Annotated in this window: 94 protein-coding genes and 5 tRNA genes (2 of these 99 cut by a window edge); 51 read left to right on the plus strand and 48 right to left on the minus strand. The window is 71.9% G+C overall.

Annotated features, from left to right (window positions below; genetic code table 11):
• A protein-coding gene (locus tag AC0NH5_RS08000; RefSeq protein ID WP_474401472.1) for a 5-methyltetrahydropteroyltriglutamate--homocysteine S-methyltransferase crosses the window boundary here: on the minus strand, positions 1 to 914 show its 5' portion. It extends 208 nt beyond the left edge of the window; 914 of the gene's 1,122 nt are visible here — the first part of the coding sequence; it begins with the start codon at positions 912 to 914; its stop codon lies off the left edge, out of view.
• Between the two features lie 232 nt (positions 915 to 1,146).
• Between AC0NH5_RS08000 and AC0NH5_RS08005 the strand changes: the two genes are divergently transcribed.
• Complete coding sequence (locus AC0NH5_RS08005) at positions 1,147 to 1,770, plus strand: M23 family metallopeptidase (RefSeq protein WP_474401474.1); 624 nt, start codon at positions 1,147 to 1,149, stop codon at positions 1,768 to 1,770.
• A 111-nt stretch (positions 1,771 to 1,881) separates the two neighbouring features.
• On the opposite strand, the gene AC0NH5_RS08010 is transcribed toward AC0NH5_RS08005, so the two are convergent.
• Positions 1,882 to 2,793 (minus strand): AEC family transporter, encoded by a 912-nt coding sequence (locus AC0NH5_RS08010; RefSeq protein WP_474401476.1) that lies wholly within the window; start codon positions 2,791 to 2,793, stop codon positions 1,882 to 1,884.
• Positions 2,794 to 3,090: 297 nt separating this feature from the next.
• Between AC0NH5_RS08010 and AC0NH5_RS08015 the strand changes: the two genes are divergently transcribed.
• Both AC0NH5_RS08015 and AC0NH5_RS08020 read left to right on the plus strand, forming a co-directional pair.
• Positions 3,091 to 4,437, plus strand: a complete 1,347-nt coding sequence (locus AC0NH5_RS08015; protein WP_474401478.1) for an FAD-dependent oxidoreductase — start codon at positions 3,091 to 3,093, stop codon at positions 4,435 to 4,437.
• A gap of 103 nt (positions 4,438 to 4,540) precedes the next feature.
• Positions 4,541 to 4,966 carry a PLD nuclease N-terminal domain-containing protein gene (locus AC0NH5_RS08020; protein WP_474401479.1) on the plus strand — a complete coding sequence of 142 codons (426 nt, stop codon included), beginning with the start codon at positions 4,541 to 4,543 and terminating at the stop codon, positions 4,964 to 4,966.
• 14 nt (positions 4,967 to 4,980) lie between these two features.
• Here AC0NH5_RS08020 and AC0NH5_RS08025 read toward each other — a convergent pair whose 3' ends face one another.
• Entirely contained in the window at positions 4,981 to 5,652 is a 672-nt protein-coding gene (locus AC0NH5_RS08025) for a DivIVA domain-containing protein (protein ID WP_474401481.1), read from the minus strand.
• Between the two features lie 255 nt (positions 5,653 to 5,907).
• Entirely contained in the window at positions 5,908 to 6,315 is a 408-nt protein-coding gene (locus AC0NH5_RS08030; protein ID WP_474401483.1) for a RidA family protein, read from the minus strand.
• A gap of 53 nt (positions 6,316 to 6,368) precedes the next feature.
• Here AC0NH5_RS08030 and AC0NH5_RS08035 point away from each other — a divergent pair, with 53 nt between their 5' ends.
• Positions 6,369 to 6,983: a TetR/AcrR family transcriptional regulator gene (locus AC0NH5_RS08035; protein WP_474401485.1), complete on the plus strand. Its 615-nt coding sequence runs from the start codon at positions 6,369 to 6,371 to the stop codon at positions 6,981 to 6,983.
• Between the two features lie 58 nt (positions 6,984 to 7,041).
• Here the strand turns inward: AC0NH5_RS08035 and AC0NH5_RS08040 are convergent, their stop codons facing one another.
• A complete protein-coding gene (locus AC0NH5_RS08040) occupies positions 7,042 to 8,934 on the minus strand; it encodes an AfsR/SARP family transcriptional regulator (protein ID WP_474401487.1) in 1,893 nt (630 codons plus the stop codon).
• A 58-nt stretch (positions 8,935 to 8,992) separates the two neighbouring features.
• Here AC0NH5_RS08040 and AC0NH5_RS08045 point away from each other — a divergent pair, with 58 nt between their 5' ends.
• The 4 genes from AC0NH5_RS08045 to AC0NH5_RS08060 are packed head-to-tail and all read left to right on the plus strand — an operon-like array spanning position 8,993 to position 14,201.
• Entirely contained in the window at positions 8,993 to 9,856 is an 864-nt protein-coding gene (locus tag AC0NH5_RS08045; protein WP_474401489.1) for an alpha/beta fold hydrolase, read from the plus strand.
• Between the two features lie 15 nt (positions 9,857 to 9,871).
• Positions 9,872 to 10,729, plus strand: a complete 858-nt coding sequence (locus AC0NH5_RS08050; RefSeq protein WP_474401491.1) for an alpha/beta hydrolase — start codon at positions 9,872 to 9,874, stop codon at positions 10,727 to 10,729.
• Positions 10,730 to 10,766: 37 nt separating this feature from the next.
• Positions 10,767 to 12,236, plus strand: coding sequence for a GGDEF domain-containing protein (locus AC0NH5_RS08055; protein ID WP_474401492.1), 1,470 nt, complete (start codon positions 10,767 to 10,769; stop codon positions 12,234 to 12,236).
• A gap of 45 nt (positions 12,237 to 12,281) precedes the next feature.
• Positions 12,282 to 14,201, plus strand: a complete 1,920-nt coding sequence (locus AC0NH5_RS08060) for an ATP-binding protein (RefSeq protein WP_474401494.1) — start codon at positions 12,282 to 12,284, stop codon at positions 14,199 to 14,201.
• Here AC0NH5_RS08060 and AC0NH5_RS08065 read toward each other — a convergent pair.
• Complete coding sequence (locus AC0NH5_RS08065) at positions 14,161 to 14,826, minus strand: class I SAM-dependent methyltransferase (RefSeq protein WP_474401496.1); 666 nt, start codon at positions 14,824 to 14,826, stop codon at positions 14,161 to 14,163. The genes AC0NH5_RS08060 and AC0NH5_RS08065 overlap by 41 nt on opposite strands.
• A 105-nt stretch (positions 14,827 to 14,931) precedes the next feature.
• Between AC0NH5_RS08065 and AC0NH5_RS08070 the strand changes: the two genes are divergently transcribed.
• Complete coding sequence (locus tag AC0NH5_RS08070; RefSeq protein ID WP_474401498.1) at positions 14,932 to 16,113, plus strand: MFS transporter; 1,182 nt, start codon at positions 14,932 to 14,934, stop codon at positions 16,111 to 16,113.
• A gap of 20 nt (positions 16,114 to 16,133) precedes the next feature.
• Here the strand turns inward: AC0NH5_RS08070 and AC0NH5_RS08075 are convergent, their stop codons facing one another.
• Positions 16,134 to 16,778: a hypothetical protein gene (locus tag AC0NH5_RS08075; protein WP_474401500.1), complete on the minus strand. Its 645-nt coding sequence runs from the start codon at positions 16,776 to 16,778 to the stop codon at positions 16,134 to 16,136.
• Between the two features lie 168 nt (positions 16,779 to 16,946).
• Between AC0NH5_RS08075 and AC0NH5_RS08080 the strand changes: the two genes are divergently transcribed.
• From AC0NH5_RS08080 to AC0NH5_RS08090, 3 genes are all read left to right on the plus strand, one after another.
• Positions 16,947 to 17,741 carry a maleylpyruvate isomerase family mycothiol-dependent enzyme gene (locus AC0NH5_RS08080; RefSeq protein WP_474401502.1) on the plus strand — a complete coding sequence of 265 codons (795 nt, stop codon included), beginning with the start codon at positions 16,947 to 16,949 and terminating at the stop codon, positions 17,739 to 17,741.
• A gap of 118 nt (positions 17,742 to 17,859) precedes the next feature.
• Positions 17,860 to 18,816, plus strand: a complete 957-nt coding sequence (locus tag AC0NH5_RS08085; protein ID WP_474401504.1) for a hypothetical protein — start codon at positions 17,860 to 17,862, stop codon at positions 18,814 to 18,816.
• Positions 18,817 to 18,944: 128 nt separating this feature from the next.
• Positions 18,945 to 19,703 carry an FAD-dependent oxidoreductase gene (locus AC0NH5_RS08090; protein ID WP_474401506.1) on the plus strand — a complete coding sequence of 253 codons (759 nt, stop codon included), beginning with the start codon at positions 18,945 to 18,947 and terminating at the stop codon, positions 19,701 to 19,703.
• Between the two features lie 82 nt (positions 19,704 to 19,785).
• Here AC0NH5_RS08090 and AC0NH5_RS08095 read toward each other — a convergent pair whose 3' ends face one another.
• From AC0NH5_RS08095 to AC0NH5_RS08120, 6 genes are all read right to left on the minus strand, one after another.
• The gene (locus AC0NH5_RS08095) at positions 19,786 to 20,592 is read right to left on the minus strand and encodes an SDR family NAD(P)-dependent oxidoreductase (protein WP_474401508.1); all 807 of its coding nucleotides are present in this window, start codon (positions 20,590 to 20,592) and stop codon (positions 19,786 to 19,788) included.
• A gap of 52 nt (positions 20,593 to 20,644) precedes the next feature.
• Positions 20,645 to 22,906, minus strand: coding sequence for a catalase (locus AC0NH5_RS08100; protein ID WP_474401510.1), 2,262 nt, complete (start codon positions 22,904 to 22,906; stop codon positions 20,645 to 20,647).
• Between the two features lie 369 nt (positions 22,907 to 23,275).
• The gene (locus AC0NH5_RS08105) at positions 23,276 to 24,901 is read right to left on the minus strand and encodes an acyl-CoA dehydrogenase family protein (RefSeq protein ID WP_474401512.1); all 1,626 of its coding nucleotides are present in this window, start codon (positions 24,899 to 24,901) and stop codon (positions 23,276 to 23,278) included.
• Positions 24,902 to 25,014: 113 nt separating this feature from the next.
• The gene (locus AC0NH5_RS08110; protein WP_474401514.1) at positions 25,015 to 25,185 is read right to left on the minus strand and encodes a hypothetical protein; all 171 of its coding nucleotides are present in this window, start codon (positions 25,183 to 25,185) and stop codon (positions 25,015 to 25,017) included.
• A gap of 139 nt (positions 25,186 to 25,324) precedes the next feature.
• Positions 25,325 to 25,750: an iron chaperone gene (locus tag AC0NH5_RS08115; protein ID WP_474401516.1), complete on the minus strand. Its 426-nt coding sequence runs from the start codon at positions 25,748 to 25,750 to the stop codon at positions 25,325 to 25,327.
• Positions 25,751 to 25,884: 134 nt separating this feature from the next.
• Complete coding sequence (locus AC0NH5_RS08120) at positions 25,885 to 26,370, minus strand: nuclear transport factor 2 family protein (protein WP_474401518.1); 486 nt, start codon at positions 26,368 to 26,370, stop codon at positions 25,885 to 25,887.
• Positions 26,371 to 26,451: 81 nt separating this feature from the next.
• On the opposite strand from AC0NH5_RS08120, the gene AC0NH5_RS08125 reads away from it, so the two are divergent.
• From AC0NH5_RS08125 to AC0NH5_RS08135, 3 genes are all read left to right on the plus strand, one after another.
• Positions 26,452 to 26,637: a hypothetical protein gene (locus tag AC0NH5_RS08125; protein WP_474401520.1), complete on the plus strand. Its 186-nt coding sequence runs from the start codon at positions 26,452 to 26,454 to the stop codon at positions 26,635 to 26,637.
• An 85-nt stretch (positions 26,638 to 26,722) separates the two neighbouring features.
• On the plus strand, positions 26,723 to 27,373 hold the full coding sequence (locus AC0NH5_RS08130; RefSeq protein WP_474401522.1) for an SDR family oxidoreductase: 651 nt from the start codon (positions 26,723 to 26,725) through the stop codon (positions 27,371 to 27,373).
• A gap of 224 nt (positions 27,374 to 27,597) precedes the next feature.
• Positions 27,598 to 28,527, plus strand: a complete 930-nt coding sequence (locus tag AC0NH5_RS08135) for a universal stress protein (RefSeq protein ID WP_474401524.1) — start codon at positions 27,598 to 27,600, stop codon at positions 28,525 to 28,527.
• Here the strand turns inward: AC0NH5_RS08135 and AC0NH5_RS08140 are convergent.
• Complete coding sequence (locus AC0NH5_RS08140) at positions 28,520 to 28,654, minus strand: hypothetical protein (protein ID WP_474401526.1); 135 nt, start codon at positions 28,652 to 28,654, stop codon at positions 28,520 to 28,522. The two genes, AC0NH5_RS08135 and AC0NH5_RS08140, sit on opposite strands and share 8 nt — an antisense overlap.
• A gap of 100 nt (positions 28,655 to 28,754) precedes the next feature.
• Between AC0NH5_RS08140 and AC0NH5_RS08145 the strand changes: the two genes are divergently transcribed.
• Positions 28,755 to 28,970, plus strand: coding sequence for a hypothetical protein (locus AC0NH5_RS08145; RefSeq protein WP_474401527.1), 216 nt, complete (start codon positions 28,755 to 28,757; stop codon positions 28,968 to 28,970).
• Positions 28,971 to 29,044: 74 nt separating this feature from the next.
• On the opposite strand, the gene AC0NH5_RS08150 is transcribed toward AC0NH5_RS08145, so the two are convergent.
• Complete coding sequence (locus tag AC0NH5_RS08150) at positions 29,045 to 29,482, minus strand: nitroreductase family deazaflavin-dependent oxidoreductase (RefSeq protein ID WP_474401529.1); 438 nt, start codon at positions 29,480 to 29,482, stop codon at positions 29,045 to 29,047.
• 77 nt (positions 29,483 to 29,559) lie between these two features.
• Positions 29,560 to 30,174 carry a sensor domain-containing protein gene (locus AC0NH5_RS08155; protein WP_474401531.1) on the minus strand — a complete coding sequence of 205 codons (615 nt, stop codon included), beginning with the start codon at positions 30,172 to 30,174 and terminating at the stop codon, positions 29,560 to 29,562.
• A gap of 183 nt (positions 30,175 to 30,357) precedes the next feature.
• Between AC0NH5_RS08155 and AC0NH5_RS08160 the strand changes: the two genes are divergently transcribed.
• From AC0NH5_RS08160 to AC0NH5_RS08170, 3 genes are all read left to right on the plus strand, one after another.
• The gene (locus tag AC0NH5_RS08160; protein ID WP_474401533.1) at positions 30,358 to 31,947 is read left to right on the plus strand and encodes a methyl-accepting chemotaxis protein; all 1,590 of its coding nucleotides are present in this window, start codon (positions 30,358 to 30,360) and stop codon (positions 31,945 to 31,947) included.
• A gap of 77 nt (positions 31,948 to 32,024) precedes the next feature.
• Complete coding sequence (locus AC0NH5_RS08165) at positions 32,025 to 32,639, plus strand: PadR family transcriptional regulator (protein WP_474401535.1); 615 nt, start codon at positions 32,025 to 32,027, stop codon at positions 32,637 to 32,639.
• Entirely contained in the window at positions 32,636 to 34,033 is a 1,398-nt protein-coding gene (locus AC0NH5_RS08170; protein WP_474401537.1) for an FAD-dependent monooxygenase, read from the plus strand. The genes AC0NH5_RS08165 and AC0NH5_RS08170 overlap by 4 nt, the downstream gene beginning before the upstream one ends.
• Here AC0NH5_RS08170 and AC0NH5_RS08175 read toward each other — a convergent pair.
• From AC0NH5_RS08175 to AC0NH5_RS08185, 3 genes are all read right to left on the minus strand, one after another.
• Positions 34,012 to 34,395, minus strand: coding sequence for a YunG family protein (locus AC0NH5_RS08175; protein WP_474401539.1), 384 nt, complete (start codon positions 34,393 to 34,395; stop codon positions 34,012 to 34,014). The genes AC0NH5_RS08170 and AC0NH5_RS08175 overlap by 22 nt on opposite strands.
• Before the next feature lie 50 nt (positions 34,396 to 34,445).
• The gene (locus AC0NH5_RS08180; RefSeq protein ID WP_474401540.1) at positions 34,446 to 35,069 is read right to left on the minus strand and encodes a cupin domain-containing protein; all 624 of its coding nucleotides are present in this window, start codon (positions 35,067 to 35,069) and stop codon (positions 34,446 to 34,448) included.
• A gap of 90 nt (positions 35,070 to 35,159) precedes the next feature.
• Positions 35,160 to 35,342, minus strand: a complete 183-nt coding sequence (locus AC0NH5_RS08185) for a hypothetical protein (RefSeq protein ID WP_474401542.1) — start codon at positions 35,340 to 35,342, stop codon at positions 35,160 to 35,162.
• Between the two features lie 149 nt (positions 35,343 to 35,491).
• On the opposite strand from AC0NH5_RS08185, the gene AC0NH5_RS08190 reads away from it, so the two are divergent.
• Genes AC0NH5_RS08190 through AC0NH5_RS08200 form a run of 3 tightly spaced genes read left to right on the plus strand, consistent with a single transcriptional unit; the run spans position 35,492 to position 37,570 of the window.
• Positions 35,492 to 35,899, plus strand: a complete 408-nt coding sequence (locus tag AC0NH5_RS08190) for a hypothetical protein (protein ID WP_474401544.1) — start codon at positions 35,492 to 35,494, stop codon at positions 35,897 to 35,899.
• A gap of 55 nt (positions 35,900 to 35,954) precedes the next feature.
• Complete coding sequence (locus AC0NH5_RS08195) at positions 35,955 to 36,509, plus strand: RNA polymerase sigma factor (protein WP_474401545.1); 555 nt, start codon at positions 35,955 to 35,957, stop codon at positions 36,507 to 36,509.
• Positions 36,506 to 37,570, plus strand: a complete 1,065-nt coding sequence (locus tag AC0NH5_RS08200) for a hypothetical protein (RefSeq protein WP_474401547.1) — start codon at positions 36,506 to 36,508, stop codon at positions 37,568 to 37,570. The genes AC0NH5_RS08195 and AC0NH5_RS08200 overlap by 4 nt, the downstream gene beginning before the upstream one ends.
• Before the next feature lie 10 nt (positions 37,571 to 37,580).
• On the opposite strand, the gene AC0NH5_RS08205 is transcribed toward AC0NH5_RS08200, so the two are convergent.
• A complete protein-coding gene (locus tag AC0NH5_RS08205) occupies positions 37,581 to 38,189 on the minus strand; it encodes a hypothetical protein (RefSeq protein WP_474401549.1) in 609 nt (202 codons plus the stop codon).
• A gap of 23 nt (positions 38,190 to 38,212) precedes the next feature.
• On the opposite strand from AC0NH5_RS08205, the gene AC0NH5_RS08210 reads away from it, so the two are divergent.
• A complete protein-coding gene (locus AC0NH5_RS08210) occupies positions 38,213 to 38,824 on the plus strand; it encodes a TetR/AcrR family transcriptional regulator (RefSeq protein WP_474401550.1) in 612 nt (203 codons plus the stop codon).
• Positions 38,825 to 38,840: 16 nt separating this feature from the next.
• Positions 38,841 to 40,010 (plus strand): M50 family metallopeptidase, encoded by a 1,170-nt coding sequence (locus AC0NH5_RS08215; protein ID WP_474401551.1) that lies wholly within the window; start codon positions 38,841 to 38,843, stop codon positions 40,008 to 40,010.
• A gap of 101 nt (positions 40,011 to 40,111) precedes the next feature.
• Here AC0NH5_RS08215 and AC0NH5_RS08220 read toward each other — a convergent pair whose 3' ends face one another.
• From AC0NH5_RS08220 to AC0NH5_RS08230, 3 genes are read right to left on the minus strand one after another with little or no spacing between them, the layout of a single operon-like run.
• The gene (locus tag AC0NH5_RS08220) at positions 40,112 to 40,417 is read right to left on the minus strand and encodes a PP2C family protein-serine/threonine phosphatase (RefSeq protein WP_474401553.1); all 306 of its coding nucleotides are present in this window, start codon (positions 40,415 to 40,417) and stop codon (positions 40,112 to 40,114) included.
• A gap of 22 nt (positions 40,418 to 40,439) precedes the next feature.
• Positions 40,440 to 41,498 carry a GDSL-type esterase/lipase family protein gene (locus AC0NH5_RS08225; protein WP_474401555.1) on the minus strand — a complete coding sequence of 353 codons (1,059 nt, stop codon included), beginning with the start codon at positions 41,496 to 41,498 and terminating at the stop codon, positions 40,440 to 40,442.
• Between the two features lie 35 nt (positions 41,499 to 41,533).
• Positions 41,534 to 42,019: an Lrp/AsnC family transcriptional regulator gene (locus tag AC0NH5_RS08230; protein WP_474402369.1), complete on the minus strand. Its 486-nt coding sequence runs from the start codon at positions 42,017 to 42,019 to the stop codon at positions 41,534 to 41,536.
• A gap of 88 nt (positions 42,020 to 42,107) precedes the next feature.
• Here AC0NH5_RS08230 and AC0NH5_RS08235 point away from each other — a divergent pair, with 88 nt between their 5' ends.
• The 3 genes from AC0NH5_RS08235 to AC0NH5_RS08245 are packed head-to-tail and all read left to right on the plus strand — an operon-like array spanning position 42,108 to position 45,720.
• Positions 42,108 to 43,196, plus strand: coding sequence for a thiamine pyrophosphate-dependent dehydrogenase E1 component subunit alpha (locus tag AC0NH5_RS08235; protein ID WP_474401557.1), 1,089 nt, complete (start codon positions 42,108 to 42,110; stop codon positions 43,194 to 43,196).
• A complete protein-coding gene (locus AC0NH5_RS08240) occupies positions 43,196 to 44,182 on the plus strand; it encodes an alpha-ketoacid dehydrogenase subunit beta (protein ID WP_474401559.1) in 987 nt (328 codons plus the stop codon). Before AC0NH5_RS08235 ends, AC0NH5_RS08240 begins: the two co-directional genes overlap by 1 nt.
• Positions 44,179 to 45,720 (plus strand): dihydrolipoamide acetyltransferase family protein, encoded by a 1,542-nt coding sequence (locus AC0NH5_RS08245; protein ID WP_474401561.1) that lies wholly within the window; start codon positions 44,179 to 44,181, stop codon positions 45,718 to 45,720. Before AC0NH5_RS08240 ends, AC0NH5_RS08245 begins: the two co-directional genes overlap by 4 nt.
• Positions 45,721 to 45,929: 209 nt before the next feature.
• Here AC0NH5_RS08245 and AC0NH5_RS08250 read toward each other — a convergent pair whose 3' ends face one another.
• Positions 45,930 to 46,256 carry a DUF6223 family protein gene (locus AC0NH5_RS08250; protein WP_474401563.1) on the minus strand — a complete coding sequence of 109 codons (327 nt, stop codon included), beginning with the start codon at positions 46,254 to 46,256 and terminating at the stop codon, positions 45,930 to 45,932.
• 140 nt (positions 46,257 to 46,396) lie between these two features.
• On the opposite strand from AC0NH5_RS08250, the gene AC0NH5_RS08255 reads away from it, so the two are divergent.
• The 3 genes from AC0NH5_RS08255 (at position 46,397) to AC0NH5_RS08265 (ending at position 48,820) form a co-directional block, all read left to right on the plus strand.
• Complete coding sequence (locus AC0NH5_RS08255; RefSeq protein ID WP_474401565.1) at positions 46,397 to 47,683, plus strand: sensor histidine kinase; 1,287 nt, start codon at positions 46,397 to 46,399, stop codon at positions 47,681 to 47,683.
• Between the two features lie 22 nt (positions 47,684 to 47,705).
• Positions 47,706 to 48,362 carry a response regulator transcription factor gene (locus AC0NH5_RS08260; RefSeq protein ID WP_474402370.1) on the plus strand — a complete coding sequence of 219 codons (657 nt, stop codon included), beginning with the start codon at positions 47,706 to 47,708 and terminating at the stop codon, positions 48,360 to 48,362.
• 101 nt (positions 48,363 to 48,463) lie between these two features.
• Positions 48,464 to 48,820, plus strand: coding sequence for a PRC-barrel domain-containing protein (locus tag AC0NH5_RS08265; RefSeq protein ID WP_474401567.1), 357 nt, complete (start codon positions 48,464 to 48,466; stop codon positions 48,818 to 48,820).
• A gap of 282 nt (positions 48,821 to 49,102) precedes the next feature.
• Here the strand turns inward: AC0NH5_RS08265 and AC0NH5_RS08270 are convergent, their stop codons facing one another.
• Positions 49,103 to 51,277: an MMPL family transporter gene (locus tag AC0NH5_RS08270; protein WP_474401569.1), complete on the minus strand. Its 2,175-nt coding sequence runs from the start codon at positions 51,275 to 51,277 to the stop codon at positions 49,103 to 49,105.
• A gap of 265 nt (positions 51,278 to 51,542) precedes the next feature.
• On the opposite strand from AC0NH5_RS08270, the gene AC0NH5_RS08275 reads away from it, so the two are divergent.
• Both AC0NH5_RS08275 and AC0NH5_RS08280 read left to right on the plus strand, forming a co-directional pair.
• Positions 51,543 to 52,766: a sensor histidine kinase gene (locus AC0NH5_RS08275; RefSeq protein WP_474401571.1), complete on the plus strand. Its 1,224-nt coding sequence runs from the start codon at positions 51,543 to 51,545 to the stop codon at positions 52,764 to 52,766.
• Entirely contained in the window at positions 52,763 to 53,437 is a 675-nt protein-coding gene (locus AC0NH5_RS08280) for a response regulator (protein ID WP_474401573.1), read from the plus strand. The genes AC0NH5_RS08275 and AC0NH5_RS08280 overlap by 4 nt, the downstream gene beginning before the upstream one ends.
• Before the next feature lie 418 nt (positions 53,438 to 53,855).
• Here AC0NH5_RS08280 and AC0NH5_RS08285 read toward each other — a convergent pair whose 3' ends face one another.
• Entirely contained in the window at positions 53,856 to 54,533 is a 678-nt protein-coding gene (locus AC0NH5_RS08285; RefSeq protein WP_474401575.1) for a M23 family metallopeptidase, read from the minus strand.
• A gap of 114 nt (positions 54,534 to 54,647) precedes the next feature.
• Here AC0NH5_RS08285 and AC0NH5_RS08290 point away from each other — a divergent pair, with 114 nt between their 5' ends.
• Together AC0NH5_RS08290 and AC0NH5_RS08295 are read left to right on the plus strand one after the other, a co-directional pair.
• Positions 54,648 to 54,815, plus strand: coding sequence for a hypothetical protein (locus tag AC0NH5_RS08290; protein WP_474401577.1), 168 nt, complete (start codon positions 54,648 to 54,650; stop codon positions 54,813 to 54,815).
• 165 nt (positions 54,816 to 54,980) lie between these two features.
• Positions 54,981 to 55,928 carry a nucleoside hydrolase gene (locus AC0NH5_RS08295; RefSeq protein ID WP_474401579.1) on the plus strand — a complete coding sequence of 316 codons (948 nt, stop codon included), beginning with the start codon at positions 54,981 to 54,983 and terminating at the stop codon, positions 55,926 to 55,928.
• A 259-nt stretch (positions 55,929 to 56,187) separates the two neighbouring features.
• Here the strand turns inward: AC0NH5_RS08295 and AC0NH5_RS08300 are convergent, their stop codons facing one another.
• The 7 genes from AC0NH5_RS08300 to AC0NH5_RS08330 all read right to left on the minus strand — a co-directional run bounded on the left by AC0NH5_RS08300 (position 56,188) and on the right by AC0NH5_RS08330 (position 59,007).
• Entirely contained in the window at positions 56,188 to 57,042 is an 855-nt protein-coding gene (locus AC0NH5_RS08300; RefSeq protein ID WP_474401580.1) for a nitroreductase, read from the minus strand.
• Positions 57,043 to 57,216: 174 nt separating this feature from the next.
• Positions 57,217 to 57,290, minus strand: a tRNA-Pro gene (locus tag AC0NH5_RS08305).
• 12 nt (positions 57,291 to 57,302) lie between these two features.
• Positions 57,303 to 57,374, minus strand: a tRNA-Asp gene (locus AC0NH5_RS08310).
• Between the two features lie 51 nt (positions 57,375 to 57,425).
• Positions 57,426 to 57,498: transfer RNA gene (locus tag AC0NH5_RS08315), tRNA-Leu, on the minus strand.
• Positions 57,499 to 57,664: 166 nt separating this feature from the next.
• Positions 57,665 to 57,737, minus strand: a tRNA-Gly gene (locus tag AC0NH5_RS08320).
• Positions 57,738 to 57,740: 3 nt separating this feature from the next.
• A tRNA-Ala gene (locus AC0NH5_RS08325) sits at positions 57,741 to 57,814 on the minus strand.
• A gap of 260 nt (positions 57,815 to 58,074) precedes the next feature.
• The gene (locus AC0NH5_RS08330) at positions 58,075 to 59,007 is read right to left on the minus strand and encodes a helix-turn-helix transcriptional regulator (protein WP_474401582.1); all 933 of its coding nucleotides are present in this window, start codon (positions 59,005 to 59,007) and stop codon (positions 58,075 to 58,077) included.
• Between the two features lie 84 nt (positions 59,008 to 59,091).
• Here AC0NH5_RS08330 and AC0NH5_RS08335 point away from each other — a divergent pair, with 84 nt between their 5' ends.
• Positions 59,092 to 59,514 (plus strand): VOC family protein, encoded by a 423-nt coding sequence (locus AC0NH5_RS08335; protein ID WP_474401583.1) that lies wholly within the window; start codon positions 59,092 to 59,094, stop codon positions 59,512 to 59,514.
• Between the two features lie 72 nt (positions 59,515 to 59,586).
• A complete protein-coding gene (locus AC0NH5_RS08340) occupies positions 59,587 to 60,369 on the plus strand; it encodes an enoyl-CoA hydratase/isomerase family protein (protein ID WP_474401585.1) in 783 nt (260 codons plus the stop codon).
• A gap of 2 nt (positions 60,370 to 60,371) precedes the next feature.
• Here the strand turns inward: AC0NH5_RS08340 and AC0NH5_RS08345 are convergent, their stop codons facing one another.
• The 3 genes from AC0NH5_RS08345 to AC0NH5_RS08355 are packed head-to-tail and all read right to left on the minus strand — an operon-like array spanning position 60,372 to position 63,926.
• Positions 60,372 to 61,556 (minus strand): ROK family protein, encoded by a 1,185-nt coding sequence (locus AC0NH5_RS08345; protein WP_474401586.1) that lies wholly within the window; start codon positions 61,554 to 61,556, stop codon positions 60,372 to 60,374.
• Between the two features lie 37 nt (positions 61,557 to 61,593).
• On the minus strand, positions 61,594 to 62,937 hold the full coding sequence (locus AC0NH5_RS08350) for a PQQ-dependent sugar dehydrogenase (RefSeq protein WP_474401588.1): 1,344 nt from the start codon (positions 62,935 to 62,937) through the stop codon (positions 61,594 to 61,596).
• Positions 62,938 to 62,984: 47 nt separating this feature from the next.
• Entirely contained in the window at positions 62,985 to 63,926 is a 942-nt protein-coding gene (locus tag AC0NH5_RS08355) for an LLM class F420-dependent oxidoreductase (RefSeq protein ID WP_474401590.1), read from the minus strand.
• Positions 63,927 to 63,985: 59 nt separating this feature from the next.
• Between AC0NH5_RS08355 and AC0NH5_RS08360 the strand changes: the two genes are divergently transcribed.
• Positions 63,986 to 64,582 carry a TetR/AcrR family transcriptional regulator gene (locus AC0NH5_RS08360; RefSeq protein ID WP_474401592.1) on the plus strand — a complete coding sequence of 199 codons (597 nt, stop codon included), beginning with the start codon at positions 63,986 to 63,988 and terminating at the stop codon, positions 64,580 to 64,582.
• A gap of 83 nt (positions 64,583 to 64,665) precedes the next feature.
• Here AC0NH5_RS08360 and AC0NH5_RS08365 read toward each other — a convergent pair whose 3' ends face one another.
• The gene (locus AC0NH5_RS08365) at positions 64,666 to 65,280 is read right to left on the minus strand and encodes an SRPBCC domain-containing protein (protein ID WP_474401594.1); all 615 of its coding nucleotides are present in this window, start codon (positions 65,278 to 65,280) and stop codon (positions 64,666 to 64,668) included.
• Entirely contained in the window at positions 65,277 to 65,600 is a 324-nt protein-coding gene (locus tag AC0NH5_RS08370; RefSeq protein ID WP_474401596.1) for an ArsR/SmtB family transcription factor, read from the minus strand. Before AC0NH5_RS08370 ends, AC0NH5_RS08365 begins: the two co-directional genes overlap by 4 nt.
• A gap of 58 nt (positions 65,601 to 65,658) precedes the next feature.
• Here AC0NH5_RS08370 and AC0NH5_RS08375 point away from each other — a divergent pair, with 58 nt between their 5' ends.
• The 8 genes from AC0NH5_RS08375 to AC0NH5_RS08410 all read left to right on the plus strand — a co-directional run bounded on the left by AC0NH5_RS08375 (position 65,659) and on the right by AC0NH5_RS08410 (position 75,572).
• Entirely contained in the window at positions 65,659 to 66,027 is a 369-nt protein-coding gene (locus AC0NH5_RS08375; protein ID WP_474401598.1) for a VOC family protein, read from the plus strand.
• Between the two features lie 268 nt (positions 66,028 to 66,295).
• On the plus strand, positions 66,296 to 66,961 hold the full coding sequence (locus tag AC0NH5_RS08380; protein ID WP_474401600.1) for an AbfB domain-containing protein: 666 nt from the start codon (positions 66,296 to 66,298) through the stop codon (positions 66,959 to 66,961).
• A 132-nt stretch (positions 66,962 to 67,093) separates the two neighbouring features.
• Positions 67,094 to 68,686, plus strand: a complete 1,593-nt coding sequence (locus AC0NH5_RS08385; protein WP_474401602.1) for an FMN-binding glutamate synthase family protein — start codon at positions 67,094 to 67,096, stop codon at positions 68,684 to 68,686.
• 9 nt (positions 68,687 to 68,695) lie between these two features.
• The gene (locus AC0NH5_RS08390; RefSeq protein WP_474401604.1) at positions 68,696 to 71,368 is read left to right on the plus strand and encodes an ATP-binding protein; all 2,673 of its coding nucleotides are present in this window, start codon (positions 68,696 to 68,698) and stop codon (positions 71,366 to 71,368) included.
• Between the two features lie 45 nt (positions 71,369 to 71,413).
• On the plus strand, positions 71,414 to 73,087 hold the full coding sequence (locus tag AC0NH5_RS08395) for a helix-turn-helix domain-containing protein (RefSeq protein ID WP_474401606.1): 1,674 nt from the start codon (positions 71,414 to 71,416) through the stop codon (positions 73,085 to 73,087).
• A gap of 51 nt (positions 73,088 to 73,138) precedes the next feature.
• Complete coding sequence (locus AC0NH5_RS08400) at positions 73,139 to 73,951, plus strand: alpha/beta fold hydrolase (RefSeq protein WP_474401608.1); 813 nt, start codon at positions 73,139 to 73,141, stop codon at positions 73,949 to 73,951.
• Positions 73,948 to 74,781 (plus strand): alpha/beta fold hydrolase, encoded by an 834-nt coding sequence (locus tag AC0NH5_RS08405; RefSeq protein ID WP_474401610.1) that lies wholly within the window; start codon positions 73,948 to 73,950, stop codon positions 74,779 to 74,781. Before AC0NH5_RS08400 ends, AC0NH5_RS08405 begins: the two co-directional genes overlap by 4 nt.
• The gene (locus AC0NH5_RS08410) at positions 74,778 to 75,572 is read left to right on the plus strand and encodes an alpha/beta hydrolase (protein ID WP_474401612.1); all 795 of its coding nucleotides are present in this window, start codon (positions 74,778 to 74,780) and stop codon (positions 75,570 to 75,572) included. The genes AC0NH5_RS08405 and AC0NH5_RS08410 overlap by 4 nt, the downstream gene beginning before the upstream one ends.
• A 10-nt stretch (positions 75,573 to 75,582) precedes the next feature.
• Here AC0NH5_RS08410 and AC0NH5_RS08415 read toward each other — a convergent pair whose 3' ends face one another.
• The 8 genes from AC0NH5_RS08415 to AC0NH5_RS08450 all read right to left on the minus strand — a co-directional run bounded on the left by AC0NH5_RS08415 (position 75,583) and on the right by AC0NH5_RS08450 (position 101,040).
• Positions 75,583 to 76,713, minus strand: a complete 1,131-nt coding sequence (locus AC0NH5_RS08415) for a DUF418 domain-containing protein (protein ID WP_474401613.1) — start codon at positions 76,711 to 76,713, stop codon at positions 75,583 to 75,585.
• A 90-nt stretch (positions 76,714 to 76,803) separates the two neighbouring features.
• Positions 76,804 to 77,358 (minus strand): hypothetical protein, encoded by a 555-nt coding sequence (locus tag AC0NH5_RS08420; RefSeq protein WP_474401615.1) that lies wholly within the window; start codon positions 77,356 to 77,358, stop codon positions 76,804 to 76,806.
• 140 nt (positions 77,359 to 77,498) lie between these two features.
• The gene (locus AC0NH5_RS08425) at positions 77,499 to 80,309 is read right to left on the minus strand and encodes an FAD-binding and (Fe-S)-binding domain-containing protein (protein WP_474401617.1); all 2,811 of its coding nucleotides are present in this window, start codon (positions 80,307 to 80,309) and stop codon (positions 77,499 to 77,501) included.
• Between the two features lie 102 nt (positions 80,310 to 80,411).
• A complete protein-coding gene (locus AC0NH5_RS08430) occupies positions 80,412 to 81,239 on the minus strand; it encodes a hypothetical protein (RefSeq protein WP_474401619.1) in 828 nt (275 codons plus the stop codon).
• A 19-nt stretch (positions 81,240 to 81,258) separates the two neighbouring features.
• A complete protein-coding gene (locus AC0NH5_RS08435; protein WP_474401622.1) occupies positions 81,259 to 87,381 on the minus strand; it encodes an RHS repeat-associated core domain-containing protein in 6,123 nt (2,040 codons plus the stop codon).
• 280 nt (positions 87,382 to 87,661) lie between these two features.
• Complete coding sequence (locus tag AC0NH5_RS08440; protein WP_474401624.1) at positions 87,662 to 88,036, minus strand: hypothetical protein; 375 nt, start codon at positions 88,034 to 88,036, stop codon at positions 87,662 to 87,664.
• Positions 88,033 to 94,773, minus strand: coding sequence for an RHS repeat-associated core domain-containing protein (locus AC0NH5_RS08445; RefSeq protein WP_474401626.1), 6,741 nt, complete (start codon positions 94,771 to 94,773; stop codon positions 88,033 to 88,035). The genes AC0NH5_RS08440 and AC0NH5_RS08445 overlap by 4 nt, the downstream gene beginning before the upstream one ends.
• 90 nt (positions 94,774 to 94,863) lie before the next feature.
• On the minus strand, positions 94,864 to 101,040 hold the full coding sequence (locus AC0NH5_RS08450) for a carboxypeptidase regulatory-like domain-containing protein (protein WP_474402372.1): 6,177 nt from the start codon (positions 101,038 to 101,040) through the stop codon (positions 94,864 to 94,866).
• A gap of 313 nt (positions 101,041 to 101,353) precedes the next feature.
• Between AC0NH5_RS08450 and AC0NH5_RS08455 the strand changes: the two genes are divergently transcribed.
• Both AC0NH5_RS08455 and AC0NH5_RS08460 read left to right on the plus strand, forming a co-directional pair.
• Positions 101,354 to 102,661, plus strand: coding sequence for a radical SAM protein (locus AC0NH5_RS08455; protein ID WP_474401628.1), 1,308 nt, complete (start codon positions 101,354 to 101,356; stop codon positions 102,659 to 102,661).
• A gap of 258 nt (positions 102,662 to 102,919) precedes the next feature.
• Positions 102,920 to 105,103, plus strand: a complete 2,184-nt coding sequence (locus AC0NH5_RS08460) for a putative bifunctional diguanylate cyclase/phosphodiesterase (RefSeq protein WP_474401630.1) — start codon at positions 102,920 to 102,922, stop codon at positions 105,101 to 105,103.
• A 53-nt stretch (positions 105,104 to 105,156) separates the two neighbouring features.
• Here the strand turns inward: AC0NH5_RS08460 and AC0NH5_RS08465 are convergent, their stop codons facing one another.
• Entirely contained in the window at positions 105,157 to 105,735 is a 579-nt protein-coding gene (locus AC0NH5_RS08465) for an HD domain-containing protein (protein WP_474401632.1), read from the minus strand.
• 63 nt (positions 105,736 to 105,798) lie between these two features.
• Here AC0NH5_RS08465 and AC0NH5_RS08470 point away from each other — a divergent pair, with 63 nt between their 5' ends.
• Positions 105,799 to 110,925, plus strand: a complete 5,127-nt coding sequence (locus AC0NH5_RS08470) for a diguanylate cyclase (RefSeq protein WP_474401634.1) — start codon at positions 105,799 to 105,801, stop codon at positions 110,923 to 110,925.
• Positions 110,926 to 110,931: 6 nt separating this feature from the next.
• Here the strand turns inward: AC0NH5_RS08470 and AC0NH5_RS08475 are convergent, their stop codons facing one another.
• Positions 110,932 to 112,167, minus strand: coding sequence for an ROK family transcriptional regulator (locus tag AC0NH5_RS08475; protein ID WP_474401636.1), 1,236 nt, complete (start codon positions 112,165 to 112,167; stop codon positions 110,932 to 110,934).
• 134 nt (positions 112,168 to 112,301) lie between these two features.
• Here AC0NH5_RS08475 and mmsA point away from each other — a divergent pair, with 134 nt between their 5' ends.
• The 3 genes in view from mmsA to AC0NH5_RS08490 are tightly spaced (at most 42 nt apart) and all read left to right on the plus strand, a layout consistent with a single transcriptional unit that may run on beyond the window.
• Positions 112,302 to 113,849: a multiple monosaccharide ABC transporter ATP-binding protein gene (mmsA, locus tag AC0NH5_RS08480; RefSeq protein WP_474401638.1), complete on the plus strand. Its 1,548-nt coding sequence runs from the start codon at positions 112,302 to 112,304 to the stop codon at positions 113,847 to 113,849.
• Entirely contained in the window at positions 113,846 to 115,150 is a 1,305-nt protein-coding gene (gene mmsB / locus AC0NH5_RS08485) for a multiple monosaccharide ABC transporter permease (protein WP_474401639.1), read from the plus strand. Before mmsA ends, mmsB begins: the two co-directional genes overlap by 4 nt.
• Before the next feature lie 42 nt (positions 115,151 to 115,192).
• Positions 115,193 to 115,343 carry the start of a substrate-binding domain-containing protein gene (locus tag AC0NH5_RS08490; RefSeq protein ID WP_474401640.1) on the plus strand. 965 nt of this gene lie beyond the right edge of the window, so 151 of the gene's 1,116 nt are visible here — the first part of the coding sequence; it begins with the start codon at positions 115,193 to 115,195; its stop codon lies beyond the right edge, outside the window.

Consider the following 115,343-nt stretch of genomic DNA (forward strand, 5'->3'; position numbering starts at 1 on the left):
AGGCCGAGAACGACCATCTTCCCGGGCGGCACGAACCGCAGCGGCGCGAACCCGCCGGAACGCTCGTCGTCGTACTCCAGGAAGAATCCGTCCACGGCCAGCTCGCTGAAGAGCGCCTCGGCGACGAAGTCGTAACCGCCCTCCGCGGCCCACGACGACCGGAAATTGCCCCGGCACATGTGGGTGGTCACGAACAGGCCGTCCGGCCGGCCGCTGATCGCCGCGTTGATCTGCCGGATGTACCGCAGGTGCTGGTGCTCGGCGTCGTCACCGCGATCCTGGAGAAGACGGCGCTGAGCGGGATCGTTCAGATAGGCGAGGCTGGTGTCGTCCAGCTGCAGATAGCGGCACCCCAGGCCGGCGACCCGGCGGACCTGCTCCGCGTACGCCGCGCTCAGGTCGGCCCAGAACTGCTCCTCCTCCGGATAGACCGCCGGATCGATCGCCGCCCGGCCGCCCCGGTAATGCACCATGCTCGGCGACGGAATGGTCAGCTTGGCGGTGACCCCCTCCCCCACCTCGCCGGCCAGAAAACTGAAATCATCCCCGAATATCGTCTCGGTCAGCCGCACCGGCGCGTCGATCGCGAGCGCCGCGGACTCGAAGTCCAGCTCCCCACCGGCATTACGGAAATGCACCTGGATCTTCTCGTCGGTCGGGTGCACCCCACCGAGGCGGTAGATGAAATCCATGTGCCACGAGGTGCGCCGGAACTCACCGTCGGTCGCCGACCGCAGCCCGACGTCCCGCTGCATCCGGACGACGTCCCGGATCGCATCGTCCTCGACGGCCCGCAACTCCTCGGCGCGGATCTCGCCGGCCGCCTTCTTCGCACGGGCCTCCAGCAGGGACGGCGGCCGCAGCAGACTGCCGACGTGGTCGGCACGGAACGGAGGGTTGTCACGAAGCGTCATTGCCGGGTGCCCCCTTGCGAACGGAATCGACTGCGGCGATTATCTCCCACCTTTCCGGCAAAGACCCCTTTCGCTTCCTTCAGACACCTTTTTTGTACGGCGATGCCAAGTCCCGTGGCATCCCCGCGATCGATTGCCGGGTCCGGCCGGCGACGCGGCCGCCGGGCGGTGCGTCGTGGTCGTCCACCGCGGTCCCGTGCCCCCGTTTGCCGGGGCTTGCGAAGATCGACCAGTGACTCCCAGCTCCACCCGATCCACCCGGCGCCCCGCCCGGCTGCTCGGTGCCGCCGTGACCCTGTCCCTGCTGGCCGCGGCCGCCGCGTTCCTTCTCCCCCGGACGCTCGAGCCGGGACCGCGTCCCGGCTTTCAGCTGCCGGTCGCGTGCGGCGAGACCTGGATCCTCGGCACCTATCCCGGGCATGACGACTTCGACATCGACTTCTTCCCGGCGAGGGGAACCGCCTGGGGGCGGCCGGTCCTGGCCTCCTTCGGCGGGACGGTTGTCGAGGCGGGGCTCAACGGCACCCTCGGCTCCCGGACGCCGGACAACCCGAAGGGCGCGCACGGCAGCGGCGCCGGATACTGGGTGAAGATCGACCACGGCGGGCGCTGGGAGACGCAGTACCTGCACCTGCTGGAGCCGCCGCTGGTGAAGCCCGGTGAGCGCGTGGAGACGGGCCGGCAACTGGGCAAGGTGGGCAGCACCGGCAAGTCGGGCGCCCCGCACCTGCATTACGAGCAGCGCGCCGCCCGCCAGAAGGTCGAGGCCCACTTCGACGGGGAGCCCGCCGGGATCACGTCCGACGACCGCGAGTACTCGGTTCGCCGCACCAGCAACAACTGCGCCCCCGGGTAACCCCGGCCGGCTGGTTGCCGCACCGGCTGGGTGGGCGGGCCGGTGCGGCAACGCGGCGAGTGCGGCCGGTGCGGGCGGTGGTGGCGGCGGGGCGGCGCGGCGGCGGGGTGGCTACAGGGTGAAGAGGGCGGCTATCAGCAGCATGACGGGGACGCACGTGACGGTGGACAGGAAGATGGCGTCGCGCACGAGGATCTGGCTGGTTCGGAACTGCTGGGCGTACAGGAAGATGTTCTGCGCTGTCGGCAGGGCGGCCAGGACCGTCACGGCATAGGTGGTGTCGCGGGAAAGGCCGGCAGCGAACGCCAGCGCGAACGCGACCAGGGGCATGACGGCGACCTTGAGCAGTACGGCGGTGACCGCCGGCGCGCGGTCGGGGCCGGGCTCCAGCAGCCAGCGGCCGGACAGGGACATGCCGAACGCGAGCAGGACCATCGGGATCGCGGCCTGCCCCAGGGTGGTGATCGGGTCCAGGACGACGGCGGGCAGGCGCAGTCCGGTCAGCGCGACCACCGCCCCCAGCAGGACGGAGAGGATGAGCGGGTTGCGGGCCGGGCGGCTGAGCACGGAGCGCCAGGTCGCGCGGCCGGTGGTGGCGACCTCCAGCAGGAGCAGGGCCAGCGGCGTGATGATCAGCAACTGGAGCATCACGATGGGTACGACCAGGGTGGCGTCGCCGAGAACGTACGTGGCGACCGGCAGGCCGATGTAGTTGGCGTTGGTGTAGCCGCCGGCGAGCGAGCCGAGGATGCGGGTGGCGCCGTCCCGTCCGCGGAACATCAGCGCGAAGACGGTGAAGCACAGGACGGCGGCGACCGTGGAGACCAGCAGCGGGCGGGTGAACAGCAGCGCCAGGTCGGCGCCGGCGACCCCGGTGAAGAGCAGGCACGGGGTGAGGACCAGGTAGACGAGCCGGCCGACGAGGGCGGCGGTCTGCTCGGGCAGCCCGGCCCAGCGGCGCAGGCCCCACCCGACCGCCACGATGGCGCCGATCAGCACGAAGCCGCTCAAGGCGGAGATCATGCGGCGCCCGATACGGAGATCATGCGACGCCGATCAGCGCGGAGATCATACGAGTGACCGTAGTGCGGGACGCGCAGTGTGGCGCCACCCACACCCGCCGGGGTGACTTAGGCCGCCCTTACTCGTACGGAATAGGGTGCGACCTGCGGAAAAGCGGCCGTGTCCCGGCCGCAGATGCCCGGTGTGACGGATATCGCCGCATTGATCTCAACCTGGGTTGAGGTTTTACAGTTCGGTGCGGGCCGCCGCAGTTAGGGCAGCCTTACTCGACCGCCGCGAGCAAAGGGAAGCACAACCATGGATCGCCCCCTGCGGGTCGCCGTCATCGGCGCCGGTCCGGCCGGCATCTACGCCGCCGACCACCTCATCAAGGCCGACCCCACGGCTACCGTCGACATCCTCGACAAGCTTCCCACCCCGTACGGCCTGATCCGGTACGGCGTCGCCCCGGACCACCCGCGGATCAAGGAGATCATCAACGCCCTGCACCGGGTGATGGACAACCCGCGGATCCGGTTCCTCGGCAACGTGGCGTACGGCATCGACGTGAAGCCGGAGGAGCTGGCCCGTTTCTACGACGCCACGATCATCGCGACCGGCGCCGAGAAGGACCGCGCGCTCGAGATCCCGGGTATCGACCTGCAGGGCAGCTTCGGCGCCGCGGACTTCGCCTCCTGGTACAACGGGCACCCGGACGTGCCGCGCGAGTGGCCCCTGGAAGCGAAGGAGGTCGCGGTCATCGGCGCCGGCAACGTGGCGATCGACGTCGCCCGGATCCTCGCCAAGACCGCCGACGAGCTGCTCGAGACCGAGATCCCGGACAACGTGTACCAGGGCCTGAAGGCGAGCCCGGTCACCGACGTGCACCTGTTCTCGCGCCGCGGCCCGGGCCAGGTCAAGTTCACCCCGCAGGAGCTGCGCGAACTGGACCACTCGCCGAACGTCGAGGTGATCGTCCACCCGGAGGGCATCGAGTTCGACGAGGGCAGCCTCGAGGCGATGCGCAAGACCCGGCACATCAAGATGTGCGTGGACATCCTGCAGAACTGGGCCGTCCGCGACCCGCGGGACCGCCCGCGCCGCCTGCACCTGTACTTCCTGCAGGCGCCGGTCGAGGTGCTCGGCGAGAACGGCCGGGTGGTCGGCCTGCGCACCGAGACCCAGGAGCTGACCGGCGACGGCTGGGTCCGCGGCACCGGCGAGTTCACCGACTGGCCGGTGCAGGCGGTGTACCGCGCGGTCGGGTACCTCAGCACCGCGCTGCCCGACCTGCCGTTCGACACCAGCACCGGCACCATCCCGCACGCTGCCGGCCGGGTCCTGGACCTGGACGGCGAGCACATCCCCGGGCTGTACGTGGCCGGCTGGATCAAGCGCGGGCCGGTCGGCCTGATCGGGCACACCAAGGGCTGCTCCGGCGAGACCGTGTCCAGCCTGATCGAGGACCAGGACCGGCTCGCCGCGGCGACCAGCCCGGACGCCGACGAGGTCGTGCAGTACCTCAAGGGCCGCGGTCTGCCGCTGACCACCTGGGCGGGCTGGCAGCAGCTGGACGCGCACGAGATCGCGCTCGGGGAGCCGCACGGCCGCAAGCGGGTCAAGGTCGTACCGCGTGAGGAGATGACCGCGATCAGCCACCGCTGACCGCTCGCACCACCGCTCCGGGCGGCTCCGGGATCTCCGGGGCCGCCCGAAGTCATCCGCCGTGGATGAGGCCCGGCGGCTCGGCCGCGGGTGCACTGGTCACATGTTCGACGACAATGGATCCTTCTTGCTCGCCATGCTGGAGTTCTTCGTCTTCATGGCCTGGCTGATGTGTGTGTTCTGGGTCTTCGGCGACATCTTCCGCAGCAAGGACCTCGGTGGATTCGCCAAGACGATGTGGGTGCTGTTCATCATGATCCTGCCGTTCATCGGCATGGCCGTCTATCTGATCGCCCGGGGCAACGGGATGTCCCAGCGGACCCTGGAGGCGTCCACCGAGGCGCGCCAACGGCAGGACGCGTACATCCGCTCGGTGGCCGGTTCGGACGGCTCCACCGGTGGCGGCGGCCCGGCTGAGGAGATCGCGTCGGCCAAGCGGCTGCTGGACTCGGGAGTCGTCGACGCCGGGGAGTTCGAACGGTTGAAGGCCGCGGCCCTGGCCAAGACGGGGACGCCGGCGGCCGCCTGACGCGGCCCGCGGCCTCAGGCGGATCGTGCCGCCGGGGCCTCGGCCGTCAGCTTCTCCGGGCGCGGCTTGCCGATCAGCTCGTCGAGGCGGTCCTTCAGAAGGTTGCCGAGGCTCTCCCGGTATTGCCGGGCGAAGGCGCTCAGGTCGGCGATCTCGTCGAGGGCGGCGGCACGCTTGCCGGCGATGCCGGCGATCCGCTCGGCGTGCTGGTGGCGGGCGTCGGCGATCTGGGTGGAGGCGCGCAGCTCGGCGTCGCTGGTCAGCTGGCCGGCCTTGGTGGTGGCCTGGCGCAGCACCGCCTCGGCCTCCTGCCGGGCCTCGGCGAGGTGGTCGTCGGCGGTGCGCCGGGCCAGCTCGAGGACGCCGGCGAAGCCCGGGGCGCCGGGACCGTGCTGCTGCTGGGCGCGGGCCCGCTCGAGCTCGGCCTGGAGGGCGCGGGCGTCCCGCTCGGCGCGGGCACAGCGCTCCCGCAGGCGCAGGAGGCGTTCGTTGAGCTCGGCCAGCTCGTCGCCGGCCGGGCTCGCCGCGGTGAGCCGGCGCATCTCCGCGTTCTCGGCGGCGAGCTTGCGCATCTCCGCGGCCACTGTGTCCAGGAAGGCGTCGACCTCGCCCTCGTCGTAACCGCGCACGCCGGCCGGCGGCGGAGGGAATTCGACGCTGTCGACATCGCCCGGAGTGAGTGGCATGGGCTTCGCTTACCTCCCGAACCGCCTCGGAGATCATCTAGACGTCGCTGTCACGAAGTAGACGCGCTCCGAATCCCAAAGTCAACACCACGTATCTTGCAACATCGCTGCGTGTGACGCCTCTCGGGCGGGATTTCGATCCGCGCCGACGGCCGGCGCCGGACACCGGCTGCGCCATCACTTCCGATGCGGGTACGGCCTCGGAAGTCGTGCCCAGGGGTCCGGCATTCACGCCGGTCTGCTCGCCCGCTGACCTCAGTCCAGGACCGCGGTCGCCTCGACCTCGACCAACAGGTCGGGCTCGCCCAGGCCGGCCACCCCGAGCAGGGTGATCGGCTTGACCGGGTCGACGCCCAGCTTCGCCGCCGCCCGGGCCACGCCCTCGCCGAGGAGGGGGAACTTGTCCGGCGTCCAGTCGACGACGTAGACGGTCAGTTTGGCCACGTCGTCGAAGCTGCCGCCGGCCGCGGCCAGCGCGGTGCCGATGTTGAGGTAGGCCTGCTCCACCTGGGCGGCCAGGTCGCCGGCGCCGACCGGATTGCCGTCGGCGTCACGGGCCACCTGCCCGGCCAGGAACACCAGCCGCGAGCCGGTGGCGACCGACATCTGCCGGTAGACCTCCGGCTTCGGCAGGCCGTCCGGGTTGAAGAGTCGCACTGCCATGATCTGCTCCCTTGGTCGAGCCTTAACATAGCACTGCCATGTATTGTGGCGCCATGGTGAGGACGAAGGATCCGGCGGTCCGCACGCTGCTGATCGAGCGGGCCGCCCAGATGCTGCGCACCCGCGAGCCGGTGACCCTGCGCTCGGTCGTCGCGGGCACCGGCGTGTCGACGATGGCCGTCTACACGTATTTCGGCGGGATGGACGGCCTGTGGCGGGCGATGCGGCAGGAGGGTTTCACCCGGCTGGCGGCCCGCCTGCGCCACGTGCCGCTCACCGCGGACCCGGTGCGCGACCTGGCCGCGCTCGGCTCGGCGTACCTGGCGCACGCACTGGCCGAACCGGACCTGTACCGCGTCATGTTCGACGCCGGCTTCGACCTGGAGGACCCGGCGGCCGCCGACGAGACGCTGCACAGCCTGGTCGCGGCCGTCGAGCGGGGGAAGCAGGCCGGGCGGTTCCGGTCCGATGTGGAGGCACTGGGGCTGGCGGTGCAGGCCTGGGCGGTCGGGCACGGCCTGGTCTCCCTGGTGGCGAGCGGGCCGCTGCCGGCCGCCGCGCTGGGTTACGGCGAGCCGATGCTCGTCGCGCTGTTCACCGGCAACGGCGACGACCCGGGCGAGTGCCGCCGGTCGGTCGCGGCGGGCTGGGCCGTCACAACAGCCTGAGACGAAGCGGCCGGCCGGGCCGCCACAGCAGCCTGAGGTGACGCGGCCGGCCGGGCCGTCACAACAGCCTGAGGTGGTCGGCCACCGGCCCGAACGTCAGCAGCCCGCTCGCCGCCCCGGCCCACTCCCCGGCCGCCGGCGTCAGGGCCGCGCGGGCCCGGGCCATCGCCGCACGGTCCCCCGCCTCGGCCGCGGCCCGCGCCAGCAGCGTCCACATCGCCTCGGCCAGCAGATCGGCCGGCGGCGGGGGCACCCGCGCCAACGGGACCGAGCCCGGCGACAGCACCGGGCGGACCCATGGCTCGTACGGCCCCCAGCCGCCCCCGTCGACCAGCGGCAGGCCGCGGCGCATCCGGGATCCGAGTAGCGCCAGCGGTAGCAGGCCGTCGCTCAGGCCGGGCATGCCGGCCTGTTCCGTGCGCGCCGCCGCGGCCCGGTAGAGGTCGTCCACCGGCTCGGGCGACGCCACGTCCGCGCGCAACGCCCTGTACCACTGCGTGAAGACGCCGGCCAGCGGCAGCTCGTGCCGCAGCGCCAGCTCGTCGACCGCGGCGGCGTGCCGGTCGGCCGGCACCCAGCCGGCCACCGCGGCTTCGGCCTGCATCCCGATCAGATGGCCCAGCACCGCCACCGTCGGCAGACCGTGCCGCGCGCCGAGACCGGCCAGTTCGGCGCCGATCGCACCGCGGGCAGCGGACTGCCCGGTGCGGTGACAGCTCTGCATGAACACGCCGTTGAGGGCGAACGCCAGCAGCCCCGGATCGTCCAGCGACCGGGCCAGCGCCTCCGCATCCCGGGCGCACTCCAGCACCCGGGGGTCGTGCACACCGCGGGACTCCACCGCGATCGTGGCGAGCAGCCGGGCGCGCGCGGCCGGCGGCGGTGCCGCGGCCAGCGCCCGCAAGGCGGCCGCCACGATGCCGGCCGCCTGCGCGGGATCGTCCGACCGGGTCCAGATGGCCGGCACGTCGTAGGCGCCGATCACGCGTGCGGTCAGCTCCGGGTCGCCGAGCTGCTCGGCGGCGGCGACCGCGGCCGCCCGCTGCTCGCGAGCCACCTCCAGGCCGCCCGGCCCGGTCACCGCCAGATTGCGCAGCAGCCCGACCGCGGACTCCAGCTTCGCCCGCGTACCACCCTGAAGTCTGTCGTAGGCGCTCGCCGCCCGCACCCAGATCTCCGCCGCCGGGTCGAGATCCGCCTCCTGGCGCAGGATGCTGGTCTCCAGCGCCCGCAGCGCCGGCCCCGGCTCCAGGCCGAGCTGCCCGGCCAGCAACTCCCGGGCCCGCCGCAGCACCGCGAGCGCGTCGCCCTGCCGCCCGGAGCGGTACAGCGCCAGCGCCAGGAGCCGCCAGCCCTCCTCCCGCCACGGATGCTCGGTGACGTGCTCGTCCAGGTCGGGAACGGCGTCGGCCGGGCGGCCCAGATCGAGACGGGCCTTCGCCCGCCGCTCGACCGCCTGCAACCTGAGCTCGGTGAGCCGGGCGCGGTCGGCGCCGGTCCAGCGCATGTCCGGCAGATCGGCGTACGCGTGACCGCGCCACCATCCGAGTGCCTCGTCGAGCAGCGCGAGGGCCGACGCCGGGTCCAGCGTCCCGGCGCCGGTGACGGCCTGTTCGAAACGCCAGGCGTCCACATCTTCGGGCTCGGCCAGCAGCGCGTACCCGGTGCCCCGGGTGACCAGCAGCGTGGGTGGTGTCCGGGGCCGCCGGCCGGGTTCGAGCGCGCGTCGCAACGCCGCCACGAACGTCCGGATCGCGGCCACCGCACCGGCCGGCGGCGCCACCCACAGGTCGTCGATCAGGTCCTGCAGCGGCACCGCCCGGCGGCGCGCGATCAGCAACCGGGCCAGCACCGCCCGGTGCATCGGCCCTTTCAGCGGGATCGCCGAGCCGTCCGCGCGGGACGCGGTCACCGGCCCCAGCACGCCGAACCGGACCCTGTGCACCGTCACCGCGCCACGCTACAGCGCTGCTCATCGGCTGCTCATTCGATCCCGGCACAGTCGCGTCATGACATTCGAACACCTCATGGTCCCGGTCGCCGACGGCGTGGAACTGCACACCGCGGTGACCGGCTCGGGCAGCCCGATCGTGCTGCTGCACGGCTTCCCGCAGACCAACCTGATGTGGCGGCACGTCGCCGCCGGCCTGGCCGCCGACCACACGGTCATCTGCCCGGACCTGCGCGGGTACGGCGCCAGCAGCAAACCGGCCGAGGACGGCCCGCAGACGTACGCGAAACGGACCATGGCCGCGGACGTGGTGGCGCTGGCCCGCGCGCTGGGCCACGACCGGTTCGCGCTGGCCGGCCACGACCGCGGCGCGCTGGTGGCGATCCGGGCCGGCCTCGACCACCCCGGCCACGTCACCCACCTGGCGTCGCTCGACGTGCTGCCGACCCTGGACATGTGGGACGTCCTGCACGGGCGCAGTGCCGCGGTCGGCTTCCACCTGTACCTGATGGCGCAGCCGCCGGGCCTGCCGGAACGGATGATCGCCGCGAGCGCCGACGAGTTCTTCGGCTACTTCCTGGACCTGTGGACCAACGACCCGGCGGCCATCCCGGCCGACGTGCGGGCCGCCTATCTCGCGGCCTGCCGCGGCGCGGTCCCGTCGATCGTCGCCGACTACCGGGCGTCGGCCGGCATCGACGTCGAGCACGACCACGCCGACCGCGCCGCCGGGCGTACCCTGACCATGCCGGTGACCGTGCTCCAGCAGGACTGGGGTTCGATGCTCGGCTTCGACGCCGCCGGGTTGTGGCGCGCGTGGGCGCCGGACCTGCGCCACGTCCCGGTGCAGTGCGGCCACTTCATGGCCGAGGAGGCTCCCGAGCTGGTGGCGCGGGAGATCCGGGAGCTGCTCCGGCGCTGAGGAAAAGAGGGGGCCATGAGCACCGAGTTCTCCGTCGAGGTGGACGACGGGTCGCTCACCGCCCTCGACTTCGGCGGCGCCGGCCACCCCGTCCTGCTCGTGCACGGCACCGGCCAGAACGCCGCCGCCTGGACCGGCGTCGCCGAGCGTCTCGTGCCGGACCACCGGGTGGTCGCGCTCGACCTGCGCGGGCACGGGCACAGCACCGCGGAGTCGCGGGACGGCGAGCAGCACTGGCGTGACCTGGCCGTGGTCGTCGCGTCGCTGGGCTGGGACCGCCCGCTGCTGGCCGGCCACTCCACCGGCGGGTACGCGGTCACCGCGGTCACCGCCGCCGGCCTGGTCGAGCCGGCCGGCATCTGTGTCGTCGACGGCCTGGTCCTCGACGACCGGGCGACCGCGACCCGCACCCTGGAGGAGACCCGCAGCCCGAAAGTGGCCGGCGAGCTGCGCCACGCCTTCGGGTACGGCCTGCGCCTCGGCCCCGCACAGCGGGACGCCTGGGTCGACGAGCAGGTCGACCGCTCCCCCACCGACTGGCTGAACGCCGGCGCCGACCCGGAACTGGTCCGGGCGGTGGCGGCGCGCAGCGTCCACGACGGGGTTCGCCGCCCCACCCTCGACGAGGTGACGGCGACGACGCGGGTCCGGCCGGACGCGCCCGTGCACCCCAGCGCCGGCGTCTACGACCTGGTCACCTGCCCGATCACGTTCGTGCTGCCGGACCAGGGCTTGCAGGCGCGGCGCCGGCACGAGGTGGCGAACCTGGCGGCGGCGCGGGAGCGGCGGGCCCTGGTGCACCTCACCGGCGGCCCCAACGTCGTGATGACGCATCCCGCCGCGGTGGCCGCGGTGATCCGGGATTGCCGGTGAGCCTCAAGACCGGCTCTCCGGTGGCGATAGTGCGGACGTGGGTCGGCCGCCAACGTCACGCGCCACGCCCCGCCCTGCCCTCGTCACGGCCGTCTTCACGCTGGTCGCCGCCGTGTTCGCGGTGGGCCACCTGACCGGTGACGCGACGGCACGGCTGACCCTGCTGTTCGTCTCCGGCGTGGTCGCCGCGATCGCGGTCGCGGTCGGTGTCCGCGTCAACCGGGTGGCCGACCGGCGCCCCTGGCGGCTGGTCATCGCCGCGCTCACCCTGCTCAGCTTCACCAACGGGTGCTGGGTGCTGCCGGCGGTGGCCGACACCGGCTGGTCCCGGCCGCCGGACCTGCTGGTCGCGCCCCCACAGATCGGCGGGTACGCGCTGCTGCTCGCCGCGAGCCTGATGATCGTGCTGCGGCACGCGCCGAAAGACGGTAGCGGCACCATCGAGGCCGCCGTCTGGGGCATCGCGGTGGCCGCCCCGGTGTGGGAGTTCCTGTTCCGGCCCCGGCTGCTCGCCGAGCAGAACGCGGTGCCGCAGCAGCTGATCGTGCTCACCCAGATCCTGGTGCTGTTCGGCATCTGCGGCGCGCTGCTGCGGGTGGCCCGCACCTGCGGTCCCGGGCGGCCCTGCCTGGCGTTCCTGTTCGCGGCGCTGGGCTGCACGGTGGCCGGCATCGCGACGGTCACCATGCTGTCGTCGGCCGCCGAGCACCAGGCCACCGTACCGGCGCTGTGCTTCGCTCTCGGCTATCTGTGCCTGGGCGCCGCCGGCGTGCATCCGAGCGTGATCGCGCTGATGGAGCCGAGCAACCCGGCGCCGGCCCGGGCGCCGCGCCTGCAACTGGAGATGTTCGGCGCTGCCGTGCTGGTCGTCCCGGTCGTCGGCGCCCTCGGGCAGCTGCGCGGCGCGCCGCCGGACGGGCTGCTGCTGACCCTCGCCCCGATGCTCACCATCCCGCTGGTGATGGTCCGGATCGGCCGGCTCAACGCGCAGCGCGCCCGCGACCAGCTGACGCTGGCGCACCAGGCGGCCCACGACGAGCTGACCGGTCTGATCAACCGCCGGGAACTGTTCACCGTGATGCAGCGGGCGATCGGCCGGCACGCCGCGGGGCACGGCGCCGGGCTGGCGCTGATCTACTGCGACCTCAACGACTTCAAACCGGTCAACGACCTCTACGGGCACGAGGCCGGCGACGAGGTCCTGCGTGCCACGGCGGCCCGGATCACCGCGGCGGCCCGCGCCGGCGACGTGGTGGCCCGGATCGGCGGTGACGAGTTCCTGATCTTCTGCCCGGACATCGCGCGCTCCGCGGCGTACGACCTCGGTGATCGCATCGCCGAAGCCGTCGCCGCACCGCTGGCCTGGCGTGGGCACACGCTGCGGGTGACCGCGGCGGTGGGCGCCGCGCTGTGGCCGGAACGCCGCGAGGTCGCGCCGGACGTGCTGCTGGCCGCCGCCGACGCCCGGATGTACGAGAACAAGCGCGCCCGCCGCCGGGCGGCGTGAACCGGCTGCGCTAACGCGGCGCGGGAAACGCCCGATAGGACAGACGTGCCGGAGCAGATCTACCTTCTCGGCAACCTGGTGATCATGGTGGCCTACGCAGCCATCGTGGCGGCCATCGCGGTGCCCGTGTCCCGGGCCGGCCAGCTGCGCACCAACAGGCTGGCCGTCGCCACCGCGATGATCTTCTTCAGCTGCGCGGTCGGGCACGGGCTGCACGCGATGTCGGGCATGCTGAACGGCCACCACCCGACCCGGGACTGGATCTGGGCGATGGCGATCTGGGACGCCGTCACCGCGGCGATCGGCGTCTTCTACTGGACCCTGCGGCGCGGCTATGCGGTGCTGCTGGGCCGGGGCGCGATCTATGTCGACCCGTGGGGCCAGAACCGCATCGACGAGGCGAAGGCGTTCCTGTCCAACGTCGCCGAGCACATCGACGACGCGATCATCGGCGCCACCCCGGAGGGTGTGGTCACGGCCTGGAACCGGGGTGCCGAGCGGCTGTTCGGGCACACCGCGGACGAAATGCTGGGCCGGCCCGCCTCGGTGCTCGCCGACCCGGACGGCGCGGAGCATCAGCAGTCCGTGCTGGCCCGCATCCATGCCGGCGAACCGGGCCTGCACTACGTGGCCCGCCGCGTCCGCAAGGACGGCGCCGCGGTCGACGTCGCCTTCGACGTCGCCCCGATCCACGACAGCGCCGGCGTCCTGACCGGGGTCGCGGTGGTCGGCCGCAACGTCACCGCCGCCATGGAGACCGCCGAGCAGCAGCGCGCCCTGGCCGAGCGCAGCCATCAGGCGCAGCGGATGGAGAGCCTCGGCCGGCTGGCCGGCGGGGTGGCGCACGACTTCAACAACATCCTGGCGATCATCACCAACTACACCGAGTTCGCCGTCGAGGAGTGCGCCGACAAGCCGCAGGTCCGGGCGGACCTGACGCAGGTGCGCACCGCGGCCGAGCGGGCCACCAACCTCACCCGGCAACTGCTCACCTTCACCCGCGGCGACGCCGTCCAGCCGCGGGTGATGGATCTCAACCCGGCGGTGGCCGAGGTGCAGGCGATGCTCGCGCGCACCATCGGCGAGGACATCTCGCTGGTCACGGTGCCCGCGCCGGGCCCGGTGGCCGTCGTCGCCGACCCCGGGCAGGTGCAGCAGGTGCTGCTCAACCTGGCGATCAACGCGCGCGACGCGATGCCGGACGGCGGCACGCTGGTGCTGGAGGTGAACACCGCGACGCTGGCCGGCGACGAGCTGGACATCCAGCCGGCGCTGCCCGCCGGGACCTACGCCCGGCTGCTGGTCAGCGACACCGGGGAGGGCATCCCGCCGGACGTGGCCGCGCGGATCTTCGAGCCGTTCTTCACCACGAAGCCGCGCGGCAAGGGGACCGGCCTGGGCCTGGCGACCGTCTACGGCATCGTCATCGAGGCGGGCGGCAGCATCAACCTGTACTCGGAACCGGGAATCGGCACGACGTTCCGGATCTATCTGCCGCTGGCGGAGAGCAGCGCCGGCGTCGCCGCCGAACAGACACGGCCGCAACCCCGCGACGGCGGCGGCCGGACCGTCCTGGTGGTCGAGGACGAGCCCGCGCTGTCCCGCGTCGTCGCCCGGATCCTCCGCAACGGCGGCTACCACGTGGTCACCGCCGAGAACGGCCCGGCGGCCCTGGACGCCGACGAGCAACACCCGTGCGACGTCCTGCTGACCGACGTGATCATGCCGGAGATGTCCGGCCCCCGGCTGGTCGAGCTGATCCGGGCGCGCCGGCCCGGCCTGCCCGTCCTCTACATGTCCGGGTACAGCAACGGCCTGCTCGGCACCACCCACGTCCTGGACGACGACATCGCCTTCATCGAGAAGCCGTTCGCCGCCCGCGACCTGCTGCACCGGATCGAGGACGTGCTGGTCACCCCAGCTGTCAGGCCTTCTGGGCCCGGAGCGCGAGCACGATCGGGGTAGGCGCGCCGCCCTCCAGGAAGTCGTCCAACGTCAGGCCCGCCGCCAGGAACTGGCGCAGCAGCTCGGGCAGCGGCCAGTGCCGGGCGCCGACCTTGTCCCGGACACCCCGGTCGGTCCAGGAGTCGGTGGTCCAGTGCCCGTCGAGATAGCCCGGCCGGACGACGACCGCGCGCGGGTCGGCGCGGTCCGCGAACCCACCGCAGAAACACGGGTGCACACCGATGTGGACGAGCACCCCGCCGGGCCGCAGCACCCGGGCCGCCTCCCGCAGCACCGCCGGATAATCCGGCATGTCGGTGTGCGCCATGACGGACAGGACGGCGTCCACAGCGCCGCCGGCCACCGGCAGCCGGGTCGCGTCGGCCTGTGCCGCGGGCAGGCGGCCCCGGGCGTGCCGGAGCATGCCCGCCGACAGGTCGACGCCGAGCGGGGTCCAGCCCAGCTCGCGCACCTGGGCCGCGTAGGCGCCGGTCCCGCAGCCGATCTCCAGGCACCGCCCGGGGCCCCGGCCCAGCAGGGTGGACAGCGCGTGGCGGATCCCGAGCGGGTCGCCCTCGGCCTGCGCGGGCAGGAACTCGTGCTCGTACCAGTCGGCGATCTCGTCGTACGCGGCCGTTGGCGTCATGGCACCACGGTAGCGACACCGGCAGTTCCGGAACCCCCGCCCATGGCGAGTGGCCGATGCCCGTGGTTACTGTGACCGGGCCGGACAGCGAGGGGCGGGGGGCCCGTGGAAACAGCAGTTCGTCGTGGGCGGATCGCCACCTCGCTGGCGTTCCTGCTCTTCGGCACGGCACTCGGGGCCTGGACGTCGCGGATCCCGGCGGTCAAGGAGAACCTCGGGCTCAGCGACGGCCGGCTGACGTTCGCGCTGCTGGCCTTCGCCGCCGGATGCATCCTCGGGATGCTGCTGCTCGGGCGGCTGAGCGACCGGTTCGGCAGCTCCCGGGTGCTGGTTCCGGCGGCGATCCTGGAGGGACTGCTGCTGGTCCTCCCCGGCTACAGCCCCGGCCTGGTGACGCTGTCGATCGCGCTGTTCGCGTTCGGGGCGAGCCACGGGACGCTGAACATCGCGATGAACGCCAACGCCATCGAGGTGCAGCGGGCATGGGGCCGGCCGATCATGTCGTCGTTCCACGCGATCTACAGCATCGGCGGCTTCGCCGGGGCGATGGCGGGCAGCCTGTTCGCCCACCGGGAGGTCGACGCCGGCCCGACGTTCCTGGCGGTCGGCGTCGTGGTGCTGGCCCTGGCCCTGTGGGCGGCCGCGTGGGTGCTGCCGAGCGCGCCGGTCCCGGACGACGTGCCGAGCGAGCCGGGCGCGGCACCGGCCGGCCGCTCCGGGCTCCTGGTCTTCTTCGGGATCCTGGTGCTGTGCACGCTGGTCGGTGAGGGCGCGGCGGCCGACTGGAGCGCGGTCTACCTGCGCGACAACCTGGGCACGAGCGACGGTTTCGCCGCGTACGGGTACGCCGCCTTCGCCGTCATGATGACCGTGGGCCGGATCTTCGGCGACCGCCTGGTGATCGCCCTCGGCCCGGTCCGCCTGGTCCGGCTCAGCGGCGCGCTGGCGGCCGCCGGGCTCGGCGCCGCCCTTGTCCTGGACCACCCGGTGGCCGGTGTCGCCGGCTTCGGCCTGCTCGGCGCGGGCCTGTCCGGCATCGCCCCGCAGGTGTTCTCCGCAGCCGGCAACCAGGACCCGCGCCGCTCCGGCCGGGCGCTGTCACTGGTGGTGAGCATCGGTTACCTCGGCTTCCTGCTCGGCCCGATCCTGATCGGCGCCGCCGCGACCGTGGTCGGCCTGCCGGCGGCCCTCTGGATCCCGGTGGTCCTGGCCGTCTTCGTGGCCGCCGCCGCCCCGGCGATGCGAACGCCCGCCCCGGCTCAGCAAGCCGCGGCCAGCCACCACTGACCGGCGCGCCTGGCCGGCGGTCAGCCGACCCGCAGGCAGTCGGCCGCCTTGGTGGCCTTCCGATCGGTACGCGTGAACTTTCCCCCGCCGTACTCGTACGTGTAGGTCAGCTTCAGGTCCGGACAGGCCGGCACGCCGCTCTTGCTGAGCCCGTGCGCCGTGACGACCACCCGCTTCCCGGTCACCTTGATCGAGGTGTACCACGGGACGTCCACCGGCCCCACGTCTTCCAGCAGGATGCCGACGCGGCGCGGCTCCTCCCCACCCGCGGCCCCGTCGAAGACCTCCACAGTGCTCGGGTTGTAGGACGTGCTGGCCTCACACGTCCGCACCACGAGGACGTCGTCCGCGCCGTCGCCGGTGACGTCCGCCCGGAGCATCTTCTGCACCTCGACCCGCTGCCCCTCGTGCGGGCACCCGCGCAGGGCCGAGTTCCAGTTCCCGCCGTCCCCAGCGTCGCTGGTCCGCGTCGGCACCGGTTTCTCCGGCGGCGCCGGCTCCCGCGCCGGCTCCTCGGTAGGCTCGCCCTGAGCGGTCCCCGACGGCACCGCGACCGCCGAGGCAGCCGGCGACCCCGCTACTGGCGCGGGCGTCTTGGTGCAGCCGGCGCTGAACGCGACGGCGGACAGAACGACGATCGCCGGAAGTACGGCCTTCTTGAGCACAGTGCATCCCCGATGTCGGCGATTGACGGCCGCCATGACCGGGCCGTCCCGTCGATGACTGTAGGAGCTCCCGGTGATCGTCCCCTCACCGTTTCGTGCCATCACCGATGAGCCGGCCCGGCCGGCCGAGTCCACCGAAGCACGACACCTACCAGAAGGGACGAACTCATGAACGGATCGACCGCGGAACACGCTCGGCGCGCCATCACCGAACACACCCGGCGCCTGGCGGACTCGGCCGCCGCTGCCGGGCCCGGCGCCGCCGTGCCGACGACTCCGGGCTGGACCATCACCGACCTGGTCGCGCATGTGGGCCAGACCCAGCACTGGGTCGCCGACATCGTCGAACAGCGCGTCACCGACCCCGCGCGGCTGCCCACGGAGATGGCTGTGCTCCCCACCCACCCCGGCGCATGGCAGGCTTGGCTGGCGGACGCCGCGCACCGGGTCACGAGTGCGTGCTCGGACGACGCCCTGGACGCGGCAGTGTTCAACCCCGCGGGCGACGACCGGCCCGGGGCCCGGGTCTGGCTGTCCATCGCCCTCAACGAGACGGTCGTCCACGGCGCCGACGCGGCCGGCGCAGCGAACCGGCCGGCCGCCATCGACGCCGGCATCGCGGCCGCGCTGATCAGCAACCACCTCACCATGCTCACCTCGCCCACCTGGGAGATGCAGCGCCCGGAGTCGGCGCACGCTCTCCGCGGCACCGGGCAGACCCTCCAGTGGCTGGCCACCGACACCGCAGACGCCTGGCTCGTCGAGCGGCGGCCGGACGGGGCGACGTGGTGGCCCGGAACCGGTCAGGCCGACGTGACGGTGACCGGCCCGGCGCAATCCCTGCTGTTGACTCTGACCCGGCGCATTCCCCTCACCGGCCGCGAGGCCACCAGCGTGCACGTCGACGGCGACACCGGCCTGGTGCGGCACTGGCTCGACAACACCGCCCACGTCAGCGACTGACCAGCACCGGCGCGGGTGGTTCCCCGCGGGCCACATCGCTGCCGGGTGGTGCCGAGCCGACTCGGCCCGCGGAAGTGCGGGGCTGCCGCGTTGTTCCTTCACCGCTAAAGTCGCCGCCATGATCATCTCGCCGTGGCCGGATCCGGTGCTGCAGCACGCCACTGAAAGTCTGGGGTACGGCCACCCTGAAGCCGCCTATGCGTATCTCGATGCGGCAGTGCCCGACCCGGATTGCCGTGAGTTCGCCGCCGACGTGCTCGGCAAGGCCGGCAAGTGGCACAACCCGCTGTTGGCGGCGAACGCGTACGCGGCGCCCGAGGACGCTTCCCGATGGCTGCTGGCGGGCGCGGCCCTGTGTCACGCCGCCTGGTCGACCCGCGGCAGCCTGCGGATGCAATACACGCCGGACGAGCAGGTACAGGGCATGATGCGGCTGTCCCGGGAGGGGCGTACCGTGCTGCACCGGGCTGCCGAGCTGGCACCTGGCGATCCGGTGCCCTGGACCCTCCTGCAGAGCATCGCCAAAGCCGCTCCGATCAGCCCCACCGAAGTCGCGGAGGTGTGGGACCGTCTGGCGGCGCTGGCCCCGGACTCGTACGCCGGCAATTATCAGCGTCTGACTGTCCTGTGCCGCAAGTGGTACGGCACGACCGACGAGATGCTTCGATTCACCGCGCAGCAGAGCAGCCGCCGGCCGGACGGGCATCCACTGTGGTCACTGGTCCCCCTGGCCTGGATCGAGGTCTACTGCGACGGCTTCATGTTCGGCAATATCATGAAGCGCGCCTACCGCATCGTCAGCAAGTCCGCCCTCAAGTCCCGGACCGCGCGAGCCCAGGTGGACGAGGCGTCCGGGCGCTTCCTGGCGACCGACGACTACGCCGGTCACCCGTGGTTCCCGACCGCGCACCAGGCGTTCGGGGCGTACTACGTGAACGCGGGGCAGACCGGCCTGGCCAGACCGCACCTGGAACGCGGCGGAACTCAGGCGGCGGCCTGGGCGTGGCGGATCTTCACCATCGACGACGGCGAGCAGAAGGAACTGGTGAGGGCACGACAGGCAGTCGGACTCTGAGGCGGGGGCGAGCCGGCGCGGCGGCGCCGCTGTCGAAAGTCTCGTTGTGCGACGAAACTGTGCAGGTCCGGGGCAGTTGATGTGCGCAAGCGCGGCCCAAGGCGAAATCATCCCTACCGTCGGACGGCATGCGCGGAGTCGACGTCCTGGTGGTGGGTGCGGGCCTGGCCGGTCTGCACACCGCCCGCATGCTGGCCGAGCGGGGCCTGACCGTCCTGGTGATGGAGCGGCGGCGGAGCTTGGCCACGGGCATCCGCACCACCGGAATCTTCGTCCGCCGCACCCTCGACGACTTCGGCCTGCCGGGGCACCTGCTCGGCCCCGGCGTGCGCGACGTGCTGCTCTATCCGCCGTCCCGGCGGGACCCGATCCATCTGGTCAGCGACCGGGTGGAGTACCGGGTGGCCGACATGGCGGGCGTCTACGAACACGCGCGCGCGGCTGCGGTGACCGCCGGGGCCCGGGTGCTCCTGGGCGTACGATATGCGGGTTATCGGCAAGGTCTGGCGCGATGTGCCGGTGGCGAACCGGTGGCCGCGCGGTTCGTGATCGGTGCCGACGGCGCCCGGTCGGCGGTGGCGCGCGATCTCGGCCTGGACGTCAACCGGCGGTTTCTGGTCGGTGCGGAGCTCGTGCACGAGGTGGCGGCGGGCGCGCGGCCGGCGTTCCGCTGTGTGCTGGATCCGCGGGTGGCGCCGGGCTATCTCGGCTGGGTGATCAATGACGGACAGCATGCGCATGTCGGGGTGGCCGGAGTGCCGGCCGCGATCAGGGCGTCCTGCGTGCCTACGACGGTGGGGCGTTACGTGCCCGGTTCCGTGGCCGGTTGCTGCTGCGCAGCGCGTACGCCGGTATCGCCGGCCCCGTGCTCGCCGAGGCCGCGGTGACGCTGATGCGCGGCCGGGCCAGTCGGGCCCTGGCCGCGCGCGTCCTGTTCGGCGACAGGTCGTTTCCGGACGTCGAGCCCGCCTACTTCTGAGCGGAACCCGGCTCGGCCATCCGGCGGTGCATCTCGGCCTTGGCGCTGTCCGGCATCACCTTGGACGCCACGCCCTGCGCCTTGGTCTTCAGCGAGCCGGCGACGACCTTCTCCTTCTCCTTGCGCATCGCCTCGAAGCCCTGCTTCGCGACGTCCGCCGGGTCGTCCTTCTTGCTAGCGCCGACGCGGGTGTCGTCCATCTCGGCGCGGTGGAAGAAGTTGGTGTCGGTCGGGCCGGGCATCAGCGACGTGACGCTCACGCCGGTGTCCTTGAGCTCGGCGCGCAGGCCCTCGGCGAACGACTGCACGAACGACTTGGAGGCGTTGTAGACGGCCTGGTAGGTGCCGGGCATGGTGGAGGCGATCGAGGAGGTGAACAGCACCTGCCCGGCACCCCGGGCCACCATGCCGGGCAGCACCCGCTTGGCCAGGTGCACGGTGGAGGTGACGTTCACGTCGATGACGTTCAGCTCGTCGGCGAGGTCGGTGTCGCGGGTGAAGTCACCGCCGATGCCGCGGCCGGCGTTGAGCGCGATCGCGTCGATGTCGCGCCCGGTCGCCTTGATCGCCGCGTAGACCTGCTCGACGCCCTCGTACGTGGCCAGGTCCGCGCGGACCGCCGTGATCTGGTTCTGGCCGTCACGCCGCAGGTCGGCGGCGGCCTGCTCGATGCCCTCGTCCTCGGCGGTGACCAGCACGTCGTACCCGTTCTCGGCGAACTGGCGGGCGAGCTCGTAGCCGATACCGCTGGAGGCGCCGGTGACGACGGCGAATTCATTCGTGGATGTGGGGGTCATGAGTGAGGCTTGCCCCGCCGGGGCGTGGTTATTCACGCCCCGGCGGGCCCTGTCAGGCCACCGTGGCCGGGAATCTCTCCCAGACCCGGTGTGCGGCCATCAGCTGCTGCACGGCCGGGAAGACGGTGCTTCCCTCGCCGGACACGACGCCGGGCGTACCGGCCACGCCGGCCGCCTCGAGGACCGCGTTCCCGGCTCCCCAGGCGCCGATCGCCTTGGCGTGCCGCCAGCACTCCTGGACCATCAGGATCACCCGGGGGTCGATCGCGGCGGTGCCGGGCGCGCCGGCCTTCTCGTCGCGGCCGGGCAGCGCGTCGGGCGCCGGCGCCGGGGCGCCGGCCACGATCAGCGCGTCGTACTCGACCGACCGGCCGGTGGCGAAGGTCCGCTGCACCGGCATCCCGCCGACTGTGCCGCCGTGCGGGGCGATCAGCAGCGGGACCATGCCGGCCGCGAACACCGCCCGGCGCACCGACTCGACGTCGCTGTCCAGCGCCTGCGGGTCCACCACGATGCCGACCATCCGGCCGTCACCCGGCCACTGCCGCCCGATCTGGGAGAGCACCGGGCTGGGCGTCACGTCGGCGAGCGGCACGGTCGGCTCCGGCACGGGCAGGCCGAGACCGGTGGCGACCTGCTCGCACAGGATCGGGTCGATGTTGGCCAGGCACTTGAGCTGCCGCTCCTTGATCGCCTGCTCGTAGCACTTGCCGAGCTCGAACGTGTAGGCCCGGATGATGTGCTCCTTCTCCACCGGCGACATGCTCTGCCAGAAGAGGCGGACCTGGCTGTAGTGGTCGTCGAAGGACTGCGGGTTGGCCCGGATCTTCGGCGCCTCGGTGACGGTCACCGGCACGTCGAGGAAGGCGTTCTCCTCGGTCGTGAACGGGTTGCCGCCGTCCAGCGAGTTGGGCCGGTACGGCGCCACCCCGGCGTGCACGGCCTGCTGGTGGAAGCCGTCGCGGAGCATGTCGTTGACCGGCGCGTGCGGCCGGTTGATCGGGATCTGGTGGAAGTTCGGCCCGGCCAGCCGGGTCAGCTGGGTGTCGAGGTACGAGAAGAGCCGCCCCTGCAGCAGCGGGTCGTTCGTCACGTCGATGCCCGGCGGCAGGTGCCCGAGGTGGAACGCCACCTGCTCGACCTCCGCGTGGAAGTTGGTCGGCGTCCGGTTCAGCACCAGCTTGCCGATCGGCTGCACCGGGGCCAGCTCCTCCGGCACGATCTTCGTCGCGTCGAGCAGGTCGATCCCGGCGAACGTCTCCTCCGGGGTGTCCGGGAAGACCTGGATGCCGAGCTCCCACTCCGGGTATGCGCCGGCCTCGATCGCGTCGTAGAGGTCACGGCGGTGGAAGTCGGGGTCGATGCCGTTCAGCATCTGCGCCTCTTCCCAGGCCAGCGAGTGCACCCCGAGCTTCGGCTTCCAGTGGAACTTGACCAGGCTGGTCTCCCCCGCCGCATTGATCATGCGGAAGGTGTGCACCCCGAAGCCCTCCATGTGCCGGTACGACCGCGGGATACCCCGGTCGGACATGTTCCACATGGTGTGGTGCTGCGCCTCGGTGTGCAGCGAGACGAAGTCCCAGAACGTGTCGTGCGCGCTCTGCGCCTGCGGGATCTCCCGGTCCGGGTGCCACTTCGCGGCGTGGATGATGTCCGGGAACTTGATCGCGTCCTGGATGAAGAACACCGGCATGTTGTTGCCGACCAGGTCGAAGGTGCCCTCGTCGGTGTAGAACTTCGTCGCGAAACCACGGGTGTCGCGCACCGTGTCGGCCGAGCCGCGGGACCCCAGCACCGTGGAGAACCGCACGAAGACCTGGGTCTCCTTGCCCTTGGCCAGGAAACCGGCCTTGGTCACGCTGTCCGCGGTGCCGTACCCGGTGAACGTTCCGTGCGCGCCGGCGCCGCGGGCGTGCACCACCCGCTCCGGGATCCGCTCGTGGTCGAAGTGCGTGATTTTCTCGCGGAAGTGGTGGTCCTGCAGCAGGACCGGGCCGCGCGGGCCGGCCTTCAGCGAGTGGTCGGTGTCGCGCAGCCGGGCACCCTGCGCGGTGGTCAGATACTTACCCTGCTGCGAGTGGGTCGGCGCGGGCAGCCCGGTCTCCGCCCCGGTGGGCGTGCGGGTGTCCGGCGTGCCCTGCTCCCGCTTCGGGGGAAGCGGCTCCTTGGGCGTGGTCGGCTCGTCGATAGTGGGGGTGCCACTGCCCGGTGAGCCGGGAACCCGGTCGCTGAGACTCTCCGCGATCTCGGTGACCTTGTCGGCCGCCGCCCCCACAGCGTCCTTGATCGCCTTTCCGGCCTTGGCGCTGTCCATCCTCGGTAAGCCTCCTGAGCAACTCGACGTTGAGTCCGCTCGGGTACCCGCTCGATGCCGGACATAACGCTCGATCGACACCGGGTTTCGCTCACCCTTGCAGCGCGCTCCCTCTTTCCCCCTTATTTCGTACGATTCATGACAAGTCCCGCGCTACCCCGCGATCCGCTGCCAACTCCAGGCCGCAGCGCGCCCGCCGGGCTGAAGTCCTCGGTCACGCTCACCCCCATTCCAGTGTGTGAAGTTGAGGTGCGATTCGAACCCCAACTTCACACACAGGTCCGGCGCCGGCGGGTGGGCGGCCGGGCCATGTCGCCATTCCAGTGTGTGAAGTTGGGGTGCGAATCGGACCCCAACTTCACACGCAGGTCAGGTGCGGGCGGTCAGGGCGGTCAGGTCTGTGCCGGGCTCGAGGGCGCCGTACTCGAGGCTGCGGCCGGCGCCGAGCCGGGCGGCCACGAAGGCGTCCGACACGGCGACCGGAGCCTGGCGGATCAGGACGGCGGCCTGCAACGCGAGCGCCAGCGCCTCCACCAGCCGGCGGGCGGTGCCGGCCGCGGCCACCGGGTCGGCGGCGGCCCGGCCGATCAGCTCGCGGGTCCGCTCGACGTGGGCGTCATAGGCGGGGTGCACGCCGAGAGCCGGCGCCAGCTCCTCGTCGAAGGCCTGCACCGAGTCCGGTTCCCGGGCCATCGCGCGCAGCACGTCCAGCGCGATCACGTTGCCCGAGCCCTCCCAGACCGCCATCACCGGCTGCTCCCGGTAGCGGCGGGCCAGCGGGAAGCTCTCCGTGTAGCCGTTGCCGCCCAGGCACTCCAGCGCCTCGTACGCGTGGTTGGGCCCGCGCTTGCACACCCAGTACTTCCCGACCGCGGTCGCCAGCCGGCGGAAGGCCACCGACTGCGCGTCGTCGCTGTCGTACGCCGCGGCCAGCCGCAGCGCCGTCCACGTCGCGGCCTCCGCCTCCAGCTGGAGGTCGGCGAGCACCGCGGTCATCGCCGGCTGGTCGATCAGCAGGGCGCCGAACGCGCTGCGGTGCCGGACGTGCCAGGCCGCCTCGGCGACCGACTGGCGCATCCCGGCCGCGCTGCCGAGCACGCAGTCCAGGCGGGTCTGGGCGACCATCTCGATGATGGTCCGCACGCCCCGGCCCTGTTCGCCGAGCAGCCATCCGGCGGTGCCGTCCAGCTCGACCTCGGACGAGGCGTTGGACTTGTTGCCGAGCTTGTCCTTGAGCCGCTGGATCCGGAAGACGTTGCGCCCGCCGCCGGGCAGGATCCGGGGCACCAGGAAGCAGGAGAGCCCGCCGGGCGCCTGGGCGAGCACCAGGAAGGCGTCCGACTGCGGCGCCGAGCAGAACCACTTGTGCCCGGTCAGCCGCCACGTCCCGTCGCCGGCGTCGATCGCACGGGTGCTGTTGGCGCGTACGTCCGAACCGCCTTGTTTCTCGGTCATCGCCATGCCGAAGATCGCCGAAGTCTTGGCCCGCGGGTCCCGCAGCTCCGGGTCGTAGAAGCGGGAGTAGACGCGCGGCAGCCACTCCCCGGCCAGCTCGGGCGTGAACCGCAGCGACGGCACCACCGCGTGGGTCATGCTCACCGGGCACGCGTGGCCCGGCTCGACCTGGGCGAACAGCATGAACGTGGCGGCCCGGGCGACGTGCGCGCCGGGCTGCGGTGCGGCCCAGCAGCTGGTGTGCGCGCCGTGCTCGATCGCCGCGCCGATCACCCGGTGGTACGCCGGATGGAACTCCACGTCGTCGGCCCGGTTGCCCCACCGGTCGTGGCTGTGGAACACAGGCAGGTGCTGGTTCGCCAGCTCCGCGTCCCGCTGGAAGCCGGGCTGCCCGACGAGCGCGCCGACCCGGGTCAGGTCGCCGGCCGCCCAGCCCGCGCCGTACCGCTGCACGGCCTCGGTGAGCGCCGGGTTCGCCAGGTACTCGTTGATCGACGTCCGCGGCGGCGCCTGGTTGACGACCTCGTGCGTGGCTGTCATCGCTTCTCCCTCAACAGGAATCCGAGGTCCTCGTGGACGGCTGCGGTCGCTGCGGCGCGGGCGGCGCACAGCACCGTCTGGTCGCGTTCGAGCCGGCCCGGGCCGCGCGCTCATCAGGCCGCTCCCAGCGCGCGGAAGCAGAACAGGCGGATGCCCTCGATGACCCGGGCCTGTTCCTCGGGCGACGGCCCCGGGCTGTCCGGGCGGATCCACCCGACCAGGGCCTCGGAGACGGCGCCCATCACCGCGGAGGCCGCCAGCCGCGCGTCCTGCGGCAGGAACACGCCGCCGGCCAGGCCGTCGGCGATGATCTGCTCCCCGATGTCGGTGTACGACCCGCGGTAGACCAGGCGTTCCGCCTCGACCGCCGGGCAAGGAGTGAAGCACGGTTCACATCATCGAGGCAACCCGCCCCGGCGCGGGTCAGCCGGCCGCCTTCCGGACCAGCTCGGCGATCCGGGCCTCGGCCTCGTCGGTCAGTTCCACCAGCGCGAACGCGGTCGGCCACATCACACCGTCGTCCAGCCGCGCCGGATCGTTGAAGCCGAACGTCGCGTACCGGCTCTTGAACTTCTCAGCGGCCTGGAAGAAGCAAACGATCTTGCCGTTCCTGGCGTAACCCGGCATTCCGTACCACAGCTTCGGGGTGAGCCCGGGCGCGTGCTCCTTGACGACGGCGTGGATCCGCTCGGCCATCTTCCGGTCCGCGGCCGGCATCTCGGCGATCTTCGCCAGCTGGTCCGCCTCGTCGTCGGCCGGCGTGCGCCTGCCGGGGCGCGCGGCCTTACGGACCTCGTCGGCACGCTCCTTCATGGCGGCCCGTTCCTCGGCGGTGAAGTTCTCGGCCATCGGGGTTCCCCTTTCGGTTCCGGTCTGCTGACAGCTTCGCCCGCCGGCGGCACCGAGGGCATCCGTGCCCACCACGGAGACGACCACGGATTCCGGGCCGGAACGGGCACGCGGACGGCGTACCGGACGAGAGGTCAGACCTCGGGCCGCCCGGCCGGCAGAAAGCGGGTCAGGCCGCTGATCCCGCCGCCGGCCGTGGTGAGCACGACGAGACCGGCCGGGCTGCCGCCGAGAAGAACGCCGAAGGCGGGCTGATTGTTCGCCCGGGTGGGTTCGAGTGCTATCGGGTGCTCGCCGCGGAAGGTCGCGCTGGCCCGCAGGAACGCCGCGATCGACGCCCGCCCGTGGTATTCGTGCGGCGCCGGCGGCATGCTGAGCCACGCATCGTCGGTGAGCAGCGCGACCACCCGGTCCACGTCGCCGGCCGTGAACGCCTCGGCGAACGCGCCGGTCAGCCTCGTCCCGTCGGCCGCGGAGTGCCGGCCCGGCCCGTCGACGGCCGCCCGGGCCCGTTGCAGGGCGCCCTTCACCGCGGTCTCGGTGCTGCCGAGCATGCGCGCCACCTCGGCGCCGGAGAAGCCGAGCACGTCGCGCAGGCAGGACGGGCAAGGGGCACGCATGATCACCCTGAAGGCCCTCGTTGTCGGCTGCTCCCGGAAACCGTCCCCGCCCCGTCGAGCTCGGAGCTGCTCGGCCGGGAGGTGCTCGCCGCCCTCGCCGACCACGACGTGGACGGCGAGGTGGTGCGGATCGCCGACCACCGCGTCACGTTCGGGGTGTCCACCGACGAGGGTGACGGCGACGAGTGGCCGGCCGTCCGCGGCAGGCTGCGGCGATGCGGGGTGTGGACTATCAGGACGCCGGCCGGAACCGGACACCACCGGTAAGGCCACCGTCACCCTCGCCACGAACGTGGCACACCTGGCCCGTCTGCTGGCCGCACAGCCGTACCCGGCCGGGTAGCGTGTCGGAATGGATCGTGTAATCGTGATCGGCGGACACGGCAGGGTGGCCCGGCTGCTCCTGCCGCTGCTCGTCGCATCCGGACGTCAGGTGACCGCGCTGTTCCGCAACCCCGAGCACTCGGCGGAGGTCGCGGAGACCGGCGCCACCCCGCTGGCCGTCGACGTCGAGCGGGCGGGCATCGACGATCTGGCGCCGATCCTCGCCGACCACGACGCGATCGTCTGGGCCGCCGGGGCCGGCGGCGGCAACCCCGCCCGGACGTACGCGGTGGACCGTGACGCCGCGATCCGCTCCATGGAGGCGGCCGCGGTCGTCGGCACCCGCCGGTACGTGATGGTGTCCTACTTCGGGGCGCGGACCGACCACGGCATCAGCCCGGACAACCCCTTCTTCGCGTACGCGGAGGCGAAGGCCGCCGCCGACGAGCACCTGACGGCGTCCTCGCTGGACTGGACGATCCTCGCCCCCAGCCGCCTCATCGACGAGCCGCCCACCGGCCGCATCGAGACCGCCGGGCAGGGCGCGACGGCGGGCTCGGTGAGCCGGGCCGACGTCGCCGCGGTGATCGTCCGGGCGCTGGACGACCCGGCCACGATCGGGCGGACGATCCGCTTCAACGGCGGCGCCACCCCGATCACCGAGGCCCTCCGCGACTGACACCGGTCCGGCGCTGCACCGCGATCACCTGCCTTCTCCCCGCCGCGGCGCGACCGCCGTCCAGCGTGTGAAGTTGAGGTGCGAATCGAACCCCGACTTCACACACGAGTCGAGCGCCAGCCCGACGCAGTGTGCCGTATGTCGGCCGGCCCGCAGAGGCGGGACCCTGTGCCCTGTTCCTCCGGCCCGAAAGGGCGTCTGATGGGAGGCGGAGGTGACCGGCCATGTCAGAACGGATCATCGTTGGCTATGACGGGTCGGACGGCGCGCGCGCTGCCCTGGCCTGGGCGCTGGACGAGGCGGGCCGGCGGGAGGCGACCGTCGAGGTCGTGCATGCCGACGATCTGCCGGAGTGGGCGCCCGCGGGGGGCCTGACGCCGTGCGCCGCGGCGCGGCCGGAGGGCTACGACGAGCTTCTGGCCGGCATGGTGGAGCGGGTGGTGTCCGGGGCCGCGAAGACCCATCCGCTGGTGAACGTGACCGCCGAGGTTCTGCGCGCGCATCCGTCCACCGCGCTGGTGGACCGGTCGGCGGGCGCCGCGCTGCTGGTGATCGGCGGGCGCGGGCACAGCCTGGTGGCCGGGCTTCTCGGCTCGGTGGCCTGTTCGGTCAGCGCACACGCCCACTGCCCGGTCGTCGTGGTCCGCGACGAGACGGACGCGGCCGGCCCGGCGACGACCGAGAGGCGGGCGACAGCCGGAACGGAACCTGGACCGGTGCCGGCCGGATCGGGAGCGGGGCCGGTGGTGGCCGGTGTGGACAGTTCGCCGCAGGCCGCGAAGGTGCTCGAGTTCGCCGCCGAACTGGCCGCCGAGCGTAAGGCCCCGCTGCGGGTGATCCGCACCTGGCCGCCGGTGAACGGGCTCTGGGAGGCGAACGCCCCGGCACGCCGGGCGGTGACCGCGCGGGAACGCGAGCCGTTCGACGCGCTGGTGGCCGCCCTGCGGGAGAACCACCCCGACCTGGAGATCACGGCCGAGGCCGCTGTGCAGCGCCCGGGAGTTGCCCTCGACGAGGCCGGCGCCGGGGCCCAACTGGTGGTGGTCGGCAGCCGGGGCCACGGCGCGATGCGAGGGCTGCTGCTCGGGTCGGTCAGCCGGCATCTGCTGCGGCGCTGCCCGTGCACGGTGGCAGTGGTTCACGGCCTCAACTGAGGCTGCTTGCGGCCGGGGACCCGATCCGGTGCAGGGTGCCGTCCGGGTCGACGTCGGCGAACTCGCGCAGCCCGTACGCCGTGTCCCCGACCCGGCCGAGGCGCCCCGGCGGGCCGGCGCGGGCCACTCGGCGTGCAGCCCGCCGGCCGCCTGCCACGACCCTGGTTTTCCGAAGGACCGGAAAGGGCAGACATCTTGGCACGACGATATGAGGAGGTCTGAGAACGATGGCTGACAGTGACCGCGAGGTTAACCGCAGCGCCCGCAGTGGTCGGTTCGTGAAGGAGAGCACCGCCGAGCGCGACCCGAAGCACACGTCGACCGAACACGTCGGCGGGGACAAGGGCGACCACGAGGTGAACCGCAGCACGAGCACCGGCCGCTTCGTCACGAAGACCACCGCGGAACTGCACCCCTCCACCACGGAGACCCAGCACGTCTGAGGCGTCACCCGAGCCGCCCGCCGCGTTCGTGGTGGGCGGCTTCGCCGTTCCCGGGGCGCTCAGCGCGACACCGATCAGCCCGGCATGATGCGGAAGACGGGGAAGCCCGGAGCCGCGGCGACGACGTCGGCCTCGGGCGAGTCGGCTTTCAGGCCGTCGAAGAAGGCGCCGGTCTCCCAGGCCCATTTGCGCAGGTAGAGCCGGATCAGCGGAGGCTTGTCGGCGTCCGCCACCTCGACCGGGACGAACCGTTCCCGGCGCCGGCCGAGCCGGAGCTCGCCCTCGCCGGCGGCCCGCAGGTTGCGGACCCACTGGGTGTGGCCGCGCGGGGCGAGCAGATAGCGCTCGCCGTCGTGGGTGAACAAGTTGACCACTGTGGTGCGGACCTCGCCGCTCTTGCGGCCGCGGACCGCGAGGACCCGGCTGCCGAGCAGGCTGATGCCCCGGGCGGTGAGCCATTTGGCGGCCTCGTTGAAGGCGTTCGTTGCGGTTTTCGGGGCCAGGTAGCGCATGCCGACTCCTTTGCGAGCAGTGTTCTCTGTGAGGAACAGTGAACACTTACGGTCGCTCTCAGTCAAGAGCAGTGCTCTCAATTGGGCCGTGGGGTCAACAGCCGACGGGCGAACCGGGCCTCGGCCACTGCCGCGGCGTGCACGACCGCCGGCAGCGTCACGGCGAACAGGACCGCTACGAAGAGGTAGAAGACGGCCGCCGTCGAGTACGAGACGTCGATGAACCCGAACAATTCCGGCTCCGCGGGCAGCGCCCATCCCCACAGCGACCACGTCACGCCACCGAGCACCCCGGCCCACCAGGTCGCGACGAAGCAGAACCCGGCAGTGCTGGGTACGACCCGGAGCACCGCGTGCGCCAGATCGCGCCACGACTGCGCATCGATGAGGACGCCTGCTCTGCCCGTACGATAGCGGGGCTGGAAAGCCGGTCCGTCCAGAACCCGGGCCAGGCGCTCCCGCTCCGCGTCGGCGAAGCCGCGCGCCATCAGCAACGTCGCCAGCAGAATCGGCACGCCGGCCCAGATCACCGCCAGGCCGAGGCCGAGGGCAAGGCCGGCCACGCAGACCACCATGGTGGCCAGACCGAGCGGAAATCCGGTGAGGACGTAACGGGTGTCCGGCCCCAGCCGCGACAGGAACCGGGTGGCCGGGGCGGGCGTGAGCGGCACATCGAGGTGGGTCGTCGTCATGCTTCGACGCTAGGCAACGGCGCTCCCCCGGCCGATACCGCGAGCCCGCCGATCGAGGGTAGTGCTAGCCCTACCGGAACCGGGAAGAGCGTAAAGCACCAGCCTACGCTGCGCATTCCATTTCGTCGTAATATTGGGCGAGAACACCTGATCGGGCGAAACCCATCGCTTAGGGTGGCAAACATGACTTCCCGGTTCGCCGATCTCAGCGTCAAGACCAAGATCCTAGGTGCGGTCGCTCTGGCCGCGCTGGTCGCGCTGATCGTCGGCGTCAACGGCCTCACGGGGCTCAGCTCCACGAGCGAGTCGGCGCAGCTGATCTACCGCAGCAACGTCGCCGGTATCAAGGCCGTCGCTCTGATCAGGACCATCGTGACGCAGGCCCGCTTGGACGTCACCAACCAAGCGATCTCGCCCGATAAGGCGACGACAGACAGATACGCTCAGGCGTTCGGCAAGGACGCGGAGGCCTTCGAAGCCGCGATGGCGGCGTACCGCGGCAGCTTCCCCGCCGGCGACCGGGACATCATCGACCAGGTCGACGCACAGTGGCAGGCCTACGTGACTGTCGTCCGGGAGAAACTGTTCCCCCTCGGTGAGCGCAACGCCATCCCCGAGTGGAACGCCGTCCGCAACGCCGAGGCGCTGCCGATCGCCGAGAAGATACAGGCGGACATCGCCGAACTCGACCGGACCGAGACCGCGGACGCCGCGAAGAACGCCGACGCCGCGAAGTCCACCTACGAGTCGATCCGGACCATCTCGCTGATCATCCTGATCGTCGGCCTGCTGCTGGCGCTGGCCGTCGGCCTGCTGGTCGCCACCCGGATCGTCCGCTCCCTCGCCGCGGTGCAGGACGTCTGCGAGGCGCTGGCACAGGGCGACCTCACCCACCGGACCGGCTTGACCGCCAACGACGAGACCGGGCGGATGGGCCGGTCGCTCGACGCCGCGACCGTCTCGCTGCGCGACACCGTCGTGACCATCGAGGGTTCGGCCACCTCCTTGGCCGGCGCCAGCGAGGAGATGACCAGCACCGCTGCGCAGATCGCCGGCTCGGCCCAGGACGCCGCGCTCCAGTCGCAGTCGGTCTCGAGCGCCGCCGAGGAGATCTCACGTAGCGTGGACACCGTCTCCGCCGGCAGCGAGGAGATGGGCGCGTCGATCCGGGAGATCTCGCAGAACGCCAGCGAGGCGGCCCAGGTCGCCGCCGAGGCGGTCAGCCTGGCCTCCGAGACGTCGGCCACGATGAACAAGCTCGGTGAGTCCTCGGCCGAGATCGGCAACGTGATCAAGGTGATCACCTCGATCGCCGAGCAGACAAACCTGCTCGCCCTGAACGCGACGATCGAGGCGGCCCGCGCGGGCGACGCCGGCAAGGGGTTCGCGGTGGTCGCGTCGGAGGTCAAGGACCTGGCCCAGGAGACGGCCCGGGCCACCGAGGACATCTCCCGGCGGGTGGAGACCATCCAGGCGGACACCGAGGGCGCGGTCCACGCGATCGAGCGGATCTCCGAGGTGATCGGCCGGATCAGCGACTTCCAGACCACGATCGCCTCGGCCGTCGAGGAGCAGACCGCGACGACGGCCGAGATGAACCGCAGCGTCACCGAGGCGGCCACCGGCACCGGGGACATCTCGCGCAGCATCACCGGAGTGGCGCAGTCGGCGGAGAGCACCAGCCGCGGCGTCGCCGAGACCCAGCAGGCCATCGCCGAACTGGCCCGGATGTCGACCGACCTGAACACGCTGGTCGCCCGCTTCCGCGTCTGACGCCGGTCCGCCGGCCTTTCCTCGTCACCGTCGCCGCCCTATAGTCGGGTCCGACTATTAGGAGGCGAGTGATTCCCATGGCGCGACGGAAGGTCTCGAACACGCTGGCGCTGGCCGTGCTGGGCCTGCTCCAGGAGAAGTCGATGCACCCCTACGAGATGGCCGCCACGCTGCGCGAGCGGGGCAAGGACACCAGCTTCAAAATCACCACCGGATCGCTGTACGACACGGTGGCGTCCCTCGTCCGGATTGAGTGGATCAGTCCGGTGGAGACGGTGCGCGACGGCCGGCGCCCCGAGCGGACCGTCTACACCACCACCGCGACCGGGCAGGACGAGTTCGTCCGGTGGGTGGACGAGCTGATCCGCACCCCTGCCGCGGAGTACCCGAAGTTCATGGCCGCGGTCTCCTATCTCGGGGCGCTGGGACCGGACCGCGCGGTCGCGGCGCTCGACGAGCGCGCCGGCCACCTGGCGCGGCAGATCGAGGAGACCCGGCAGATGCTCGGCGAGACGGTCGGCGCCGGCGTGCTCCCCCGGCTCTTCATGATCGAAGCGGAGTACGCGCTGCACGTCAGCGAGGCGGAGCACGCCTGGACGGTGCAGGCCCGTGACGAGATCCGGGACGGGACACTCTCCTGGCCCGACGTGGAACGGACCGCCGACGGATGGACCTGGAAGGCCGGCTCATGATCGACGTGTTGATCGCGGGCGCCGGGCCGGCGGGGCTCATGCTCGCCTGCGAGCTGCGACTGGCCGGGGTCGGGGTCGTGGTGGTGGAACGGGACGAGGAACGGCCGGACCACTGTCGCGGGTTCACGCTGAACGCCCGCTCCCTGGACCTGCTGGCGCGCCGCGGGCTCGCCGGGCCGCTGATCGCCTCGGGCTGGCAGGCGCCCCAGGCCCCGTTCACGTCCCTGCCGGTGACGCTCGGGCTGGCGGGGGCGTGCACCGATCACCCGTACACGCTGGGGATCCCGCAGACCCTGGTGGAGGAGTTCCTGGAGGAGCGGGCCATCGCCCTCGGGGCCGAGATCCGGCGCGGGCGGGAGCTGACCGCCCTCGACGTGACGGCCGGCCCGGTCGTCGCCACGGTCGGCGGGGACCGGCTCCAGGCGTCGTACGTCGTCGGCTGCGACGGTGGCCGCAGCACTGTGCGCAAGCAGGCCGGGATCGCGTTCCCAGGGACCGCTGCGACCCGGCACTCCCTGCTCGGGGACGTGGAACTGGCCGACCCGGACGCCCTGTCGTTCGGGACGACCACCGGCCCCGGGGGCGCGGTGCTCACCATCCCGCGGCCCGGACACGTCCGGGTGATCGCCGACGACCCGGATCCCGGCGTGCCGGCCACACTGGACGGGTTGCGCGCCGCGGTGGAGCGGGCCCTGGGGCGGCGCGTGGAGCTGGTCGCACCGCGATGGGTGACCCGGTTCGGCAACGCGGCGCGGCAGGCCGAACGCTACGTCAGCGGGCGCGTGCTGCTGGCCGGGGACGCCGCGCACATCCACCCGCCGGCGGGCGCGATCGGCGTGAACGTGGCCCTCGACGACGCGATCAACCTGGGCTGGAAACTGGCGGCGACGGTGCACGGGACGGCGCCCGGCCACCTGCTGGAGACGTACCACACCGAGCGGCACGCCGCGGGTGAGCGGGTGCTGGCCGCCACCCGGGCCCAGGAGTGGCTCGGCACCGCCGGCGACGAGGCACGGCCGCTGCTGGAGTTCCTGACCCGGGTGGCCGGGCACCCGGCGGGCGGGCTGGCGTTCGCCGAGGCGGTGACCGCGCTGGACACCAGATATCCGATGACGCCCGGCGGGGATCATCCGTGGCTCGGGAGGCTCTGTCCCGATCTGCGCCTGTCCGGGCCGGGCGGGGAGACCGATGTGGTCACCGAGCTGACCGGTGGACGGTTCGTGCTGGTCGGCGCTTCACCAGGCCGGTGGGCGGGACAGTTGCGGGCGGTGGAGGCGCCGTCCCCCGAGCTGGGTGCGTTCCTGCTGCGCCCGGACGGGCATCTCGCCTGGGTCGCACGCGGCGCGGACGACCGTCCGGACGAGGCGCTGCGTCACTGGCTGGGCTCCGCGTAGGCGGACACCCGGGTGCGCAACAGCTCGTACTGGTCGCGGCAGCGCCGTGGCGGGCCGGGTGGACGCTGCTGGGGGACGCCGGCGGTGACCACCTCGCCCGGATGGAACTGGTCGGCGGTGAGATCGACCTCGCGGCCGTCGGGCAGCCGGTTCCAGTAGTGGTGACCGACCTTGACCCCGTCGATGAGCACGTCGCCGAGGACGAGGTCACCGCCCAGCAGGTCATGGACCACCAGCGCGGTGACCCCGCACTGCCCGCGGGCGGGGTTGCCGGGACTCCAGCCGGGCAGGTCGTGGGGGTCGCAGGTGTCGGCGCCCCACGCCGCGCGAAGGAGGGGCCGGAGAAGTTCGACGTCGTCCATGCCGGAAAGTCTGGGCCCTCGACGAGGTCGAGAGTCAACCACGGGCTCGGTCAGCCGGAACCGTCTCCGGTGGAAGGCGACAGCGCGGGGATCAAGGCTTCGATCTCCGGCGGCAGCCGTTCGAGGACGTCGGTCTCGCCGGACCGGTCCGCGTAGCGGGCGTAACTGCCGCGCAGGCCGACCAGACGGGCAACCGGGGCGAGCACGGCGAACAGCGGCCGCTGGACGATCCGGGGCGGGCTGGTGAAGCGGATGGTGTCGTCGAACTCGCGGGCCAGCAGAGCGGCCTGAAGCAGGCCGGGGCGCCCGTTCCGGTCGGTCCGGCCGTCGCGGGCCAGCCCGAACAGGTTGCGGATCATGGTTTCGAACCGGTGGCCGGGGTCCACCTCGACGACGACCCACGCGGTCTCCTCGCCGGCGTTCCACCAGTCGTGCGGGGTGCCCGGCGGGATCACCACCCGGGTTCCCGGTCCGGCGCGCCGTTCGGCGCCGTCGAGCCGGAACGCGAGGGTTCCCCGCACGACGGTGAAAGCTTCGGTACTGCACGGGTGGACATGTTCACCGGCGACGGCGGCGCCCGGTGCGGCGTACAGGTCGGCCACGAGTGGGGCGCTGCCGGAGTTCGGGGAGCGCCGGACGATGCCACGTTCTCCCGTGACGGGGTTCTCGATCACTGGGTTGCTCCTGCCATGGTGGGACTCGGTCGTCATGGACGCTTCGCGGGCCGGGTCGCAAGGACAATGGGCCGTTCGGATGCCGGCCGCCTATGTCACCTCACCGAGGGTCAGGCAGTGCAAGATCGCCGTCGCGGCTGCGACCAGCCAGATGACCGCCGCCGGCGCCACGGCCACGCCGGTCAGGCCGCGGCGCAGGTGGACGACGACGGCGCCCGCCATCGGCAGCACCGCCCCGGCGGCAGCGGCGATCCCGACTGGCGGGTAGGTCAATCCGCCGAGGAGGCCGGGCGACAGGCCGAGTCGATCGCGGAGTTGCAGCGAGTCCCTCGCCCCGGTGAACTTGCGGACTGCTTCTCCTCGCGGTCGACCGCGAGATCGCCGGTGACGACGAACCGGTCGCGATAGCCGATCGCCCGCAGGTGCGAGCGCTGGTGGAGGCGGACGACCCGGCCGCGAACTTCGCGGAGGCGGCCCGTTTCGGGGCGGAGACGCTGGTGCGGCTGTACCCGATCTACCGCGCCTTCGAGCAGGCGGTCGCCGCCGAGCCGGCTCTGCGCGAACCCTGGCGCGATTACCAGCAGCGCCGGCGCAGCGACACGCGCCGCCTGGTCGTCGCTCTGGACGAGGCCGGACGCCTACGGCCGGGGCTGTCGGTGGAGCGGGCGGTCGACACCGTGTGGTCGATCGTCACGTGGCACACGGTGGCGCTGCTGGTCGAGGAGCGCGGCTGGGGTCACGACGAACTCGGACCATGGCTGGAAGATCTGCTCACGACCCTGCTGACCGGGCCCGGCCACGGTGCCGGCACCGGAGGCCGGGCGAGCTGAAGGTTCGCCGGCGTTCTTCCTGTCACGATCGGGCGCATGCCGGACATGGAGAGACGTGAGCTCTGAAGAACGGTTCCGGCGCGTCTACGCCGGCAACTTCGAAGCGCTGCTCGCGTACGCGTCCCGCCGGGTCGAGCAGCCGGACGACGCCGCCGACGTGGTCGCGGAGACCTTCCTGGTGGCCTGGCGGCGCAGCACCGCCCTGCCGCCCGACGACGAGGTACGGCTGTGGCTGTACGCGGTGGCCCGCCGCGTGCTGGCGAACCACCACCGGGGCGGGACACGCCGGATCCGGCTGGGCGAGCGGCTGCGGCAGCGCCTGACCGCGGTGTCCACGCCCGACCCGGCCAACGAGGTGCCGCAGCGGCTCGCCGTGCGGGCGGCGCTGCGCCAGTTGAACGAGACGGACCGGGAGATGCTGCTGCTCACCACCTGGGAGGGCCTGGAACCTCGGGAGGCGGCGGCAGTGGTGGGGGTGAGCCCGGCCGCCGCGCGGACCCGGCTGTCGCGGGCCCGGGCCCGGCTGCGCGAACTCGTCGGTGACGACCGCGGCTCACCCGGACATGTACTCGACGTCCTGGCCGTACCCGTCCCGGAGGAGGGCAGATGACCGACGAGCACCTCGACCACCTGGTTCGCGACGCCGACCCCTATCGACCGGAGATCGTCGAGCGCCTCGACGGGGCGGACCAGCATCTCCTGGAGGAGATCATGTCCACCCCGAAACTCGACTCCCCGGCCAGACCGCTGCGCCGGACCCTGGCTCGCCGGCTCGCCGGCGCGGTGGCCGCCGCCGCGGCGGTGGCCGGCATCATCGCCACCTCGTCGCTGTGGCGGGCGCCGTCGGCCGAGATGTACGCGGGGCCGTCCGGTCTGCCCAGCGCGAGCCCCGCAACGATCAGCGGGTGGGAACTCGACCTGAAAGCCGCGCAGGGCCACCCGCGGCTGCTGATCGACGAGCCGGGCTGGAGAACGGATCACGTCACCGGGTTCGCCGAGGAAAGCGGCACCATCGGCTTCGTCAACGGCGACCGCAGCCTCAAGGTGAACTGGTACCCGGACGAGCAGTACCAGGGCTACTACCAGGATCGGCTGCACGTCAGCGCGCCGGAGCCGGCCACTGTGGCGGACCGCCCGGCCAGCATCTTCACCTACACCAAGAGCGACCTGGCGGCCATGCTCGAGCCGCAGGGCGGCACGTTCGTCGAGTTCCGCGCCGGAGGTGGGTGGACGCGGGCCGGCTTCGACGCGATGCTCACCCGGGTGATCAAGGTGGATGCCGAAACCTTCCTCAAGGCCCTGCCGCCGGAGATCGTGACGCCGGGTGACGTCCGGACCGAGGCTGCCAAGATCATGGCGGACATGCCGACCCCGCCCGGCTTCGACGTGGCGGTGCTGGAGAACTCCGAGGCCAACGACCCTTACCAGTTCGGCGCCGCGGTGTCCGGCCGGGTCGCCTGCGACTGGATCGCCGAGTGGATCCGCGCCGACGAGGCGGGCGACGAAGCGGCGGCCGCGCGGGCCGCTGCCGCCTTGAGCACCAGTCACCGGTGGAAGGTGCTGCACGACATGAACGACGAGGGAGACTATCCCGAGGTGGTCTGGGAGTACGCCGACACGATCGCTGACGGCGACGTCCCGAAGCAGTACAAGGACGGCCTGGGCTGCTGACCGGACGGGCTCACCGGCTCGCCGGCCGGATCAGAGCGATGCCGTAGGCGACGAGCCACCCGACCCAGATCAGCCAGCCGGCGAGGCCGAGCAGCCCGATCAGGCCGGGGTCCTCGATCACCAGCGGGCCGAGGGCGGCCGAGGCGAACTGCAGCACGGCCGCCGACAGGCCGAGCCCGGCCGTCCACCGGCGGATCAGCCCGGCGCGCAGGCCGGCGAGCGACAGGCCGGTCAGGGCGAGCGCCAGAAAGGTCCCGTTCAGGACGAACAGCGCGTCGTGCAGCGCCCACAGGGCCTTCTCCGGCGTGACGGTCAAGGCCAGCCGGGCGGCCGTCACGCCGGTGAAGGTGAGGTTCTGCAGGATGATCCCGGCCAGCCCGACCAGGGCCCACGCGGTCCCGTTCAGCACGGCCACCACCCCGGCGCCGAAGACGGTCGCGAGGGCCCAGGCGATCGGCGCGAGCGCTGTCGTGCCGCGGACCAGGTCCTCGTGGCCGGTGAAGAAGCCGAGGTCGGCCGAGCCGGTGGACGGCAGCCCGGCCGGGACGAGGAGAAGGTTGAGCGAGAGGATCACGGCGGCGAAGCCGATCCCGGCGAGGCCGGCAGTTTTCCGTGTCATGCATTCAATATATGATGCGGAAAGTGAAAGGGACAGGAATGCGGAAGTACGACTCACTGCGCCGCGCGGCGAAGGCGGCCGAGACCAGGGGTGAGATCGCCGCCGCGGCCCGGCGCCTGTTCGTGACCCAGGGCTGGGCGGCGACCACGATCCGCGCCGTGGCCCAGGAGGCAGGCGTCTCGGTGCCGACCGTCTACGCGGCGTACGGCAACAAGACCGGCCTCGTGCAGGCCCTCGCCGACGCGGCGGACGCCGAGGCCGGCCCTGGCCTGTCGCTGGCCGCGATCGAGGCGGCGGAGGGCGACCCGGTGCGGCAGCTCGCGGCGATGACCGGCTACGACCGGCGGCTCTTCGAGCGGGCGGGCGACGTGATCACACTGGTCCGCGAGGCCGGCCGGGTCGAACCGGCACTGGCCGGGGCCTACCGGGAGGGGCGCCGCACAGCGGACGGCCTCCGGCGGCAGGTCTTCTCGTCCTGGTCGCTGCGGGACGGGCTGGAGGTCGGCACGGCCGTCGACGTCTATGCCGCCATCTGCAACATCGACGTCTACACCACGCTGACCGGCGAGCGCGGGTGGACGCCCGACCGGGTGGAGGCCTGGTGGACCGGGGTGCTGGCCCGCGAGCTGCTGTAGTCCGTACGATCGGCCCGTGCTGGCATACACCGTCGGGGTCGTGCTGTTCGTGATCGGCCTGTGCCTCTCGCTCGCGCTGCACGAGGCGGGACATCTGCTCACCGCACGGGCCTTCGGGATGCGGGTGCGGCGCTACTTCGTCGGGCGCGGTCCCACCGTGTTCTCGTTCCGGCGCGGCCACACCGAGTACGGGGTGAAGGCCCTCCCGATCGGCGGGTTCTGCGACATCGCCGGGCTGACCGCCCTCGACGAGCTGACGGCCGAGGAACGCCCGCGGGCCATGTGGCGGTTCGCCGCCTGGAAACGAACCGTGGTGATGGCCTCCGGCGCGGTCATGCACGTGCTGCTCGCGGTGATCATCCTCTATCTGCTGGCGATCAGCAGCGGCCTGCCCAACCTCAACCCGGTCGCCCAGCCGGTGGTGGCGGCGACCAACTGCGTCACCGCGACCGAGTGCCCGGCCGCCGCGGCGGGACTGCGCGCCGACGACCGGATCGTCGCGGTGGGCGCCATCACGACGCGACGGTGGAGCGATGTGCTCGCGGCGGTGCAGGCCGCGAACGGGCCGACCGCCGTCACCGTCCGGCGGGGCGGCCAGACGCTCACGCTCACCGTGGACATCGCGCGGGTGCGGCGCGCCGGCAGCGACGGCGCGGTCCGGGAGATCGGCATGATGGGCGCCACGGCGCAGCAGCCGCCCGCCTTCCTGCGGTACGGGCCGGTGGCGGCCGTCGGCGCGACTGCTTCGTTCACCGGGGAGCTCGTCACGCGTACTTTCACGCAGTTGATCGCCTTCCCGCAGCGGATCCCGGCGGTGGTCGAGGCGATCGGCGGCGCCGAACGCGACCCGGAGACGCCGATCAGCATGGTCGGCGCCGGCCGGCTCGGCGGCGAGGCCGCCGAGCGCGGCCTCTGGGAGATCTTCTTCCTGCTGCTGGCCAGCCTCAACCTCTTCCTGGCGGTCTTCAACCTGCTGCCCCTGCTACCGCTGGACGGCGGGCACATCGCCATCATCTGGTACGAACGGACGCGTGACGCCCTGCGCCGGCTCCGCGGACGGCCGGCCGCGGGCCCGGTCGACTTCACCCGGCTGGTGCCGGTGACGATGGTCCTGGTCCTGCTCGGCGGCGCCGTCATGCTGCTGACCATCACCGCCGACGTGGTCAACCCGGTGCGGCTCTCCTAGCGCCGTGCCTTCCCGGCCGGCTCGGGAGTGGTGCTACTCCGGTTCACGGCGCAGCGCGGTCAGCGCGGCGTCGTCCTCCGCCGCGACGGCGAAGCGGGTGATCAGGTGCTCGCACAGCTGCTCCGCGGTGAGATGCCGGCCCCGGCCATCGCCTCACACACCGCCGTCACCCCCTCGCCGAACGAGTGGCCGCGCCTCTCCACCAGCCCGTCGGTGTAGAGCAGCACCGTCGCCCCCGGCGCCGGCCGCATTTCATGGGTGGAGCGCCGGGCCCGCACCCGCGCGCCGAGCAGCGGCTCCGACGCGCTTTCCAGCACCCGCACCGCACCGTCCGGGCCGAGCAGCAACGGCGGCGGGTGCCCGGCGTTCGACCAGCGCATCTCGACGTACGCAGCGTTGTAGATCATGATCAGGTCCGGGACCGGCCGGTCAGGAGCGCCCCCGCGAGAACTGCCCGGTGGGCACCACGTCGGCGACCGGCGAGAATCCGCCCAGGTCGCGGACCCGCACCGGCTGGATCCGGAACTCCCACGTGTGCCCGGCGGTCAGCCACCCGGCGGTCCAGGTGGTGTCGGTGAGCGGGAACGGCAACTGCTGCCAGCCCTGCCCCTCGGTGACGTCGCGCTGCCACACGTAGTAGCCGGTCGCCCCGGCCACCGGCGCCCACGCGAGGGTGGCCTGGAAGTCCCCCGGCTCGGCCACCAGCCACGCCGGCGCCCCGAACAGCGGCACGTCCGGGATCGCGCCGAACGGCCGGCCGATCCCGGCGTGCGCGGCCAGCCCGTTCGCGTAGTTGGCGGCGATCCGCAGCTCACCGCGCGGGTTGGGGTGGGTGCCGTCATAGGTGTCGGCCACCGGGTCCCACCCGGCGGGCACACCGAGCACGTGGATCGGCGACGCGGTCGTCGTCAGCGAAGCCGCCACCGTGCTCAGCCGCCCGTTGTACTCGTTGATCTTGTCGCGCAGCGCCGCCGCGTCGTTCGGCAGGACCGCGCCGAGAATCAGCCGCAACCGCGGGTTGGCAGAGCGGGCATTGGCGACGAACGCCCGCAACGCCACCTCGGCGTCCGCCGCGCTGCCCACCCACGCCAGATCGTTGATGCCGAGGTGGACCAGCAGCACATCGGCCCGCGACGAGGTCAGGTCGGCCGCGAGCCGGTCCTTCGCGACCGCCAGGGTCTCCCCCCACACGGCGGCGTGCTGCCGGTCGAAGCGGGCGTCCACGTACTGCTGGGAGCCGTGCTGCCCGGTCGCGCGGTCGTACAGATCGGTCCGCGGCCCGACCAGGTCGAAAGCCGCCCGGGCGGCGGTCAGATGGCGCGCCAGCCGGTAGCGCCAGGTCCAGTCGCCGCTCGACCCCTGGCTGATCGAGTCACCGACCACCATGATCCGGGGCACGGCGGCCGCGACGGCCGGCGCCGGGGCGACGGCCACGAGCGCGACGGCGAGGAGCGCGGACAGAGCGACGGCGATCTGACGGACCCGCATGGCGATCAATATACGGCCGAGGCGCAACCACCTGCCTAGGCGCGCGGCGTGCTCTCCTCGAAGAGGAGAAGGGTGCGGGTGCTGACGACGCCCTGCATGCCCTGGATCTCGTCCAGGACCAGGTGCCGCAGCTCGGTGTTGTCGGCGACCCGGACCAGCAGAATCACGTCGAAGTCGCCGCCGACCAGGCCGATGTGGACGACGCCCGGCAACCCCTGGAGGCGGCCGAGGACCTCGCGCCAGTTGGCCTGCTGGAGGTTGAGGGTCACGTACGCCGCGGTGGTCAGGCCGGCGGCCACCGGGTCGACGTCCGCGTGGTACCCGCGGATCACCCCGGTCTCCTGGAGCCGGGACACCCGGCTGTAGGCGTTCGCACGGGAGATGTGCAGTGTCTCGGCCAGGGTGCGGATCGACATCCGGGCGTCCCGGCGCAGCTCGGCGAGGATCCGCCGGTCGGTCTCGTCGAGCACGGTGCCACCTGTCTCGTCGGCGTGCGCCGCGACCGGCCGGGACGAGACGATCGGCTCCCGGATGGCGGGCAAGGTGAACCATTTTCTCAGCTTCACGCCGACAATGGCGTTCAATTGGTCGGCCAACAAGAATCCGTGCATGACACGTGACGCAGCTCACCTGCTGCCGTCCGCGGAGCCCGTGATGCTCATCGACGCGGACGGCAACCCCGTTCCGGTCGGCACCGGCATGCCGGACGACGACGCGCTCATCCGCGCGTACGCCGGGCTGGTCGCCGCCCGCCGCCTCAACGACCAGGCCTACGCCCTGGTCCGCCAGGGACGCCTCGCCGTCTATCCGTCCTCGCACGGGCAGGAGGCGTGCCAGGTCGCGGCCGCGCACGTCCTCGACGACGGCGACTGGCTGTTCCCCACCTATCGCGACACCGCCGCCATCGCGGCCCGCGGCGTCGACCCGGTGCAGGCACTCACCCTGCTCAAAGGTGACTGGCACAGCGGGTACGACCCGGTCGCCACGCGCGTCGCCCCGCAGGCCACCCCCCTGGCGACACACCTGCTGCACGCGGTCGGCGTCGCCCACGCGGCCCGGCTGCGCGGCGAGAACACCGTGGTCATGGCGATCTGTGGCGACGGCGCGACCAGTGAGGGCGACTTCCACGAGGCGCTCAACTTCGCCGCCGTGTTCCGCACCCCGGTCGTCTTCTTCGTGCAGAACAACGAGTACGCGATCTCGGTGCCCCTGTCGCGGCAGACCGCGGCGCCCTCCCTGGCACACAAAGGCATCGGGTACGGCGTACCCGGCGAACGCGTCGACGGCAACGACGTGGCCGCGCTGCTGACCGTGCTCGGCGCCGCCGTGAAGAGTGCCCGCGCGGGCGGCGGACCGCAGCTGATCGAGGCGCACACCTACCGCGTGCAGGCGCACACCAACGCCGACGACGCCAGCCGGTACCGTGCGGACGACGAGGTGGCGCCGTGGCTCGCCCGCGACCCGATCACCCGGCTGGAGACCTACCTGCGGGGCCGCGAGCTTCTCGACGATCACATCAAGGCGGGGTACGCCGAAGCGGCCGAGCGGATGGCGGAGCGCCTGCGGGCCGGCCTGAACGCCGACGAGGTCGCCGACTACCGCGACCTGTTCCGGCACGTCTACGCCGAACCCACGCCGCAGCTGCGCGAACAGGAAGCGCTGATCGCCGACGAACTGTCCCGCGAGGAGGCCCGCTGATGGCGCCCGAGAAGCTCACCATGGCCACCGCCCTCAACCGGGCGCTGCGCGACGCCATGCACGCCGACGAATCGGTGGTCGTCTTCGGCGAGGACGTCGGCCCGCTCGGCGGCGTCTTCCGGATCACCGACGGGCTGACCGCCGAATTCGGCCCGGACCGCTGCTTCGACACGCCGCTCGCCGAATCGGGCATCCTCGGCATGGCGATCGGGATGGCGATGAACGGCATGCGGCCGGTGGTCGAGATGCAGTTCGACGCGTTCGCGTACCCGGCGTTCGAGCAGCTGGTCAGCCACGCCGCGAAAATGCGCAACCGGACCCGGGGCCGGGTCGGCGCACCGCTGGTCATCCGGGTCCCGTACGCGGGCGGCATCGGCGGGGTGGAACACCACTGCGACTCGTCCGAGGCCTATTACGCGCACACCCCCGGACTGCACGTGCTGGCGCCGTCCGGGCCGGCCGACGCCTACGGGCTGCTGCGGGAAGCCATCGCGTCACCGGATCCCGTGGTGTTCCTGGAGCCCAAGAAACTGTACTTCGCGCGTACCGAAGCTGATCTCTCGGAAGCGGTGGCACCGATCGGCCGGGCAGCGATCCGCCGGGCCGGCACCGACGCCACGCTGATCGCCTACGGCCCGGCGGTGCCGGTCGCGCTGGAGGCCGCCGAGGCCGCCGCGCAGGAAGGCCGCAGCCTCCAGGTGGTCGACGTGCGATCGATCGTGCCGTTCGACGACGAGACGGTGTGTGCGGCGGTGCGCTCGACCGGGCGGGCCGTGGTGGTCGCGGAGGCAGCGGGCTTCGCGAGCGTGGCCTCCGAGATCGCCGGCCGGGTGATGGAACGATGCTTCCACTCGCTGCACGCGCCGGTCCGCAAGGTGACCGGAATGGACATCCCGTACCCGCCGCCGAAACTGGAGCACTTCCAGCTCCCGTCGGTGGACCGCATCCTCGACGCGGTGGACGACCTGCAGTGGGAGGAGGCGTGAGCAACCACGTCTTCACGCTGCCGGACCTCGGTGAGGGGCTGACCGAGGCGGAGATCGTCCGCTGGCTGGTCGGCGACGGCGACGTGATCGAAATTGATCAGCCGGTGGTGGAGGTGGAGACCGCGAAGGCGGTCGTCGAGGTGCCGTCGCCGCGGGCCGGGCGGGTGGCCGTGCGGCATGCGATGGAGGGTACGACGCTGGATGTGGGGGCGCCGCTGCTGACGGTCGCGGTGTTGTCGCCGGCTGACTCGCCCGTTACGGCCCCGGCTTCTGCCTCGGGTGCGGCCCCCGATTCGGGCTTGACTTCTGCCTCCGGCGCGGCCCCCGCTTCGAACTTGACTTCTGCCTCCGGCGCGGCCCCCGCTTCGGCCTCGGGCGCGGCCTCTGTTGCGGCTGAGGTTTATCGGGAGGAGGAGCAGGCTGGGTCCGGCAACGTCCTGGTGGGGTACGGGACCAAGGCTACGGTCTCGTCGGCCCGGAGCCGGCGGCCACGTCGTGCGGTCGCCACGCCGCGCCCGGATGGAGCGCCGCGAGTGATCTCGCCGATCGTGCGGCGGCTGGCCCGGGAGGCCGGGGTGGACCTATCGAAGATCCAGGGCACCGGGCCCGGTGGGGTGATCACCCGGCGGGATCTGCCGCTGTCTGTTCCGGCGGCTTCCGCAACCGCCTCCGCTCCGGCGGGCGGCTCCACTCCCGCGGGTGGCTCCACTCCCCCGGGTGGCTCCACTCCCCCGGGTGGCTCCACTCCCCCGGGTGGCTCCACTCCCCCGGGTGGCTCCACTCCCCCGGGTGGCTCCACTCCCCCGGGCGGTTCAGCTTCCGGCGTGGTGGCGGATTCGCTGGCGGCCGCGGGTGAGCGGCGGGTGCCGTTGAGCGGGTTCCGCAAGGCAGTGTCGGCGGTGCTGAGCCGCAGCCGCGCGGAGATCCCGGAGGCGACCGTCTGGGTCGACGTCGACGCGACCGCCTTGTGGGAGCTGCGGGAACGCACGCGCGGGCAGGCCGGGTCGCCGGGGCTGCTGGCCTACATCGCGCGGTTCGTTACTGCGGGTTTGCGGGCCTACCCGGTACTCAATGCCCGCCTGGACACCGACCGCCAGGAGATCGTCCAGCTCGACGCGATCAACCTGGGCATCGCCGTCCAGACCGACCGCGGCCTGGTCGTGCCGGCCGTGACCGACGCGCAGACGATGACCGCGACCCAGCTCGACGCCGCGATCCGGGACGTCACCGCGCGGGCCCGCCACAACCAGTGCACCCCGGCCGAGTTGACCGCGGGCACGTTCACGCTGAACAACTACGGCGCCTTCCGCGTCGACGGCAGCGCCGCGATCATCAACCACCCGCAGGTGGCCATGCTCGGCCTCGGCCGCATCATGGACCGGCCGTGGGTGGTCGACGGCGCTCTGACCGTACGGAAGATCACCCAGCTCTCGTTCGTCTTCGACCACCGCGTCTGCGACGGCGGCACAGCCGCCGGCTTCATCCGCGCGGTGGCCGACGCGATGGAGGATCCGCTGTCGGCGCTGGCCCGCCTCTGACGTAGGACGCCGGGCCGGCGTGGTCGGCCCGGCGTCCCCGGCCCGGCGCGGCGCCGTTGGCGCGGCGTGGTCCGGCCCGGCGCCGTTGGCGCGGCGTCGTCCGGCCCGGCGCCGTCGGCCGGCGTCGTCCGGCCCGGCGCCGTCGGCCGGCGTCTTCCGGGCCGGCGCGGTCAGCCAGGCGCGGTCGGGCCGGGTCCGGGCCTGGCAGATCAGGAATGGGCGGCTGGGATTGAGCGGGTAAGGGCGAGTCCTCCGACTGCTAGGCCGGCCACGCCCAGGACGACCGCGATGACGGCGCCGGCCAGGCCGTTACCGGTGCCCAGGCCACCGGCGGCGTTGACGCCGTGGATGCCGCCGATGACCACGCCGGCGAAGGCGAGGGCCAGGGAGACCAGAGCGCCGGCGCGGTGACGGCGGCGCATGGCACGTACCCCGAAGATCACGCTGGTCAGCGCGATCACCAGGGCCAGGGTCGGCACCGTACGGCCGGTGCCGACCTGATAGCCGGCGGCGAGCAGAGTTGCGGTGAAAGTCATGTCTGGATCGTTGCGGGCGCGGCCAACGGCGTCTTCGGGCGGCGAGCGGCAGACGGTACGCCCGCCGACGTAGTTGACGCAATCCACGTTCACGCTTTTCGACGTACGCGCGACGCGCCCCCACCTCCTAGGATCGCGGCATGCGGGAACGGGTGCAGGACCTGCTGCTGGCCCTCTTCGTCACGGTGATGCAGGTCCAGGGCACCATGACGCGCGTGGCCGGTGAGCCGGAGGCAGTGGTGCGTCCGCTGGACGCCCTGGGTTACGGCCTGCTCGCGCTCGGCGGCGTGGTGCTGGTGGCACGCCGGCGCTGGCCGGTGGCGGTGTTCGTGGTGACGGCGGGAGCCAGCCTCATCTATTACGGCTTGGACTTCCCGGACGGGCCGGGATGGCTCGGGCTGTTCGTGGCGCTTTACACGCTGACGGCCCTCGGTGACGGGCGCCGGTCGGTGTTGATCGCCGGTGCGGGCATCACGATCCTGGCCGTCGGCTGGCTGGTCGCGGCCGCCGGGATCGAGCCGCGGGCCGCGCTCGGCTGGGTGTTCTTCCGGATCGGCGCCTCGATCATGAGCGCGGCGCTGGGCGAGAGCGTCCGCTCCCGGCGGGTCATCGCCGTCGAGGCGCTGGCCCGCGCCGAACTGGCGGAGCGGACCCGGGAACAGGAGGCGAACGCCCGGGTCGACGCGGAGCGGTTGCGTATCGCCCGCGAGGTGCACGACACGGTGGCGCACGCGATCGCCATCATCAACGTCCAGTCCGGGGTGACCGCGCACGTGCTCGACAAGCGGCCGGAGCACGCGCGGGAGGCGTTGCGGGTGATCGAGCAGACGAGTTCGCGCGCGTTGCGGGAAATGCGCACCGTGCTTGGCGTGCTGCACGACGACTCCCCCGAGCGCGACTCGCCCAGCGACGCTGACCGCGGCCCAGACACCCACCGCTACCCCCACGCTCACCGCGACCGCGACCGCGACGCTCACCGCGACACCCACGGCCACCGCGACCCCCACGCCCACCGCGACCCCCACGCTGACCGCGACAGCGACCGCGAACTCGGCTTCGGCCCTGTGCGCGGCCCGGACGATCTCGGTGAGTTGCTCGCGGGGGCGCGGGAGGCTGGGCTCGACGTGGTGGCCGAGCCCGCGGAACTGCCGGCGGCAGCGCCGGGCGCGGTGGGCAACGCGGTGTACCGCATCGTGCAGGAGTCGCTGTCCAACGTGCTCCGGCACGCCGGGCCGACCCGGGTCACGGTGGCCGTCGAGCACGACGACCGTGACGTGCGGGTCCGGATCAGCGACGAGGGGCCGGGCGGTCGCGGGATCCCGGGGATGCGCGAACGCTGCCGGCTTTTGGGCGGGGAACTGCAGGCGGGGCCGGCGCCGGGCGGCGGATTCGAGGTCACCGCCCGGTTGCCGGTGGAGCGACCATGAGCGCGGGGGACGGGTCGTGACCATGATCCGGGTGCTGCTCGCCGACGACGAGAAGCTCGTGCGGTCCGGGTTCCGGTTGCTGCTGGACCTGGAGGACGACATCACGGTGGTGGGTGAGGCGGCGACCGGCGCCGAGGCGGTGGAGCTGGCCCGGGCCACCCGGCCGGACGTCGTGCTGATGGACATCCGCATGCCGAAGATGGACGGCATCGAGGCGACACGGCAGATCGCGTCGGCCACCGGGTTGCGGGGCGTCCGGGTGTTGATCCTGACGACGTACGACACCGAGGCGTACGTGTTCGAAGGCCTCGAGGCGGGCGCCAGCGGGTTTCTGCTCAAGGACGCCGGGCCGGCGGAGCTGCTGCACGGGGTGCGGGTGGTCGCCGCCGGGGACTCGCTGCTCGCGCCCCGGATCACCCGGCGGCTGATCTCCCGGTTCACCGCCCAGCGGACCGCAGGGCGGGCCGGCGCGGAACGGCTGGCCGTGCTCACCGAGCGGGAACGGGAGGTGGTGGCGCTGGTCGGCCAGGGTCTGCGGAACGACGAGATCGGCGCGATGCTGTTCGTCAGCCCGGCCACCGCCCGTACGCACGTCAGCAACGCCATGACGAAACTCGGTGCGCGGGACCGGGCGCAGTTGGTCGTGATCGCATACCGGACCGGGCTGGTCACCCCGTGACAGCCGCTGATCACCCCGCGCGGCTGTTGATCACCCGATGAGGGCTCCCGGTTACCCCGTGTGGGCTGTTTCGCCCGGCCGGGGACGGGCACTCCTGCAGTATGTTCCCGGCTGAGAATCTGCGTGACTGGCGTGGCCATAAGATCATCGACCCCCAGGGTGACAAGATCGGCGACATGGAGGCGGTTTACGTCGACACCGCCACCGACGAACCGTCGTTCGTGACCGTGCGCGTCGGCTTCCTGGGCCGGCACCGGCTCGTCTTCGTGCCCGTCACCGGTGCGACGGTGACGCCCGAGGCGGTCCGCGTGCGATACGACAAGAAGCTCGTCGGCGATGCGCCGACGATCGACACCGACGGGGAGCTGACTGCGGCGGACGAGCCGCGGGTCTTCGAGCACTACGGACTGCCCTATCTGACCGGCGCCTCCGGCGAACGCCGCCTGGCCCGCCGCTGAAGCCGGCCGGCCGCAGGCCCCGCGCCCGGGCCCGCAGCTGACAACCGGCCGGCCCTGAGCACTGCCTCCTGGCCCGCAGCTGACAACCGGCCGGCCGTGAGCACTGCCTCCTGGCTCCCGCTGGTAACCGGCCGGCCGCAGATCCCGCCGCCCGATTCGCCGGAGACCGCGAATCGGCGGCGGGGACAAGCTCCTCGCCCGCAGCATCGCGAGGAAGGCGGTGGTGCGGACCGGGCTGGGCGAGGGCCTCCAGCCAACCGTTCCCGTTGCTATGTCTTCGCATCACTGGCGCTCCAGAGCGAGGCGAGGCAGCCGCCGGGCCAGCCAGGCCGGCAGCCACCACGCCCGCCGGCCGAACAGGTGCATCACGGCCGCGAGCAGCAGGCATCGGATGATCACGGCGTCGATCAGGACCGCGACCGCCAGCCCGAGGCCGAACTGCTGGAGCATCCGGTCCGGCGACAGCACGAACGCCCCGAAGACCACCACCATGATGGCGGCTGCCGCGGTGACCACCCGGCCGGTCGTGGCCAGCCCTTCACGGATCGCGCCGTGAGCGTCACCGGAGCGTTCCCACTCCTCGTGCATGCGAGCCAGCAGGAACACCTCGTAGTCCATCGACAGCCCGAACACGATCGCGAAGATCATCACCGGGACGTACGCCTCGATCGGGCCGGGCGGCACCCCGAACGCGCCCTCCTGGAAGACCAGCGTGATGACGCCCATCGCCGCACCGACGCTGAGCAGGTTGAGCACCGCCGCCTTGACCGGGATCACCAGCGAACGGAACAGCAGGAGCAACAGCAGCGCGGACAGGCCGACCACCACGGCGACGAAAAGGGGCAGACGACCGGCGATCGCGGACGAGAAGTCGATGACCGCCGCGGTCGGCCCGCCGACCAGCACCGTCACGTCGTTGTCCCGGGCCACCGGCGCCAGCACATCGTCGCGCAGGGTGGACACCAGCTCGTCGGTCGCCTCGTCCTGCGGGGCGGACGCCGGGAAGGCGATCACCGTGGCCACGTCCCCGCCCGGTGCAGGGATCGGCGGCGTCACGGCAGCCACCCCGGCCGTGTCGGTGAGCGCCCGTCGGACGGCTTGAGCTGCCGGTTCCGCGGCCGCACCACCGGCGTCGACGACGACCACGAGCGGACCGTTGAAGCCCGGCCCGAAACCCTCGGCGAGCAGCTCGTACGCCCGGGTACTGGTCTTGCTGCCGGCGTCGTTGCCGGCGTCCGCGAAGCCCAGGCGCATGTCGAGCACGGGCGCGGCGAGGGCGAGCAACGCGATCAGCGGCAGCACGACGGCGGGCCAGGGGCGGCGGGCCACCGCGTCGCTCCAGCGCCGCCAGAGGCGGCCTTCCTCGCGGGCAGCACGGCCGCGGCGGGCTGCCTTCTCGGCGCGTTTTCTGGTTGTACGCTCCAGCCGCGCGCCGAACAGGCCGAGCAGTGCGGGCAGCAACGTGAGCGCGGCCAGCATCGTGACCGCGACGGTGACGGCGAGGGCCACCGCCACGCCCTGCAACGAGCCGATGCCCAGCAGGACCAGCCCGAGCAGGGCGATGATCACCGTGGTGCCGGCAAAGTAGACAGTGCGCCCGGCGGTGTCCAGTGCCGTGCGGACCGCCGTGGCCCGGTCGGCGCCCGCGATCAGCTCGCCGCGGAAGCGGGAGAACACCAGCAGGGCGTAATCGATGCCCACGCCGAGCCCGACCAGGATCAGCAGTGCGGAGGTGAAGTCGGCGACCGTGGCGATGTGCGAGGCGAGCGCCACCAGCCCCGTCGCGGTGCCGACCGCGAAGATCGCGATCACGATCGGCAGGGCCGCGGCGAGCAGTGAACCGAAGAGCAGCACCAGCACCACCATGGCGGCCAGCAGCCCGGCTCCCTCGGCGGCGCCGCCCTCGGCCTCCTCGGCGGCCCGGGCCGCGTCGCCACCCACCTCGACGGTGACGCCCGACGCCGCCCGCGCGGTATCGATGATCTCCCTCGTCGCCCCGACCGGCATCGCCTCGGCGGGGACGTCGAGCGCCACCGTCGCGTACGCGATGGCGCCGTCCCGGGAGACGGCGGTGTCGTTCGCATAAGGACTTGTCACGTCGACCACGTGCGGCAGCTCGCGGACCTGGGCCAGCATGCCTTCGACGGCGCCGCGGGCGGCCGGCTGGTCCACGCCGCCGGGTGCGCGCACGACGATCTCCAGCGTCGCGCCGGAGCGGGCCGGCGCCCGCTCGGCCAGCACGTCCTGCGCTCGCTGCGACTCCGCGCCCGGCAGCCTGAAGTCGTTGCGGTAGTCGTCACCGGCCAGCGCGGCGCCGGCTGTGACACCGGCCAGGACCAGCACCCAGAGCAGCAGCGCCGTCCAGCGGCGCCGGTAGGACCAGCCGGCCAGCCGTTCGAAGACGCTGGCCCGGCGGACCCGGGCCGGGACGTCGGACCGCACCGCGCTCGGTGTCATGAGTTCCTCCCTCGATATATGGCGACGTGCGGCGACAGCCGGGGGCCGGAACGCTCCGCGCTGGGAAGCGCCGAACGTGCAGGGCCCGAGGAGCCGGACGGCTCCGCGCCGCACAGTCGCCGAACGTGTCGGAAGGCCACGCTAGGGAGGTCGGGTGCTTCGCCGAAACGCTCTGCGGGAGGCTTTGCTCGTACCCCTTCTGAGGGATGCCGCATGCTCCCTCAGAGGGACTCGCCGCACCGGGCCCGGGCCGTAGGGTGGCGGCGTGGATTCGAAACTCGGTGCACGCAGCTGGGCCGCCGTCGATGTCGCGGCGGCGCTGGGTGCCGCGCTGTTCACACTGGCGATGCTGGCGGAGGGCGGCCTCGGCGCGGCCGGCGAGCCGTTCCGGCCGCTCGATCCCGGCGGCGTGGTGCTGGCCCTGGCGTCGGCGCTGCCGGTGATCTGGTCGCGCGGCGCGCCCGGCACGGCGTTCGGGGTCTCCGCGGCCGCCACCCTGGCGCTGATCGTTTTCGACTATCCGTTGGACGTGCCGCCCGGCGTGCTGATCGCCACCCATCTGTTGGCCGACGCGCTGGGCGGCGGCGACACCCCGGTGGAGCGGCGCCGGGCGGCCGGCGCCGTGGCGACGTTCGTGCCGGTGGCCGTCGCGTTCATGGCGCTCAACAGCAGGTCCGTGGTCAGCATGTCGTCCGGCCTGGTCGCGTGGGCGGCGATGTTCGCCCTGGTGTGGACGGCCGGCGACCGCAGCCGCCTGCGCCGGGATCGGATCACCGAGCTGGAGGTGCGGGCGCGGCTGCAGAACCTCGAGCTGCTGTCCTCACACCGGCTGGTCGCGGCGCAGGAGCGGGCCCGGATCGCGCGGGAGCTGCACGACTCCGCGGGGCACGCGATCAACGTGATCCTGGTACAGGCCGGCGCCGCCCGCCTGCTCCATGAGCGTGATCCGGATCGGTCGCTGCGCGCCGTCCACACGATCGAGGAGGTGGCCAACGCGACGATCGCGGACATCGACCGGATGGTCCGGGTGCTGCGTGACGACGCCGGGCCGACGGATCCGGCGCCCGCCGACACCGCCGCGCTGGAACAGCTGGTGGACCGGCACCGCGCCGGCGGCCTCCAGGTCTCCACGACGTTCCAGGGCGCTCCGCGCGGGTTGCCCAGCGGAGTGGCCTGGGCGGCGTACCGGATCTTGCAGGAAGCGCTGACCAACGCCGCTCGGCACGGGTCCGGGCGGGCCGACGTGCGGATGTCCTACGGGTCGTCGGCGGTGGAGATCGTGGTCAGCAATCCAATCGGTGATCACGACCGGCCCGGCGGTGGCCTCGGCCTCGTCGGCATGCGGGAGCGGGCCGCGCTGCTCGACGGCACGTGCGAGGCGGACACCGCGGAGCCGGGGATGTTCCGGTTGCGGGCCCGGCTGCCCTATGTCCTGCCGGGGAACGTGTTGCCGGCAGTCGTCGCGCCGGGGGTGGTCGCGCTGAGATGAGCACCGCCCCCCTGCGTGTCCTGATCGCCGACGACGAGGATCTCCTGCGGGCCGGCCTGCTCGCCGTCCTCTCCACCGACGACACCATCGAGGTCGTCGGGGAGGCCACCGACGGCGTGCAGGCGGTGACGATGGGCCGGGAGCTGCGGCCCGACGTGATGCTGATGGACGTGCGGATGCCGCATCAGGACGGAATCGCCGCCACGCGGCAGCTCAGCGAAGTCGCGCCGGCGGTGCGGGTGCTGATCCTGACCACGTTCGAGGATCAGGACTACGTGGTCGGGGCGCTGACCGCGGGGGCGTCCGGCTTCCTGCTCAAACGGACCCCGCCGGAGAAGCTGATCGAGGCGGTTCACACGATCGCTGCGGGTGACGCGCTGCTGTCGCCGTCGATCACGCGGACGGTGATCGATCGGATGGCCGCTGCCACTCCGCCGGACGCGGCGGCGTCCAATCGGCTGCGGGGCCTCACCGCGCGGGAACGTGATGTATTGGTGCTGGTCGCGCGAGGGATGTCGAACAGTGAAGTCGCGGTGGAGCTGTTCGTCGAGGAGTCGACGGTCAAGACGCATATGAAGCGGATCCTGGCGAAACTCGACCTGCGGGACAGGGTGCAGGCGGTGATCTTCGCATACGAGACCGGGCTGGTGCGGCCGGGCGCGACGCGCTGACCGCCGGCGACACGCGCTCTGCGGCGATCCGCTGTGGGTGCGCCCGATCGCGATGGTGCAGTACGCCCCGGCGGCGCGCTGGGCGGCGCGCGCGGCGGGCGGGACGCGGGGTGAGACGGCGCGGGGCAGGACCGCGCGGGCCAGGACGGCGCGAGATGCACGACGGCGCGAGGTGCACGACGGCGCACAGGGCACGACGGCATGTGGGCCAGGGCCGCGCGCGGCGGGACAGCATGCGAGGCAGCGCATCGTGCGGGGGGCAGGGCCGCGCGATACGACGGCATGCGGGGCAGGGCCGCGCGATAGGACGCCGTGCGGGGCAGCACCGCCCGATGAGACGGCATGCGGGCAGGGCTGGGGTGCGCAGACGGCCGGGCGGTTGGCCCGGCCGTCATCGCTTTCGTGCCTGACGCGTTGGTCAGGCCTTGCAGTTGTGCTTCTTCTTCCAGGTGCGCACCGCGGCGGCCGGGCTCTTCTGCCCGCCCTTGCGCCACGAAGTCAGGTACTTCGCGGGCCAGACGACGCCGCGCCGGACCTTCCAGTCGCCGGCCTTCTTGCACGGGGGCGAGATGCCGTAGTGCAGGTGGCAGACGCCGCTGGAGTTGCCGGTCTTGCCGACCTTGCCGAGGGCCTGGCCGGCCTTGACGCGGACGCCCTTCTTGATGCCGGCCTGCACCTTGCTCAGGTGCGAGCCGTAGTAGCGGACGCCGTCGTCGCCCTGGATGGAGACGAACTTGCCGCCGTTGTAGGGGCCGTCCTTCTTGCCCTTCTTGTACCGGTCGACCCGGCTGACCTCCAGCACCACGCCACTGGTCGTGGCGACGAACGGCTTACCGCAGGCGGCGAAGATGTCCGTCGCCGGGTAACCGGAGTGGGTCTTGGGGATCGAGGCCTTCTTCGCGCGAACCGGGAAGACGTATCGCGGTTTGGCCGCGGCCGCCGCGGCGGCCAGCTCCGTCGTCCCGGCGTCGAACGTCACCGGTGGTTCCGGCGCCTGTTCGACAACGGCGGGCTGCTGCGCCGGCGCCGAAGCCGTGGACGGCTCGCCGGCTCCGCAGCCGGCCAGGCCGACGGCGAGGACGGTCAATCCCGACACGCAGGATAGTAATCGCATTGCGTCACCTTAGGCGCAGATGGACGGTCCTCGCTGTCCCTCATCGTTCGGCCGGTGTTCAGGCGGCGGCAGCCTACGGTGGGCAGAGGTCATCGCATGACTTTTCTTGCGATAGCGGCTCTGGCCCTGGCCGGCGCTACGACATGGTTCGCCATTGCGCAGCCTGCGCCGCCTCACCGCGCCCTCTATCACCGGCTGGCCGGCGCCGGGTTGACACTCTGCCTGATCACTGGTGTCGCGCTGGTCGTCGCGGTCCTGGTCTGAGCGGGGCCAGCAGGTTTGACCGCGCAGCGCACGAGCCCGAACACGCGGCCAACGGGCCTGAGCGCACAGCCAACGAGCCCGAGCGCGCGGCCAGTAAGCCCAGCACGCAGCCAACGAGGCCGCCGGGCCTGAGCACGAGGTCGCCGGGAGACCTATCGTCGACTTGTGCGGGAACAACCAGTGATCATCGACTGCGACCCGGGGCACGACGACGCGCTGGCGCTGCTGCTGGCCGTCGGTGACCCCCGGCTGCGTCTGCTCGGCGTCACGACCGTCGCCGGTAATCAGACGCTCGACAAGACGACCCGGAACGCGTTGCGGATCCTCGCGTTGGCCGGGGCCACCGGGATTCCGGTCGCGGCGGGCTGTGACCGGCCGCTGGTGGGTGACCTGACCGTCGCCGACGAGATCCACGGCTCGTCCGGACTCGACGGGCCGGACCTGGACGGGCCGGTCGCGGAGGTCGCTGACGTGCACGGGGTCGAGCTGATGCGCCGGCTGATCATGGACGCGGCCGAGCCGGTCACGGTGGTCGCCACCGGGCCGCTGACCAATGTCGCGCTGCTGCTGCGGCGGCATCCGGAGGTCGTACCCCGGGTGCGCCGTGTGGTTTTCATGGGTGGTTCGACCGGGCGCGGCAACACGACGCCGTACGGCGAGTTCAACATGATCACCGATCCGGAGGCGGCTGACATCGTGCTCCGGTCGGGGCTGCCGGCGCGGATGATCGGGCTGAACGTCACGCACCGGGCATCCGCGACCACGGAGATCATCGGCGAGTTCCAGGGCATGGGCACCCGGCTCGGTGCGGTCTGCGCCGAGCTGATGACGTTCTTCGCGGGCACTTATCGCCGGGTGTTCGGGTTCGACCATCCCCCGGTGCATGATCCGGTCGCTGTCGCGAGCGTCATCGACCCGTCGATCGTACGAACTGTCGCCGCCCCGGTCGCCGTCGAGTTGACCGGAACCTTCACCCGCGGTGCGACGGTCGTGGACCTGCACCGTCGCACCGGCGCCGCGCCGAACGCGGACGTCGGGGTGGACCTGGACGTGGACGCCTTCTGGCAGCTGCTGATGGGAGCGGTGCGGTCCCTCCACAGCGGACAGCATTGAACCGGGCGGCCCTCAACGGGACGGCCAGAAACCAGACGGCCAGGAACCGACGAAGGTGAGCCGCCAGGTCCTCGGGAACCGCGCGTCACACGAGTCGTACGCCTCGCGGCAAGCGCTGATCACCGGGCTCGCCGTCGCGTCTTCAGAAAAGACGCGTGCACCGACCGGGATGCCCCGCCTGGCGGCTTGCTCATCAGGAGCCTACACGTGGATCATCGATTCACGCGTGCCGATCTGCCCTGCCCGCGCCGCATTCCGGTCACCGATTGCCGTGCCGGCCCGCCCGCACCAGCACATAGGGGTGATCGATCTCCGGCGCCACCCGCCGGAGCGCCTCCCGGGAGGCTTCCTGCTCGATCGGTGCGGCGAACGGCTGGACGGCGAGCCCGTGCTGGGTGGCGACCAGCCAGCCGGCGGACAGGGCCTCCCCGGCGTACAACCGCAACAGGTCGTCGTCGCCCGGCCCGTGCAGGACCAGGAAGGTGGCCGCCCGGTCGTGCCCGCCCTGCTGGACGGGCAGCCGGAGGCGGTCGGCGGCCCCCACGATCCGCCCGGCGCCGGCCCACAGCGCCAGTTGCTCGTGCCATCGCTGCTCGGCCGGGCCGCTGGGGGTGGTGCGGGCGGCCGCCACACCGAGTTCGAGGATCTGGTCGGGGCGTACCTCGTACACCCGGATGTCGTGCGAGTGGAAGGCCTGGACGATGGTCCGCAGCACCGCCGGCCTGATCGGCCGGCCCGGGTCGCCCTGCGGGTCCCGGTGCCGTCGCCCGATGGCGGCCGCCAGCCGGACGGCGCCCGGGCTCGCCGGGGCCGGGCCGTCGATGCGCAGGCGCGCGAGATGACGGGGATCGGCCGGGTCGGGCAGCCGTTCGACGGCCACCTGCCAGCCCTGCGCGGCCAGGCTCAGGCGCGCGTGATGCAGGGCGGAGCCGCAGCTGACGATGATGAGGCGCCCGGCGGAATCCTGGGCCGGATCCGCGAAGAGGTCGAGCTGGTTGTCGGCGACCCGCCACCGCCAGGGCCGGGCGTCGTCGGCCGACGGGGCGAGGTCGGCCACGGCGACGGCCCGGTGCAGGGCGTCGGCACCGACGCCCCGATGCACAGCTGGTGTCATCGGACTTCCCCTCGTCAGGACCACCGAGGCCGGTGATCGACATCCGGGCGAAGCGATCGGTCTCCGTTCACCTTACGCGCATCCCGGGGCGTAACGGCACCGTGAACGGCCACGGGAGGCGCGCATACAGATCACTGAGGCGCGGACGGGGTTCGTCCACCGCGCCGTGACGCGTCGGGATGGCCGGATTCGAACCGGCGGCCCCCGGTCCCCCAGACCGGTGCGCTACCAAGCTGCGCCACATCCCGCTTTCCTTGAAGCGCCCTGTGCCGGGATCGAACCGGCGGCCTCGCGCTCGACAGGCGCTTGCTCTTCCACTGAGCTAACAGGGCGTGGACCCGGCCGGAGTCGAACCGGCCGCCTCCGCTGCTGGAAACATCGCGTACCCGGAGCGCGATTCGAACGCGCACTGGCGCCGTTCTGAGCGGCGTGCCTCTACCGTTGGGCTACCCGGGTGTGAAGCTGCGGGCGCAGGATCAGACCTCCAACCTCCGGATTCTCAGACTCGGGCCCGCATTGATCCCGGCCGGCGAGGTGATGAGCCTCGCCGGCCGGCTTCGGCGCCGTGGATCGCGCCGGTCGCGGCCGGAAGAGAGAGAACGGCCGCGGTAAGGGATGAGAGAGCGGTCGGCCGGTTTCGAACCGGCGGCCTCCACCCTGGCAAGGTGGCGCTCTGCCTGCTGAGCTACGACCGCGTGTGGACCTGGGCGGATTCGAACCGCCGACCCCCGGTCTGCCGAACCGGTGCGCTACCGGACTGCGCTACAAGCCCACGAAGAAATGCCGGCCACTGTGCATTTGTCAAGAAACCGGGAAACGAAAAAGCCGCCGGTCCCGGATCGGGCGGCGGCATTGTCAGCTGCGTCAGCGCTACTGTTCTCGCCACCGTTCCCGGGCGTCCTCCGCGGCGGGCAGGGAGCCGCCGAGCTGGTATGCACTGGTGTCTTGCAGCGACATCTCGTTCTCCTTCCGCCTCGTCGTTCTCGGTGTCGATGAATACGATAAAGATCCCTCGACGGAGCGGCAACGCATTTAGGCCCGCGCATATCGCCGCGCCAGAAGCGCGCACGCGTCCCTGAGTTCGGTTGGGCCCACCACTTCGAAATCGGCGTCGAACCGGCCGATCGCCGCGGCCAGGGCCGGCCACGACCAGGATCCGAGGTCGACCCGGCAGCGGTCCGGGCCGAGTTCTTCCACAACGCCGTCGGGGACGAACCCGGCGACGACCGCGGCCGGGCGGTCCAGGATCACGGTGCCGTGGCACGGCCAGCCGCCGGCGCCTCCGGCCCCGCGGAATCTGCCGGTGACGAAGGCTGCGACGTCGCCGCCGGGCACGTCGCGGGCGGCGAAGCGAGGACCGGTGGGGGTACGCGGAGTCAACCGGTCGGCCCGGAACGTCCGCCAGTCCGCCCGGTCCAGATCCCAGGCGACCAGGTACCACCGCCCGTCCCGGGTGACCAGGTGGTGCGGCTCCACGCGTCGTACCTGGTCGGGCGGGTAGTCGAACCGCAGCACCTCCCGGCCGTGCACCGCCGCGCTGAGCGTCAGCAGCACCGCGGTGTCGACCTGCGGGGCCGGCCGGCTGACCGCGGTGACGTCCATGGTGTCGACCCGGTGGCGCAGCCGGGCCGGCATGACCTGCCGGACGGTGTTCAGCGCCCGGATCGCGGCCTCGCCGATGCCGTGGCCGGTGCCGCCGGCGATCTGCAGCGCGATCGTCAGGGCGACCGCCTGGTCGTCGTCGAAGAGCAGCGGCGGCAGGTCGCTGCCCGCGCCGAGCCGGTAACCGCCGTCCGGTCCCTTGATCGTCGCGATCGGGTACCCGAGTTCGCGGAGCCGGTCGACGTCCCGCCGGACGGTCCGCGGGCTGATCTCCAGACGTTCGGCGAGCAGCGACCCGGGCCAGTCGCGGCGCGCCTGCAACAGCGAGAGCAGAGCCAGCAGCCGCGCGGATGTCTTGTGCATCACTCCATGATGAGCGAAGTAGAGGACACAACCTGGCCTCTACCGCTGCGACTGTGGTGGCACATCCGGCGAGAGGAAACAGCCATGAGCATCACCACCACCACGCACCTGAACTTCCGCGGCGACGCGCGGGCGGCTCTGGAGCACTACCAGGCGGTCTTCGGCGGCCACCTGGTCCTGGTCACCAACGCGGACGCGCAGCGCGTCGACGACCCGGCCGAGGCGGACCAGATCAGCTGGGGTCAGGTCGCCGCGGACAACGGCTTTCGGATCATGGGGTACGACGTACCGGCCGCGAAGTCGTTCGACCGGGGTGACCGGTCGGTGTTCGTCTCCGTCCGCGGCGACGACCCCGACGAGATCAGCTCTTACTGGAAGGGCCTGGCCGAGGGCGCGACCGTCGTCGAGCACCTGGCGCCCGCCGGGTGGTCGCCGCTCTACGGCATGCTGATCGACCGGTTCGGCGTGACCTGGGTGCTCGACGTCGCCGTGGAGTACGCCGGCTGACCACGACGGGCGGCGCGGTCCCGCAGCGGCCGCGCCTCATACTGAGGATCCGATCAGCATCCGGGAGGCACGGTGGCCACGACCAGCAGCAGCACCGATCTGGCGATCACCGTCGAGGACGGGGTCGCGCTGCTGGAGATGCGGCGGCCACCGGCCAACCACTTCGACGAGGCCCTCATCGGCGCCATCGTGGCGGCTGCCGCGGAGCTCGACGACGACCCGGGCTGCCGGGCGATCATCCTGGCGTCCGAGGGCCGGCACTTCTGCGCGGGCGCCGACTTCGGCAGCGGCGAGTTCGCACAGGATCACGTCGACGCGGCGGCACGCCTGTACCGCAGTGCCGCGCGACTCTTCGAACTTCGTACCCCCATGATCGCTGCAGTGCAGGGAACGGCCGTGGGCGGAGGTCTGGGCCTGGCGTGCGCGGCCGACTTCCGCGTCGCGGAAGCCTCCAGCCGGTTCGTGGCGAACTTCGTGCGACTCGGGTTCCACCAGGGGTTCGGCCTCAGCGTCACGCTGCCCGAGCTGATCGGCCGGCAGGCGGCGGCCGGCATGCTGCTGACCGGGCGGCGCGTCGGCGGCGAGGAGGCCGCACGCCTCGGCCTGGCCGACCGGCTCGCCGCGCCGGGCACGCTGCGCGCGACCGCCCGCGAGCTGGCCCAGGAGATCGCCGCCGGAGCGCCGCTCGCGGTCCGCTCGATCCGGGCGACGCTGCGCGGCGACCTGGCGGCCCGGGTCCGCCAGGCCCTCGACCACGAGCTGGCCGAACAGAAGGTGCTGTGGGCGACCCACGACAGCGCCGAGGGCATCGCGGCGAGCCTGGAGCGCCGCACCCCGATCTTCCGCGGGGAGTGACCTCACGCCCGCGGAGCCGGTCGCACCGGGCTCAACGGGTCGGCCAGCAGGGCGGCGAAGCCGAGATCGGCGGCGCCGATCAGGGTGGTGTCGGCGGCCAGGCCGGACAGCCGCAGCTCGACCCGTTCCCGGGAGACCGGCATGGCGTGCTGGGCGATCCGGGCCGCCACGTGCGGGGCCGCGGCGCCGTAGAGGTCGCGCAGCATCCCCCCGAAGACGACCGCGCCCGGGTTGAACAGGTTGATCAGGTTGGCGACGCCGATGCCCAGCCAGTCGCCGGCCACCGCCACCGCGCGCGCCGCCGCCGGGTCGCCTCCGGCCGCGTCCTGCGCCACTGCCCGGACCGCGGCCGGCCCGGTCTGCCCGGCCCGGCCCGCCTCGGCGAGCAGCGCGTACTCCCCCGTCTCGGCCTCCAGACAACCGCGTGAGCCGCACAGGCAGGGCCGCCCGCCGAACGGGTTGACCAGCATGTGACCGACCTCGCAGCCGTACCCGCTCTCGCCGCCGAGCAGCTTGCCGCCGACCAGGATGCCGCCGCCCACGCCGACGTCGCCGTGCAGGTAGATCAGGTTGGGGAAGCCGGCGCCGGCGCCTCTCGCGTACTCCGCGAGGGCGCCGAGGTGCGCCTCGTTGCCGACCGCGACCGGCAGGCCCATACCGAGCGCCCGCTCCAGCTCGGCGCCGAACGCCTGGTCCACCCAGCCGAGCTCCGGACCGTACCGGACCATGCCGTCGCCGGGCCGGATCATCCCGCAGTAGGCGGCGCCGATCCCTACCCAGGCCGTGTCGCCCGGCGCCGCGGCGACCAGATCCCGGCCCAGCGCCGCGAGCTTGCCGACCACGGTGTCCAGGTCGGCGCCGGCGCGCGGCCGGGTGGTCTCCCGCCGGTCCAGCACCGGCCCGCCGAGACCGACCCGCGCGGCGGTGAGCCGGTCCACCGCGATGTCGAAAGCGAGCACACAGATCTTTGCGGACTCCGGCCGTACGACCAATGACGGCCGCCCCGCCCCGATCGTCCCGGCCGGCCGTTCCTCGCGCACCAGCCCGGCCGCGACCAGCTCGGAGGTCAGCGCCAGGATGGTGCTGCGGTTGACACCCATCCGGTCCGCCAGCGCCGCCCGGGAGAGCGGCCCGCTGACGTGGACGTGGCGCAGCAACGTGCCGACGCTCGATCGAGTCCTGTGCATGGCGCCGTCCAACCTAGAGCCCCACGTGGGGCCGTGACTAGGAGGCGGTCACACGGTAGATGGCGCCGGCGGCGTCGTCGCTCACGTAGAGCGCGTCGTCCGGGCCCTCGACCGCCATCACCGGGCGGCCCCACCGGGAGCCGTCGGGCAGCTGGAAGCCGGTCAGCAGGGTCTGCTGGGGGCCGAGCGTGCCGTTGCGCCAGGCGAAGAAGGAGACCTCGGGCGGGCGGGGCGGGTTGCGGTTCCACGAGCCGTGCACGCCGACCAGGGCGCCGGCCGCGTAACCGCCGGGCACGTCCGCGGCGAAGCTCAGCCCCAGCGGCGCGGAGTGGGCGCCCATGCCCTGCTCGGTGCGGGGCAGGGCGGCGCAGTCCAGCTTCGAGCCGTCGGCGTTCGTCTCGATGTCGCGGACGAACGGGCGGTCGGTGTAGCTCAGCGGGGTGTCCCGCTCGCCGGGCGCCAGGTCCGGGTCGGGATTGCAGTACGGCCAGCCCAGGTCGCGGCCCTGCGTCACCTTGGCGAGCTGCTCGAACGGGCGGTCGTTGACGTACCACGTCATGACCTCGCCCTGGTCGGGCCCGTCGTACGGATAGGCGACGTTGTCCCGGTGGTTGACCGCCGTCCACACCCCGCCGTCCGGGTCGATCGCCAGGCCGGTGCCGTTGCGGACACCGCGGGCGAAGGTGGACGGCGTGCCACCGCCGGCCGGGGCACGCAGGACGGACGCCCGCTCGGGGGTGGCGTCGCGGTCCTCGGCGGAGATGTTGCCGGTCGAGCCGACCGAGATGTAGAGCGCGCCGTCCGCGCCGACGGCCACGCTCTTCAACGCGTGCGCGTAGGCGCCGCGAAGCTCGGAACTCTTGGCGTCGGGCAGGCCGCCGACGACCACCCGCCTGCCGGACAGCCGGCCGGAGCGGTAGGTGAAGGCGTCCACCTGGTCGCTCTCGGCGACGTACAGCGTGTCGCCGTCGAAGGCCATGCCGTGCGGCTGGTTGAGGCCGCTGACCAGGACACGCTGGGTGGGCGTGGCACCGGGGACCAGCTCGACGATGTCGCCGTGCTTCGGGCGCGACACCAGCAGCCGGCCGTCCGGCGTCCAGGCGAGCAGCCGGGCGGTGGGCACGCGCGCCCACACCGTGACGGTCCACCCGGGGGGCGCCTGCAGCTCCCGGGGCTCGTCGAAGGGGGCGGTGCCGGTGCCGGGCAAAGTTCGAACCACAGTGGTCTCGAGCCCCGGAACCCCGGCCGCGAGCGAGCCGCCGGCCGAGGGTGGCACGGTGCCGGCCGGCGCGGAAGCGACGGGCTCGCCGGAGGAGCAGCCAGCCATCGTGATGATCATGGCGGCGGCGATCGCCACCCCCCTCTTCCGCGCCTCAGCCATCCGCCGACAGTACCGATTCCGTCCCCGGGCCGCCCGGCGACCGGCCGTCAGGCGGCCGTGACGAGCGGCTTGAGCGCCGCGCCCACCTGGCTGACGACGCCCGGCCGGTGGCCGTTGCGGATCAGGTTGATGGTGATCCCGTCGATCCCGGCCCCGAGCACCCGCTCGTGCAGCTGCTCAGCGACCTGATCGGGCGTGCCGAGGAAGGCCCGGTTGCGGCGGTCCTCGGGCACGGTCTGGCCGAGCTCCTTGACCTCCTGCTCGGTCTCGCCGACCATGCCCATCACCAGGTAGCTGGTGGCCAGCGTGGCGGGATCGCGGCCGATCTCCTCGCACCGCCGGCGCAGCACAGCCACCTTGTGCGGCAGCTCGTCCACGTCGCAGATGACGTTCATGTGCTCGGCGAACCGGGCGGCCAGCCGGAACGTCTTCTGCTCGCCGCTGCCGCCCAGCATGATCGGGATGTTCGGGCGGACCCGCGGGTTGTTCATGGCGCCACGAGTCGTGTACCACTTGCCGGCGAACGTGGCCGGCTCACCCTTGAGCATCGGCGCGATGATCGTCAGCGCCTCCTCGAGGCGTTCGAAGCGCTGACCGAAAGTGCCGAACTCGAAGCCGTAGTCGTCGTGCTCGCGCTCGAACCAGCCGGCGCCGATGCCGAGGATCGCCCGGCCGTGCGAGACGACGTCGAGCGTGGTCACCGTCTTGGCCAGCAGCGCGGGATTACGGTACGTGTTGCCGGTGACCAGCGTGGACAGCTGGATCGTCTCGGTGATCGATGCGAGGGCGCCGAGAGTCGTGTACGCCTCCAGCATCGCGTTCTCCACCGGGCCGATGCCGGGCAGCTGGTAGAGGTGGTCCATCACCAGGACGGTGTCGAAACCCGCGGCCTCCGCCTCGCGGGCCTGCGCGGCCACCGTGTCGAAGGTCTGCTCGACCGGGCCGGGATAGGTGAAGTTCGGGATCTGGTAGCCGAGCCGGATGGTCACCGTTGCCTCCGCGATGGATGTAAGAGGGTCCTCACTTGCTAATGTAAGAGCCTACTCACATGGAGGCCGATGTGCGCGCCTATCACCACGGCGATCTGCGGGCGGCGCTGATCGGCGCCAGCTTCGACCTGCTCGCCGAGGCGGGACTGCGCGGATTCTCGGTGGCCGCGGTGGCGCGCCGGCTCGGCGTCAGCTCGGCCGCGCCGTACCGGCACTTCGCCGACCGCCACCAGTTGCTCAGCGCCATCTCCGCGACCGCCGCACGCGACCTGCGCGCCGAGATCGCCGACGCGGTCGGCGCCACCGGGCCGGACCCGGCCGACCGGCTGGCGGCGGCGGCCGGCGCCTACGTCCGGTACGTGGCGCGCACCGGCGCCGGTTTCCACGTCATCTTCGCCGCCGAGCTGTACGAGGTGGTCGACGACGAGCGGCGCGAGCAGACCCGCGCCTTCATGACCCAGTGGCTCGACCTGGCGGCGGCGACCGGGGTCACGTCCCACCACGAGCAGCTCCGGCTGGTGGAGGCCGCGATCGCGGTGGCACACGGGTACGTGTCGCTGTTCGCGGACGGATTCTTCGCCCGCGGCGGCGACCCGGTCGAGGACATCGCGGCCCGGGCCGCCCGCGCCACCCGGATTCTGATCACGCCGGCCTGACGTCATCCGCGCTGCCCCACCGCTGGCCCGGCGAGCGGTTGTGACGGCCCGGCGTCACGCGAGCGCTCGTTCCGGGGCGGCCGTCAGGCGGGTGTGTAGAAGGCGAGGGTCCGGGCTGCGGCTGCCGCGGCGGACTCCGGGTCGGCGCCGGACTCGACGTGGGCGGCCTGCCAGGCGGCGACGACCCGCGCGGTGAAGTCGCGGCCCGCCTCGGTGGCGATCAGACCCTCCATCTCCGAGGGCGTGCACCGCTGATCGCCGGCCAGGTGGAGCGAGAGAGCCAGCAGCGAGCCGTCCCATCCGGCGCCGCCGGCAGCCGGGCCGTACTGTTCCCAGAACTCCCCCGGGCCGGCGCTGTGCTCAAGACGCAGCACGGTCGCCGCCGGGCCGGACGGCGTCAGCGTCACGGTGACCCGGCTGCTGTCAGTGCCGTGGTCCCAGGTGAGGCGCAGAGCCGCCGGCGGCTCGCAGCGCTCGATGACCCCCTCGGTGCCGCTGCCCGCCAACCGGTAGCGACCACCCACCCTCAGGTCGCCGGTGACCGGTTCGAACCATCGGGCGAGACGTTCGGGCTCGGTGCACGCCGACCACAGCGCGGCGGCGCCGACCGGGAACTCCTGCTCGACGACGACGGTGTGGTGCTCCCCGGTGCTCACCACCCGGCGGATGACCCGGTTGATCTGCTCGGCGAGGTTCATGGCCGGTCTCCGTTCTGCTCGACCTCGGCACGCAGGGCGTCGAAACCCCGCTCCCAGAGGGTGTGGAACTGACTGAGCCACCGCTCGGCCTCGCGCACGCCCTCGGGCGCCACCGAATAGAGCCGGTGCCGGCCCTCGGACCGTGACCGGGTCAGGCCCGCCTCGCGCAGCAGCCGCAGGTGCCGGGACGTGGCCGGCTGGCTGATGCCGAACTCGGCGTGGACGGCCCCGGTCAGGAAGCCGGCCTCGCGCTCGCCGGGCACGAGGAGCTCGAGGATGCGCCGGCGGACCGGGTCGGCAAGTGCGTCGAGCGGGTGCATCCCAGCAATATATAACAATATGGTTATGGGCGAGGGCCGCGTGTGGGAGGATCGGCGCATGCTTCGTGGGGTCGGGAAGGTTCGCGTCGGCGTGCGTGACCAGGAGCGGGCCAAGCAGTTCTGGGTCGCGACGATGGGGTGCGAAGTCGTTCAGGACGCGACGTACGGTGCGGAGCGGTGGCTGGAGGTCCGGCTTCCCGACGGCGTGATCCTCATTCTGGAGCACGTCCCGCGGCCGGCCGAGGGATCGCCGGGGCAGCCGAACACACCGGTCTTCCTCTCCTGCGACGACGTGGACGCGACGTGGCGTGAGCTGGCCGGGCGTGGGGTTGTCTTCGTGCAGGAGCCCGTGGACATGCCGTTCGGGCGATGGGCACTGTTGTCGGACACCGAGGGCAACCGTTTCCCGCTGCTCGCCGTCGATTGACGCCGCCTCCGTGTGGGGGTGCGCGAGGGGGGACGGTTTGGGGCGGGGCGGCTCACGGTCCCGGGACGGCAACCCCGGCGGAGCGGGCGGGATCATGCGCCACCGCCGGCCGGGAACGCTCAGCCGGCAGCCACGCACGCGAACGTGGGGATCATGCGTTACTGCCGGCCGAGCGCGGTGGGCGGGGCCTTGACTTGGCTCGGGGTGGGGCGTGTGGTGGGGGCCATAGCGGTAACGTTTTCGCCTTCGGGTGGAGGGAAGCGCGGGTATGAGCAACGAGGGTGGCACCGTCTACGGGCGGGGTGGCGTCGATGTGCGGCCGCCCCGGCGGGACGGGCTGCATCCGGCGGTGCTGGCGCTCGTGGGCGGCGCGGTGCTCGTTCTGGTGGCGGCGCTGATCTACTGGGTGGTGCGTGACCCGGTGGAGGCGCCGGTGGCCGAGCCGGTCGGGGTGGCGTCGGCGTCGGCGGCACCGCCGGTTTCCGAGGCCGCCGTGGAGGCGTCGCCGAGTCCGAGCGGCGGGCCGGGGATGAGGACCGGCGAGTGGGTGGTGGCGCTGGCCGGCGACCCGGATCGGCGGCTGGGCGAGGAGGACGACTTCGCGGCCATGACCAGGGACGATCCGCAGGTTGTGCGGGTCGTGGCGGGGCTGGCCGATGACGCGTGCTTCAGCTTCCGGAATGACGACGGGGACTACCTGCGGCACTTCGACTACCGGCTGCGCTTCGACGAGCGTGACGATGCGGAGCTGTTCCGCAGTGACGCGACGTTCTGTGCGGAGGGTGCGGACGGGGCTGTTCGGCTGCGGTCGAAGAACTATCCCGATCATGTGATTCACCGGCGGGGCACACAGCTCTACATCGACGAGCCGGACGGCAGCGAGCGGTTCACCGCCGACAGCACGTTCACACTTCAGAAGCCGCAGGAGTCGTGACGCGGGGCCGAGACCGCCGCACGGCCGAACAAGCGGCACGGTCGTCAAGCGCGGCACGATTGTCAAGCGGCGGGGCGGGCCGGGCGGCGGGCTTTGTTTCGGCGGGGCTGCCGGCGGCAAAGCAACAGAGGCATGAGGCGGGGTACCCGGGCGGCCGCGGCCGCAGCTGTGTCGGCGGTGGCGGCTGTCGCCGTACGTGATCTTTTCCAGCGTAAGCACGCGCTGCTGCGCAACTTCCCGGTGATCGGGCACGGGCGCTATCTGATCGAGGCGATCGGGCCGGAGCTGCGGCAGTACGTGGTGGCCGGCAACGACGAGGAGCGTCCGTTCACCCGGGACCAGCGACGCTGGGTCTACGCGTCGGCGAAGAAGGAGAACAACTACTTCGGGTTCGGCACGGACAACGACATCGAGTACACCGCCGGTTATCCGATCATCAAGCACCGCACGTTCGGGCGGGCCGTGCCGCAGTCGAACCCGGCGGCCGGCTATGAGGCTTCGGTGCCGTGCGCCAAGGTGATGGGCGCGGCGCGCGGGCGGCGCAAGGCGTTCCGGCCGGCGTCGGTGGTGAACATCTCCGGGATGAGCTTCGGGTCGCTGTCCGGTGCGGCGGTGGAGGCGCTCAACAGGGGTGCGGCGCTGGCCGGGTGCCTGCACAACACCGGTGAGGGCGCGCTGTCGCCGTACCACCGGCACGGCGGTGACCTGGTCTTCCAGATCGGGACGTCGTATTTCGGGTGCCGCGACGAGCAGGGCCGGTTCGACCTGCGGCGGCTGAAGGACCTGGTGGCGTCGGCGCCCGTGCGGGCCTTGGAGATCAAGCTGAGTCAGGGCGCCAAGCCGAGCCTGGGCGGCCTGTTGCCCGGGGCGAAGGTGTCGGCGGAGATCGCGCGCACCCGCGGCATCCCGGAGGGCGTGGACTGCGTGAGCCCGTCCCGGCACGCCGAGTTCTGCGACACCGACAGCCTGCTGGACTGGGTGGAGCTGCTCGCGGCCGAGACGGGACTGCCGGTCGGCATCAAGTCGGCGGTCGGCGACCTGGAGTTCTGGGACGAGCTGACCTCGTTGATGGCGAGCACCGGCCGGGGCGTCGACTTCGTGACGATCGACGGCGGCGAGGGCGGCACCGGCGCCGCGCCGCTGATCTTCACCGACTCGGTGTCGCTGCCGTTCCAGGTGGGCTTCGCCCGGGTCTACCGGATGTTCGCCGAGCGTGGCCTGCACGAGCGGGTGGTGTTCAACGGTGGCGGCAAGCTGGGGCTGCCGGACAACGCTATCGTGGCGTTCGCGCTGGGTTGCGACATGGTGAGCGTGGCCCGGGAGGCGATGCTGGCGATCGGCTGCATCCAGGCTCAGAAGTGCCACACCGACACCTGCCCGACCGGCGTGGCCACCCAGAACCGGTGGCTGACCCGGGGCCTGGACCCGGCGCTCAAGTCGGTGCGGGCCGCGAACTACATCAAGACGCTACGGCGGGACCTGCTCAAGGTCGCCGAGGCGTGCGGGGTGGAGCACCCGGGGCTGATCGACGCGACGTCGGTGGAAATTCTCGACGGGCGGACCGGGGCGACCGGATTGGATCAGGTTTACGACTACCGGCCGGGCTGGGGCCTGCCGTCGAAGGCGGACCAGGAGACGATCATGGAGTTGATGACCGCGGGCGAGCCGCAGGGCGGGTCGGCGCCGCCGTCGGCGGACGCCGTGGCGCGCGGACCGGGTGCTTAAGATGCTCGGGTGATCCTGGGGCGCCGCGCTGAGCTGGACGCCCTCGAGGCGCTGCTCGGCGGGGCCGTCGCCGGGCAGGGTGCCGCCCTGGTCCTGCGCGGTGAGCCGGGCATCGGCAAGTCGGTGCTGCTGGAACACGCCGTCGACGAGGCGAGCCGGCGCGGGCTCCGGGTGCTCACGACGGCCGGCGTGCAGGCGGAGGTGCTCATCCCGTACGCCGGCCTGGATCGTCTGTTGCGCACCGCGCCGGACCTGGCCGACCGGGCCGGGACGGTCCTCGGCTCGCCGGACCCGCAGCCGTTCCGCGCGGCAACCGCCCTGTTGGACGCGATGGCCGCGGGGGCGAGTCCGATCCTGATCGCCGTCGAGGATCTGCAGTGGGTGGACCGCGCCAGCTGGGACGCGCTGGCGTTCGCCGCCCGCCGGCTGGCGCCGGGACGGACCGCGATGCTGTTCACCGCGCGCGACGGCGAAGACGTCGGCCGGCGGCTGGCCGGGGCGGGACTCACCGAGGTACGACTGACGCCGCTCCCCCGCAACGACGCCCGCACACTGCTCGGCCGTGTCGCGCCGGACCTGCCGCCCGCGGTGGGCGCGCGGGTGCTCGACGCCGCCGAGGGCAACCCGCTCGGTGTGGTGGAGTTGGGTGAGGCGGCGGCCCGGTCCGGCCGGATCGCGCTGGAGCCGACCGCGTTGCCGATCACCGAGCGGCTGGAGCGGACGTTCTCGGCGCTGGTCGCCGAGCTTCCGCCGGCGACCCGGGCACTGCTGCTGGTGGCCGCCGTGGACGACGGCGACGACCTGGACGAGATCGTCAGGGCCTGCCGGCTGACGACCGGCGACCCGGTCGGGACGGCGGACGTCGATCCGGCCGTGGCGACCAGGCTGGTGCAGGTGGACGACCGGTTCCGGCTGCGGTTCCGGCATCCGCTGCTGCGGTCCGCGCTCTACCAGTCGGCGACCGTGGCGCAGCGGCGCCGGGCGCACGCTGCCCTGGCCGAGTCGCTGGCCGGCGACCCGGAGCGCACCGTCTGGCACCGCGCCGCGGCCGCCGACGGGCCGAACGAGGAATTGGCCCGGCAGCTGACCGATTTCGCCCGCAAGGCCAAGGACCGGCTGGCCGCCGGCGTCGCGGTCACCGCGCTGGACCGGGCGGTACGCCTCAGTGAGGACCCGCGAGCCCGTGGCCACCGGCAGCTGGTCGCCCTGGACACCGTGACCGAGATGGGTGACTTGCGGGAGAGCCGGCTGCGGTACGCCGAGATCCGCCGGGAGGACCTGTCCGCCGGCGACCGGGCGATGTACGACGTGCTCGACGAGATGACGCTGAACCCGCGCTGGACCGGGGCCGACCCGCTGCGCACCGTTGCCGACGTTGTCGACGCGGTGTCCGCGGAGGGGGACGTCGCGCACGCGATGGACATCTTCGGCAACATCGTCGTCCGGGCCCACTTCTCCGAGCCGTCCCGGGCCACCACGGACCGGCTGATCCAGACCCTCGGCCGGCTCGCGGAGCGCACCAGCGACCCGCGGGTGACCGCCTACCTGGCCCTGGTCTCCCCGGTGGACCATGGCGCCGAGTGCCTGAACCAGCTCCGGCCGGCGGTGACGGCGGGCGGTCTGAACCCCCTCGCCCTGGGCTCGGTCGGCTTCGCCGTCTCAGCCCTGGGCGACCTGCCGACCGCCGCGGTGGCTTTCACCGCGGCCGCGGCCGGCCTGCGGACGCTCGGCCGGACCGGCGAGGCCGCCAAGGCGTTGATCTCCCACGGCGACGTCGCCGCCCGCCGCGGCGACGCGCGGTCCGCGCTGGCCATCGCCGGCGAGGGCGCGGCGCTCGCGGGCGAGGCCGGCGACCGGAGCTGGCTCCCGGTCGCGTGGACGGCGGCCGGGACAGCGGAAGCCCTGCGCGGGGATCTCGCCGCGGCGGCGGCGCACGCGGACGCCGCCGAGGCGGCTCTGCGACCGGCCGGACGGCACCCGCTGCTGGCCCGGGTGCGGATGGCGCGGGCGGTGATGGCGCTGGCAGCAGGCCGGCATGCCGAGGCGTACACCGAATTGTCCCGGATCTTCGACCCGGCGGACGACTCGTACCATCCGTACACGCTGTACCAGCTGGTGGGCCACCTGGCGGAGGCGGCGGCCGGATGCGGCCGGACGGCAGCGCTGCGGTCGCTGGTGAACGAGCTGCGGCCGGTCGCGGAGCTGTCCCGCTGTCCCCCGCTGGTGGTCGGGCTCGGGTACGCCGAAGCGGTGCTCATCGACACCGCGCAGGGATGGGAGAAGGCGCTCGGCGAGGACCTGACCGGGTGGCCGTTCGAGCAGGCGCGCCGGCAGCATGCGTACGGCGCCTGGCTGCGCCGCCGTCGTCGGCCCGCCGAATGCCGGCCGCACCTGCGCGCGGCCGCCGCCACCTTCGACGGGCTCGGCGCCACCGCGTGGGCCGACCGGTCCCGGACCGAGCTGCGCGCGTCGGGTGAGTCGGTGCGCCGGACCACCCCCGGCGATCTCACTCGCCAGGAGACGCAGATCGCCCGGCTGGCCGTGGAGGGGCTCAGCAACCAGGAGATCGCCGACCGGCTGGTGCTGTCACCGCGCACGGTCACCACGCACCTGTCCAGGATCTATCCGAAACTGGGCATCCGGTCGCGGGCGGAGCTGGCCCGGGCGCTCGGGATTACGTAGTTCTACGCACGCGAGCGTTCACATCGGGCTCCTAGGTTGAGGAGCATGCCACTGGGGGAACGGCTTCGCGAGTTCCGGCGCACTGCCGGACTGACCATGGAGCAGCTGTCCGCGTCGTCGGGCGTCAGCGTCCGGGCGATCAGCGACATGGAGCGGGGGCACATCCGGGCACCGCAGCCACGGACGCTCGCCGCACTGGCGTCGGCGCTGGCGATCACCGGGGAGCAGCGGCGCCGCCTCGAGGAGGACGCCCGCGCGCTGCGCCTGCACGCCGCGGGCGCCCGGCCCCGCACCTGCGAGCTGCCGCGCCCGGTCACCGACTTCGTCGGCCGCTCCCCCGAACTGGCCCTGATCATCCAACTCGCCGCCCCCAAGCCCCCCGACGAGCGTGTGAAGTTCCGGTCAGATCCGCACCCGAACTTCACACACAGCGCTGAGCAGGGGGGTGGGCCGGTGCCTGTGGCGGTGGTGCACGGCCAGCCCGGCGTCGGCAAGACCGCGTTCGCGGTGCAGGCGGCGGAGCTGCTGCGCGGCCGGTTTCCGGAAGGCTGCTTCCACCTGGATCTGCGCGGTGTCGACCCGGAGCCGCCGGCCGCCGGCGAGGTGGCCGCGCAACTGCTCAAGGCTCTGGACGTGAACCCGCGCCGGATCGGCGCCACCGACGAGGAGCGGTGCGGCCAGCTGCGGGCGACGTTGCGGGAGCGGCGCTGCCTGGTGGTGTTCGACAACGCCGCGGACGAGGCGCAGGTGCGCCCGCTGCTGCCCGGAGCCGGCGACGGGCTGATCGTGGTGACCAGCCGCCGGATGCTGGGCGGCCTGGAAGGGGTGCTGCGTATCGGCCTGGCCCCGCTCGAACCGCCGGAGTCGGCGGCGCTGCTGAAGGCGATCGCGGGGCAGGCCGCGGACCCGGCTGCCGCGGCCGGCGTGGAGGCGGTCGCCCGGCTGTGCGGGCATCTGCCGCTCGCACTGCGCATCGCCGGCACCCGCCTGGCGAACCGCGCCGGATGGACTGTCGAGCACCTCGTGGACCGGTTGGCCGACGCCGACCGGCGGCTGGCCTATCTGCACACCGGCGACACCGGGGTGGCGGCCGCGTTCGCGCTGTCGCACGCGCAACTCTCGGGCGAAGGGCGGGCGCTGTTCCGCCGGCTGGCGCACGTGCCCGGCGCTGATTTCGCCGCACCGATCGTCACCGTGCTGACCGGCTCCGATCCGGACGACGCCACCGACCGCCTGGACGAGCTGGTCGAGCTGGGCCTGCTGGAGCACGAAGGCGCCGACCGATACCGCTTCCACGACCTGCTCCGGCTCTACGCCGGGGAGCGGCTGCGCGCCGAGGAACCGGAGGGCACCCGGATCGCCACCCGGCTCCGGTTGGCGCATCACGTCCTGACGACCACCGTCATGGCGGGACGCTGGTTCGTGCCGGGCACGCGCCCTGCTGCGTTCGGCAGTCGCGCCGAGGCCGCGGCGTGGCTGCGGGCCGAGGCGGGCACCTGGCTCGGCGCGCTGCGCATCGTCGCCGACGCCGGCGAGGAGCATCTGGTGGCTGACGTGATCACAGCGCTGGAGCCGGTGGCTTCGATCTGGCAGCGGAGCGGGCGGGCCGACGTGGCCCTGGAAGCGTGGCAGCAGGCCCGCGAGCTGACCGCCCGGCCAAAAGTTCTGCAGGTCGTCCCGCATGGTCCCGGAACCGGTTCCGCTGGTTGCATCGGGTGACGACAGCGCGACGCCTCGCGTGGTCGTACGACGAAAGGGTCTGCCTCTCCGATGTCATCTCCCGTTTCCCGCCGCACCGTCCTGACCGGCACCGCGGCCGCGGCCGCCGTGATCGCCGCGACCGGATCACCGGCCGCCGGCAACGAAAAGGCCGCCGCCGGCAAGAAGCCGAAGCCGAAGCCGACGATCGTGCTGGTGCACGGCGCGTTCGCCGACGCCACCGGCTGGTCCGAGGTGATCCGGCGGCTCAGCGCCGACGGCTACACCGTGATCGCGCCGCCCAACCCGCTGCGCGGCGTCGCCTCGGACGCCGCGTACCTCGCCGACTTCCTCGCCAGCCTGACCGGCCCGGTGGTGCTCGCCGGGCACTCCTACGGCGGCGTGGTGATCACCAACGCGGCGACCGGCAACCCGAACGTCACGGCGCTCGTCTACATCGCCGCCTTCGCGCCGGACGCCGGGGAAACCGTCTTCGGCCTGCAGAACCAGTTCCCGGGCACCGAGTTGCACGAGGCCCAGCTGGACTTCCGGCCGTGGGACGGCGGCGTCGACGGTTACGTCAAGCGCGCCGACTTCCGGCGCGTCTTCGCCGGCGACCTGTCACCGTCGGCGGCCGACCTGCTCTGGGCCACCCAGCGTCCCGGCGACGTCGCCACGCTCCAGGCGCCGTCCGGCGAGCCGGCGTGGAAGACCGTCCCGTCCTACTACCTGGTCGCTCGCGACGACAAGCTGATCCCGGCCGCCGCGCAGCGCTTCATGGCGGCGCGGGCCGGCGCGCACACGGTCGAGGTGAAGGCCTCGCACGTCGCCCTGATCTCGCAGCCCCGCGCCACCGCCGAACTGATCCGGAAGGCCGCCCGATGAGCTTCGTGACCACCTCCGACGGAACGCAGATCTTCTACAAGGACTGGGGCGCCGGTCGCCCGGTCGTGCTCAGCCACGGCTGGCCGCTGAACGCGGACAGCTGGGAGGCGCAGCAGCTGTTCCTGGCCGACAACGGGTACCGGGTGATCGCGCACGACCGGCGCGGGCACGGCCGGTCCACCCAGACCTGGCACGGCAACGAGATGGACACGTACGCCGACGATCTCGCCGCGCTGCTGGAGTCGCTGGACCTGCGGGACGTGACGCTCGTCGGGTTCTCCACCGGCGGCGGCGAGATCACCCGGTACATCGGCCGGCACGGCACCTCCCGGGTGGCGCAGGCGGTCCTCGTCTCGGCGGTGCCGCCGCTGATGGTGCGCGGCGACGACAACCCCGGCGGCGTGCCGATCGAGGTGTTCGACGGGATCCGGGCAGGCTCGGCGGCGGACCGGTCGCAGCTCTACAAGGACCTGGCGGACGGGCCGTTCTTCGGCAACAACCGGCCCGGGACCGAGATCTCGCAGGGCATCCGGGACGCCTTCTGGCTGCAGTCGATGGCGGCGGGACACCGCAACGCGTACGAGTCGATCGCGGCGTTCTCGGCCACCGACTTCCGCGACGACCTCGCCCGGTTCGACGTGCCCACGCTCGTCATCCACGGCGACGACGACCAGGTGGTGCCGTTCGAGGTGGGTGGCAAGGCCTCGGCGGCGCTGGTGAAGGGCGCCCAGCTGATCGTCTATCCGGGTGCGCCGCACGGCATCACCGACACCCACAAGGAGCAGCTCGGCAACGACCTGCTCGCGTTCCTGCGGGGGTACGGCGCATGAGCACCATCGTCCTGATCCACGGGTTGTGGGTCACGCCGCGCAGCTGGGAGCGGTGGATCCCGTACTACGAGGCGCAGGGCCACACGGTCGTCGCCCCGGCCTACCCGGGGTTCGAGGTCGAGGTCGAGGCGCTGCGGGCCGACCCGTCGCCGATCGCGGACCTGACCGTCCCGGAGACCGTCGCCCACCTGGAGAAGGTGATCACCGCGCTGCCGGAGAAACCGATTCTGATCGGTCACTCGTTCGGCGGGACCCTCACCCAGCTGCTGCTCGACCGCGGGCACGGCGCGGCCGGCGTGGTGATCGACTCGGCGCCTCCGGAGGGCATCCGGGTCACCCCGCCGTCGCAGCTGAAGTCGCTGTTCCCGATCCTGAACAACCCGGCGAAGCGGCACCGGGCGGCCGGGTTCACGCCGGAGCAGTGGCACTACGCGTTCACCAACACGCTGTCGGAGCAGGACTCGCGGGCGGCGTACGACCGCTACGCGATCCCGGCGCCGGGGAGCTGGGTCTGGGCGTACGGGCTGATCGCGAACTTCAAGCCCGGCAAGCAGGAGACCTGGGTCGACTTCCGCAACAACGACCGGGCGCCGCTGCTGTTCCTGGCCGGCGGGGCGGACCACATCATGCCGCCGGCGGTGAACCGGTCGAACGCCGAGCACTACAAGGCGCCGGACACGATCACCGAGTACCACGAGTTCCCCGGCAGGTCGCACTGGACGTGCGCGGAGCCCGGCTGGGAGCAGGTGGCCGACAAGGCCCTGGAGTGGGCGCTGCGTCACGCCCGCTGACGACCAAGGGTCACGCCCGCTGACGACCGTAAGTGGCGTGCCGGACGAGGGTCTCGAACGGCCCTCGCCGGCCCGCCCGGCGCATCCGGTCCGCGATCACCACCGTGCCGGCCCACGTCGCCGCCGCCAGCAGCGCCGTGCCGGCGACGGTCAGCGTGCCGGACAGGTCCAGCAGGAACGGTGTGAAGACGATCGCCCAGGTCACCGACTGCATCAGGTAGCAGGTCATCGACCGTTGCCCGGTCGCCGCGATCGCCTCGGTGAGACGGTTGTGGGTGGTCACCAGGGCGAAGAGCGCCGCGTAACCGAACCCGCCCAGCGTCCCGGTCGTGCTGTGCAGTGCGGCCGTCACCTCGGTGCCGGTGGACGTGGTCACCCCGGCCAGCCACAGCGCGATCGGCTGCGCGCCCAGCACCGCGGCGCCGAGGCCGCCGAGCGCCACGGACTTCAGCAGCCGCCGGTGCCGCTCGGGCTCCTCCAGGATGCGGCGGCGGCCCGCCCACAGACCGATCGCGAACGGACACAGGAACCCGATCGGGCCCAGCAGCGCGATGGCGAGCGCGGCCTGGGCACGGCTCGTCACCATGGCGGTCAGGTCCGGCGGCAGCATCGCCGGGTCCGGCCCGGCACTGCTGATCGTGGAGAGGTCCCCGCTGGGCAACGCGTTGATCGCCAGGAAGACCACGGCGACCACGAGCAACCCGCGGTCCCTCCAGCGCACCATCCAGAGGCCGATGAGCAGCAGCACACCGTAGGCGGCCAGGATGTCGCCCACAAAGAAGAGCAGCGCGTCGGCGAGACCGACGCCGATCAGCACGGCGCTGCGCCGGCGGAGCAGGCGGCGTACGCCCTTCGCGCCCCGTTGCTCCTGGCGGCGGGCGATCTGCGCGACGCCGTAGCCGAACAGCAGCCCGAACATCGGAAAGGCGCGCCCGTCCACGAACGTGGTGAGCAGCCAGATCACGCCCCGGTCGTCGCCGTCGTGCGGGTAACCGCCCAGGACCACCGGCGAGCTCAGGAAGTAGTGCGTGTTCGCGAGGGCGATGAACAGCAGCATGAAACCGCGAGCGAGATCCGGGCCGATGGCCCGGACTGCGGCCGGGGTGGGTCCGGGCAGGTGGGCCGGTGCCGGGATGGTCATGATGGCGACCGTACGGTCCACGAACAGCGGGTTCAGCCGTCCTCGGTTCATCGTCGCCGATACCGAAGTCGGCACCCGCCGGCACTTCCGTCACGGCGTCAGGCAGTGGCCGCCCGGCAGCAGGCCCGCGTGCCAGAAGTGGCTGCGCTCCAGCGGCGGCGGCGTCACGTCCCCGAACACGCAGACATCGCCCACCCGGACCGCCCAGATCAGCGCCCCCGGGGCGGTCGGATCCTCGGCCCGCCCCAGCCGCACGACCGCGTCGGTGTGACCGGCGGCGGCCAGCGAATCCCGCACCTTCGTCACATACCGCTCGGTGGCCGCCATCTGCGACGGCCCGGCGCACCGCCCGGCCCCGTCCAGCTCCTCCAGGCAGCCCGCGTCCCGCGCCCGGTGATACACCTCCACCACGGCCTCGTCGAGTGCCTGGTCCTGCCCGGCCGGCGGCACCGCCGTCCGCAGATGGCTGTCCTTGAGCTCCCGGGCGCAGTGCCCGTCGTCGTTGCCCGGGTCCGAACAGACCGCCGGTGGCGCGCTGCTCTCTCGCGGCGGCGCCGCCGCGTCCCGCAGCGTCTGCGCGCCGCATCCCGCCACCAGGCCCAGCGCCGCCAAAGCCGCCATGACCTGCAGCTTCCGTCTTTCCACGCCGGTCAAGATAGGCGCTCGCGCCGCTCGGCCGGCATCGCCGAACGAGCGAATCCCCCGTCCCACCGGACAGGACACGACGTCGCCCGGCCCACCCCGCACGGCAACCGTCAGTCCCGTGCGTTCACCACGCAGGTCGCTCAGCGGACGGCGGGCTTGCGGATGTGCTCCCGCAGGAGCTGCACCAGGTGCTTGCCGTCGGTGGCCGCCAGGTCCGCCGCCTGGGTCCGGCAGGAGAACCCGTCTGCCAGCAGCACGTCCCCCTCCTCGGCCGCCTCCAGCGCCGGCAGCAGCTGCTGCTCCGCGACCTGCACGGACACCTCGTAATGCCCCCGCTCGACCCCGAAGTTGCCGGCCAGACCGCAGCAGCCGCCCAGCCGCTTGACCGTCGCCCCCGCCTGCTTGAGGAGCTTGGCGTCGGCGTCCCAGCCCATCACCGCGTGGTGATGGCAGTGCGGCTGGGCGATCACCCGTACCCCCGCCAGCGAAGGCGGCTCCCAGCCGGGGGTGGCGGCAAGCAGCTCGGCCACCGTCCTGGTCGCCGCGGCCACCTCCCGGGCCGCGTCGGTGTCGACCAGCTCGACCGCGTCGGCGCGCAGCACGCCGGTGCAGGAGGGCTCCAGGCCGACGATCGGGATGCCCTGCCGGACCGCCGCGTGCAGCTCGTCGACGGTGGCGCCGAGTATGCGGCGGGCCGCGTCGAGCTGGCCGGTGGAGATCCAGGTGAGGCCGCAGCAGGCCGTGCGGCTGGTGATCCGCGGGGCGTACCCGGCGTCGACCAGCACGTCGACCGCGGCCTGGGCGACTTCCGGGGAGAAGTGATCGGTGAAGCTGTCCACGAACAGGATGACCGGCTTGCCGGTGGCGACCGGCCGGAACGAGGACCGGAACGTCCTGGTCGCGAACGCGGGAATGCCGCGCCGGGAGTCCACGCCGGCCAGGAAGAGGGCGACGCCGCGCAGGCCGGGCAGGTTCATCGCCCGGTTCGCCAGGCGGGGCATCCGCGCGGCCAGCCGCGACCACCGTGGCAGCCAGCCGAGCGAATAGTGTGACCGCGGCCGGACCCGGCGCTTGTAGCTCTGGTGCAGCACCTCCGACTTGTAGGCCGCCATGTCGACGCCGGTCGGGCAGTCCGAGGCACAGCCCTTGCAGGACAGACAAAGATCCAGCGCATCGTGTACGGCCTCGGCCCGCCAGTCCGGAGCGAGGTCGCCGTCGAGCATCTCCTGCAGGACGCGGGCGCGGCCGCGGGTGGAGTCCTTCTCGTTCTTGGTGGCCAGGAACGACGGGCACATCACGCCGCCCAGCGCCCGGGTGTCGACCCGGCACTTGCCGACGCCGGTGCAGCGGTGCACGGCCTGGTTGAAGTCGCCGCCGTCGTGGTGGTACGCCAGTGCCAGCGGAACGGTGACCTTGCGGGCCTGGGAGACGCGGATGTTGGCGTCGACCGGGTCCGGGTCGACCAGGTTGCCGGGGTTGAGCAGGTTGTCCGGGTCGAACGTGTGCTTGATCTGCCGGAACAGGCTGATCGCCTCGGCCGAGTACATCCGGGTCAGCAGTTCGCTGCGGGCGCGGCCGTCGCCGTGCTCGCCGGAGAGCGACCCGCCGTAGGAGACCACCAGGTCGGCGGCGTCCTCCAGGAACGCCCGGAACTTGCCGGGGCCGCCCGGCTTGTCGAGCGGGAAGTCCAGCCGGACGTGCACGCAGCCGTCGCCGAGGTGGCCGTACGGCATGGCGGTCAGCCCGTGCCGTTCCACCAGCACGTCGAAGTCACGCAGGTATGCGCCGATCCGGGCGGGCGGGACGGCGGCGTCCTCCCAGCCGGCGTGCGCGGGCAGGCCGCTCGGCGCGCGCCCGGCCAGGCCGGCGCCGTCCTCGCGGATCTTCCAGAGCGGGGCGGCCTGCGCGGTGTCCTCGACGATCACGTGGTCGACCGCCTGGGCCGCGGCGACGAGCCGGGCCACCCGGTCGCGCACCTCGCCGAGATCGTCGCCGGCGATCTCGATCATCAGCCAGGCGGTGCCGGCGGGCAGCGGCGGGACGGCGCCCGGGCCGCGACGGGACCGGACGACGTCACAGATCCGGTGGTCGAGGCCCTCGCAGGCGGTCGGCCGGAACTCCAGGATCGACGGGATGACGTCGCCGGCCGTCCCGAAGTCGGGGTAGCCGAGGACCACCATGACATGGTGGACCGGGTCGGCGACCAGCTTCACGGTCGCCTCGGTGATCACCGCGAGGGTGCCTTCGCTGCCGACCAGGAACTCGGTCAGGTTGAAGCCGTTCTCCGGCAGCAGGTGCTCGACCGCGTACCCGGAGACCTGGCGGCCGAAGGTGGCGAACTCGGTACGGCCGACGGCCAGATTGGCGTTGATCAGGTCCTGCAACGCGCCGGTCGTACCCTCCGCGCCCTTGATCTCCGGGTGGGTGTGGAACTGGTCGCCCCCGATCGTGAAGGCGCTCAGCGCGAGGACGTTGTCGGACGTGCGGCCGTACCCGAGCGTCCGCGCCCCGCACGAGTTGTTGCCGATCATCCCGCCGATCGTGCAGCGGGTGTGCGTGGACGGGTCCGGCCCGAACCGCAGCCCGAACGGTTTCGCCGCCGCCTGCAGCGTCGCCTGGACGGTGCCGGCCTGCACCCGCGCGGTCCGCGCCTCGGCGTCGATCTCGAGCACCCGGTTCATGTGCCGGCTGAAGTCGAGGATCACGCCCGGCCCGATCGCGTTGCCGGCCACCGAGGTGCCCGCCCCGCGCGCGGTGATCGGGACACCGTTCTCCCGGCACACCCGCAGCGTCGCCGCCACGTCGTCGTCGTGGCGGGGCCGCACGATCAGCTGGGGAACCACCCGGTAGAGCGAGGCGTCACTGGCGTACGCGGACCGGTGCGCCGCGTCGGTGAGGATGTCGGCGACACCGGCCCGGCGCAGGATGGTGGCGAGGTCAGCACTGGTCACACGATCTCCAAGGCTGTGTCGGGACTGTTCCGCCTTGGGCAGCGTGCGGCAGCGAACCTGCTTCGGACGTCGCCGCCATGGTAGTCGCCGCGGTGGTGTGGCCTAACTCTCCATGGCCGGGTGCCGGCGCGCGGCGTCGAGCAGTGTGGTCACGTCCTTGCCGCGCTTGCGTCCCCACTGCTCGGCCAACCGGACGCCGGCCTCGACGCCCTCACGCAGCGGCTGTTCCGGCTCCTGCACGCTCATGTCCGCCGGCACCGGCACCGTGACGACCAGGCGCCGGCTGCGGCGCGACCAGTGCAGCGCCTTCGGCTCGCCGGCGCCGCCGACGTCCAGGACGACGACCAGCCGCAGGCCACCCTCCTCGGTCGGCTCGTCGGTCTGCCCGATCCGGACCATCTCCGCACGCCAGGCGGGCCCGGACTTGCTGACCAGAGCGATCGGCTCCACGGTGAGGACCGGTACCCGGGTGGGCGCGGTGCGTTCGTGCCGCCACCACCAGCGGCCCCGCCGGAACGCGATGGCGATCAGCGCGACGGCGCCGTAGAACGCGACGATCGGGACCACCGTCAGGGCGAGGCCTTCGCTGGCGAAGCCGTCGGTCGTGGCGACCGACTCCGGATCGCCCGGCTCGGCGTAGACGGTGACCGTGTCGCCGGCGCGGTAACGGCCCTCCCCGAACGAGCCGAGCCGGACCGTGTGGCGGCCGTCGAGGTCATAGCGGACCGTGACCAGCTGCCGGTACGGCGCCCGGTCGAACCGCAGGTTCAGCACGTCGGTCACCACCGCGGTCACCGGCCGGCCCGCCGCGATCCGATCCTGCATGCGCCGGTCGAGGACCAGGTAGGCGGACATCGCGACGGCCAGGGCCACCAGCGCGATCGCCGCCCACCTGCGCCAGTTCCGCACCGGCGGCACCAACTCCTCCATCGACCCCGTCCCGTTCCGGTCAGCCCTCGTCCAGCGCGAGCGCGCCGGAGAGTTGATTGCCGACGAAGTTACCCGCTTTGTCGAACGCTTCGTAGATCAGTTGTGCCTTGCCGCTCGGGACCAACTTGTTGAACTGTGGCGAGCGCCGCATCGCCTCACCGGTCTCCTTGATCATCTGTGCGCCCTTCTTCTGCAGGAAGTAGGTGACCTCCCGCGCCGCTACACCGGACGCGCCGCCTTCCAGGAACTCCAGTTTCTTCGTCAGTTTCAGCCCGCCGAAGAACAGGTTCGCCCCGGCGCTCATCAACGCGTTGATCGCCTTCTTGACCTGACCGAGAACCAGATAGGAAAGGGCCGAGATGACGCCCGCAGCCACCGCCACGGTGGAGCAGATGCCGCACAACGGGATCCAGCCGACCCACTCCGCGATGAGGTCGGTCTTCGGCGCGATCCACGCCGCCCCCGCCTTGATCGCATCCATGACCTTGTTGACGACCGGTTTCTTCCGCGGCTGCTGCTTCGGCTTCTTCGTCACCGACCTGGCGTCGCCGGCCTCGTGCCCCGGATCGCTGCAGTGGCAGTTGCTGCGTTGCACCTCCTCGTAACAGGAGCGGGTGGTGCAGCTCTGCGCCCGGCGGTCGGTCTCCTGGTTGGAGTGCGCGGTCACCTGGTCGTAGCAGAGCCGGGTGGCACAGTTGCTCGCGGTGATCAGGCCGGTCGGGTCGCTGCTGGTCACCGGCGAATTGTTGGCGTAGGCGTACCCGTTCCACTGTTGCGGATCGTTGAAGTCCTGCAGCGGGTCGACGGAGATGAACCGTCCGAGCCCCGGGTCGTACTCCCGGGCGCCGAGGTGGGTCAGGCCGGTGTTGTCGCCGGTGCCACCGACGAAGCCCTTGTCGTTCGGCCACGTGGCGGCGGCGCCGCGCTTGCCGCCGAACGGTGTCTGCCGCCGGACCGTCGAGCTCTGCGTGACAGCGTCGATCGCGGTGAGCGCGGTGCCCTGGTGGTCCGGGGACAGCCAGGTCACGCCGGTGGAGGTCCGGGTGGCCACCGGCGACCCGGCGAAACTGTAGTTACGGGTCGCCTTGGCGGTTCCGCCACCGGCGCCGGCGCGGATGTCCTGACCGGCCAGGAACAGCGTGCGGCCGCCGGGGTCGCGGCGGATCAGCCGGTTGCCGTCGGCGTCGTAGATGTAGCTGGTCTGCCCGGTGGCGTCGGTGGAAGTCTCCAGGCGTCCCTCGGCGTCCCAGCGCATGGTCTGCGTTCCGGACGAGGCGGTGGGCCGGGTCAGCATGTTGCCGGTCGCGTCGTACGTGTAGGAGGCGGTGGTCGCGCCGGACGCGGCGGTCACAGCGTGCGGCTGGCTGCCGGAGTACGCGTAGCTCGTCACCGCGTCGCCGGACGGGCCGTGCACCACCTCCTTCTTGCGGTTACCGATCTTGTCGTACTCCCAGCTGTGCCAGTACGGCGCCGGGCCGCCGAGTGCCGCGGCCGACCGCGTCACGCCGCAGTCGCCACCGGCCGGGGTCCAGGCCTGGGTGAGCCGGCGCAGGTTGTCGTAGCCGAAGCACTGGACGTCGTCGTTCTCCGGCGCCACGTCGGCAGACCTGAGGATGTTGCCCGCGTGGTCGTAGGAGTACTTGAGGTCGGAGACGATGTGGGGCGCGACGGCATCGCGGTCGGTGCGGATGCCGGTCAGCCGGCCGGTCTCCAGCTCCCGGCTGTACGCCGTGTACACACGGCCACCGGCACCGGTCCAGAGCTCGACCTGGTCCAGCTCGCCAAGGGCGTTGTAATCGCTGTCCGCCACGTACGAGAGGTTCTGCGTGCCGTACAAGCTGTCCACCGTGGTGGCTTGCCCGAACCGGTCGTAGCCGTAGGAGAGGGTCTCCGGCTGCAGATCGGTGTTGGTTCCCGGAATGCTGCTCGACTTCACCGAGCCGTCGATGTTGTAGGTGTTGTTGTAGTTGTACGTGCCGGCCAGCCCGGTCTCGCTCGCCGGGATGATCGTCTGGGTGTTGCCCGGCTGGTAGTCGTCGTTGTAGTCGAGGACCTTGACCTGGTAGGCGGCGGAACCGATGAACCGCGTCGACTGCGACACGTGTCCCTTCTCCACCGTGTCGTAGATCCACTGGGCACGCATGAAGCCGGTGACCGCGTCGTCGAAGGCGGCCCGCTTGCGGTTCAGCGAGTCGTAGAGGTACGCGGTCTTCTTACCCCGGGCGTCTGTGCTGGTCAGCACGTTGTCCATGGCGTCGTACGTGTACGACGTCACGCCCTTGTCCGCGTCGTTGCCGGAGATCCGGCGGCCCCGCACGTCGTACGTGTAGGTCCAGTCGTTGCCCAGCGCGTCGGCGACCGAGGTGAGGTAGCCGCGCCGGTCGTACGTGTAGGTGGTGGTGTCCCAGCTGCCGGCCGTCCCGGGGGTCGCGGACGCGCCGTGGTACTGCCTCAGCTGCACCTTCCGGTCCCGGCCGTCGACGACCGTGGAGGTCGCGGTGCCGCCGGCGGGCGGGGTGACGTCGGTCCGGTCACCGCCGTACGCCGTGGTCGTCCGCCAGCGCTCGAACCCGTAGGGCTGGAAGACGTCGGCGACGACCCGGCCGGCCCCGTCGTACGCCTTGCGGGTCTGCCGTGGCACGAACGCCCGGTCGGTGGTGGCCAGAAGCGTGCCGCCCGCGGTGCCGGAGGTGTGATACCCGCCGAACTCGAGCCGGGCCCGCCCGGCCGAGTCGTAGAAGACCTCGGTGACGATCCGGCCGCCGTCCGCCGACGGTGACGGCGCCTGCGTCTGCCGCTTGCGCATCAGCCCGTCGAAGAGCTCGTACGTGGTCAGGTAGCTGCCGTCGGCCACGAGCGTCGACGTGGCGACCGCTGTCGGGGTGTCGACGTTCAGGTCGTAGCTGAACTTCTTCACCGGGACGCTGCGGCCGGGCTTCCACACCGCGGTCAGCAGGCCCCGGGCGTCGTAGTCGAATCTCGTGGTCCGCCCGTTCGGGTCGAGGACCGCGGTCGGCAGGTGCCAGGCCGGCTGGTACGTGGTTCTGGTCTCGTGCAGCAGCGGGTTCTTGGTGAGGATCGACGTCACCGGGCCGTCGGTGGCCGGCGTGTACGCCGACGTGCTGGTGTTGTCGTTCGCGTCGGTCACCGATGTCGCCCGGCCGTGCACGTCGTACGTCTTCTTCCCGGCCACGTGGAACGCCGGCGATCCGTTGTTCCAGGCCGAGATCTTCTCGGTCCGGGTGGGCAGGCCACGGGTCGGGATCGCCTCGAAGGCCAGGTTGTCGTAGTGGGTGCGGGTCTCCCCGATCACGTCGGCCTCGGTCAGCGTGCCGGTGGTGGCGGCACACCCCACCGCGTACGTCTGCTCCCGGTGCACCCGGTCGAGAACCCAGGAGCTGGTGTTGCGAGGCGTGTAGTCGGTCTTGACGCACTGCTCGTCGCCGGCCACCCCGTCGACCCCGAAGTCGTCGGTCTGCACCGGCATGCCGTACTCGTCGAAGGTGGTGACCTCCTTGGTGACGCGCTCGCCGCGGCCGCCGTCCAGGGTCACGTGGTCGGTGGTCGTCCCGACACCGGTGAACCGGGCGGTCACCGTGTCCCCGTTGAGTGTGCGTGAGGCGGTCGGCCCGGACGCCCACGGCTTGCTGAGGTTGCGCGAGACCACGCCGCCGCCCGGGCCGTTGAAGGTCTTGGCCTCCCGCTGCATGCCGGCGAACCAGTCCTCGTCGGCGATGCCGTCGACGCTGACCGACTTCGTGCCGCCGGAGGCGTTCAGCCGGTCACCGTGCATGCCCCGGAAGTACCGGGTCTCGGTGTAGGTCTGCTCCCCCGCGTCACCCACGGTCACGCCGACCCGGCCGTAACCCCGGAACTGCGACCAGGTCTTGTACTTGTTCTTGGTCAGGCCGTCGTCGTCCGTGTAATGCCAGGCCGCGCCGTCGAGGTAGTCGTACTTGTGGACCACCCGTGCGCTGCCGTTCGGCGGCGCCCCGCCGGTGTTGTCGTTCTCGTAGACGTGGGTGACCACATACTTGTTGAACCAGTCGGTGACCGGCTGGTCGTACCCCTCGGGTTCCCACCGCACCGGGTAACAGCGGCTGGTGTTCGTCTCCGGGGCCGGTTTCGCGCCGCCCGCCGTGCAGTCCTGCCCGGAGTACACGACGCTGACCGAGCCGCCGCTGTCGTTGCGGATCCGGTTGATCCGCATCCAGTTCATCGCCAGGGCGAAGTCACCGATCCGGTCCACCCGGTTAGGCATCTGCTGGGCGGTGAACTCGACGTCCGGGACCTCGGTGGTGCCGCCGACCAGCCCGGCGTGCGAGATCTTCGACAGCCACAGGCCGGCTCGGGTGCCGTCGCCCGGGTCCGGGAACGTGTGCGTGAACGACCAGCGCTCCACGTTGTCGTACCCGGAGCCGTTGCGGACCTGCGTGGTGACGGTGGCGAGCCGCTTGGTGCTCCAGAACGTCGGCGAGAAGCTGTCCTCGCACTTGTCGCCGGTGCAGGACTGGTCCCACGGCACGTCCGGCCAGCGGGTCGCGTTGTGGGTGGCGCACTCGTTCAGGCAGCGATCCGCGACGCCCAGGTCGACCCGCATCGGCGCGGGGGTGTTGTGCACCGAATCCACGCCGCTGATCCGGCGGGTGCCGTAGTCGATGCGGTCCAGCCACGCCTCGCGGTCGTACGAGGCGGCGTCGTCGGCCTTCGCGTTACGGCCGTACTTGTTCGTCTCCTGCTGGTACCAGTACGACATCGAGTTGCCGGACGGGTCGACCACGTAGTCCAGCTGCCAGCGCCAGGCCTGCGCGCAGTCCGAGTCGGCGAACGCGGTGGCGTGGCACGGCTCGCCCGGGTCGTTGCCGAACACCGGCACGGTCAGCGCCGAGTTGGTCAGCGGCTTGTTCGTGGTCCAGCCCGGCAGCCGGTTCAGGCCGAACCAGAACTGCACGCCGGCGGTCGTGGTCAGCACCCAGTGCTCACCGTCGTTGTCGCCGTTGGTGGCGCCGGTCCGGCGCTCGATCCGGGAGCCGTCGTCACCCTTGAGGTGCCAGCGCTTCTCGGTCGCGTTGTAGATCAGCTCGTCGGACTTGCCGGGCAGCGACAGCGTCGCGTTGTCGGTCTCCCAGCACTGGTCGCCGGTCTTCTTGTCGTTGTTCGCGTCGCCATCCATGTCCCGCATGCAGGTCTGGTAGCGGCGCTCGATGAACCCGCCGAACGACGCCTCGAAGCCCTCACCCATCCAGGACGGCTGGTTGTTCGACGCGGCGTGCTGACCGTCGACGCTCTGCGACGAGTAGGAGAGCGCGAGCTGCGGCGCCGGCCCACCCAGCGACGGCGGCACCCGCATCGGGTAGTTCCAGGTGAACGCGCCGGTGTTGCCGCCACCCGCCCAGATCGCCGACGGCTTCAACGAGGTCGCCGCATAGTCACCGGCCGGCCCGGACGGCGCCGCGGTGGCCGCGACCAGCGTCGACACGCCCGCCACCGCGACGTCCGCGGAGACACTCCGGGCGGCGAGATCGTTGTCGGACTTCAGCGGGGCCGGCGCGCACTCCGGCTTCCCCGGGGTGACCAGCGCACAGTCCGGCAGCGAGACGAGGCGCAGACGGCTCGACCAGTCTGCGCCGTACGCCGTCGCGAACGTCCGGTAGTCGACCGCGACCTTCGTCCTCGCGCTGCTCGCGACGCCGTCCGCGCGGCCGAGACGAATGACGACGCCGCGGACGCCGGCGCGCTCGGTGGTCGTACGATCGAGAATCTCGGCCCTGACCTGGGCCGGCGCGGCAGTGGACCGCCCCGCCGGATCCGCCGCGGCCCGGCCGATCCGCACCGGCAGCGCCTTCGCCGCCCGCTCCCCCGCCGCCGGCAGCTCCACGACCTCGCCGGCCGCTTGCGGCCAGACCGGCGCCGGACGGTCGGTACCCGAAGGCGGCTGCTTCGCCTGCGCCTCCGGCGAGATCTTCGCGGCCCGGACCGGCACGGTGGGCACGTCCTGCGCCGCGCGAGGCCGGTAGGGATCAGGCTTCGCCGCGGCGGCGGGCACCGGGTTGAAGGTCACCACCATCAGTACGGCCAGAGTGGACGCCAGAGCGGTGACGAAACGGGCGGCGAACGGACGTGCGGGCACGACGGGACTCACCTGGGCTCCCCTTGCAGAGGCCGACGGGGCATGACGAATCGAGGCGCGACCGTGCGCCGGGGAACGAAGATGCCGGGTAGGCCGGAAGGAGCAGGCGATCCCCGGGGTGTCGTGCACACGGGGTCGAACGCCGAGCTCAGGGCACGCTGAAGGTGCCGGTCACCGGCCCCCCGTGTTCATATCGGCCGGTTGATCGGAAACTTTAGATAAAGAAGATCGGCAATGTAAAGCCCCGCGGGGCTGTCCGATCACTCGGATCGGACAGCCCCGCGGGAAGTGACTATCCCGATGTGGGATCCCGGCCCCAGGAAGCCTCGAGGCCGGCTCTCGCGACGGCAGCCGCGGCGCGCAGCTCACGCCACTCGCCTGCCGTCGTGAGGGCCTCCTCGTTCCAGAGGGAATCGGGTCCGTCGTCGAGACGGTCCGCTTTCTCCTCGACTTCTCGGAGCAGCAGCAGATCTCTCTGCTCAAGCGTGGCGTCAGCCGCCCGGGCGCGAGCGACGTGCACCAGATCGTCGAATTGGAGCAGCAACTCGTCCGAACCCACACCCGACTCGCGCAGGTAGGCCAACTGTTCGCCGGCCGGCGCGCTGAGCAGGCCCAGCACCGTCAAGGTCCACCGTTGGAATGCTTCCTGGCCCTGGTCGCCCGTCACCGGATGATTCCTCCCTTGTCGCCCTCGGTGCCGATGACCCGCCAGTACGGGTGAGGCCCGTGGTGCCCGCCACCGGGATGCCACCTGAGCATCCGCCCGGTCCGGCCTCCGCGCTCGGTGTACTCGCGAATCACCCAGCCCTCGCCCTTGCTGTTCCCCCGCCCGAGGCCTTCTTCCTTCCACCCCTTCCGGCCCGCGAAGAACGGGCGGATCTGGTCCGGTGTGACGCCACCGCGAAGGAGAGAAGGCATGTCCCAGATGTCTTCCGCATCACGGATGCCAGGATGCCGGCCCGACTGTTCACTGAGCTGCTTGCGCAGACGGTCGCCGCTGGCGGAGCTTCCCGGGTTGTCGCTCTCGGGGCAATTGTGGACCAACACCGGCATGTCGCCGGCGAGAACGTAATAGGTGTGGAGGCCGGCGACGGAGAGGTTGTAGGCCGCGGCCTGCCGGCGTGCCGAGTGGTCGAAGAAGTCGACCCGCACGGCCCCCGAGGGAGTGCGGATCTCGTCTCCGGGATCCAGATCCTTTGCGTCCTGCCAGCTGCGATCCGTCTCGTTCCAGAACGGGTGGTCCTCCGTCGTGACGACGGACTCTCCGGCGACCACCAGCACGAAAAGCTCGTCCTGGTGGACCCAGACCGCCTCGATCTTGCGCCCGCCCTGCACCCCGATGTGCGGATCGGTGGCGAGCACCTCGTCGCCGGGCTTCAACTCGGCGAATCGTTTGGTACTGCCGTCGGCGAGCAGCACCTCGGTGTCGCCGCTGAAGCTGCTGTAGCAGGTGTCCTTGCGGTGCTTGGCCCGCATCTGGGAGTGGGCCGATTTGACACGGTAGCCGGCCGCGCCGGTACCCACGTCGCGATATCCGCAGATGCCGACGTCGAGACACATCGACAACATCCGGTCGAACTGGGTGTCCCAGATGTAGTCCTCGCTGCACTCGACGTACTTCCACGCACAGGCGTTGAAGATCATGTCGATGGTGTCGTACTCGCAGACCTCGAAACAGGTCGTCAGCGGGTGGTCGCCGCGCGCCCGATCGACACCCGCCGCGAGCGCGTCGATGTTCGGCCCGGCAGCGCGAGGCACCGTTCCGTTGATCGTTTTCCGGCCGTGGTGGTCGGTGCTGACGGTCGTGCCGTTGGGCAACGAGTAGGTGGTCCCGGCGCCGTTGTAGACGTTGCCGTGATTCTTCTTCCCTGCGGGCGGGCGGCCGGCGTACTTACCGGGGTCGAGGATGGCGCCGGTCTCGGGGTTGAAGCGCACGCCGTTGCCGGAGCCGTCCCCGGTGTCACCGGCCAGACCGCTCGGATCGCTCATCGTGACCGGAGTGTTGTTGGAGTAGGCGTAGGCGTTCCACTGCTGCGGGTTCGTCAGTTCCTGCACCGGGTCGACCGATATGAACTTGCCGATGCCCGGGTCGTACTCGCGGGCGCCCAGGTGGGTGAGCCCCGTGCCGTCGACGACACCGCCGACGAAGCCGCGGTTGTTGGGCCAGGCGCCGGCCACCGTGCCGCGCGGCGTTCCGTAGGGGGTCTGACGTCGGATCGTCGACGCCTGGTCCGCGGCCGTGATCGCGACCGCGGCGGTGCCCTGGTGATCCGGCGACAGCCAGGTAAGACCCGCATGCGTACGGGAACCGATAGTGCCGGTGGCGAAGGAGTAGTACCGGGTGCACGAGGTGGTTCCGGTGTCCTTGCTGTGCCGGATCTCCTGACCCGGCAGGTGAAGTGTGCTGCCCTTCGAGTCCCTCTGAACGAGCCGGTTACCGTCGGCGTCGTAGAGATAGCCGGTCCGGCCGGTGCTGTCGGCGGCCGACTCCAGGTGCCCCTCGGCGTCCCAGGTGTACGTCTGGGTCCCGGCCGAGGTGGTAGGTCTGGTCAGCATGTTGCCGGAAGCGTCGTAGGTGAACCCGCCGGTCCGGGCCCCGGACAGGCCGATGACCGCGTGCGGGCGCACGCTGGTCGAGCCGGAAGCCGGATAGGTGTAGTCGGTGACGCTGTCACCGGAGGCCTGATGCACGACCTCCTTCTTCCGGTTGCCGATCCGGTCGAGTTCCCAGCTGTGCCAATACGGCGCCGGGCCGCCCAGCCGGGGTACGGACGGCGCTGCCGTGCAGTCGCCGTTCCCCGGCGTCCAGGCCTGGGTCAGCCGGCGCAGATGGTCGTACCCGAAGCACTGCGTGTCATCGGCTTCGGGCGCCGTATCGACGACGCCGGTGATGTTGCCGGCCGCGTCGTACCGGTACGTGGTGTCGGTCTGGATGTAGGGCGCGACCACGTCCCGGTCGGTGCGGATGCCGACGAGGCGGCCGGTGTCGAGCTCGCGGGTGTACTTCGTGTAGACCCGGTTGCCCTCCCCGGTGCCGGTGCCGGTGCGCAGCTCGACCTGATCCAGCTCGCCCAGCGCGTTGTAGTCCGTTCCGACGACATAGGGCTGGTTCACGCTGCCGTAGAGGCTGCTGACGGTGGTCGGCTGACCGAGCGCGTCGTAGCCGTAGGTGAGCGTCTCGGGGTGCAGATCGACATTGGTGCCCGGGACGCTCGTCGACTTCACCGAGCCGTCGAGGTTGTAGGTGTTGTTGTAGTTGTACGTCCCGGCCAGCCCGGTCTCGCTGTCCGGGATGACGATCTGCGTGTTACCCGGTAGATAGTCGTCGGTGTAATCCAGCACCCGCATCTGATAGGCCGCCGACCCGTAGAACCGGGTCGACTGCGACAGCTGTCCGAGCGCGACCGTGTCGTAGATCCACTGGGCGCGCATGACGCCGTTGACCTGGTCGTCGTAGGCGGCGCGCTTGCGGCCGAGATCGTCGTACAGGTAAGCGATCTTCTTGTTGCGGGCGTCGGTCGCGGTGAGGATCCGGCTGGCGTTGTCGTACGTGTACTTCGTCTCGCCCCGGTCCGGGTCGTCCACCGTCACCTGGCGCCCCCGGACGTCGTAGGCGTACGTCCACTCGTTGCCCAGTGTGTCGGCGACCTTGGTCTGGTAGCCCCGGCGGTCGTATGTGTACCGGGTCGCGTCCCAGCTGAGTGCGGTGTGCGGCGTCGCCGCCGCGCCGTGATACTGCCGCAGCTCGACCACGCGGCCGCGTGAGTCAAGAACCGTGGAAGCCGCGGTGCCGCCGGCCGGTGGGGTGACGTCGGTGCGGTCGCCGGTGTACGCGGTCGTGCTGCGCCAGCGCTCGAAGCCGTACGGCTGGAAGATCTCAGCGATGGACCGGCCGGCCCCGTCGTACACGGTCCTGGTCTGCTTCGGCACGAACGCGCGGTCCGTGGTGGCCAGCAGCGTGCCGCCGGGGTTGCCGGTGGTGTGGTAAGCGCCGAACGTCAGGCGTGCGCGCCCGGCGCTGTCGTAGAACGCCTCGGTGATGATTCGGCCCCCGGACGGCGACGGCGACTGCGTCTGCCGCTGCCGCAGCAGGCCGTCGTAGAGGGCGTACGTCGTGATGTAGTCGCCCTTGTGGTTGAGCGCCGAGGAAGCGACCACCGACGGCGCGCCCGCGTTGATGTCGTAGCTGTGCTTGATGCTGGCGGTGTCGGTGCCCTTGGTGCGGCCGGGCTTCCACACCGCGGTCAGCCGGCCCAGCGGGTCGAACTCGCTGTCCACCCGCTTGCCGTTCGGGTCGACGGCCCCGGTCGTGGTTCCCCAGGCGGGCTCGATCGTGGTCCGGCTCTCGTGCAGGAGGGGGTTCTTGGTCGTCGTCGCGGTCACCGGTCCGTCGGTGGCCGGGGTGAATGCGATCGTGGTCCTGGAGTCCATCGCGTCGGACGTCGAGACCGCCCGGCCGTGCACGTCGTAGGTGGTGCGGCCGGCGAGCGCGAAAGTCGGCGCGCCGTTGTTCCAGGCCGCCATGGTTTGCGTCTGGGTGGCCAGGCCACGGGTGGGCACCGCCTCGAACGGGCGGCCGTCGTAGAGCGTGCGGTTCTCCCCGCGGACCTTGTCCTCGGTCAGCGTGCCGCTGGTCTGTGCGCACTGCACCGCATAGGACTGGGTGCGGTGGATCCGGTTCATCACCCACGCCGTCGTGTTGCGCGGGGTGTAATCGGTCTTGAGGCACTGCTCGTCACCGGCGACGCCGTCCTCACCGAGGTCGTCGACCTGGACGGCCATACCGTACTCGTCGTAGCTGGTGACCGTCTTGGTCACCAGGTCGGCGCGGCCGCCGTCACGGGTGACGTGGTTGACGGTGGTGCCGACGCCGACGAACCGGGCGGTGACGGTGTCGCCGTTGAGGGTGCGGGTCGCGGTGGGCGCCGAGGCCCACGGCGTCGACAGGCTGCGGGCGACGACCGCGCCGCCGGGACCGTTGAAGGTGGTCGTCTCGCGGGTCTGGCCGGCGAACCAGTCCTGGTCGGCGATGCCGTCCACGTCGACCGACTTCGTGCCGCCGTCGGCGTTCAGCCGGTCGCCGTGCATGCCCCGGAAGTACCGGGTCTCGGTGTAGGTCTGCTCCCCCGCGTCCCCCACCGTCACGCCCACGCGGCCGTAGCCGCGGAAGTCCGACCACGTCTTGAACTTCTTCTTGGTCAGCCCGTCGTCGTCCGCGTAGTGCCAGGCCGCACCGTCGTGATAGTCGTACTTGTGGACCACCCGCGGACTGCCCATCGGCGGCGCCCCACCGGTGTTGTCGTTCTCGTAGATGGTGGTGACGACGTACTTGTTGAACCAGTCGGTGACCGGCTCCTCATACCCGTCCGGGATCCATCTCACCGGGTAACAGCGGGTGGTGTTCGACGCCGGCGCGGGTTTCGTGCCGCCGGCGGTGCAGTCCTGCGAGGAGTAGACGACGCTGATCGACCCGCCGTACTCGGTGCGGATCCGGGAGATGCGCATCCAGTTCATGGCGAGGGCGAAGTCGCCGGTGCGGTCCACCCGGTTCGGCATCTGGATCGGCGTGAACTCGACGTCCGGCAGGGTCGCGGTGCCGCCGACCAGCCCGGCGTGCGAGATCTTGGAGAGCCAGAGGCCCGCGCGGGTGGCGTCGCCCGGGTCCGGGAACGTGTGGGTGAACGACCAGCGTTCGATGGTGCGATAGCCGCTGCCGGAGCGGAGTTGGGTGGTGACCGAAGCGAGCCGCTTCGTGGTCCAGAACGTCGGGGAGAACTTGTCCTTGCACTCGTCGCCGGTGCAGGACTCGTCCCACGGCACGTCCGGCCAGCGGGTCGCGTTGTGGGTGGCGCACTCGTCCAGGCAGCGGTCCGCGACCGCGAAGTCGACACGCATCGGGGCGGACGTGTCGTGCACCGAGTCGACGCCGTCGACGCGCCGGGTGCCGTAGTCGATCCGGTCCAGCCACGACTCCCGGTCGTAGGCGGCGGCGTCGTCGGCCTTGAGGTTGCGGCCGTACTTGTTCGTCTCCTGGACGTACCAGTACGACATCGAGTTGCCGGACAGGTCGACGACGTAGTCGAGGTTCCACCGCCACGCCTGGGCGCAGTCCGAGTCGGCGAAGGCGGTGGCGTGGCACGGCTCGTTCGGGTCGTTGCCGAACACCGGCGCGGTGAGCGCCGCGTTGGTGACCGCCTTGCCGGCGCTCCAGCCGGGCAGCCGGTTCAGGCCGAACCAGTACTGCACGCCCTCGGTGGTGGTGACCACCCAGTGCTCACCGTCGTTGTCGCCGTTGGTGGCACCGGTCTTGCGCTCGATCCGGGTGCCGTCGTCGCCGCGCAGGTGCCAGCGCTTCTCGGTGGCGTTGTAGAGCAGTTCACCCGAGTGCCCGGACAGCGACAGCGTCGCGTTGTCGGTCTCCCAGCACAGGTCACCGGTCTTCTTGTCGTTGTTGGCGCTGCCGTTCATGTCCTGCTGGCAGGAGATGTAGCGGCGTTCGATGAAACCGCCGCCGGACGATTCGAAGCCCTCGCCGGCCCAGGACGGCTGGTTGTTGGAGGCGGCGTGGCGGCCGTCCACCGACTGGGAGGAGTAGTTCAGGCCGAGGCTCGGCGCCGGGCCGCCCAGCGCGGGCGGGACCCGCATCGGGTACGACCAGGTGAACGCGCCGGTGTTGCCGCCACCGGACCAGGTCGACGACGGGCTCAAGGTGCTGGCCGCGTAGTCGCCGGCCGGTCCGGAGGCCGCCGCGGTGGCCGCCACCAGCGTCGAGGCGCCGGTGAGGGACACCTCCGCCGAGACGGTCCGGGCGGTCAGGTCGTTGTCGGACTTCAGCGGGGTGGCGGCGCAGTCCTGCTCGGCGGGCGTGGTCAGCGCGCACGCGGGCAGCGTGACCAGGCGCAGCCGCGAGGACCAGTCGGCGCCGTAGGCCGTGGCGAAGGACTTGTAGTCAACGGTGACCTTGGACCTGCCGGCGGTTCGCACCCCGTCGGCGCGGCCGAGGCGCATCAGCAGGCCCCGGACGCCGGCCCGCTCGGTGGCGCCGCGGTCCAGCACCTCGGCGGAGACCCGGGACGGGGCCGCCTGCCGGGCTACGGCGGCCGGCTGCTCGACGCGTACCGGAAAATCGGTTCCGGCGGCCGCCGGCACCGCCAGCGTCTTGCCGGCGGGTGCCGGCCAGACCGGCGCCGGCAATGCCGAAGCGGCCGGTGGCTGAGGGGCCGGCGGTTCGGGGGTGATCTTCGCGGCCCGCACCGGGACCTCGGGCACCGGCGTGGCGGACTGCGGGGAGTACGGCTTCGGCGCGGCGGCCGAGGCGGCGGGGGCGTGTCCGAGACCGGCCAGCAGGGTCACTGCCAGGCCGGCCGCGACCACAGCGGTACGCCGTCTGAAGAGGGATTGCACTCAACGCTCCGGAGGCAGAGGTCGGACAAGGGCGACCGAGCGTCCGGCGGGCCAGGACGAACCGGGCCCGCCGGACGCGACAAGGAGGGATCAGGCGGTCGGGACGGGGTCGAACCTCAGGCCGACGCCGGGCCGCAGCACGGTGAGGCGGTCGGAGTAGAGCAGGATCGACAGTCCGTCCTTGTTCTGCAGGCCGATCGTCGACGACCCGCCGCTGCGAACGAACGTCGCGTCGGTGGACGGATAGACGTAGCTGAACCCGCCCGCCTCGTCGAGGATCGCCTGGAAGCTGACCCTGGTGTTCGGGTCACCGTGGTGCCGCACGTTGTACCACTCGATCACGTACTGCCGGTTCGGCGCCGTGCCCCGGACAGCGGCCCGGACGCCGGCCTGCGCGTCCGCCTCCCAGTTGCTGCGGTTGGCGTAGAGGTAGGCGTTGGCGAACTCGATGCTGCCCTCGGTGCCCACCCGCAACGCGGTGTGCGACTGGCCGTACAGCTGCACCGGGAACGGCAGGGTCACGTCGTGCCAGGTGTTCCACCCGGTGCCCAGCTGGGCGCCCGCGCCGAGCGGCTGGTACGCGATCTCGCTCTCCGTGATGGTGAAGCCGGTGCCCTGCGGGGTGGCGTTCTCCACGAAGTCCACCTGCACCGGGTCGGCGCCGACCAGCGCCGTGCGCACCGCGGATCCGGCGCACTCCCCGGAGCCGATGGTGACCAGCACCGTCTGGGTCTTGGCGGGAACGTCGCCGAGGAAGTACGCGCCGTCCGACCAGGTCTGGGTGGACTGCCCGGCGACGCTGACCACCGCGCCGTCCACCGGGGTGCCCTCACAGGTGATCGTCCCGTTGATCGCGCCGGTCTCGGCGGCCTTCGGCGCGAACTGCACGCCCAGGCCGTTGTAGAGCAGGTCGGCGCTGTAGAGGTACTGGAAGGCGACCGTGCCGCTCGGGTCCTCGATGCCCACGGTGGCCTCGGCGCCGCGTTCGATCGGGTTGTCGTCCATCCCGTCGTACGCGAACGCGATCCCGCCGTTCTCGTCGAAGACGACCTCGAACGAGACCCGGACGCCGTCGTTGCCGTACCAGGCGACGTTGCGCCACTCCACGATCCACTGCCGGTTCGGCGCACTGCCGACGGTCTTGGTGGCGATCGCCGCGGAGCCGTCGACCGTCCAGTCGCCCCAGAAGGGATAGACGGCGGCGTTGGGCGTGCCGTCCACGGCGCCTGACGGGATCGGGGTGCGGTCGGCGTCGTCGGCGCCCTCCGGCCCCAGCGTCAGGAAACCGTTGGTGCTGATCCACGGCTTCGTGGTGCTCTCCCCGTACAGCTTGATCGGGAACGGCGCGGTGGCCTGGATCTTCTCGTCGTCACCGCTGACGTTGAGCACCGTGTCGCCGGCCACGAACGGCTTCTGCGTGTTCGTGCAGTTGTAGAACGGGTCGGCGTCGTGGCTCAGCGACAGGTCCACCTTCGCGTCGCCCCGGGTCTTGTGCAGCTCGGCGGTGGCGTACTGCCCGAGGCAGCGGTTGTCACCGGCCTGCGAGGCCAGCAGCAGGTACGCCCCCGGCGGCACGCTGGTGAACTGGTAACTGCCGTCCGCCCCGGTGGTGGCCGTCAGCCCGCTCGGGTTGAGCGTGATGGTGGCCCCGGCGATCGGCGCGGTGGTGACCGCCTCGGTGAGGATGCCGCTGATGCCGGCCGGCCCGGTCGGGGTGTAGATGATCGAGCTGTTCGGGGTGAGGGCCGGCTGCCACTCCGAGTAGTACTCCGACACCCGGAACGACATGGCCACCATGCCGACGTTCGAGGTGCTGCCCTTCTGCACGTCGGTGCTCATCGCGCCGTAGTGGTAACCGACCTGCCCGTTCTCGTGCAGCACCAGCTGGAACGTGCTCCGGTCCTCGCTGCCCAGGTAACGCACGTTGCGCCACTCGATCACGTACTGCCGGTTCGGCGCGGTGCCGCGGGTCTGCGTCCACATGGTCGCCGCGTCGTCGACCACCAGGTCGCTCCACATCGGCGTCAGGTACCCGCCACCGATGCCCGCCCAGCCGTTGGTGGAGACGCTGGCGGTGTTGCCGGCGCGACCGTAGAACTGCATGTGGAACGGCAGGTAGACGTCGGCCTCCACGTCGTCACCGGAGAGCCACAGCCGGTCGGTGGCCGGCGTGTAGCCGCTGGCGCCGACCGCACACGCGTATCCCATCGCCCCGTAGTCCGGGCCCAGCTGCAGGTTCTGGGTGAGGTCGGTGACCAGGTCGATCTGCGACTCGGCCCGGGTGCCGCACCGTGCGCCCTGCTGGCTGATGATCGTGTAGGTGTCGGCCACCACCCCGAAGAACGCATAGGTGCCGTCGGCCGCCGTCGTGGTGCTCAGCCCGCTCGGGTCGAGCGTGACGATGGCGCCGGACACCGCGCCCCCGGCCGAGTTGGTCAGCTTGCCGGTGAGGTTGTGCACCTCCAGCTCGCCGGCCTCGCTCGGCCGGCTGAAGACGATCGACTTGCCGTTGACCAGCACCGGGTCACCCGACGAATAGGCGAAGCCGTCGTCACCGGTCGGCGCCTCGATCCCGACCAGGGCGTGGTCACCCTGCTCAGCGGCGTTGTCCATCCCGCTGTAGTTGGTCGTCACCGTGCCGTCGGCACCGAGCGTGGCCGAGAAGCTGAGCCGCTGCGCGGTGTTGCCCTTGCGGTGCACGTTGCGCCATTCGACCAGCACCTGCTGGGCCCCGGCCGTGGTGCGCACGCTGGCGCTGCCGTCGACCACCAGGTCGTCCCAGAACGGGGCGACCACCGCGTTGGGCTCGGCCGCCGCGATCAGGCCGCCGGTGCCGGTGTACGGGAACGACCGGCCCGGGTCGGTGAAGGAGAGCAGGCCGTTGGTGTCGATCCAGACGGTCCGGTGGTTACCGCCGTAGTACGGGAAGGCGAACGGCAGCGGCAGTGCGGTGATCGCGTCGTCGCCGGTCAGCGGCAGCACCGTGGTGCCGGTCGCGAACGCGGCGGACCGCTCGGCGCAGGTGTGCCCCAGCTGGTCGGCCTTGCGGTACAGGTACAGCTCCAGCTCGAGCCCCTGCCCGTCGACCTCCTTGGGCTGGCTGCCGGCCATGCCGCAGCGTCCGTTGGCCGACGCGGTGACCGTGTAGGTGTTGCGCGGGATGTCGGCGAAGTTGTACGCGCCGTCCGCGTCGGTCGTCGCCGTGTACCCGCCGGGTTGGAGCGTGACCGTGGCCCCGGCGAAGGGCTGCCAGTTCGACGTGTCCACCACCGAGCCGGACAGGCTGCCGCCCGGCTTGACGGTGAAGGTGAGCTGCGTCGGCGGGCCGACCCGGATCGTGTCGTCGGCGGCCGCGAAGAACGGGCGTTCGCCGGTGATGGCACCGACCGCGATCGGGATGGTCACCGAGCCACCGGCGGCGACGGCGATCGAGCTGCCCAGCCCGGCGCCGTCGATGCTGTATTTGAACCGGGTCACGTTGGTGTCGCCGGCCGCGTCGAGCTTGACCGACAGCGTGCCGCCGGCCGACGGCTCGTCGCCGCTCGGGAAGGTGATGATCGGCTGCAGCGGCTCGGCGAGCACACCGATCTTGGCCGCGGTCTCCACGAAGCTGTAGACCCGGACGTCGTCGACCTGCCCGTTGAGGAAGCCGTCGTCGGCGCCGGCCCACTTGCGCTTGCCGATGGTGACCGGGCCGGTGGCGTGGAACCCGCCGGTCAGCGTCGCGGTCGCGGTCTGCGCCACCCCGTTGACGTACAGGGTGAGCTTCTTGGTGCCGGCGTCGTAGGTGGCCGCCAGGTGCGTCCACTTGTTCGCGGCCGGCGCCGCGTTCGACAGCACCGACGGGAGCGCCGGGCTGTCGACGTCCGAGCCGGCCATGGTGAACCGCCACCGGTTGTCCGGGCCCGAGTACCCCAGCGTGTAGGCCGAGGTCCGGCTGCCGCCGGCGGCGACCGCCACCCGCTGCCCGGTGACGCTCGTGGTGGAGGTCAGCTTGACCCGGGCGGCGACGGTGAAGCTGCTGTCGGTGCGCACCGTGGTGGCCGCGCCGGTGTCCGGGTGGGGATAGGTGAGCGGCCCCGCGGTGGCCGCCGACCCGGAGACGCCGTTCAGCGACAGGGCGCTGCCGACGTTGCCGCGCCCGGCGACGCGGGTGATGCTGCTGCCGAGGGTGGCGGTGTTGCCGTGCTCGCTGACGTCGGTCGCGTTCCCGGACGCCTCGTCGAACGTCCATTCCGCGGCCGGGCCGGTGCCGGCCCGCACGTGGAACGAATAGGTGGCCGGCAACGCGGAGAACCGGCCGGCCCGGTCCTTGGTCCAGACCCGCAGCGTGTTGATGCCGTCCTTGGCCGGCTTCACCGGGATCCTCGCGCCGAAGTTGGTCTCCTTCGGGTGCGGCTTGGCGTCCAGCTGCACACCCGAGTTCAGGGTCCAGGCGTACCCGGTCACGTCCTCCTTGCGGGTGGACGGCGGGGCCACCGTGAACAGGCCCTCGATGCCGACGCCGCCGCTCGGGGTGGTCGTCGGGTAGCTGGTCGACGTGATCGCGCCCGGGTTCGGCGGCGGTGTCTTGTCGACGATGAACTCACAGGTGCCGGACCAGGTCTCGGCCGACCCGTCGGAGGTCTTGGCCTGCCAGGCATAGGTGGCGCCGTCGGTCAGCCGGCCGTTGGGCACGGTCCCGGTGACGGTGGCCTTGTTGCCGTTGGTCTGCTGCACCCGGTTGGTCTCACTGCGCCCGGTGCCCTTGACCCACCAGTAGAAATAGGTGGTCAGGCTGGACGGCGCGTCCGGGTCCTGCTGATAGCCGGTCAGCTTCACGTCGGTGGTCCACAGCACGTACGGCAGGTTCGTGCCGGTGACGCAGGCCTTGCCGTCCGACTTGCGGCTGGACAGGGCGGCCGGGGCCTGGTTGTAGGTCACCGAGAGCTTGGCGGTGGAGTGCTTGAACCGCTTCCACTGGTTCAGCGTGCTCTCGTTGATCGCCTTCAGGCCCAGAGTCACGGTGGCGTTCCCCGGGGTGACCATGTTCGTCACGTTGAACTCGAGGTTGCCCGGCCCCTTGCAGCCGTGCACCGCACCGTACTTGCGGTTGCCGTTGACCTGCGCGGTGTACGAGTTGTTCCAGGTCGGCTGGTTCTTCCAGGTGGTCGACGACGAGATGCCGCCGGTCTTCCACACCTTGGCGTTGCTGGCCGGGCTGCACGTCCAGGACCAGCGCTGCTCGATGGAGAACTGGGCCTTGGAGACCTTGCCCTTGACCTTGCTGGTGTCCATCCGGAAGAACGACCGGATGATGTGGTCCGAGCAGCCGTTGCAGTCCTCGGTGCGCCCGACGCCGGCCGAGCCGAAGGTGCCGCCGTCGGTCAGCGCGGAGGTGTTCTGCCAGAACGACTTGGTCGGGTACTTGCTCCACACCGAGGTCCAGGCGTTGCCGGAGATGGAGCCGGTGACCGAGGGATCGATGTACACCGGGTATTCGGTACGGGGGTCGGTGAGCAGCTTCTTGTCCGGGATGACCGTGACGGCGTCCGCGGAGACCTTGAGCGGCATCACCGAGCGGGTGGTCCGGTCGGCCTTGGCCGACTTGTCCGGCTTGACCAGGTCCTTCTCCACGGCCTCGGTGGAATCCCACATCACCGGCGCGGGAGCGGAGAACACCTCCACACCGCTTTCGTCCTGTGCCCGCAGCCCGCCCGCCGCGGTCGCCGCGACCTTGACGCCCTTGCCGGCCAGGCCGAACTTCAGCGACCGCAACTTCGGGTTGGCCGCGGCCGCGCGGTTGTGCACGACCAGTACCTCGGAGAACCCGGTCGCCGACGCGGTCACCCGCAGGTCCACGTCCGGCAGCACGTCGCGGTAGACCGCGGTGTCACCCTTGAGGTCCGGCTTCGGCAGCTTCGACGGCCAGCGCAGCGACACCTCCTTCGACCCGCTGCCGAGGCGGCCGAGCAGGGTGTCGCCGCCGCCGGAGAAGGTGATCGGCAGGACCGCGGCCCGGGGTGAGACGCCGGCCGCGGTGCGCTTCAGCGTCGTGTCGACCGGCGTCCAGCCCTTGCCGGCCCGCACCCGCTGCGGCTCCACCGCCTGCTCGAGGGTGCTGGTGCCGTCCGCGTTCACGAAGACCTGCGCGTATTCCGTGCGCTCGGCGAGGTTCTCCACCGGCGACCCGCAGATCTCGGCCATCCGCTTGGCCGCGGCGACGTCGGCCTGCTCCCGCACGCACGCCGGAGCCGGAGCCGCCGCGGCAGGTGGCGCCGCGCCCACTGTGGACAACCCCGACGCGGCTAGGACAACGGCTACCGCAGCCGCCACACGCTGGTAAAACGGCATGACGGCAGCAGCCATCATCGCTCCCCCGTTAGTCACGATGTCAATTGATCGTGGACTTTAGATAGGCAAGATCATGGATGTAAAGGAGCGTTCCCGTCGTCTGCCCCGCGCGGAGCCCGATCCGGGCGCTGATGATCGAAGTAACAATTCGGGCACCGCCCTGTCGCGAACGTCTCCTTCCCCGGACCCGGGAAAACCCGAGCGGATGTGATGGCATGGAATGGCGATGAAGCACCAAGGAGGCCGCATGCAATCGCGTACCGATCTCGTCGAGGACCTGATGGCCCGGTTCCCGCACGTGCCACGCGAAGCCGTGATCAAGGAAGACCTGCTCCGCGGCGGCCTGGCCTTCGACGATTCGGCGCTCACCGACAACGAGAACGGTGACGTCAAGCCGAAGTCGTACTTCATCTTCTCGTTCGACCACCGCACCCTGCCCGAGCTGGGCGAGGCCGCGCTGCGCCGGCCGCCGGAGGAGATCGTGCTCACCGGCGGGCCGTACGACCTGCGCCGCACCGTGGTGTCGGTCCGGATCAACCCGGCCTCGCCGTACCGGGTGAAGCCGGATGCCGACGGCCGTCTCATGCTGCACCTCGACGACCGGCCGATCGCCGACGTCGGCCTGCCGCCGATGCCCGACTACTACCGGCACACACTCACCAACGGCAAGCAGGTGATGGAGGTGGCCCCGACGATCCAGTGGGGTTACCTCGTCTATCTGACCGTGTTCCGTGTCTGTCAGTACTTCGGCGCCAAGGAGGAGTGCCAGTACTGCGACATCAACCACAACTGGCGCCAGCACAAGGCCGCCGGCCGGCCGTACACCGGGGTCAAGCCGGTCGACGAGGTCCTCGAAGCACTCGCGATCATCGACAAGCACGACACCCTGCGCACGTCGACGGCTTACACCCTCACCGGCGGCAGCGTGACCTCGCAGGTGGGCGGCAAGGCCGAGGCGGACTTCTACGGCCAGTACGCGCAGGCCATCGAGGAGCGCTTCCCGGGCCGCTGGATCGGCAAGGTGGTCGCGCAGGCGCTGCCCCGGGCCGACGTGCAGCGGTTCAAGGACTACGGGATCCAGATCTACCACCCGAACTACGAGGTCTGGGACAAACGCCTCTTCGAGCTGTACTGCCCGGGCAAGGAGCGTTACGTCGGCCGCGAACAGTGGCACCGCCGCATCCTCGACTCCGCCGAGGTCTTCGGCCCGCGCAACGTGATCCCCAACTTCGTCGCCGGCATCGAGATGGCCGAGCCGTTCGGCTTCACCACGGTCGACGAGGCCATCGCCTCCACCGCCGAGGGCCTGCACTACTTCATGTCCCGCGGCATCACCCCGCGCTTCACGACCTGGTGCCCGGAACCCACCACGCCGCTCGGCAAGACCAACCCGAACGGCGCACCCCTGGAGTACCACATCCGGCTCCTGGAGACCTACCGCGCGACCATGGACGAGTACGGCCTCGCCAGCCCGCCCGGTTACGGCCCGGCGGGCCCCGGCAAGGCCGTCTTCTCGGTCAGCAGCTTCATGGACAGCCTCCAGACCGACAGCTAGACCACCAGTGTGTGAAGTTGCGGCTCGTATGCGGGCCCAACTTCACACACTGCCTTTTTTGTACGCCTAAGGTCCGGTCCCGCAGCGTGTGGCGGACGGCCCGGTTGCCACACCGGGCCGTCCCCTGCCGCCGGCTCATGAGAGCCGGTGCGGCCGTCCGGTTCGGCGTTCCCGGTGATTGTCCGAGTGCTGGCGGTGTGGCGGTCCGAACACGCGCGGAAAAGTCAGATCCCGGCGACCCGGGCCGATGGTGGTGCCATGCGAGTGACGGCGTGGCGGTGGTGGGTGGCGGCGGGAGTGCTCGCCACCGCCGGTCACCACCTGCTGCCCGTGGAGGGCCTCGCCGCCAACCTCGTCTACAACTCCGTCGGTCTGCTGTCCGCGGCGCTGATCCTCGTCGGGGTCCGGCTGCACCGGCCCCGGCACGCGGCGGTGTGGTATCTGTTCGCCGCCGGGCAGACGAGCGCCGTCGTCGGCGACCTGATCTGGCAGTACTACGCCTACGTGCTGGAGCAGGAGCCGTACCCCTCCATCGCCGACGCCTTCTATCTGCTCTTCTATCCGCTGCTCGGGGCCGGCCTGTGGCTGCTGGCGCGCAGTCGCAAGGACCGCGGCGGGCTCGCCGACGCGGTGATGGTCGGGGTCAGCCTCGGCCTGGCCTTCTGGATCTTCGTGCTGCACCCGATCGCCACCGGCTCGTCGGCCTCGACGCTGGAGCGGATGATCAGCACCGCGTACCCGGCCGGCGACGCGCTGCTGCTGGCCCTGCTCGTCCGGTTGGTGGCCACCCGGTCCGGCACGGCCAGCATCCGCCTCCTCGGTGCGGCCGCGCTGCTGCTCCTGGTCGCGGACACCGGCTTCTCCGTGGTGACGCTCTACGGCGACAGCGCGGGTGACGAGTTCTCGGCGGGGTGGCTGCTGTCCTACGTGCTGTGGGCGGCCGCCGCGCTGCACCCCTCGGTGGCTTCCGAGCCCGCCCCGGCGTCCCCTTCGGCCCAGGCCGGCCGGGTGCAGCTGGGCTTTCTCGTGGTGTGCGCGCTGCTCTCCCCGGCGATGCTGTTCATCCCGATGGCCGGCGACAACCTGCTCGACCGGTTCGCCATCGGGATCGCCTCGGCCGTCCTCATCCTGCTGGTGACCGCCCGGGTGGCCGGCCTGATGCGCGAGGTGCGCGGGCAGTCCGCCGAGCTGCGGCGGATCGCGATGCACGACGACCTCACCGGGTTGCCGAACCGCCGCCGGCTCGATCAGGCCCTCGCCGCGCAGGCCGGCGGGGATCTGCCGCGGGTCGCCTTCCTCGGCCTGAACGGCCTGAAGAACGTCAACGACGAGCTCGGGCGGCCGGTCGGCGACCAGGTCGTCACCGTGCTGGCGCACCGGATCCGGGACGCGGCTCCGGCCGGCGCGCTCGTCGCCCGGCTCGGCGGCGACGAGTTCGCGGTGCTGTGCGGCCACGCCGAGACCGCCGACCAGGTGGTGCACCGGATCGCCGCGGCGCTGACGGCGCCGATCGAGGCCGGCGGGCACCAGCTCCTCGTCGGCGCCAGCATCGGTTTCGCCGAGGCCGCCGATCCGGTGGAGGTGCTGCGCCGCGCCGAGTTGGCGATGCATGCCGCGAAGGACACCGGCGAACCGCACCGGCACTGGTCGCCCGACCTCGACGAGCGGGCCGGCGAGCACGCCCGGCTCGGCGCCGAGATGCGGGCCGCGCTCGGCGCCGGCGAGTTCCAGGTCGTCTACCAGCCGATCGTCCGGATGCCGGAGGCCCGGGTCGCCGCCGTCGAGGCACTGATCCGGTGGCGGCACCCCCGGCGCGGCATGGTCAGCCCGGCCCACTTCATCCCGGTCGCCGAACAGAACGGCCTGATCGTCGAGCTGGGCGCCTGGGTGCTCGCCACCGCCTGCACCCAGATGGCCCGCTGGCGCGCGGAGCTGGGCCCGGACGCGCCCGAGCGGGTCAGCGTCAACGTCTCCGCCCGTCAGCTCGCCCGCCCCGAGTTCCCCGGCGTGGTCGCGGCCGCGCTCACCGCCGCCGGGCTCCCGCCGGGATGCCTCACCGTCGAGGTCACCGAGACCGCGGTCTTCGGCGGCGGCCAGGCCGTGGCCACCCTGCACGAGCTGCGCGCGCTGGGCGTGCGGATCGCGCTGGACGACTTCGGTACCGGGCACTCGTCGCTCGGGTTGCTGCACACCATCCCGGTGGACGTCCTCAAGGTGGACAAGTCGTTCGTCGACCGGGTCACCGAGGCCGGCCGGCACGCGGTGATCGCCAGCGCGCTGATCCAGGTCACCGAGGGACTGGGGCTGGTCGCCGTGGCCGAGGGCGTGGAGACCGCCGAGCAGGCGGAGGCGCTGTGCCGGCTCGGGTACCGGCTGCTCCAGGGCTATCACTTCGGCCGCCCGGTCCCCGAACCCACTTTCGGCGTCAGCGTCCCGGCCTGACCATCTGTGTGTGAAGTTGGGGTGCGATTCGCACCCGAAGTTCACACACGGGTTCAGCGGATGTCGTGTCCGGCCTTTCGCGCCAGGGCGGTCAGGTCCGGCTCGCCGTACTTGGTGCGCAGTTCGGCGAAGCGCGTCACCTTGTCCGCGCCGAACCGGCCGACCCGCACCGCGAACGAGTCGGCCGACCAGAACACCGGCGGGCTGCTCTTGGAGTGGAACTTGTCCGCGTACATCACGAGCTCCTCCTCGGCCGTCTCGGCGACGTAGTCGGCGACCGGCAGGGGCAGACTCTGCCGCACCACGTCCGCGCGGGTGATGCCCACCCCGGTGTGGTGCGAGCAGAACCGGCGCAGCGCCGCGGGCAGCCCGAGCTCGCCGAGCAGCTCGTCGCCGAGCAGGCCGTGCCGGACGTACGCGTCGTCGCCGCCCAGCCGGTAGACGCCGATGTCGTGCAGCAGGCACCCGGCCCGGACCAGCTCCACGTCCACGTCGAGACCGTTGGCGTCGATCAGCTGCCCGGCGATCGCGCAGACGATCTCGCAGTGGGTGTGCACCAGCTCGAACGTCGCGGCGTCCGGCGCGGCCTGCTCGTGCCAGGCGCGGATCTGCCGATCGGTCGGGATCTTCATCGGCTCATCAGACCAGTCGGGCCGGCGGCCTCAGATCGGCACCCCCGCCGACGATAGGCGGGCGTGACCATCACGCCTCTGCCCGCCGCGCCGTGCCCGCCCGGCTACACCGTTCTCGGTGAGCTCGGGCGTGGCCGGCAGGGGGTGGTGTACCGCGTCCAACACCGCGGGCAGGAGTACGCGCTCAAGGTCCTCACCACCGACGACGACCCGGCCGCGGTCCGGCGGGAGGCCGCCAGGCTGGCTGTCGCGAACGATCCGGGGCTGCCGGGGGTGCACGAGGCCGGCACGGTGGGCGACCGGCCGTACCTGGTCATGGATCTGTTGCCGGGCCGGCCGCTCGGCGCCGCGCCGCAGTCCCGGGCCGCCGACACCGTGCGGCAGGTGGCGGTGGGCGTCGCGACCGCGCTGCTGGCCGCGCACCGGGCCGGCCTGGTGCACGGGGACCTCAAGCCGGACAACATCCTGCTCGGCGACGACGGCGTCATCCGGCTCATCGACTTCTCCCTCGGCGCGCGGCTGACCGGTGACGACACCGACCGGGTGGCCGGCAGTGCGCTGTACTGCTCGCCGGAGCAGAGCGGCATGCTGCACCGGCCGGTGGACGGGCGGGCCGACCTCTACTCGCTCGGCGCTGTGCTGTTCGAGGTCGCCACGGGTGAGCCGCCGTACGCCGCGGCCGACCTCGCCGGGCTGCTCCGGCAGCACGCCGTCGCCCCGGTGCCCGACCTGCGCCAGGCGGCGCCGCACCTGCCCGCCGACCTGGCCGGCCTGATCGAGCGGCTGCTCGCCAAGGATCCGGACGACCGCCCGCAGGGCGCGTGCGAGCTTCTCGGCGAACTCGGCCACCCGGTCCCGGCCGCCCCGGAGACGCCGCTGGTCGGCCGGGACGGCGAGCTGGCCGCGCTGCGGGCCGGGTGGGACCGGGCCCGCGGCGGCCACGGTGAGCTGATCATGGTGGCCGGCGCCTCCGGCACCGGCAAGACCCGGCTGGTCCGGGAACTGGCCCGTGCGGTCCAGGACGACTGCCCGGTGCTGTACGGCGCCGGTGCGCACGGCACCAGCCAGCCGCTGGCGGCGCTGCGCGCGGCGGTCGACGGGTACCTGCGCGAACTCACCCGGTTGCCGGCGAGCGAGGCAGCCGCCGCGACCGGGGCGGTCCGGGCCGCGGCCGGCGAGACCGCGGGCGTCATCAGCGACCTGTCCGAGAGCCTGGCCGAGATCCTCGGTACGCCGGCCACCGGCGCCGAGGTGGACGAGGAGCGGTACACCGCCGCGGTCGCCGGCTTCCTCCTCGAGCTGGCCCGGCACGCCGGCGGCCTGCTGTTGCACCTCGACGACCTGCAGTGGTTCGACCCGTCGACGATCCGCGTGCTGGAGCAGCTGGCCATCGCCGCCGACCGGGCGCCGCTGCTGGTGGTCCTCACCGGGCGCACCGGTGCCCGGGCCCTGCTGGGCGAGCGGCTGACCACGGTGAACCTGCCGCCGCTCGACGCCGCCGCGGCTGCCGCCCTGGTCACCGCGCTCAACGGCGGGCTGGCTGTCGGTGCCGGGCTGGCCGGCCGGCTGACCGCCCGCAGTCAGGGCAACCCGTTCATCCTCGCCGAGTACGTGCGGGCACTCACCGCCGACGGCCTGGTCACCGTGTACCGGGGCGAGTGGCGGGTGGACGGCGCCGCGCTGGACGACCTCACCCTCCCGCAGAACGTGGCGGACCTGGTCCGCCGCCGGGTCGACGAGCTCGACGCGCGCAGCCGCCACCTGCTCGGTGCCGCGGCGACCGCCGGCTACCGGTTCTCGGCCGGGCTCCTCGCCGAGCTGGGCGAGCTGCCGCACCGGGCGGTCACCGCGCTGCTGGCCGACGCCGCCCGGGGCGGGCTGGTCGAACAGCACGACGACGGGTCGTACGGCTTCCTGCACGAACGGATCCGTCAGGCGCTGGCCGGCCAGTTCGACGACGACAGCCGCCGGCGCCTGCACGACCGCATCGCCGGCCTGCTGAGCCGGCACACCGCGACCGCGCCGGCCGACGTCTACGCGCTCGCGCACCACCGGATGAACGGCACTCCCGGTCACGAGCCGGCGGCCACCGTCGCCGCCTGCCGGGCTGCCGGGACACTCGCCGTGGCCGAGCACGCGCCGGAGACGGCCGTGGCGTTCCTGGAGCACGCCGCGGCGGCCGCCGCCCTGGCCGGCCTCCCGCCGGACGACCACTTCGGCGAGCTGCTGGCGCTGGCCTATCACCGGTGCACCCGCCTGGACGACGCCGCCGCGGTCCTGCGCGCCACGCTTGCGCACACCGGCGACGGGCTGCGGCGTGCCCGGCTGCTCTACCGCCTCACCGAGGTGCACCAGTCGGCCTGGAACACCGAGGAGCAGATCAGCGCCGGTGAGCAGGCGCTGTCCGAACTCGGCCGGCCGCTGCCCCGCGGTGGCGCCGCCCGGATGGTGTCCTCGCTCGGCTATCTGCTGCTGGCCTGCCTGATCTGGGTGACCCGGATCGGCTACCGGGCCCGCGACCCCCGCGCACGGGAGCGGTACCAGCTGCAATGTCTGCTCCACGACAGCCTCGGGGCCGCGTACGTCCGGGAGCTCCAACCGGCCAGGTCGCTGGTCTACGTCGCGCGCGCGCCGTATCTGGCCTGTCGCACCGGCCGGTCGGCAGCCGGGGTGCGGGCGCTGAGTTCGGTGGCGTTGTTCCTGGAGTTCGTCGGACTGTCCGCGGTCGCCGGGCGGTTGTCCGCCCGGGCCGAACGGGACGCGGCGGCCCTCGGCGACCGGCAGCTGATGGCCCGGGTGGCGTGGAGCCGGGCGATCGGCCGGCACGGCGGCGGCGCGGACGACGGCGGCGAGGTCGCCCGGATGCTCGACGAGCACGACCGGTGGCTGGATTTCGGGCTGGCGCTGGACTCGTACGCGGTGCTGTCGTGGGACTGGCTGCTGCGCGGGGACATGACCACCGCCGAGGCGGGAATCGACCGGTCCCGCCGGCGGGCGGTGGCGAGCGGGCAGGGCGGGCGCAGCGCCGTGGTCGCGGCGGACGCGTGCCTGCTCGCGCTGCGCGGCCGGGCCGGTGAGGCGGCGCTGCTGCTGAACACCATCGACGGCGCTGACGTGCCGCCGCACCAATGGGTGGACCTGCTGATCGGGCGGCTGCAGACCGCGGTGGAGCGCGGTGACTCGGGCGACGACTACGAGCGGGCGATGGCGGCGTTCGACGCGCGCGGACTCGGGCACCGGGACCTTCTCCCGGCTCAGTACACGTTCTTCTGTCTTCGCGCGTTCGCCGAGCTGGACCGCTGCCGGGCCGCCACCGACGGGAACCGCGCGGCACGGCTCACCGCGGCCCGGGCTGCCGTCGCCACCCTGGGCCGGGTGGCGAAGCGCCCGGTCCTGCGCGCCTATCACCACGTCGCCGCGGCGGCGCTGTGCGTGCTCGCCGGGACGCCGGAGAAGGCGCTGAACCGCCTGGAGAAGGCGGCCGCCGACCTGCGGGCGGTGGACGCGCCGCTGGTCGAGTTCGAGGCGGCGCGCGTGCGCGCGTACGCGATGCGGGCTCTGGACCTGCCGCACCACGCCCGCCGGCAGGCGGGTTTCGCGCTGTCGCTGGCGCACGCCCAGGGGTGGCCGCACCGGGCCCAGCGGATGATCGCCGAATTCGGCCTGGCCGGCCCGGAGGGCGCGGACGCCCGAGCCGGTGTCGCCGGCCACCGCGACGCGCAGCGCTGGGCCGCGTTGCAGCAGGTCAGCCTCGCCGCGTCCCGGGTCTTGGACCCGGCCCAGCTGGCCCGGATCGCCCTGGACGAGGTGATCCGCATCCTCGGCGCCGAGCGCGCCTTCCTGCTGCTCGAGCCGGACGCCGCCACCGGGCTGGGACGGCACGTCGGCCGGGACGCCGGCGGGCGGGACGTCGCCGAGCTCCGGGGTTACAGCACCAGCGTGGTGGACCAGGTCCGCGCCCAGCGCCGGGCCGTCGTCGTCACCGGCACCGAGGAGGGCGCCGTCGAGCACTCGGACAGCATGATCGAGTATGGCCTGCGCAGCATCGTGGCCGCGCCTATCGTGCTCGACGAGCGGCTGCTCGGCGCGCTCTACCTGGACAGCCGGCTCGCCAAGGGCGTCTTCACCGCCGACGACCTGGAGATCCTGACCGCGGTCACGCACCAGATCGCGATCTCGCTGGAGACGGCCCGGGCGGCGCAGCTGGAGGTCGCCGTGGCCACCGCGCACCATCAGCGGGACCTCGCCGAGATGCTGCGCGACGCGATGGCGGCCTTCGCCGGCTCGCTGGACCCGGAAATCGTCCTCGACCGGCTGACCGCCGCGGCGCGGCGGGCGGGCGCGGCGGAGCACGCCGTCATGGTCACCGCGGCGGACGGTGGGGTGGTGACCGTGCGGCACGGCGACGCCCGTCTGATGATGCCCGGCACGCCGGCCCTCACCGCGCTGCTGGAGTATTCCTCCGCTGTCGCGCCGCCCGAGGCCGTCGAGACGCTTACCCGGGACCTGCCGGTGACCGCCCCGCGCGGCGGCTGGCAGCTGATCCCGCTGACCGTCCGGGACAGCCGGCTCGGTGTGCTGCTCCTGGGCGGCGCCGACCCGCGGGTGGTCGCCGCGCTGGTCGGCCAGGCGATGACCGCCTACGAGAACGCCCGGCTCTTCGCCCAGGTCAACCATCTGGCCACGGTGGACCCGCTGACCGGGGTGGCGAACCGGCGCACCTTCTTCGAGCGGGCCGGGCGGGAGTTCGCCGCGGTGGCCGCCCGGACGGACGGCATCGCGGTGCTGATGCTCGACATCGACCACTTCAAGAAGATCAACGACGGGTACGGCCATCAGGTCGGCGACGAGGTGATCCGCGGTGTGGTCGCCCGCCTGGGGACCGGCCGCCGCCCCGCCGATCTGGTCGCCCGGTACGGCGGCGAGGAGTTCGTGATCCTGCTCCCGGACGACGGCGCCCGGGCCGCGGAGATCGCCGAGCGGATCCGTTGCGAGGTCGCCCAGGCCCCGATCGCCACGTCGGCCGGCCCGGTTCCGGTCACGGTGAGTGTCGGCGCCGCCCACGCCACCGGCCCCGCGGATCTTGACGCCGTGCTCGCCCGCGCCGACGCGTGCCTCTATGAGGCGAAGCGCACCGGCCGCGACCGGGTGGTCGCCGCCGGGATCGGCACCGATCGAAGTGAGCGTTAACAAACCTTACAAAGAAAGGAGCTCAGAAACCTGCGGGGAGTACGTCGTGTGCAGCACCAGCGCCGCCGCTCCGACCACGGCGGCGTCCGGGCCCAGTGGGGAGAGTTCGACCTGCGCCTTTCGTATCCCCCGCGCCAGTGGGCGGGTGTCCAGAGCTTGTTGCGCCACCCGGCGAAATTGTTCTTCGACATGCCGCAGGCCGTGCCCGCCCAGGACCACCAGGTCCACATCAACAACGTTCACAACGCTGACGACGGCGGTGGCCAGCCAGCCCGCCGCCGTATCGATCACCTCGCGCGCCAGCGGGTCACCGTAGGCGGCGGCGCGGCGGACCGCGTGGTGGTCCAGCGCCTCCGGATCGGCCCGGAACGATTCAGCGAGCGACGACGGCGCACCCGCCTCCAGCCGGCGGCGCGCGTCCGCGACCAGGGCAGCCGGGCTGATCAGGCTTTCCAGGCAACCGACGTTGCCGCAGTAGCACGGCGGCCCGTCCGGGCGCAGCGACATGTGCCCGAACTCGGCGGCGTTCATCGAGCCGCCCCGGTGCACCTGCTGGCCCAGGATCAGCCCGCCGCCGATGCCGGCGCCGAAGAAGAAGTAGGCGACGTTGGCGACACCCCGCCCGGCGCCGGTCCAACGCTCGCCGACGGCGGCTGCGGTCGCGTCGTTGTCCATGGTCACCGGCAGGCCGGTGGCCTCCGCGATCATTTGTTTGATCGGCACACGGTGCCAGCCGAGCAGCTGCGGCGGCCCGACCAGCTGGCCCACCGACTGGTCGATCGGGCCGGGGGTGGCCAGGCCGAGACCGAGCACCTCGTCGCGCTCGATGCCGGCGGCGGTGAGCACCTCGTCGACCAGGCCGGCCACCGCCGCGGTGACCTGCACCGGATCGGCGCCGGGCGGGGTCGGCCGCTGCATCGTGACCAGCGGACGCCCGAGCAGGTCGACGATCACGCAGGACAGTTCGTACGGGTCGAAGTGCACCCCGATGGCCCGGCCCGCCTCCGGTACGACGCGCAGCCGGGTGCGCGGTTTCCCGCCGCTCGACGCCTCCGAGCCGTCCTCGCGCACGATCCCCTCGTCGATGAGCCGCCGCACGATGCCGGACACGGCCTGCTGGGTGAGACCGGTGAGCTCGGCGATCTCGACCCGGCTGATGCCTTCGGACAGCTGGATCTGATCGAGGACCACCGCTCGGTTGTACTGCCCGACCTTGGGGAGATTGGTGCCTGTTCGTCGCACGGCGCAGAGCCTCCATCACGTCGTTACCGACATGATGCAGTATGCGCGTTGACTTATGAAAACAATTGGATTTACAGTCCCGACACGAGATCTTTTCAGGTCCGACCCGTCGAACTGCATCAGCTGGAGGCACCATGGGCGACACCGCCCCATTGCTGGAGATGCGGTCGATCACCAAGGAGTTCCCCGGCGTCAAGGCGCTGTCGGACGTCAATCTGGTGGTCCGGCCCGGCGAGATCCATGCGATCTGCGGCGAGAACGGCGCCGGCAAGTCGACCCTGATGAAGGTGCTGAGCGGGGTGTACCCGTACGGCACCTACACCGGGTCGATCATCTACCAGGGCGCCGAGAGCAAGTTCGCTGACATCCGCGCCAGTGAGAACGCCGGCATCGTGATCATCCACCAGGAGCTCGCCCTGGTCCCAGGGATGTCGATCACGGAGAACATCTTCCTCGGCAACGAACCCCGCCGGTTCGGCCGCATCGACTGGCAGGCCGCGAACCGGCAGGCCATCGAGCTGATGCGGCAGGTCGGGCTGAACGAGGACCCGGACACGCTGATCAAGGACATCGGCGTGGGCAAGCAGCAGCTCGTGGAGATCGCGAAGGCGTTCGCCAAGGACGTGAAGCTGCTGATCCTGGACGAGCCGACCGCCGCGCTCAACGAGAACGACTCGCAGCACCTGCTCAACCTGCTGCGCGGGTTCCGGGAGCGCGGGATCACCTCGATCATGATCTCGCACAAGCTGAACGAGATCGAGGCGATCGCCGACTCGATCACGATCCTGCGCGACGGCCGGACGATCGAGACGATCGACGTCAAGGCCTCCGGCGCCGACGAGGACCGCATCGTGCGGGGCATGGTCGGCCGGGACCTGGAGAGCCGCTTCCCCGACCACACACCGAAGATCGGCGAGGTGTTCTTCGAGGTCCGCAACTGGACGGTCCGGCACCCGATCTCCGCCGAGCGCCTGGTCTGCAAGAACTCGAACTTCACCGTGCGGCGCGGGGAGATCGTCGGCTTCGCCGGACTGATGGGCGCCGGCCGCACCGAGCTGGCGATGAGCCTGTTCGGCCGGTCGTACGGCGTCTATCTGGACGGCCAGGTCTACAAGGACGGCAAGCAGATCGAGCTCAAGACGGTGGCCGACGCCATCCGGCACGGGCTCGCCTACGTCAGCGAGGACCGCAAGGCGATCGGGCTCAACCTGCTCGACGACATCAAGACGTCGGTCGTCGCGGCCAAGCTGTCGAAGATCTCCAAGCGCGGCGTGCTGGACGAGGCGATGCAGTACCAGGAGGCCGAGCAGTACCGCAAGAGCCTCCGCATCAAGACGCCGACGGTCGACGAGGGTGTCACCAAGCTCTCCGGCGGCAACCAGCAGAAGGTCGTCCTGGCCAAGTGGATGTTCACCGACCCGGACCTGCTGATCCTCGACGAGCCCACCCGCGGCATCGACGTGGGCGCGAAGTACGAGATCTACGGAATCATCCAGAAGCTCGCGGACGAGGGTAAGGGCGTCATCGTCATCTCCTCGGAGCTGCCCGAGCTGATCGGTCTGTGCGACCGGATCTACACCGTTTTCGAAGGCTCGATCACCGGCGAGATCGCCCGGCGTGACGCCGACCCGGAACTCCTGATGAAGCAGATGACCTCGACGAAGAAGATGCCCACGCCATGAGTCGATTCAAAGATTTGCAGAAGAACCTGTTCGGGGGCGGAACCTCGAACGCCCGTCAGTTCGGAATGATCTTCACGCTGGTGGCGATCATCGTGTACTTCCAGGTCCGCACGGACGGCCTGACGCTCACGTCGGGCAACCTGATCGCGCTGACCCAGCAGTACGCGTACATCTCGATCCTGTCCATCGGCATGCTGATGGTGATCGTGGCCGGCCACATCGACCTGTCGGTCGGCTCGGTCGCCGCCTTCGTCGGGATCGTGGTCGCCAAGGCGATCACCGACCACGACCTGCCCTGGCCGGCCGGCATCCTGCTCGGCCTCGTGGTGGGCGCGCTGATCGGCGCCTGGCAGGGCTTCTGGGTGGCGTACGTCGGGATCCCGGCGTTCATCGTGACCCTGGCCGGCATGCTGCTGTTCCGCGGCGGCAACCAGTACATCGGCAACGCCGACACGGTGCCGGTGCCGGAAGGCTTCCGCGACATCGGCGGCGGCTACCTGCCCGAGTGGGGCCCGAGCACCGGGTACAACAACTCCACGCTGCTGCTCGGCCTGCTCGCCTGCATCGCCGTGGTCTGGCGCGAGCTGCGCGCCCGGCAGGTCCGCCAGCAGATGGCGGGCGCCGAGCCGAGCCCGCTGTGGATCGCCGTCCTGCGTGCCGCGGTGATGATCGCCGTGATCGTCTTCGCCACGCTGCGCTTCGCCGGCGGCCGGGTCGGCACCAGCTTCCCGATCTCCGGTGTGATCCTCGCGGTCCTGGTCATCGCGTACTCGTTCTACACCCGCAACACCGCGGGCGGCCGGCACATCTACGCGGTCGGCGGCAACGCCCGCGCCGCCGAGCTGTCCGGCGTCAAGCTCCGCCGGGTCAACTTCTTCGTCATGATGAACATGTCGGTGCTGGCGGCGCTGGCCGGCATGATCTTCGTGGCCCGCTCCACGGCCTCCGGCCCGCAGGACGGCCTGAGCTGGGAGCTGGACGCCATCGCCGCGGTCTTCATCGGTGGCGCGGCCGTCTCCGGCGGCCTCGGCACGATCAGCGGCGCCATCGTCGGTGGTCTGGTCATGGCCGTGCTGAACAACGGCCTGCAGCTGACCGGCACCGGCGCCGACATGGTCCAGATCATCAAGGGCCTGTTCCTGCTCGGCGCGGTCGCCCTCGACGTCTACAACAAGCAGCAGGGCCGCTTCTCGATCATCGGATCGCTGACGCGCCCGTTCCGCCGCGACGAGCCGGTTCCGCCGGCCCCGGCCACCGCGGCGACCCCCGCGGCCGACGAGACGATGCCGGCCGCCCACTAGCACCACCTGTCCCCGATATCCACCAGAAGGGTCCAACGCACCATGCGCAATTTCCTTGCCAAGAGCCTGGCGGTCGGTTCCGCCGCCGCGCTCGCCCTCACCATGGCCGCCTGCGGCGGCAACGAGCGCGAGGGTGACACCGGTGGCGACGCCGCCGCCCCCGCCAAGGGCTTCGCGGCCGACGCGCTGATCG

It is taken from the genome of Actinoplanes sp. 13, from assembly GCF_056134165.1.

Coding starts and splice junctions, on each gene's coding strand:
- AC0NH5_RS08270 (WP_474401569.1), bottom strand. CDS start 51,277: ATGACACCGAGCGCGGTGCGGTCCGACGTCCCGGCCCGGGTCCGCCGG.
- AC0NH5_RS08280 (WP_474401573.1), top strand. CDS start 52,763: ATGAGCACCGCCCCCCTGCGTGTCCTGATCGCCGACGACGAGGATCTC.
- mmsA (WP_474401638.1), top strand. CDS start 112,302: ATGGGCGACACCGCCCCATTGCTGGAGATGCGGTCGATCACCAAGGAG.
- AC0NH5_RS08300 (WP_474401580.1), bottom strand. CDS start 57,042: ATGACACCAGCTGTGCATCGGGGCGTCGGTGCCGACGCCCTGCACCGG.
- AC0NH5_RS08455 (WP_474401628.1), top strand. CDS start 101,354: ATGCAATCGCGTACCGATCTCGTCGAGGACCTGATGGCCCGGTTCCCG.
- AC0NH5_RS08135 (WP_474401524.1), top strand. CDS start 27,598: ATGTCAGAACGGATCATCGTTGGCTATGACGGGTCGGACGGCGCGCGC.
- AC0NH5_RS08465 (WP_474401632.1), bottom strand. CDS start 105,735: ATGAAGATCCCGACCGATCGGCAGATCCGCGCCTGGCACGAGCAGGCC.
- AC0NH5_RS08370 (WP_474401596.1), bottom strand. CDS start 65,600: ATGCACCCGCTCGACGCACTTGCCGACCCGGTCCGCCGGCGCATCCTC.
- AC0NH5_RS08095 (WP_474401508.1), bottom strand. CDS start 20,592: ATGACCCCCACATCCACGAATGAATTCGCCGTCGTCACCGGCGCCTCC.
- AC0NH5_RS08250 (WP_474401563.1), bottom strand. CDS start 46,256: ATGACTTTCACCGCAACTCTGCTCGCCGCCGGCTATCAGGTCGGCACC.
- AC0NH5_RS08025 (WP_474401481.1), bottom strand. CDS start 5,652: ATGCCACTCACTCCGGGCGATGTCGACAGCGTCGAATTCCCTCCGCCG.
- AC0NH5_RS08015 (WP_474401478.1), top strand. CDS start 3,091: ATGGATCGCCCCCTGCGGGTCGCCGTCATCGGCGCCGGTCCGGCCGGC.
- AC0NH5_RS08200 (WP_474401547.1), top strand. CDS start 36,506: ATGACCGACGAGCACCTCGACCACCTGGTTCGCGACGCCGACCCCTAT.
- AC0NH5_RS08105 (WP_474401512.1), bottom strand. CDS start 24,901: ATGACAGCCACGCACGAGGTCGTCAACCAGGCGCCGCCGCGGACGTCG.
- AC0NH5_RS08205 (WP_474401549.1), bottom strand. CDS start 38,189: ATGACACGGAAAACTGCCGGCCTCGCCGGGATCGGCTTCGCCGCCGTG.
- AC0NH5_RS08155 (WP_474401531.1), bottom strand. CDS start 30,174: ATGACGACGACCCACCTCGATGTGCCGCTCACGCCCGCCCCGGCCACC.
- AC0NH5_RS08385 (WP_474401602.1), top strand. CDS start 67,094: ATGAGGCGGGGTACCCGGGCGGCCGCGGCCGCAGCTGTGTCGGCGGTG.
- AC0NH5_RS08170 (WP_474401537.1), top strand. CDS start 32,636: ATGATCGACGTGTTGATCGCGGGCGCCGGGCCGGCGGGGCTCATGCTC.
- AC0NH5_RS08045 (WP_474401489.1), top strand. CDS start 8,993: ATGACATTCGAACACCTCATGGTCCCGGTCGCCGACGGCGTGGAACTG.
- AC0NH5_RS08120 (WP_474401518.1), bottom strand. CDS start 26,370: ATGCGTGCCCCTTGCCCGTCCTGCCTGCGCGACGTGCTCGGCTTCTCC.
- AC0NH5_RS08410 (WP_474401612.1), top strand. CDS start 74,778: ATGAGCACCATCGTCCTGATCCACGGGTTGTGGGTCACGCCGCGCAGC.
- AC0NH5_RS08360 (WP_474401592.1), top strand. CDS start 63,986: ATGGAGGCCGATGTGCGCGCCTATCACCACGGCGATCTGCGGGCGGCG.
- AC0NH5_RS08130 (WP_474401522.1), top strand. CDS start 26,723: ATGGATCGTGTAATCGTGATCGGCGGACACGGCAGGGTGGCCCGGCTG.
- AC0NH5_RS08265 (WP_474401567.1), top strand. CDS start 48,464: ATGTTCCCGGCTGAGAATCTGCGTGACTGGCGTGGCCATAAGATCATC.
- AC0NH5_RS08010 (WP_474401476.1), bottom strand. CDS start 2,793: ATGATCTCCGCCTTGAGCGGCTTCGTGCTGATCGGCGCCATCGTGGCG.
- AC0NH5_RS08400 (WP_474401608.1), top strand. CDS start 73,139: ATGTCATCTCCCGTTTCCCGCCGCACCGTCCTGACCGGCACCGCGGCC.
- AC0NH5_RS08090 (WP_474401506.1), top strand. CDS start 18,945: ATGCGCGGAGTCGACGTCCTGGTGGTGGGTGCGGGCCTGGCCGGTCTG.
- AC0NH5_RS08100 (WP_474401510.1), bottom strand. CDS start 22,906: ATGGACAGCGCCAAGGCCGGAAAGGCGATCAAGGACGCTGTGGGGGCG.
- AC0NH5_RS08050 (WP_474401491.1), top strand. CDS start 9,872: ATGAGCACCGAGTTCTCCGTCGAGGTGGACGACGGGTCGCTCACCGCC.
- AC0NH5_RS08165 (WP_474401535.1), top strand. CDS start 32,025: ATGGCGCGACGGAAGGTCTCGAACACGCTGGCGCTGGCCGTGCTGGGC.
- AC0NH5_RS08395 (WP_474401606.1), top strand. CDS start 71,414: ATGCCACTGGGGGAACGGCTTCGCGAGTTCCGGCGCACTGCCGGACTG.
- AC0NH5_RS08415 (WP_474401613.1), bottom strand. CDS start 76,713: ATGACCATCCCGGCACCGGCCCACCTGCCCGGACCCACCCCGGCCGCA.
- mmsB (WP_474401639.1), top strand. CDS start 113,846: ATGAGTCGATTCAAAGATTTGCAGAAGAACCTGTTCGGGGGCGGAACC.
- AC0NH5_RS08080 (WP_474401502.1), top strand. CDS start 16,947: ATGAACGGATCGACCGCGGAACACGCTCGGCGCGCCATCACCGAACAC.
- AC0NH5_RS08225 (WP_474401555.1), bottom strand. CDS start 41,498: ATGCGGGTCCGTCAGATCGCCGTCGCTCTGTCCGCGCTCCTCGCCGTC.
- AC0NH5_RS08145 (WP_474401527.1), top strand. CDS start 28,755: ATGGCTGACAGTGACCGCGAGGTTAACCGCAGCGCCCGCAGTGGTCGG.
- AC0NH5_RS08365 (WP_474401594.1), bottom strand. CDS start 65,280: ATGAACCTCGCCGAGCAGATCAACCGGGTCATCCGCCGGGTGGTGAGC.
- AC0NH5_RS08235 (WP_474401557.1), top strand. CDS start 42,108: ATGACACGTGACGCAGCTCACCTGCTGCCGTCCGCGGAGCCCGTGATG.
- AC0NH5_RS08240 (WP_474401559.1), top strand. CDS start 43,196: ATGGCGCCCGAGAAGCTCACCATGGCCACCGCCCTCAACCGGGCGCTG.
- AC0NH5_RS08220 (WP_474401553.1), bottom strand. CDS start 40,417: ATGATCTACAACGCTGCGTACGTCGAGATGCGCTGGTCGAACGCCGGG.
- AC0NH5_RS08035 (WP_474401485.1), top strand. CDS start 6,369: ATGGTGAGGACGAAGGATCCGGCGGTCCGCACGCTGCTGATCGAGCGG.
- AC0NH5_RS08115 (WP_474401516.1), bottom strand. CDS start 25,750: ATGGCCGAGAACTTCACCGCCGAGGAACGGGCCGCCATGAAGGAGCGT.
- AC0NH5_RS08350 (WP_474401588.1), bottom strand. CDS start 62,937: ATGGCTGAGGCGCGGAAGAGGGGGGTGGCGATCGCCGCCGCCATGATC.
- AC0NH5_RS08290 (WP_474401577.1), top strand. CDS start 54,648: ATGACTTTTCTTGCGATAGCGGCTCTGGCCCTGGCCGGCGCTACGACA.
- AC0NH5_RS08260 (WP_474402370.1), top strand. CDS start 47,706: ATGATCCGGGTGCTGCTCGCCGACGACGAGAAGCTCGTGCGGTCCGGG.
- AC0NH5_RS08335 (WP_474401583.1), top strand. CDS start 59,092: ATGAGCATCACCACCACCACGCACCTGAACTTCCGCGGCGACGCGCGG.
- AC0NH5_RS08330 (WP_474401582.1), bottom strand. CDS start 59,007: ATGCACAAGACATCCGCGCGGCTGCTGGCTCTGCTCTCGCTGTTGCAG.
- AC0NH5_RS08150 (WP_474401529.1), bottom strand. CDS start 29,482: ATGCGCTACCTGGCCCCGAAAACCGCAACGAACGCCTTCAACGAGGCC.
- AC0NH5_RS08020 (WP_474401479.1), top strand. CDS start 4,541: ATGTTCGACGACAATGGATCCTTCTTGCTCGCCATGCTGGAGTTCTTC.
- AC0NH5_RS08030 (WP_474401483.1), bottom strand. CDS start 6,315: ATGGCAGTGCGACTCTTCAACCCGGACGGCCTGCCGAAGCCGGAGGTC.
- AC0NH5_RS08375 (WP_474401598.1), top strand. CDS start 65,659: ATGCTTCGTGGGGTCGGGAAGGTTCGCGTCGGCGTGCGTGACCAGGAG.
- AC0NH5_RS08160 (WP_474401533.1), top strand. CDS start 30,358: ATGACTTCCCGGTTCGCCGATCTCAGCGTCAAGACCAAGATCCTAGGT.
- AC0NH5_RS08380 (WP_474401600.1), top strand. CDS start 66,296: ATGAGCAACGAGGGTGGCACCGTCTACGGGCGGGGTGGCGTCGATGTG.
- AC0NH5_RS08345 (WP_474401586.1), bottom strand. CDS start 61,556: ATGCACAGGACTCGATCGAGCGTCGGCACGTTGCTGCGCCACGTCCAC.
- AC0NH5_RS08460 (WP_474401630.1), top strand. CDS start 102,920: ATGCGAGTGACGGCGTGGCGGTGGTGGGTGGCGGCGGGAGTGCTCGCC.
- AC0NH5_RS08430 (WP_474401619.1), bottom strand. CDS start 81,239: ATGGAGGAGTTGGTGCCGCCGGTGCGGAACTGGCGCAGGTGGGCGGCG.
- AC0NH5_RS08405 (WP_474401610.1), top strand. CDS start 73,948: ATGAGCTTCGTGACCACCTCCGACGGAACGCAGATCTTCTACAAGGAC.
- AC0NH5_RS08175 (WP_474401539.1), bottom strand. CDS start 34,395: ATGGACGACGTCGAACTTCTCCGGCCCCTCCTTCGCGCGGCGTGGGGC.
- AC0NH5_RS08085 (WP_474401504.1), top strand. CDS start 17,860: ATGATCATCTCGCCGTGGCCGGATCCGGTGCTGCAGCACGCCACTGAA.
- AC0NH5_RS08255 (WP_474401565.1), top strand. CDS start 46,397: ATGCGGGAACGGGTGCAGGACCTGCTGCTGGCCCTCTTCGTCACGGTG.
- AC0NH5_RS08065 (WP_474401496.1), bottom strand. CDS start 14,826: ATGACGCCAACGGCCGCGTACGACGAGATCGCCGACTGGTACGAGCAC.